This is a genomic window from Streptomyces sp. NPDC005151 (assembly GCF_053599875.1).
In genome coordinates this window covers 1-81,317 of record NZ_JBSFYR010000030.1, presented here as the reverse complement: position 1 = coordinate 81,317, position 81,317 = coordinate 1, and the positions used below count along the sequence as shown (strand labels likewise).

The following is an 81,317-nucleotide window of genomic DNA, read 5'->3' as shown; positions in this document are numbered from 1 at the left end:
TGATCAGGGTACGCATCTAAGGTTCCTCGGTGTCTCGTATCTGGTTCTCAGCAGGTCAGGTCGGTGCACGCTTCGACCGAACTCGCGGCTGCAGCGCACCATCCATGATTTCTGACTGCGGATCACGAAGAAACTCATCGGCCCTCGCCCGATTTTTTCCGGCGGCCTCGACCACCGGATCATCTCGGGGAGCCGCACACGTGCCCGGCTGCAGGACTCACCAGCAGCGCAACAGCGACGAGCGACACATGACCCGCCCCAACCGGTGATGCGGCATCTTGATGCAGTCGGGCCGGGGGTGGTGTTGGTTAAGCCGCGGACACGGTGGACGTGCCGCCGGCGAACCACCGGCACAGCTCGGTCCGGTTCGCCTGACCGGCACCGAGGGTGCGGCGTGAAGTCCCGTTCACATGGTGGGAGATGGCGGGAGTGCGGTACGGTGACGAAACCATCACGCTCTGTGTGTTCACGCGCACATGGAGCGGCCCCCGGCGGTGCACCAACACCGACCGAGGGCCTTCATCACCAGTGGATCGAGACCACCGGAAATGCTGCGTCATGTTATCGCGCCGTCCCGGCGCTTCACGAAGGCATCGCACGATGTCGTGCGCCATCCGCGTCTGAGCAGTGACGCGAAAATCCTGCTCCTGTACGTCCAGGGCCTTCCGGAAGAGACCCCCTGCAAGCCCCTGAGCGAACTCGCCCAGAAGCTGGGCATCAAGGGCCGCGCGTACCAGAAGGCGAAAGAACAGCTGGTCGCGCACGGGTACGTACACGAGTGGCGAAGCCAGGGCGGTCGGGGCCGCTGGATCACCGAGCAACTGGTGGCGAACAACCCTCTGACGAGTGAGCAGGCAGAACACCTACGAGGGGCACCACCCACCACCCTGCCACCGAGTACGCAGTTGCCGACGGTCGGCGAACCGACCGCCCGGAGGGTCGGTGGCTATGAACCGGTAGAAGACCACAGTGAGAAGACCACTCCCCACCCACCCTCCGAAGCCGGACCACTGCCGGACCCGGATCCCGAACCGACGGCGGGGCCGGCTGATTCCCTCCAACTGGCACGCGCGGAACGGGTTCTGCTCTCGCTGCGCCACACCCGTCGCGAACTGCACCTGGGAATGCGCGAGGCCCGTGCACTGGCCGTGGAGGCGGTCAAGTGGCTGGAGCGCGGGCTGAGCGAGTCCGACCTGCGACAGGCCCTGCTGGCCGAACGCCCGGAAGGCGGCGTGCGCTCGGCGGTCGGCTTCCTCCGCTACCGCCTCGTTCAGAAGCTCCCCGCGGACCCGGCCCTGCCCTCACTGCCTCAGCTCCCGTCGGCCGCCGCCCCGATCACCTGCTCCACGCCAGGTGAGGAACACGTTTTCCGCCCCCTGGGAGACGAGACGGAATGCGCCCCATGCCGCCAGTCCGCCGCGTACACGACCTTCTACGGCGCCCCCGCACCGGAGGCCGATCACATTTCGTGGCGCGAACGGTTCGCGAAGATCAACGGGACGTCGGCGGCTCTGCCGGCTGAGGGCTGACCTCGCCCGCGGCGGGGCTGCGACCAGCAGGGCTCACCGAACGACCACGGCAAACGATGTGCGGACGCGCCGGAAGCTCCTGTCGGGGGCGAAGAGGCATGTCTACCGGGCCCGGTGGACGTACACGAAGCCGGATGGCGCTACGAAGGCAGGCCCGCCCCGTGCCGCGCAGGGAGCCGCCCACCGGGGTGTGACGATCCGGTGTGTCGACTGGCCAAATGACGCCCCGTCATATCTGATGACTTTTGCTAGTTTGTCCGGTTCTGGTAGAGGAGTATCTGAATGCCACAGCACGTATCGGCCTGTCGACCCCGGCCCCTTCGAAGGCGGCTGACGGCGGCGGTGCTGGCCCTGGGCACGGTCGGCGCCCTCGCCGCCGCGGCACCGCCCGGGTCGGGGGAGTCGCCGTGCAGGGCCGGTCACGGCTTCCGGGAGCGTGATCTCGTCTCCGATATCCCCGGCAGGGCGGAAGCGACCGACGAGAACCTGGTCAACCCCTGGGGCTTGGCCGCCGCGCGCACCGGAGAGGTGTGGGTCTCGGACAATGGCGCGGACAAGGCCACGACGTACTCGGGCGCCGTCCGCAGGAAGCCGGTCAACATCCTGGACCGGGTGGTGTCGATCCCGGAGGGCGGCGCCCCGACCGGGGTCGTGCGCAACGACACCGACGACTTCCGCTTCAGTGGCTTCGGTAAGAGCGGTGTCGCCCAGTTCCTGTTCGCGGGCGAGGACGGCGACCTCTTCGCCTGGAGCCCGAAGGTGAACCCGACGAACGCTGTCCGGGTCGCGCACGAGAACAGCGACGGCGAGAACGCCGTCTTCAAGGGCCTGACCCTGATCCCGGCCAAGAAGAAGGGCAGCGGGGCCCACGCACACCGCGGCAAGACGGCCGGCAACCACAAGCGGTCGCGGCTGCTTGTCGCCAACTTCCGTGACGCGCGCATCGACGTCTTCGACAAGGACTTCAACCTCCTGCCACCCGACGACCGGTTCCAGGACCCGAACATCCCCGACGGCTTCGCGCCGTTCGACGTCAAGAAGATCGGCTCGCGCGTCTTCGTGACCTACGCCAAGCAGGACGAGGACAAGAAGGACGATGTCCCTGGTAAGCACAACGGCTTCATCGACACGTTCAGCACCGAGGGCAAGCTGCTGAAGCGCTTCGCGAGCCGCGGCGTGCTCAACTCGCCCTGGGGCCTGGAACTCGCGCCCAAGAAGTTCGGCAAGTTCTCCGGCGACCTGCTCGTCGGAAATTTCGGGGACGGCCACATCAACGTCTTCAACCCGAACAGCGGCAAGTTCAAGGGCAAGCTGCGGGACCACAGGGGCAACGTGATCGAGATCCCCGGGCTGTGGGGGCTGCTGCGCGGCACCGACAAGTCCGGTGGCAAGGACTCCGTGTGGTTCGCCGCAGGAATCGGCGGCGAGGAGCACGGACTGCTCGGCACCCTGCGCGCCGAGGACTGACCGCCCCCGCCGCCCGAGCCCGGCGCGCTACCCCACGCGCCGGGCCGACGCCTTGGCCCGCGCCAGACCGCCCATGTCGCCGTGAGTCAAGCCCCTCTGCGTGGCGGTGGTAGTCCCGAGGAAATTGGGTCGACTCACCGACCATGATTCATGTTGGCTTGGCCGCATGTCTGAACTTCGTACCGATCGCCTCATGCTCCGCCGCTGGCGGGACTCCGACCTCGAACCCTGGGCGGCGATGAACGCCGATCCCGAGGTCCGGGAACACTTGGGCGACCTGCTTACGCGTGAACAGAGCGATGCCTCGGTGGCGCTCTTCCAGGCCGAATTCGACCAGCGGAGTTACGGATGGTGGGCGGTCGAAGTACTGGCCACCGGTGAGTTCATCGGCTTCACCGGCCTGGACCAGGTAGATGAGGGCATGCCCTTCACGGGGGTGGAGATCGGCTGGCGGCTCGCCCGATCAGCCTGGGGCCACGGCTACGCCACCGAGGCCGCCCTGGCCGGCCTGGCCTTCGGCTTCGAGTCCCTCGAACTACCCGAAATCCTTGCGGTGACCACCACCAACAACCTCCGTTCCCAAGCGGTGATGCGCCGAATCGGCATGACCCGCGACCCCGCCGACGACTTCGACGACCCCGGCGTGCCCGACGGGCCGCTGCGTCGAAACGTGCTCTACCGGATCCGCCCGTAATCCGAGCAGCCCAACCCACGGTCCGGAACCGTGCGCAGCCGACCGCTCCTTCTTCAGGTGTCAGGTCGGTGGATCGAGGATCAGCGAACGTCTGAGTCCGGATGGGCCGCGTCCCAGCCCTCGCGGGAAGCGGCGATGGCCGGGCGATGTGCGATCGACCAGTCGGCGAGAGTCTTGATGAGGTAGGTGAGACTGTGGCCCATCTCCGTCAACTCGTACTCGACCTGAGGCGGAATGGTGGGGTACACAGTGCGCTTCACCAGGCCATCGCGTTCCAGACGCCGGACGGTGAGCGTGAGCATGCGCTGCGAGATGCTGCCTGGAATGGCGCGCTGGAGCTCCTTGAAACGGCGAATGCCGGAAGCGAGTTCGACCACAACGTAGACGGACCACTTGTCGCCCAGCCGGTCCAGCACGTCCCGGACACCGCACTCGTCCTGCGGCGTCTCGCAGGTGATCACAGGCTCGGCAATCACCGGGGTGGTTACTGTGATGTGCCCTGCTGACATGAAAGTGCCTCCTTATGCGAGCGAGCTCCTCTGCTGAGGATGGAACCACACAGCTCAGGAGGGACTTCCCATGATTCTGATCACCGGCGCCGCCGGCGCACTCGGACAGCTCGTCACCAAAAAGCTGGCGGCACGCGACGACGTCGTCCTCGGCACCCGTCTACCCCGCTCCGCGACCCAGCGCCGCGTCGACTTCGACGACCCGGCATCGCTCGACTTCACGGGCGTGGACACGTTGCTGCTGATCTCCGCCGGGTACGGCGAGGACGACGTCGTCATCGCCCGTCATGACGCGGCCATATCAGCGGCCGAGAAGGCGGGCGTACGGCACGTCGTCTACACCAGCCTGAGCGGCGACGGTGACCACCTGGCGTATGCACTCGCTCATCGCTGGACCGAGCGCAGGATCCAGCAAAGCGCCTTGGAGTGGACCATCCTGCGAAATGGCCTGTACGCCGAGTTTCTCGCCGCCATCGCCGCCCCGGGCCCCGACGGAACGGTCGCCGCACCGCTGGGCGAGGGACGCCTGGCCGCCGTTGCCCGCGATGATCTCGCGGAGGTGGCGGCTCGCGTGGTAACCGCCCCGCAGCAGCACGCGAGCCGCACGTACGAGCTTGTCGGCGAGGAGCCCTTGGGCGGGGCCGAACTGGCAGCCGCGGTCGGCGGCTCGTACGCACCCGGCTCCCTCACCCAGACCCGGGAATCGCTCATCGCGGCCGGGAATGCCCTGCCCTTCCAAGTGCCGATGCTGGTGGGGACGTACTCGGCGATCGCAGCCGGTTTCCTGGACGGCACGGGTATCGGGCACAACATGCTGCGCAAGCTGCTCGGACGAAAGCCGCAGTCCGCGCTGGAGGTGTACACAACTGCGGTCTCGGCAACAACCCCGGTGTCGTAGACCGGTTCGAAGAACCGGATCAGCTCAGTCAGTGATCCGAAGTCAGAGCAGGCCCTAACCGGGTTGAGGGCGGGGCGGAAGACTGACAGCGCTCTGGACCGGCGCGACCGCGATCTGTGGGCTGTCGCCACTTCCCATGTTCCGCAGGCAGGCGGCTGGCCCCCGCCGCCCAACCACGGTGAGGGCTGACCCGGCCGACGGTGGGGGCTGCGACCAGCAGGGCTCACCGGACGACCACGGCAAACGATGTGCGGACGCGCCGGAAGCTCCTATGCCCACTGCGACCGGTGTGGCTCATGCACTCCACGTCGACACTTGGCGCTGGAGTACACCAAGGTCAGAGTTTTGGCACGACGGTGAAAGGAAGCTGGCTTGCCCATTCCGCCAGTGCTTCAGCTGCGTTCTCACGTAGCTTGCCATCTACGGACACCTCCTCCAGCAAGCCCCGGTGTTCGTTGGGCAGCGACAGCTGGCGGTAGAACTGCAGGTCTTCGAATCCGTTCGCTGCCACATCGTGGCTGGTGGCGGCATAGACGAGACGTGGAATCTGAGCCCAGTAACACGCGACGAGGCACATGGGGCAGGGCTCGCTGCTGGAGTACATGACAGCGTTCTCCATGATGTGGTTCTGCAGCGCGCTGCCGGCCGCCCGCAGCGCCATCATCTCGGCGTGGGCGGTCGGGTCATGGAGTTCCACCACGGAGCTCGTACCCGTACCCACGATCGTGCCGTCAATTACGATCACGGCTCCAAAGGGCGTCTTTCCCTCGTCGTCCAACGCGTGGCGTGACACCGAAATGGCCTTCTCCAGGAAGGCACGGTCGTCTGGTGACTCCTTGGTGTATGGCAACAGAATCTCCCTCATCTCACATGTGAACCGACGGGTCGCTGTCGCTGAACGGCCCTGACAGGTCGACGTCATACCCGGTCAGAGGAGTGGTGCTCCCTATGGTGCCGATGCGCTGCAAGGCAGCTGCCGCCTGCTCCGCATTGGACCACTGGCCGTCCTTCAGTACCGCGACCATATCCGCCGGAGGCGTCTCTGGCCGGTCGCCGCGGATAATGAGGCGGTGTATGCGTGGTGCAGGTGCGGGCAGTAGAGAACAGGCAGTGGCAAGCCTGAACTGCCATGTCTCGAACGCTGCCGTCACCGCCTGGAAGTCGGCCTCCTCACTCACCGCGACCGGCAGATTATGAAGGACGAGCCTGTCGATCTGCAGTGCGGCGCCGCGCTGCAGCTGCGCGGTCAGGAGAGCTTCGTCGATTTCGTTCCGCAGGGCCAGTTGGGGTGGTCGCAGCCAACCGAGACCGCACTGGACCACGACCGCTGCCTGCACGGAGGGTTCGAGCAGCCTCTCCGCATGGCTCCGCCAGTGTTCACTGTCCATGTCCCACCCGAGTGTGTGAGCCGACGAGTTGCATGACCCGGAACCCCTTGACCACCGCGTCTCCCGGTTCTCTCTGCTCGGCCGCACCGGGCAGCACGCGGGCAGCAAGTTCGTCGGCTGCCGCCAGCGCGGGTGTAGGGAGAGCGGCCAGGAAGGCGCGTAGTTCGGCGTCGGAACCGCCCGGTTCGAGGGGCGCGAGCCGGCAGGCGATAGCCAGCACCATGGCAGCGGGTCGTTCCCTGGGCTCGGCCCGGGGTGCCGGTGTCCGAAACGCCCGTTGCGCAGTGCGTTCGCGGATGAGCTCCCAGGGAGCGTCGGAGCCGTCGGCGCGGCTGACGAGTGCCAAGAGCGCCTCATGGGCCTCGCGGGCCGTTTCGAACCACCGATGCGTGCCGAAGGAACGCAGATAGGCGCCGAGGAGTTGCGGGTCCGGTGTGAACTCGGGGCGGACCAACTCGGGTGGATGAGGGACTCGCGTATCGCGAAGAGTGGCGATGGCGCCCACGGAGACCAGCATCCAGAACCGGTCGAACTCGGCGACACTGCCAAAGAGTAGACGGGCTGCGTCCGCATCCGCTCCCACGGCTCGCATTTCTGCGCCGAAGAGCCTCCGGCGCAGCTCGCCGAGCATGGAATCTCCGTCCCAGTAATTCCCCATGAACTTGGTTCCTGTGAGGATCTGGAACACGCTGTAGAGCCCATTGGCCTGATGAGCCCCCTGGAACTCGGTGAAGTCCCGGGCCCAGATCAGTATTCCCGCAGGGTCCGCTATGACGGATCCGACCTCCTCGGGGCTTTGGAAGAGCTTGGGATCGGGGTCGACGGCGAGGAGGATGCGCAGCCGGCTGTCGACTGTCATGGCGACCAGTTCGCGGGCCGCCCGGCCGGAGGCGATGCCTCGCACGGACATGAGGCGGGCCGTGTTGCCGAGCCAGCCCAGGTATCTGCTGAGCTCACTGAGCACCACTGCCGGGTCGGCCAGATCGCGAATCTGTCGCAGTACGGAACTGATCAGGGATTCCGCGCAGCCGACGACCACCACCGGATCGGCACCGCGCACGAGGGCTGCCCGGGCGAGCCGGTGAAGGACCTCCAGGCGCAGGACGACGGAAGAGTCGCGGCCTCGTGGTTCGACGTCCGCATCGACGAGCTGGCCTACGAGGTTGCGGATGCCGGTCGGGTCGTTGGTGCTGATGGCCTGGTCAAGGGCGCCGAGATAGGCGGCGACCACCGGGTCGTCCAGAAGCACCTGGGGCCGCGGACCGGGCAGTGCCTCGGCGAGAGTCTGGCGAAGGAGCCGATTACGACCACCGATGCTGGCGAGACCGAAAAGCCGGATGAACGAGAAGACACCGAAGACGTTCGCCAGGATGAAGAGCAGTGCGCCGTACGTGAGACTGGTCGCGCTCTTGCCCAGCAACCCACATGCGGTGAACATCGCGGCGACCCAGCCGATGAAGACCCACTCGCGGAAGGCGATGTGGCTGTCGATGGCGCGCAGGGACGGCCAGGAGCTGGCCGCCGAGAAGGTGAGCGCGAAGATCACGGCTTCACCGGTGAGGAGCGTTGCGAAGAAGGCGACCGTGAACTGGGTCGCGTCGACGGCATCCGCTCGATCGGCGGGGAGGTGGACAGCGAGCGGGATCAGTAAGAGAGAACAGAACGCCAGGACAGCCTGACGACGTACGTGTCCCACTCCAGACGCCCCCCGAGAACTGAATCTTCACGATCAACTGTGCCAGTGGCAGAGGGAGTTGCCAAGGATGCGCTCGGAGAGCAGGGCACTTTCTCTCCGTGGGTCAGCCGATTTGCCCATTCTGCACGGCGCCGATGAAGCTCTCCCAGGCCGCAGAGCCCACCTGGAGACGGTGCTTGTGCGGCCGCTTGCTGTCGCGTACGGAGGTGCCGGCAGCGGCGAAGGCCGCCTCAACGCACTCGGTCTCGTTGCCGCCGCTGTACGACGACTTGAACCAGGCAGAGTCCGGAACCTCAATGTTCGTCCTTGGCATCCTTCAGGTCCTCCTTGGCACGGCTGATCAACTCCCGTGACGCTTCGATGTCCAACGCTTGTGCGCGCAGGTATTCGAACGCAAGTCGGTAGCGATCCAGTTCCGCATCCTTCTCCATGAAGACGGAGCCGACGTGAAGGTCGACGTACACCACATCCAGCGAGGGCTCGGCGCCGCCAAGGATGACGAAGCTGCCCAGGGCCGCGCAGTGTGCACCGCGGGAGAAGGGCAAGATCTGAAGTGTGATGTTTCCTGAGACGCTGGCAGTGAGCAGATGGCTGAGCTGCTCGCGCATGATCCCGGGGGAGCCCATCACCCGGCGGATGACGGACTCATCGAGGATGGCCCACAGGTGCGGGGCCTTGGGGCGGGCGAGAATCTCCTGGCGCCGCATGCGGATGTCCACGAGGCGTTCGATTTCCTCGGGCGAGCGGCGCATCTCATTGGCCTGCTGCAGCGCAGTGGTGTAGCTCCGCGTCTGGAGCAGGCCCGGGACGTACACACAGGAGAAGTGGTCCTCGCGCACAGCCTCGTCTTCGAGGGTGAGCATCAGATTCATCGTCTCGGGGATGTGGTCGGCGAACGAGCTCCACCAGCCCTGCTGCTTCGAATCTTTGGCCAGGGATACAAGTGCACTGCGTTCTGCGTCACTTGCGCCATATTCACGGCAGAGGGCGTCGATCACTAGCCACTTGACGGGCCCTTCGGTGGCTTCGTACCGACTGACGGTGGCCTTGGATACGCCGACGAGCTGGCCGGCTTCCTCCAGGGTCATTCCCTTGCGGGCGCGCAGCTTGCGCATCGTTGCGCCGAGGTGGCGTCGGCGGGTGGTGGTCCTCGCTGACATGTGGATCCTTTCCAGTGGCGCCGGGAGCTGGCGGCCGCGGCCCAACGAGGCTAGATCGCCGTCGAGTTGCTGCACTACCAGATTCACTCGATAGAGAGTCTTGAGAAGTTACACAGTGGAACATCTCGATGCCATACTCGCATCCAGGCGCTACGCAGTGCAGTCGCATGGACGCGACGGGTTAGGTGCTGTTGTGGCTAAGGAGGGTGTATCGACATGGCAAGTCGCAGCAACGCTCAGACTCCGTACCAATACGTGCTTCCGTTCAAGGCGTCCCCCGAAGCCATGCGCGGACTCCGGCGAGCCGTGCAGGCTGAGCTGCGCCCTTGGGGTCTGGCAGACCTTGTGGGTGAGGCTGAGCTCGTAGTGACCGAACTCGCGACGAACGTGGTCAAGCACGTGGGTGCAGGAAGTGCTGCAACCCTCATCCTCGAGTTTCGTGCCGATGTGATCCGCGTGGAGATCCATGACACGAGCTACAAGGTGCCGGCCGTTTCCGAGGTCGGATGCGCCTCGGAGTGCGGTCGCGGCCTCCATCTGCTGGCAGCTATGGCGCGTGACTGGGGCACCCGCGTCACCGCGTCGGGGAAGGCGGTCTGGTGTGAGCTGCCTCTCTCGGGCGACGGTGAGCGCGTCCGAATCTGGCGCGCCAGCGCGGTTCTCGGCGAATACCGTGAGCTGGCAGGGACAGCCGCCGTGGCGCCGCTCAGTCATCCGCAGGCGCACGAGGAGTCGGTGACCACATTGATTGTGGATTTGCTCCACTGGCTGGACTCCCAGGGCTGTGACCCCGAAGACGTCCTTGACCGCGTGCAGCAGCATTACGAAGCCGGACTGGATGCTGCGGCGTGATCTCCCGGGCGGGGGCGGTGTCTGGTCAGGAGCTGGGGCTGGGGCTGGGCTGGGCGATTTCGGCCCGCAGGGCGCTAGGGGTGCGCCAGGATTCACCAGAGCGGCTCTTGTGGCACATGCGGTGGCAGTTAGCGCACAGGAACGCCAGATCGTCCAGCTTGGTCTCGCGGGGCCCAGATACATGGAGCGGCAGCCGGTGGTGAACCTCGATGTAGCCCCTACCGAGGGTCCCGTAGAAGTGGCCGAAATCGAAAGCACAAACCTCGCACTGCAAGGGTTGCCCCAACTTCTCAGCCCAGGCGATCTTGCGAGCCCGAAGACCGCGGTCGCGTTCGCGATGGAGAGCCCAGCGGGCGAGGAGGCGGCCTTCGATCGCCGAGTTTCCCTCATCGTCGAGCTCGTCTGGATCTTCTGGGATCTCGTGCAGCTCGCCCGTGCCGATACCCTGCCGCAGGGCCGTGGCAGCCTGGAGCATCTCGGAGGGCCGGGCGATGAAGGCGGCGATTACCTCCTTGTCCAGTCGGCCGCCTTTGGTGGGCGTGCCGGTGTAGGAGGGGTGGTTCGAGGCCAGATCGGACGTCTTGCGGCTGACGCTGCCGACGGATCTGAACTTCGGGATGGTCTGCGAAGCACCTTCGTGGATGGGCAGAGAGCGGAGCAGGTCGGAGAGGTCGAGTACACGAGAGTCACCCTCGCGGAGCTCATTCCAGTCGTTCTCGACAACGAGTGCGCAGGCCAGAAGCAACTCGTCACGGGTCCATGCAGGGCTTCTCGGCATGGGCCATATCGTATGAGTGTTCGCTGTCACGTGTGGGGCGGTCGGAGCGTATCGATGTGTGACGCACACTTGGAGCCGGTCGTGTTGTCAGTAGGGTCTGTCACCCTCTGTGATGACTGGTGGCAATCGGTGCCAGTCGGGCAAGTCTGGAAGGAGGGTGCATGACCAGCACCAAGAGGGAGTTCACCTCGGTTGAGATCTGCGCCGGGGCGGGTGGGCAGGCACTGGGTCTGCACAATGCGCTATTCAGGCACCTTGCGCTGATCGAGATCGACACGAACGCGGTAGCCACTCTCAGGGAGAACGTGGAGGGGAACGCGGAGTGGGAGGGCTGTAAGGTCAAACAGGCTGACCTGACGCAGCTCAAGCCGCTGGATCTGAGGCTGGAGCTAGAGCTCGAAGCGGGCGACCTGGACCTGCTTGCCGGCGGTGTGCCGTGCCCGCCTTTCTCTATCGCGGGAAAGCAGCTGGGGCGGGACGACGAGCGAGATCTGTTCCCGACCATGCTCGACCTCGTCGATGAGCTTGAGCCCAAGGCTGTGATGATTGAGAACGTCCGGGGACTCTTGGAGCCGAAGGAGAAATTCCAGGGGTACCGGGAGGAGCTTCTGGAACGCCTTGAGCTCATGGGTTACGAAAAGTGCTATTGGGAAGTTCTGGAAGCGAAGAACTACGGAGTGCCGCAACTCCGCCCGCGCGCGATTCTGGTGGCGATGAAGAGGGAGTACATCCCGTTCTTCGCCGCTACGAAGCCTGAGGACCGGCGGCTTGTCACGGTCGGGGAAGCGCTGAAGAAGAGCATGGCAAAGCGCTACGACGAGGTCGTTGACCCCCGGGCCGACGAAGTGTTCAAGACGTGGCTACGCCAGGCGTCGAAGGGCGTTGCGCCCACGCTTGTTGGCGGTTCCAAGAAGCATGGCGGCGCTGACCTCGGTCCCACTCGGGCGAAGAAGGCGTGGGCCTTGCTCGGCGTGTGCGGGCTCGGCGTCGCGAATGACTCAAAAGACATGCAGCGGCTGAAGAGCCAGGAACGTGATCTCTTTTCTGCGGCGGGACCTAAGCTCACGGTGACGCAGGCAGCGATCATCCAGGGCTTCCCGGAGAGCTGGAAGTTCACAGGCAAGAAGACCGCTGCATACCGGCAAGTGGGAAACGCCTTCCCTCCGCCGGTCGCTCAAGCAGTGGGGGAGCAGATCCTCGCTGCTCTCAAGGCGGCTCGCGCAGCCGGCGTCGTGGCCCCGGTTCGGGAGGAGCGAACCCTGGCTGAGGAACGCGACAGCGAGCTGTTGTTCAAGCTGGCTGATCTCTCAGTGCCTGTGATCCCGAAGGCGGCTGACCGTAGCAGCGATCGTGAGGGCGCAGTCGTTGGGTGACTCGTGCTCCCAGAATCGGAGCACAGTCCATCCCGCTTCACGGAGGCGTTCATCTGTGTCCCGGTCACGGGTCACGTTCCGCGCAACCTTGTCCGACCAGTAACCGGGATTGGTCTTCGGCGAGACGTAGTGCTCCGGGCAGCCGTGCCAGTAGCAGCCGTCGATGAACACAGCCAGCTTCGTAGGACGGAAGACAATGTCAGCCGTCCTACGAAGCCCGGGTAGGGGCTTGGCCGCTACCCGATACCGGAACCCCTGCGCGTACAGGAGCCGTCGGATCAACATTTCCGGCTTGGTGTCCCGGCTCCGGATGGCCTGCATATTGCGGCGCCGGGCGGCCGATGAGGCCCACGAGCCTTCCGGGGGAAGCCAGTTGCCATCGTTATCCATCCTGCGCCGCCGCACCCAGATGCTCGAGGAGGGCCCGGAGGTCAGCGGCATCCATCCCCCAGGGAGCCACCTCTTCTTCCGGGTCAGCCAGCTCCTGTACCGAAGGATCATCCAGGATCCTCCCCATGAACTCCAGTTTATGTCCTAGGCGCCTATGAACGAGATCGTCGATCGTTCCTTTGGCAAGGAGGATTGTGATGCGTGTCTTCGTGTCGGCCGGCAGCCCCAGACGATGAATTCGGTCCAAGCTCTGCAAGAATCGGCCGGCTGCAAAGTCTCGGTCTACATAGATCGCGTCGTGGCATACGTGGTGGAGGCTGATCCCTTCTCCAAGCGTTGCCGGGTTCGACAGCAGCACCATGCAGCCAGGGTCCTGCCGGAATCGGCGGATCTGCTTATCGCGGTCGATGCTGCCGCCGTGCACGATCGCCGGCTGGAATCTCGCCAGGGCACTTCCCAGCGTCGTGAGGTTACGGACGAATGTCGACCACACCAGAGTCTTGCGCCCCGCTCGGGCATTTTCAGACACAGTCTGAAGGACAGCCTCATACTTTGGTGACATTTCGTAGCGGGGAAGGTTCCGCATGAGATCGCGCAACGAACTGTCGGTCGGGTGGTTGAGTGATGGGATATGGAAAGGCAGCGGCTCGTAGCGGTCCAATCCCTTCTCTAGCAATGCCGGACTTGTGCTAGCCATCATCAGATAGACAAGTACCTTGCCCATTCTGATGAACTCATCTTGCTCGGACTCGCCTGAGTTCGAAGCCTTCTTCTTGAGAGCCGAGTACAGCTTGCGGTGGGCATCAGGGAGTTCTACAGAACGCACTTGGACATCTACGGGAGGAAGTCCGAGTTCGCTCTTCGTCGTCCTTGTGAAAAGTGGACGGAGGACTTTGCTCGCGTACGCCAGGTCTCCACCCGCCACGGCCTTGTCGACAGCCCGGCGGCCGTGTCCCGGCCATACGAAGGAGAGCAGACTCTCCAAATCCTTGGCACCGTTCGGAGCGGGCGTACCTGTGAGGATTAGGCGATGATGTGCCAGAGGCCCGAGCGCCATGCAAGTCGCGCCGTAGGTGCCCCGGGCGCCGAGCTTCATCCGATGAGCCTCGTCTAGCACCATCAGGGTCGGCGCAGTACTCAGCCAGTCCGCCAGCTCGGATTGGTACCGGTATAGCCGTTCGTAGTTCACCAGAAGCACTTCAGCGTCGCTGTCTGGCCGCCGTTCGAAAACACGGACCGTTAGCGGCGCCGTGAAGCAGGACCCGCTCTCTTCCTCCCACGCCTCGTAAGCGGACTTTGGGCTAACGACAAGCAGGCGCTTGACCTTGCCTGCGTGACGGAGTGCCGCGTAAACAGCCATCGCCGTTCGGGTCTTCCCCGCACCAGGCACACTGAAATTCGCCCCGTGGGTGAGAGACAGCAGCTTGGCGATATCGCGGACCTGGAACTCGGTCAACGGTGCTTTCCACGCAGCACCTAGCCGCAGTAGCACGTCGTCGGGAGTAACTTCGGCGACGACGTCCAGCCCTTGGCTACCGGCGGCTAGCCGAGATTCGACCGCCTGCGAGTCCCGTACCGACCCTTCGGCCAATGCCCTCAGGTCAAGGGCAAAGGACACCCCGGCAGGGTCGTGCCACTGGTTGAGCAGCGTGAGATGAGAGAGGAAGTCCTCAAGGTCAACCTCGGCTGCCAGCGCTCCCCGCTGGCTGCCGCTACTGAACCGTGCAGTCAGTCGCACCAGTCGCTCGTAGCTCTCTGGCTGAGTCCTCAAGATGACCTTGGTCCGAGTCTCGTCGAAACCGAGTCGCAGCGACGGCTCCGCAGGGTCAGTCACGCCTAATCCTCGCTTGCCTTGATGAGCCATGCCATGCCGGCGCCGGGATTGGGTATTCCGCGATTCGCCTGCCGAGCCAGCTTCACGAGGCTGCCCCTGAGCCGCAGCAGCGCGCTATCGAACCCCTCCTTGTCTAGGCTGCTGCTGGCCAATGCCTGAGCCAGGTCGCTGACGCTCTGATCAATAGCTGCGCGGGCGTCATCGAGCCGCTCCGCGGTCGTCTGCTGGACCTTCGTCAAGCGGTCATCACGGTCAGCCTCGTCAATCGCCCGTTTCATTCCTCTGTGCGCTGAGGTTACGGCCTGCTGAGCTGTCTCGCGGATCTCCGCGGAAAGGTGGCGGGCCGATTCTTTAGCCTTGGCCTGCAGGATCCGGTCTGTGATAGCTCGTGCCTGCCCGACGAATTCTGACGGAGGTGCAACTGACACACTGAGCCCCGCAATCGAAATTGGAGCATCAGCCTCGGGAATGGGCTTTCTGAAGTCCCGGGGAAGTGTCTTTTGCAGGTAATTATGTTGAAATTCTCCGTCGATCAAACGCGTCTTCGTCTTCGCGAAACCAAGAATGATAGCCGCTATCCGATTCTCCTTGACCTGTTCGGCGACTTCCTGGCTGGTTGCCTCCGAATGTGTATAGTTCCGGTGCAGCTCTTTAAAATTCTCTTGGTGGCCCTCAAAGTCAGTGAAGCTCAGTTGTGCACCATCGGATGTCCGGCTCCGCTCGATCATCTCCCGGATGACGCCGAGAATCCATCGCTCCTGCTTGAAGGTCTTCAATTGAATATGGAATTCTCTAGCAATATCTACTGCCGCTCGACCCATCAACTCCTGCTCTTCCATTGCGATCAGACGATTGATGTATGAGTAGTCTCTGCGCGCATCCGGCCGGAGCTGAAGGGCGAGCTCGACTGCGTTGATGTCCTCCCACGTGAATGTGGATGGCAGCACGCCCACTCGGATCGATGATTTCTTCAGCTGCCTCAGAGCTGCGGCGCGAGTGTTTCCGTTTACTAGGATTCCCTCGTGTGTGATCAGTCCCGGTTCCTGCTGTTCGACCGTGCCGAGACTGGCAACTAGTTTTTCAAATTCAGGGTCGGCCTCATCAGGGTTGGTGGGCTTGCTAATCAGCAGGCGATTCAGGTAGTCCTGACTCTCATCCAGCCAAGGGTCGGCCTTCAAGGTTTCGGAAAGAACCGGATCGTGGTCGAGCTGAGCCCTGATCCGATGTGTCGCGGGATTGTAGTAAAGGTCGCGCAGCGGCATGTCGATCACGCCGACGTGAAGCGGACGGCCATTCCACTCCACGGTGACCGTCTCCCGTGGCCCTTCTCCCTCAACAGCCCCCTTGAGTCGCCTTGCGATGAAATCAGCGTTCTCAGCCGCCTTCGGCGGGAGGCTAAACTTCAGCATCTTCATACTTCTCCTCTATCTCCAGCTGTGTCTCGCACTCGCCAGCGCCGTCGGCACCCCGCTTAGCGCTTTGCCGACCTGAAGGCCTCCCGGACCATCGTCCGGGACTCTGCGGGCAGAGTCCGGTACTCGCCCCAGAGACGCTCCATCATGCTGAAGTCCCGGCGGTCCGCCGCCATCCACTGAGAGAAGTGATCTCGCTCGATCTGGCTCATCTGTCCCAAGCGGCCGAGGATTCCAGCCAGGTCGGCTTGGCCGCCGCGCCCACCGACCCTGCAGCGGCGGCATTCGGTGACCATCTCCACTACTACCTTCGCGCCGGGCTTCAGGACATCCCGGCGCGCAATGTCCAGTTGAGCCGTTTCCACGCCACCCTCGTATACTTCGCCGGCGGTGATACCGCAGACTCGGCACAGGTGCTCATCCGCCTCAAAGATCTCACGCCGCTGCGTCGCCGTAATGCTTGCCGCCGGCGTCTTGGCCTTCGACTGGCCAGGCTTCCACACCTCCGCGCCCATCCCGACGAAGCGGTGCTCGCTTGATGTCAGCGTTGGATCCTCTCGGTTGGTGGCGATTCTCCAGCCGCGATCCCTGAGGTCCCGCATCCGGCGGTCAATCTGCGACGTTTCGGGGAAGGCATCCCGAAGCTCGGTCTTCGTGAACACCTCACCAACGCCCACCTCGGAGACCAGCCACAGGGCGCATCGGACCATCGTTCCCCTGCCCGTATCCCGCCACGACGGAATCTCCTGAAATGTCATGCTTCCTACCTTTCTTTCGTGGAAGTGGAGTTCGGGCAACAACGAGCTGGCACAGCCATTGCAGGCAGCGCCCGCACCCCCTATTGGACGCGCGCCCAAGCATCACGGCAAGCCCCTGCGGATCTTTGCGGCGAAACGCAAACATGTACCGAGGGTGGATCTGCGAAACGCAAACACGGGCCTGCGGGTGCAGCTCTGCGCAAACAAGCCAAAGGCCGGAAGGTTCCATTCCGGGTTGCGCTGCAGCCGCCTGTTCAGGAAAGACTGACTCTTGCTCAACACTTACTCTTGCGAGGGGGATCCGTGGCTGCGATCGGCCATGTCAGAGAGACGTATTGGGAAGGGTGCGGCTCCGACCGCATAAGGTTCGTCAATCGCTTCCGCCACCTGATCAACATCATCCCCAACGTGAAGCAGGGAGCTCGAGCTCGACAACTGAACGTCCCCCTGAGCAGCCTGTCCTGCTACTGGAGTGGTCGCCGGGTACCAAATGCGAAACGGCTGAGGGCGATGCACCAGGCTCTCTGTGGGGCAGTTGCTCCGGAAGAGGTGCCTGTCGCCCTTGCCGAACTGGAGCGACTCCGCAGCTCCGCTGCGCGGCGGAACCGAGACGAGTCCGCGGCATCGAACATATCCAGGCGTACGACCTCGCCCGATGCCGGTATCCATGATTTGGCCTGCACCGCACCTTCCGGCACCCTTGCGGCACCCCAACAGGCAGGGGACCGGCGCAACGCCGCGAACACCACTGTCCACCAGGCACTCGGCACCCTGGTCGCTGCGCACGCCGCCGGTAACCGACGAAGCGTACTCGGAATCGCCTGGTCTGCCAGCAAGACCATGACCGCCGACGAGATCAGCGCGACCGTAGATGAACTGCACGCCACGGGCAGCGGGGATCTTGCCGAAGCTGTCCTCTTGGGTGGGCGTGAGCGCACCCAAGAGGACGCCATGCGCATTGCACTCGCGCTTATCGCTCGCGGGCTCACCACGTACGCGGAGCTAGTTATGCGCGCTGCCCTACCGCCCGAAGAATTACTAACCCTCGCTGACATCCGCGACTGACTTCGGCCACGGCTAGATCACACATCGACCCCCGGTCCCCCGCTGACCGCCGATCCGGCGGTGTCATCAGGCATTTCCGCCTGACTTCTAGTACTTAGGGAGAGCCCATGGAGAATCCCGTTGATCAGCACAGCAGCTGGTCTGAGATCACGACCCGTGTGGAGCGGAAGACCGACCTGAAGCCCACTGTTCACCAGGACGGCGACTGGTCCACCATCGAAACAGTCACCGTAACCGTGGTTCGCAGTGGCAGCGCTGACACCATGCCCTCAGGGACGCCCGACTGAGCGTCTGCTGAACGTTCTGATTCCAGTCCCGGTATTGCGTGATCAACGGGTCCCTGCCCGGCCAGGGCGACCATGGATTAACTCCTCTTTGTCGGAAGAGGCACGTTGAACAGTGCTCGGGCCTGCATGTCAATGCCGTGTTGGGGAACGGCAGGTTGGCCGCTCTTCCTCTGTGTGAAGGACGACCTCGATCGCTCGGCGGAACCCGCGAGAAGGCGCTCAGCGCGACGGAAGCTTCGGTGCGGGCGTGTCAGCATCTTCGTTCTCGCCCACCGCGACCCAATGGCATCCGTCGAGCTCGGCCGATGGACGGTCACCATGATGAGGCCGTGCGCGTGCGATCTTGAAGCTTACGAATTCACCCTTTTCTGGCACGGGCCCACCAAGCGCCTCAGCCACGGCTCGGTGGTTCGCCGAGTCGCCAGTGATGATGATGCCCTTTTGTCGCAGAGCGGGACGGGCACGCGTTCCGTCTTTGTCATCCCGGACACGCGCCATGTAGTCGTACTGTTGGGCAAGGGTTCTCACGACGTTTCGGTCGATTCGACGCCGTTGAACTTGTCGGAATAGTTCGTTGACCTTCCTTTGCCCGGATCGCGGCGAGAGGATCTTGGATCGCACAGAGGAATCCAGATGCAGCAGGAGGTTCTCTTTCAGCTGCTCTCGGTGCCAAAGCCAGGTGACCATGGAGTGGTGATCCTTGGTCAGGCGGAACTTTCCGTCGCGATTGCCCTTCTTGGTGACCTTCCCACTCATCGTTAGCTTCTGGCGATCGGCGCGGAAGAGTCCTGCGCTCCAGAGGCCTAGCTCCTTATGGTCGTCCGCCCAGACAACGAGGCAGATCTCGTCCAGGGCTTCTGGCGGTATCATCCAGCCAAATTCCTTCTGCGAGAACTTGCAGTCGACCTCGATGCCTTCGATCAGATAATCCATGTCCTGGCCGGCATCAAACCCGAACTCCCTCAGAAGATTGATCTCCACGAGGGTGCCAGCGTGAGTCTTCTCTGTCTTATGGAGGTCATTCCAGTCGAAACGGCCTGTGTGCTCGCCATCGAGTAACTGGTCGATGGTGTCTCGGAGGACGCGGGCGAAGCGCTGGCCGTCGGGGTCACGTTTCATCAAATGCTGGTGAACTAGCATGAGTTCAGGGTCGTCGCAGACGCCAAAAGCGGGTCCTGGCATGTCGAACAGGGTCACTCGCTGCTCCTTCTGGGGAGATCAAGAACGTGGCGGTACCTGTCATGACTCCCAGGTGACGGGAGTGGTTGCTGTCAGGGCGAAGTGTTCTGCACCGCAATGCTGCCGGCGTGCCGGGAGTCCTTGGTCTGGAACCGGAGAAGGCGCTTCGACGAACCGATCGCGGATGCTGGCGGAATGAGAGTGAAGGCCATGATGACCTTCGACGGATCTGCCGCACCGTGGGGCGCGGCGGCGTGCGTCTCAGCGTCACTCTGGCCCTCCACGACCGGGTAGAGCAATGCAACTCCGGTGGTTGAGCCGACAGAGAGCCCCGGAATGCCGGTTCCGTCTGCCAGGCGCAGTGCTGCGGCCCGGTGCTCGACGCTGGCGATGCGGCCGAACGCCGTTTTCCCAGCTTGCCGGCCACGGCGGACGAGAGAGAAGGGCGAAGAGCCAAGGATGGTTGCCTCAATCCGGGCTGCGCGCGACAGCTGCGGAGCGATGACCAGCCAGTTGTCCACCTTGGCTAGCCTGCCATCGAGCTGCGAGAGGTATGTCAAGTGGGGCCGGAAGAGGTCTGGCCGCTCCCATTCAAGCCCGGCCAGCACTCCCATGAGCTCCGAGTGAGGCACGCTGGCGGTGAGTGCGGAGAAGCTTCGAGTGAGCGAACTCGTACTGTCCGGCGGGTTGGTAAGGGTGACGGGGACCGTACCGAAGGAGTCGAGAAGCGGCCGCCAGCGTTCGGTGTTGCGGCCGATTGCCGCAGCGTCCATGGGGTATGAGGCCGGTTCGATCGGCTGCCCCGGTGACCGGATCTCCACCAGCTCCGCATTGAACATCTTCGTGCGGCCGCTCGGCTTGATCCACGGCAGGTGCTGGGACACCAGCGGCGGGATCTGGGCCGGGGTCACCTGCGACTTGCCGTCGACCAGTTCCGCGTAGCGCGACAGCTGGGAGCGGAAGGTTTCCTCGTCGCGGCAGATCGCCTCGAAGGCCTCGTACAGGTCGACCGTCTGCGCCTTGGTCAGCGGCTCCTCGCGGCCGATGTAGAGGCGGACCAGGTCGCGGTAGCCGGGGCGGAAGCCGAACCAGCGGCCCATCTGCATCAGGGTGTCGGCCTGGCGGGTGGTGCGGCGGTAGTAGGTGACCGTGAGGCCCTCGACCGTGAAGCCGCGGGACAGTTTCGTGCCGCCGACGAGGATCTTCCAGACGTTCGGTGTGCGGTCGAAGTCCAGATCGATCTGGGAGAAGTAGCGGTCAGTGTCGCCGTTGACGACGATGACGGGGGACCCGCCCGACGACACGCGTTGAAGCGTGGGGGAGATGTACGGCCTGAGTTCGGCGTACGAATCGGGGGTGGGCAGACCGTCGGTCGCGTACGTCCGGAAGTCGGCTCCGAACAAGGCTTCCAGGCGGGCGTGTCCCTCGCGGGACATGTATCCGGCGCGGTCCCACAGCGTCTTGATGCGCTCGGCGAGATCCGCGTGGTCGTCCATCTTCACCGACTCGTGCACCAGCATCGTGTGGTGGCGGAACGGGCCTGCCGGAACCCCGTGATCGGCGCGGTACAGCTTCAGGGCGCCCGTGAGGACGAACGCGTCTATCGCCTCCTGGAGGCGGTCGCCCGTGTCCTCGTATATGCCGCGTACGTTAGTCTCCTCCGCCGCGCCTTCGCCGTTCAGGTCGTGGAAGTCCTGCACGCCCATGTAGCCGACCGGTCGTGGCAGGGAGATGAGGAAGTCGCGCGGGAAGATGTCCTCGCCGTCGCTCGGGTCGATGAAGACGTTCGCGAACGGGGTAGCGGTGTAGCCGACGTACTGGGCACGCGGGAGCAGGCCCAGGAGCTGGGAGATCAGTCCGTTGATCGCTGTGCGCTCGATCTGGCCCGACTCCCACTTCTTCGGGTCGGAGGTGTTCACGGATGCCTGGTCGGACTCGTCGTCGATGATCAGGGTGGGGATCTCGCGGAGGATCGGACCGATCTTCTTGAGGTCCTTCACCAGGTTCGTCAGGACGGACTTGTTCTTCTTGACGACCATGACGCGAGCGGCCGCGCGGTGCAGGTTCTCGGGGACGTACAGCGGGAGGTGCGGTTCGCGCTTTTCGATCTCCAGGGCGCGGATGCCCTGCAGAAGGCTGCGGTAGTCGTTGTCCCGGGTGGTGAGCCGCTCGATGTTGAAAGGCCGGTGGCCGTGGCTGACGAACTTCTCCGGCCAGTCCTCGTCGTCCTGGTAGTCGATGCCGACCAGGGCGTCCAGGTCCGAAGGGTCGGCGCCGCGCAGGATGTTCTCCTGGCCGATCAGTTCCATGTCCAGGCGGCGCTGGGTCTGGCCCCGGAGGAGGTTCAGGGTGCCGCCGAGGACGATGACCAGGCGGTAGCCGGCGTCGATGGCTTTTGCCGTGACTCCGGTGAAGTTGGCGGTCTTGCCCGACTGGACGTAGCCCACGACCAGGCCGCGGGCGCCGTATGCCTCGGTGCGGGTGGGGTCGGAGAGGCGCTCGACCACGGCATGGCTCGCCTCGTCGAGGCTGGAGACGGCCGCGTCCGACCAGCCCTTGCGGCGCAGGAGTTGCTCGTACGAGTTCCAGTAGAAGGAGCGGGCGGCGGCGGCGTCGCGCGAGTACCAGGACGTGAAGTCCTTGCTGATGACCGTTGCGCCGGGCTCCTTGAACACCGGGACCGCCTGGTCGAGTGCCTTGCGCAGGTCGGGTCCGAAGCCGAGGCGGGCGTAGGTGTCCGCGCGGCGCTCGTCGGTGCGGGCGGCGGCGGTCGACCAGTCCACGTGTTCCGCGAGGTCCCAGGTGGTCAGTGTGCGGTGCCAGAGCGCGGTGAGTTCGTCGCCGGGGCCCGCGGCGACGATACGGTCCCGGAAGTGTCCGAAGTCGGTGTCGGTGGGTTCCTCGGCCTCGGACAGGACGAAGGCCAGCTTGGCGAAGGGTTTGGGGCCCCGGCGCATCGCGGCCAGGACATCGCCGTGCAGGTTGTAGAGGTGATCGGCAACGTCGGTCATGGCGTAAGGGCTCTTTTCAGCGGGTCAGCGGGAGAGTTCGCAGCGGGCGGCGGTCACCAGGACGCTGTTCCACAGGGCGACGTTGTCGGTGTGGACGGCCCGGACCCGTTCCTTCTGGAAGATCTCGTTGACCATGAGGTAGAGCATGCTCTTGACGACCGGGGCGTCGTTCAGGCCGCCGCGGCGTCCCCCGTTGAAGGCCAACCGGTACTCCTTGTTGAGCCTGACCTCCCGCTCCTCCCGGTCGAGTTCGAAGAACACTTCCGACGGCAGTGCGTCCCAGCGGAAGGTGATCGGGTCCTCGCCGTCCAGCTCCGGCAGTTCGTCCCGCAGGGCCCGCTTCAGCTTCGGGTCGAGGCCCTTGCCGGCCGGGATGACGGCCTTGCGGGTCGGTTCGGTGGAGCGGCGAGCCGCCTCCCGGTACGTCGTCTCCGCTTCCTGGAGGTACGCGGCGAATGTGTGGCCCTTGTCGTCGGTGGCCTGTTCGAGACCGCGGGCGAAGGCGGGCGTGACCGTCACGCCGTCCTTCTTCACCGTGAGGCTGAAGACCTCGTTCGGTTCGGTCGGCAGGTCGACGGCGATCCGGGCCAGGGCGAGGTGGCCCTCGGCGCTGCGGGTGCTGTTCCAGCCGCCCGCCTGGACGAGCCGGTCGTTGCGGTAGATGTAGAAGCCCTGGCGTTCGGCGAGCGGACCGATGCCGCGGAAGCTGACCAGCGGCGACTTCGGCGGCCAGATGTGCGCGGTCAGCGCGAGCTCGCCGACGCCCTCGATCGGTGCGGTGTACGTACGTGGGTAGCCGGCCCGGCCCGGCACCCGGTAGCCGAACGGGTCGAGCGGCTCGACGCCGCGGTGGTCGAGCTCCTCCTTGGTCCGCACGTCCTCGACGACGATGTCGACGTTGAAGCCCTCACGGGCCAGGAAGCGGTGCAGATAGAGGCCGAGGTGGGTCTCCAGCTTCTCGATCGCGTCATTGAGGAACCGGTCGGCCTGACCGGTCGTCACGGTGTCGAAGGCCCGGACGTGGTCCCAGCGGACGATCGTGCCGTGCCACTCGACGATTCCGTCGTAGCGGTCGACGAGGTCCTGGCAGTAGCGGGGGTCGACGACGTCGCACGTGAAGTCGGCCTGGGCGCGGGCTGTCAGCCAGCGGCGGCCGGTGGACGGGCTGCGCTTGGTCCGGCTGATGACGGTGAGCGAATCGGCGTGCGAGAGCGAGGCGGCCTTGAGGCCCGCCCCGAAGTGGCCGAGTGCGCTCTTGGCGTACCCTTCGCGGCCGCCGACCGTCATCGCGGTGTCCAGCGCCTCGTCGTTCATGCCGCATCCGTCGTCAACGACGAGCAGGCTGACGAGGCGGTCCTCGTCCCGGAGGAAGCTGATGACGACGTTGCGGGCGCCCGCGTCGATGGAGTTGTCGACCAGGTCGGCTATGGCCGCCTCGAAGCCGTAACCCTGGTGCGTCAGCGATTCGACGTAACGGGCGGCGGGCGGAAGTCGCTTGCTGCCGGTCGTCGGGATCTCGTACTGCCAGTCGCCGGAAGGCTGATAGGGCGTCATGAAGACTTCCTCGCGCACACAGAGCTGAGACCTGCGTGGGGGAGGCGCGGCCCTGAGATCAGTGGATTGAATGTGATGATATTGCAAAGGTGGGGCATTGAGGGAATCTTCTCGCAGAAAGAGCGCCTCGTTCCGCCTGCTCGTACGCCCAAGAGCCCCGCCGAAGCAGGGCCCTTGGGATGTATCTAATGACGTCTGTGCGTCAGCGCCCCTCGGGCAGACACTCACGCGCCCCCGTGGCACTCCCGGTACGCCCGCCCCGACCCGCACCAGCACGCCGCGCTCCGGGCCGGCGGCCACGGGACCGCGCGGCCGCGGGCCGCGAGGGTGGTGGCGTACTGGGGGAGGAGGTCCGGGTCGGACGGCGACGCCGCCTCCGAGGCGGCGAAGGCCTCGTACGACGGAACCGTGCCGGTGACGATGCCGAGGTTCGGGGTCCCTGCCGCGTGCAGGTCGCGGAGAGAGGCCTCCAGGCGGGCCAGGTGCTCGGGGTGGGACGGGTACTCGGTGCGCAGGGCCGGGTACCCGGTGAGGAGCTCGTCGAGCTCCGCCGCCGTCCAGTGCAGGACCGCCACCGGGAACGGGCGGGACAGCGCCGTGCGGTAGGTGCCCAGTTCCGCGCGGAGGCGGATGATCTCGGCCTGGAGCTCGCCCGGGTCGGACGAGCCCAGCGACCACAGGCGCTTCGGGTCGTGGAGCTCGTCCAGCGGGACCGTGGCGCTGTGGAGGGTGTCGGCGAGCTCGTCCCAGGCGTCGTGGCCGAGGCCCATCAGACGCCGTACGCGGTGGCGGCCGAACAGCAGGGACTGGGTGGCGTACGGGACTTCCTCGCCCGGAGCGAGGAGCAGGGTCAGCGCGGTCGAGAAGAAGTCGTGCGCCGAATCCAGCTCGTCGTGCGATTCGAGGGTCTCGGCCGCGATCCTCCAGGGGGCCGCGTCGAGCGGTCCCGCCGCGCGGAGGCCGTCGATGATCGCGCGGGCCTCGGCCTCGTGACCGTACTCCCAGAGATTCGCTGCCTTGAAAGCCTTGATCAGGGACGGTTCGGCAGGATCCGCGGCGAGCAGTTCGTCGTAGAGGGTGGTGGCGCGGGGGCGCTGGTCGGCGAGTTCCAGGTGGGCCGCGGCGCGCAGGAGCAGCGGCTCCCGGTCGTCGGGGTACTGCGCCGCGGTGCGCAGCAGGCGCTCGGCTTCGGCGATGTGGTCAGCAGGCGTGTCGGGGCGCATGAACCACACCGTACTGCTGTACGGCTACTGGGCGGAGGGTTGTTCCGGCCCTGGTGAGTTACGGGTCGTGCCCCTATCGTGCGGGCCGTGAGGGAGCGGATACCGGTCGCGGTCCAGCGGAACCCGCGTGGGCGGCGCGTTGCCGCGCGTGGGCTGTGGACGGGCGCCGAGGCGGTCATGACCCTGGGTGTCGTGCTGCTGCTCCTCGTCGTCCATCAGCTGTGGTGGACCAATCGGCAGGCCAGAGCGGGAGCCGAGGACCAGGTGCAGGCCCTGGAGCAGGAGTGGGGCCGGGGCACGGACGGGGGCGGACAGCCGGTGGGGCCCTCGGAGGGCGGGGACGGGGACGACGGTTCGGCCCCGGTGTCGCGGGGTGGTGGTGGCGGGAGCGGGCGTACGACGGCTGCGGGGCGCGCGCCTCGCCGGTATCAGGCGTACGCCGTCATCCGCATCCCGCGCCTCGGGCTCACCGCCCCGGTCGCCCAGGGCATCAGCAAGAGCGGCGTCCTCGACAAGGGGTACGTCGGGCACTACCCGCGCACCGCGCAGCCAGGCGGCGTCGGGAACTTTGCGCTCGCCGGGCACCGCAACACGCACGGCGAACCGTTCCGGTACATCAACCGGCTGCGCCGGGGTGACCGGATCACCGTCGAGACCCGGGAGCGGGTGTACACGTACGTCGTCGACAAGACGCTGCCCCGGACGTCGCCGCGGGACAGCGGGGTGATCGCCGCCGTTCCGCGCAGCAATGCGCAGCCGCACGCCGGGTACAGCGAGCCCGGTGCCTACGTGACGCTGACCACGTGCACGCCCGAATTCACCTCCCGGTACCGGCTCGTCGTGTGGGGGAGGCTGACGGGAGCCAGGGGGCGGTAGCGCCCTTGTGGACCAGCGGCGTCGGCGCCCCCGCCCGCGACGAGCAGGCCGAGGATCGAGGCGCTTGCCGCGCCCTGCGCGACCCGGGACCGTGACGACCCGGTCAGCCGCGCCCTGCTCGCGCCGCGCCGGCTCCTCCGGCCGCTGGAGACCGACCCCGTCCGACGCCGACCGGCTCCCCGGGCCATCGTGTATAAAAACTGGAGGGCCGAACGAGCGAGCCCACCGGACCGAGCGGGGGAGGGATCGATGAGCAGCAGTATCGACAACCGCCTGCGCGGTGGCATCGCCCGCCTGCCCCGGCCCGTCGGAATCCTGCTCTTCCTGCTCACCGAGGTTCTCCTCGCCGAGGGCGGCAGCCTCTCCGCGGCGGTCGCGCTCGCCGCCACCGCCGCCGCCGGTTCCGCGCTCGTCGCCTGTTCGGTCATCAGCGCCCGCTGCGCCGGCCCGGTGCCCCGCACCCGGGTCCGTACCGCCATGCGCGACCGAGAGAAACGCACCGCGTTCCTGCCGCAGCGCGATCCCGACGCCAAGGGGCGCAGGCGGCCCCGAGCCCCCGGCCGTGCCCTCCTGACGGCCGCGTAGGGACTTCGCACCTTCTCCGCCCGAGCACGAGTACGTGTGCTCGGGCGTGCCCCACGCGGGTCGTCATGCCGAGCCAGATCGTCCTTCTCCCGGCACGACGAGACCCCCGGAGGGCTCATCCATGTCCACGTTCATGTCCGCTTTCGCCGCCCTGGTCGGCTCCTTCGCCGATCTGCTGCACCCGCTCTTCCAGGGCGCGGCCACCGCCGCCGCAATCGTCCTCTTCACCGCGCTCGTGCGACTCGCCGTGCACCCCCTCTCGCGGGCCGCGGCGCGTGGGCAGAAGGCCCGCACCAAGCTCCAGCCGCAGATCGCCGCGCTGCGCAAGAAACACGCCAAGAACCCCGAGCGCATGCAGAAGGCGCTCATGGAGCTGCACCGGGAGGAGAAGGTCTCGCCGCTGTCCGGCTGCCTGCCCAGCCTCCTGCAGATGCCCGCCTTCTTCCTGCTGTACCACGTCTTCTCCAGCCAGAAGATCGGTGGCGACTCCAATGAGCTGCTCAGCCATGAGCTCTTCGGCGCCCCGCTCGGCGGGCACTGGCAGGAGGCGCTCGCGGACGGCGGACTGTTCGGCACCCAGGGCGTCGTCTATCTCGGCCTCTTCGTGATCGTCGCCGTCGTCGCCACGTTCAACTACCGCCGTACGAAGCGCCAGCTCGCATCCGCCCCGGCCACCCCCGCCACCGGTCCCGACGGACAGCCCGTGCCGGGCATGGGCGCGATGACGAAGCTGATGCCGCTGATGTCCTTCTTCACGCTCGTCTCGGTGGCGTATGTGCCACTCGCCGCCGCGCTCTACATCGTCACGAGCACCACCTGGACCGCGATCGAGCGCGCCGCTCTCTACCGCGACATGCCGGCCGCGGGCGCCGCCATGGCCACCGTGGCCTAACCGGCGGGGCGAGTGCGCCGGTCCAGTGTGTGAACAGGGCCTTGCGGAGTGATCCGATGTCTTGGAGGATCGGCCAAGCCTGCGATGGCCGCCACCCATCCGACGGGCCCGATCTCGACCAAGGGGAGAAAGACCGTTGAAGCTGCTTCGTGTGGGTACGGCAGGTGCGGAACGACCGGCGCTGCTGGACCGGGGCGGAACCCTGCGTGACCTGTCGGGAATCGTCACCGACATCGACAGCGCCCTGCTCGCCGACGAGTCCGCGCTGGCGCGGGTACGGGCCGCCGCGGCCGCGCCCGGCGAGCTGCCCGCACTCGACGCCGAGGGGCTGCGGGTCGGGCCGCCGCTCGCCCGCATCGGCAAGATCGTGTGCATCGGGCTGAACTACCACGAGCACGCCACCGAGACCGGAGCGGCGATTCCGGCCGAACCGATCCTCTTCTTCAAGGCGCCGGACACCGTCGTCGGACCCGAGGACACGGTGCTGGTGCCGCGCGGCAGCGTCAAGACCGACTGGGAGGTCGAGCTCGCCGTCGTCATCGGCCGCACCGCCCGCTACCTGGACTCCGCCGAGGAAGCGCTCGGTCACGTCGCCGGGTACGCGGTCGCGCACGACGTCTCCGAGCGCGAATTCCAGATCGAGCGCGGCGGCACCTGGGACAAGGGCAAGAACTGCGAGACGTTCAACCCGCTGGGGCCGTGGCTCGTGACGGCCGACGAGGTCTCCGACCCGCAGGCGCTGCCGCTGAAGCTCTGGGTCAACGGCGAGCTGAAGCAGGACGGCACGACCGCCGACCAGATCTTCCCGGTGGGCGAGGTGGTCCGCTACCTCAGCCGGTTCATGACGCTGTACCCGGGCGATGTCATCAACACCGGTACGCCGGCGGGCGTGGCCATGGGGCAGCCGGATCCCAAGCCGTATCTGCGGGCGGGGGATGTCGTCGAGCTGGAGATCGAGGGGCTGGGGCGGCAGCGGCAGGAGCTGAAGGACGCGTAGCCGTCGCGTAAAGGTCGGAGGGGTGGTGTGCCGCTGGTGCGGCGAGCCACCCCTTCGTCACGTCAGTCGTCTCAGTCGTCTCAGCCGTCTCAGTCGGACATCGTGGTGGCGAACTGTTCCAGCGCCTCGACGACCAGCGCGTGGTCCTCCGCCTGCGGCAGCCCGGACACCGTGACCGAGCCGATCACGCCCGCGCCCTCGACCGCGATCGGGAACGAACCGCCGTGCGCGGCGTACGTGTACTGGTCCAGCCGCGAGGAGTCCTCGAACGTCGTCCCCTTCGCCCGGAACCGGGTCCCGACCAGGTACGAGCTCTCGCCGTACCGCTCGACGACCTTGCGCTTGCGGTCGATCCACGCGTCGTTGTCCGCGCTCGAACCGGGCAGCGCGGCATGGAACAGCTGCTGGGCACCGCGCCGGATGTCGATCGCGACCGGCGCGTGGCGCTCCCGGGCCATGGAGACGAGCAGCCCGCCGAGCGCGTACGCGTCGTCGTAACCGAAATGCGGCAGCGTCAGCCGGCGCTCCTGCGAGATGAGCTCGGAGATGGTCGGAGCGGTGGGGTTCATGCGGACTGCTCCTCGGAAGTGGTGGACAGGGTGACGGTGACGCCCTCGCGGGCCGAGCGGCGGGCGGCCTCCAGGACGTCCAGGGCCGCGGCGGCCTGCAGTGCCGTCACCGGATTCTCGCCCTTTCCGCGCACCGCGTCGGCGACCGCCGCGTAGTACGCCGGGTAGTCGCCCGGCAGGGTACGGACCGGGATGCCGCCACCGGTCAGCGGCGACTCGCCCGAACCGGTCCGGCCCCACAGCGCCTCGGGCTCCTCGCCCCAGCCGGAAGCGGCGGCGGACGGGCGGTGGCCCTCACGCAGGGCGGCCTCCTGCGGGTCGAGACCGTACTTCACATAACCGGCCCGCGAACCGAGCACGCGGAAGCGCGGCCCGAGCTGGGCGGTGGTGGCGCTGACGTACAGATGCGAGCGGACCCCGTTCGCATGGGTGATCGCGATGAACGTGTCGTCGTCGGTGACGGCGCCGGGTCGGCGTACGTCGGACTCCGCGTACACCCGCACCGCCGGGCCGAACAGCACGAGCGCCTGGTCGACGACGTGGCTGCCCAGGTCGTACAGCAGCCCGCCGATCTCCTCGGGGTCGCCCGACTCACGCCAGCCGCCCTTGAGCTGCGGGCGCCACCGCTCGAAACGGGACTCGAAGCGCTGTACGTCACCGAGCTCGCCGTCCGCGATCAGCTGGGAGAGCGTCAGGAAATCGTTGTCCCAGCGGCGGTTCTGGAAGACGGACAGCAGCAGCCCGCGCTCCTGCGCCAGCGCGGCGAGCTCGCGCGCCTCGGCGGCCGTGCCGGCGATCGGCTTGTCCACGACGACCGGCAGACCGGCTTCGAGCGCGGCGGTCGCGATCGGGACGTGGGTCTTGTTGGGGGAGGCGATCACGATCAGATCCAGCTCGTCGGCGCGCGCCCACAGCTCGTCGGGCGACGCGGCGAACCGAACGTCCGGGAACTCGGCACGGGCCTGGGCCCGACGCTCCTCGTTCGACGTGACGACCGTGTCGAGGGCCAGTCCCTCGGCCGCGGCGATCAGCGGGGCGTGGAAGACGGAGCCTGCCAGGCCATAGCCGACGAGTCCGACGCGGAGGGGGGAGCCGGGCGTCTCGGGTGTCGTGATGCCAGTCATGCAATCCACTTAAGCAACGCTGTTGCCAAAGTGCAAGCGAGGGAGACAATGGGGCAGTGAACAGAAGTAACACCGGGGCGAACCTACCGACACTGCGCAGCCACAACGCGGCGCTCGTGCTGGACCTGCTGCGTGTCGCGGGCGAGCGCGGGATCAGCCGGCTGGAGCTGGCGGAACGGACGGGGCTCACCCCGCAGGCCGTCAGCAAGATCACCGCCCGGCTGCGGGCGGAAGGCCTGGCGACGGAGGCGGGCCACCGCGCCTCCACGGGCGGCAAACCGCGCACGGTGCTGCGCCTGGTTCCGGACGCGGGACACGCGGTGGGGCTGCACCTGGACCGGGACGAACTGACGGTGGTCCTGGTCGATCTCGCGGGCACGGTCGTGGCGAGCCGCAGGGCGCCGCTGGACTTCGGCGCACCGGCGGGCGAGGTGGTCGCCGCTGCGGCGCGGCAGGTGGGGCTGGTGCTGGGCGGGCCCGGCGGGTCGGGCTCGGGCGGGGCCGCGGAAGCGGGGCCGGGCAGCTCCGCGCCCACCGTCCCCGACGGGACCGGCTCCGGGCCGCACGCGGCCTTCCCCGTGGCTCCGCCGTCCACCGTGCTCGGGCTGGGTGTTGCCGTGCCCGGGCCGCTTGATCACCGGGGGGGTGTGCTGCATCGCGTCACCGGGTTTCCGCAGTGGGACGGGTTTCCGCTCCGGGACGCTCTCACCGCGCGCACCGGGTTGCCCGTCGTCGTCGACAAGGACACCAATGCCGCCGCTCTCGGACTCGCGCTGCGGGCCGACGGGCCGGGGGACTTCGCGTATCTGCATCTCGGGACCGGGCTCGGTGCCGGGCTCGTGCTCGGTGGGGCCGTGCATCGCGGAGCCCGTACCGGGGCCGGTGAGTTCGGGCATCAGACCGTGCTGCTGGACGGGCCCCTGTGCAGCTGCGGCGGGCGCGGCTGTATCGAGGCGCTCTGCCTCGCCGCCGTCTCGGGAGGCGATGCCGCGGAGGCCGCGCGGGTACTCGGGACCGGCGCCGCCAACCTTGTCGGGCTGCTCGACATCGACCGAGTGGTGCTGGGCGGCCGCACCGTCGACGCCGACCCCGATACGTACGTCAGTGGGGTCCGGGCCGTGATCGGTGAGCGCGTCCGGCGTGACGGCATCGGTGCGGCCGTGCCGCTCGTCATGACCGCGGGCGGGGACCGGCCGGTCGCCGAGGGGGCCGCCCAGCTCGTCCTCGCCCCGCTGTTCGGGCGACTCGGCGGCGCCGGGGCGTAGGGCCGTTCGAGCGGTTCGGGTCGCCCGACCGGGCGACCCCCCGGCATGTCGGCGCCCGCCGGGTCGCGCGCGCGTGGCAGCGTCGCCGCCTACAACCGGTGAACTCCGGGCACGGCGCGATCCGGCCGTTTCGCGAGCAGCAAAGGGTGTCCCCCAATGCCTCCCACGCCTCCCCCTCCCCGGCCGCGCCACGGAATCGCCCTCGGACTGGCCGCGGCGTCCGTCGTCCCCGCCGTCGTGCTCGGCGGCGCGTCCGCCGCATCCGCCGACGCCGCCGCGGTGCCCGTCGCCGTCAACGCCGACCAGCAGCCCACCTGTGGTGCCCCGACCACGGCCGACTTCCCGATCACTACCCGGATCCACGGCGGCCCGGAGACGTATGCGTCCGGCGGGGGATACGGCACCTGGTTCCTGGATCTGACCAATACGACCTCGAAGCCCTGCGGCTCCATCCACCCGGTTCTGGTCCTCACCGACGAGGACCGGAAGCTGACCTCCGACCAGATCCAGCTGGAGTTCTCCGACCCGGACCGCCCCGACGATGTCCCGCACCGCGTCACCTGGGAGACGACCGACCGCGACGAGCACATCGGCGTCTTCGGCGGCGACGGCGCCGACACCTTCGGCGGCTTCACCGTCCCTGCGGGGCACACCGTCACCGTCCAGGTCCGGATGGCGTTCACCTCCGACACCGGCCCCAATCGGATCACCGCCAAGGCCGCGATCGTCCAGCGTAAGCAGGCCGCGGGTGACGACGGCGCCAAGAAGACGCCGGCGGGTGACGACGGGGACTGGGTCGGTGAGTCCGACGACTACGTCTTCGGCGTGGTCGAGGACGAGGGCGACGGTGGCGACACCGGTGGTGGCGATACCGGTGATGAAGACACGGGAGGTACGGGTGACGTCGGCGGCATCAGCCGAGACGGGGACGTGCTGCCCGAGCCACCCCTCGACAGCGCCACTCCGGGAATCGGCGACGCCGGTGGGGTCGACGGCGGTGGTGGCATCGGGGGATCCGGTGACGTGGGTGGTGTCGATGGCGGTGGTGGCATCGGCGGATCCGGTGACGCGGGTGGTGTCGATGGCGGTGGTGGCATCGGCGTGTCCGGTGACGCGGGCGGTATCGACGGCGGCGGTGTCGACGGCGGTGGGGTCGATGGCGGCGGTGGCATCGGGGGATCCGGTGACGTGGGTGGTGTCGACGGCGGTGGTGGCATCGGCGGATCCGGTGACGCGGGTGGGGTCGACGGCGGTGGGGTCGATGGCGGTGGTGGCATCGGTGGATCCGGTGACACGCCCAGCGTCAGCGCCTCCGGAGAGGCGCCGCCCACCGCCCGGGATCCGCAGGGCCCGCCCGAACTCGCCAGGACCGGACCGGGGGCCGTCATCTGGACCGAGGGTCTCGCCGCCGGGCTCTGTCTGGCCGGTGGTGTGGCCGCCCTGAGAGGGGCGCGGCGGCTCCGCCGCACCCGTCGTTGACCTGCGGGCCCCGAAACGTTCACCGTCGTTCATGTCCGTCTGCCACCATCGGGAGGTGGGCTACCTGCACGACCAGGCACCTGGCGCACCGATCCGTTCCGGCATCCCGGAGCACGGCCGTATTCCCAAGTGCCACGCCGTGAAGGCCCATGTCTCCGTCGTCATAGGGGAGTTGGGTGAGGGCGGCATGCTGCCCACCGAGCGTGATCTCGCGGTCCGCTACGAGGTGTCGCGCGAGACCGTGCGGCAGGCGCTGCGCGAACTCCTTCTGGAGGGCCGCCTCGCCCGTCAGGGCCGCGGCGCCGTTGTCGCGGCGAGGTCCGCGAGGTCGTCGGTACCGCCTCCGTCCGCGACGACCACGGCGACGTGCATGCCGGTGACGCCGTCATCCTGTGCGCCGGCGCCTGGCTCGGCGGTCTCGTCCGCGAGCTGGCCGGACCCGAGCTGCCCGTGCGGTAACGGGTCTGGACTGAAGATCAACTCCTCGCCGAGAGCGGGGAGTTGAGCGCATTTCCGGTGGGGGTCCGGATTGTCCCGGATCGGGTACGGGACCGCCGCCGCCCTCCGCCACCTGCCCGTACCTCTAAAATCGGTGATGTCGGCGCTGCACAACGCGGTGCCGCCGGCGTCCCCGCACACGGCGTACGGCAGGAGTCCCACATGGTAGAGCGCAAGCCGATCACATCCTGGCTCACCGACATGGACGGAGTCCTCATCCACGAGGGCACGCCGATCCCCGGGGCCGACGCCTTCATCAAGCGGCTGCGGGAGTCCGGGCTGCCGTTCCTGGTCCTCACCAACAATTCGATCTACACGGCGCGCGACCTGCACGCCAGGCTGGCACGCATGGGTCTCGACGTCCCGGTCGAGAACATATGGACCTCCGCACTGGCCACCGCGAAGTTCCTCGACGACCAGCGGCCCGGCGGCACCGCGTATGTCATCGGCGAGGCCGGACTCACCACCGCGCTGCACGACATCGGGTACGTCCTCACCGACCAGGAGCCGGACTACGTCGTTCTCGGTGAGACCCGTACGTACAGCTTCGAGGCGCTCACCAAGGCGATCCGGCTGATCAACGGCGGGGCCCGCTTCATCTGCACCAACCCCGACGAGACCGGCCCGTCGGCCCAGGGCCCGCTGCCCGCCACCGGGGCCGTCGCCGCGCTGATCACCAAGGCCACCGGCAAGGACCCGTACTTTGCGGGCAAGCCCAACCCGCTGATGATGCGCACCGGGCTGAACGCGATCGGTGCCCACTCCGAGTCCAGCGCCATGATCGGCGACCGGATGGACACCGATGTGCTCGCCGGCCTGGAGGCGGGCATGCACACCTTCCTGGTGCTGACCGGCCTGACGACCCCCGCCGACATCGACCGCTACCCGTTCCGGCCCTCCACGGTCGTCGACTCCATCGCCGACCTGGTCGACCTCGTCGACGTGAGCTGAGCGCCGTGCGGGGAGGGCCGCCTGCGCGCCTTCCCCGCATTTTGTCGTTCCAGGGACTGAACCCGCACGGCCCAGTCCCTCACCCCTGCGGATGCGAAAAGCCGCCGGACGCGTGAACCTGCCAGAAGGAGGTTCACGATGCGTTCCATACCCCTCACGTTCTGTGGGGCCGCGGTGATCGCGGCGACCCTGATACCCGCTCCCGCCGCACTGGCCAACTCCGACTCCGGCTCCGAGAAGGACTCGCAGTCCCACGCCACCCTCTCAGTGACCCCGTCCTCCCTCGCCCCCGGCGACAACGTGGACCTGCAGGTCGACGGCTGCAAGGGCAAGGAGGCCAAAGGGATCTCCGACGCCTTCGCCTCCGATGCGCGCCTCACGGCCGACGACCGCGGCGGGCTCTTCACCCGGGCCAGGATTCGCTCCGACGCCGCGCCCGGCGCGTACGACATCTCGGTGACCTGCGACGGCGACAAGGACACCAGGGTGTCCAGCACCGTCACCGTCGTCGCAGGCGACCGTTCCGAACCGCTCGCCCCGATCGCCCCGATCGCCCCGGTCCGGGCCGGTGGCGGAGGCACCGCCGTCCTCACCGAACAGACGGCCGAGCAGTCCGGCCCCGGCACCGCGCACGCCGTGCTCGGGATGGCCCTGGCCGCCGTCGCGGCCGTCGCCGTAGCCCTCCTCAGCACCCGTCGGCGCCGCCGTCCGGCCGCGGATCGAGCGAGATGACCGCCTCGGACCGCCCGGCAGGGACGGGCCGGCTGCTCACCGGAGTGGCCTGGGCCATCCTGCTGCTGGGCCTGTGCCTCTGGGGCCGCGGCATCGCCGACGGCTCCGGCGCGAGCTCCGCCCCGACCACCGGTGACGTCGCGGCGGTCGGTCGCCCCTACGGTGTACCGCTGCCCGCGGCGCACGCCCCGATCAAGGGTGCGGCGCCGGAACGCATCGAGATTCCCTCGATAGGAGTCCGGGCCCCCGTCGTCGCCCGCGGCCTGGACAGGGCGGGGGGGATCGACCCGCCACCGTTCGCGAAACCGCAGACCGTCGGCTGGTACGGCAGCGGCACCCGACCCGGCGCGGCGGGCGCCGCGCTCCTGGTCGGCCACGTCGACACCGAGACCAAACCGGCCGTCTTCTACGGGCTGAGCGCGGCCCGCCCCGGCGCGAAGATCAGGGTCGTCCGGACGGACGGCTCGGTCGCCGAATTCACCATCGACGACGTCCAGGTCTTCACCCGGGACCGCTTCGACGCCCACAAGGCCTACGGGCCCCACAAGGACGGCCGGGCGGAGCTGCGGCTGATCACCTGCGGCGGCACGTTCGACCGCGCCTTGCACGAGTACAACGCCAATGTGGTCGTCTCGGCATACCTGACCGGCGAGAAGCCGTCCGCGGGCAATTCCGCGTAGCGGACCGTCCGGTGGATGAGGTACACCGGGCCCGGCCGGCCCCGCTTTCACCCCGGGGCGCCGACCGGGCCGGTCCTCGACCGCGGTGCGCGGGCTGCGGGAGAAGCCCGGCGCCGACACGGGAGGCAAAGGGGGCGTGTGGGCCACTACGCGTCACTGTAGGACGCCCAACTGCCCGCACCCAACAGATATTTGACGATACGTCCAGAACCGGTTGCTCTGCGTCGTTCGACGTCTGGGTGTGTCAGGATGGATTCGCCCGGTCTTGTCCGGCACCCAAGGGGGAGTGGATGTACGGCAATTACACCGGCCGGTCCGGTGCGGGGGCGGTGGCGCTGGCCGTGACACTGCTCCTCGCAGGATGTTCTTCGTCCTCGTCCTCCGGTGGCGACGGGAGCCCCGTCGGGAGCGCCCCCTACTGGGTCAACCCGGACGGGAACGCGGCCCGGCAGGTCGCCGCCTACACCAAGGCCGGCAACGACAGGGACGCCGGCCTGATCAAGAAGATCGCCCGGCAGCCGGTCGGGGAGTGGATCGGCCCGGACAACCCCGAGGCGGAGGCGAAGGGCTTCACCGAGGCGGCCCGGAAGGCCGGCCGGGAGGCGTTGCTGGTCCTCTACAACATCCCGCACCGTGACTGCGGCCAGTTCTCGAAGGGCGGCGCCGCGGACGGCGACGCGTACCGTGCCTGGCTGGAGGGCGTGGCGAAGGGCATCGGCGACCGCCGCACCACGGTGATCCTGGAGCCGGACGCGCTGTTGCACCTGATCGACGGCTGTACCCCGCAGGAGTTCCACGAGGAGCGGTACGACCTGCTGGGGGGCGCCGTGCAACGGCTGAAGCAACTGCCGTACACACGCGTCTACATGGACGCGGGCAACGCGGGCTGGCACACCCCGGAGGCGCTCTTCCAGCCGCTCCGGCAGGCGGGCATCGCGGACGCGGACGGCTTCGCGGTCAACGTCTCCAACTTCCAGACCACGGCGGCCAGTACGGACTTCGGAAAGCGGCTGTCGGTGAAGGTCGGCAACAAGCCGTTCGTCATCGACACGAGCCGCAACGGCAACGGTCCGTACGACGAGGGCGACCCCGAGGAGAACTGGTGCAACCCACCGGGCCGGGCCCTGGGTGAACCCCCGACCACGGACACGGGTGAGGACCTGGTCGACGCGTACCTCTGGATCAAGCGGCCGGGGGAGTCGGACGGCGCGTGCAAGGGGGGTCCGAAGGCGGGGGAGTGGTGGCCGGAGTACGCGCTGGGGCTGGCCCGCAACACGAGGTAGTACCGGGGGCGTCCGGTGGCCGGTTCTTTGTCCTTGGACCGGCCGGGCTTCAAGGTGCCGCCCGGCGAGGCGGGACGCATGCCCGTCCAGCGCGAGGCGTCCGTCCTCAAACGCCGGACGGGCTTGATGGCGCCGCGCGGGACTGATTGTGCACCCGCAGCGGGCACATCAAGCCTGTCCGGCGATTGAGGGCAAAATCAAGCCCGTCCGGCGATTGAGGACAGCGGGGTCACCGGGGGCGCCCCGGTGCTACGGGACCCGCAGCCACGTCCCCTTCGACGGTGTCCCCTTCGCATCGGCCACGAACAGCAGGTACCACCCCGACGGCACCAGCGCCCGATTCCCCGGCACCGTTACGGCGATACCCCCTGCCGTCCTCTTCAGCCCCAGCGCCACGGACCGCTGGTCCGTGTCCGTCACATGCGTCACCGCGCTCGGCCGCATCAGCTTCGCCGACGTGATCGTCGATCCCTGCCTTGTCGTGAACACCGCCGTACCGCCGCGTCGAATGCTCTTCGGCCCGGCCGTCAGCTCCGGCCGTGAGCCGCGGTACAGGTAGGGCGGCGTGTAGATCTCGATGCGCTGCTCGAAGACGCCCGGGCGGGTGTTCGCCTTGTCGGCGTACAGCGAGTCCGAGCCGAAGATCATGACGCGCCCGTCGGGCAGCAGCAGCGACCCCGAGTGATAGTTCCGTCCGACCTCCGGATCCGCCACCCTCCGGTACGTGTCCGTCTTCGCGTCGTACAGCCGCGCCTGCAGGACGTTCGAGCCGCTGCGCCCGCGGTAGTCGCTCGACCCGCCGGTGACGAGCACCGAGTCGTCGGGCAGCAGCGACGCGCTCGGATAGCGCGTGCCCTCGGTGAGCGACGCGCCGTCCCTGAATCTCGGCTCGGCGGCCTTCAGGTCCACGAGCCGGGACTTCTCGCTGGACCTGTCCGACTCACCCACCCCGCCCCCGCCGATGACCATGAACTTCTCGCCCTGGGCGGGTGGCAGCCGTACCGTCGCCGATGTCTCCATCTCCCGGGCGTCGCTCAGCCCGGGGATCTCCTCGAACGTATTCGCCGCAAGGTCCCAGACGCCCGGCGCGCGGCCGACGTCCGCCGGACCGTACCCGGCGTTCGAGCCGGAGTAGAAGAGCCTGCCGTCGTTCAGCAGGAAGACCGCCGGATAGGTGGGGAACTTCCGGACGATGCCGGTGTACGCCCACTTCTTCGTCCGAGGGTCGTAGATCTCGTCCTTGCCGGGCACGATCTGCCCGATCTCGTCGAGTCCGGACAGGGCGAGGACCCTGCCGTCCTTCAGCGTGGTCAGCGTCGGGTACCAGCGCGCCTCGTTCATCGGATCGACGGTGATGTACTTCTCCGCCACCGGGTCGAACTCGAACGCCTCCCGGATGCCCTGGAAGTCCTTCTTGTCGAGGGCGAGCTTCTGGGCGATCCCGTACACGTTCCGTGTGTCGGAGCCGGAGAGCCCGGAGATCCGGTAGTTGTCCTGGGTGCCCGTCTCGTACTTCGTACCGGACTTCTGGGCCTCGACGTAGATCCGGCCGAGCCCGGGGTCGTTGCGCAGGAACGCGCCGGTCTTCCTGTCGAAGACCTTGGTGGCCTTCTCGACCAGCACCGGGTCCTTGGAGACGAACGTCCTGCCGTTCTCCTTGCCGGTGAACCGGGTGCCCGCGGGCAGGGTGACCGGCTTGTCCGGGTCCTCGTTGTGGACGATCATCAGGCCGCCCGCCTTGGTGACATCGCCCGTCAGCTTCTCGTACCGCTTCGTGCCGCCGGCTATCAGCAGCCGGCCGTCCGGCAGCTGGGTGTGACCGGAGCAGAACATGTCCTTGGGCGTGGGTATGTTCGTGAACGTGCCGGTCCCCGGGTCCCACAGCACGGACCGGAAGCTCTTCGCGTCGAAGTTCTTCTGGTTGTTGCCGGAGCCCGCGACGAGCAGCACCTTGCCGGTGTGCAGCAGCGCGGCATGGATCGTATTGATCCGGAACTCGGACGGGACGTCGAGGAAGTCCCAGTGGCCGTTGGCGGCCTTGTACTCCGGCTTGTTGATCTTGTACTCGTGGTAGCGCTCGCTGCTGACGCGGTACAGCCACGGCCCGTTCGCCCCCGCGAGCGCCAGTACCACCGCCGTACTGATCGCCATGCGGCGGGTGCGGCGGCCAGGACGGTACGTCATTGGTTACGTCCCCCCAGGGAGATCTGCACGGTCTGGCCGTCGGACACCCAGTGCGGTTTTTCCTGCGGGGCATGCGCCGGCTGCGGAGCCGGTGCGCCGTCCTGCGGGGGTGGTCCGCCGCGCCGCTGTTTCTTCTCCGCGTGGACGGTGTACCGCCAGCCGAAGATCGGCGCCGCCGTGATCAGCAGCGCCAGCGCGGCCCAGGTGAGCATCGCGGGATGGCTGTGGCCGAGGACGAAGGAGGCGGCGATCGAACCGCCGAAGACCACCATGAAGAAGAGATGGATACGGAACGTGCCGAACAACGTGTCGGGGCTGGACGAGTCGCCCTTGGGCGTCACCACGAACGAGCTCTTGCGGCGCAGCACGGCATCCATCAGGGATCGCGCGTAGACCGGGGCGGAGAGTGCGGACATCATCATCCCCGCCAGACCGCCGGAGCCCTCCGGCTCGTGCGGCGACACATTGTGCCGCCGGTTCCAGATGTACAGACCGATCTGGAGCGCCGAGGCGTTGCCGTACAGCATCATCCAGACGACCGGGTCGATCTGCACGCCCGAGGCGCCCATGCCCAGGAACAGCGTGCAACTGAGCGCCGCCAGAATCCAGTTCAGGGCGGACATCGGATAGAAGATGATCATCATCGTGTAGTTGAAAAGCTTGCCGAAGGGGAGTGTCCCGATCCCTCTCCAGTACTGCTTGAGGATCGTCTCGTACGTCCCCCGTGACCAGCGCAGCTGCTGGGTGAAGAAGTCCGTCCACGCGGTCGGGCCCTCGCCGACGGCCAGCACGTCCGGGGTGTAGACCGAGCGCCACTTCCGGCCGGTGTGCGGGTTGCGCGCGCGGTGCATCTCGAAGCCGGTCGCCATGTCCTCGGTGATCGAGTCGTACAGACCGCCGATCTGTTTGAGGGCGGAGATCCGCACGGCGTTGCTGGTCCCGACGAACATCGGGGCGCCGTAGCGGTTGCCCGCGCGCTGGATCAGCGCGTGGAAGAGGAACTGCTGGGACTCGGCGGCCTTCGTGACGAACGTGTCGTAGTTGCCGTAGACCTGCGGGCCGATGACGAAGCCGATGTCCGGGTCGCGGAAGTAGCCGAGCATCCGCTCCAGGTAGTTGGGCAGTGGTACGTGATCGGTGTCGACCGAGGCGAAGAAGTCGTACGCGCCGCCGTGCGCGTCGAGCCAGGCGTTGTAGTTGCCGTGCTTGGTCTTCGCGCGGTGCGCGCCCTTGGCCTGGTTCCAGTGCGCGACGCCCTTGCGGGAGAAGTGGTGCACCCCGAGCCGGGCGCAGACCTCCTTGACGGCCGGGTCGTCGCCCTCGTCGAGCAGCCAGACGTGCATCAGCCCGCGGTGCCTGATGCGGACCGCCGCTTCGAGGGTCTTCGTCACCATCTCCAGGGGCTCCTTGCCCGGGACGAAGGAGGTGAGGAAGGCGACCCGGGTGCCGGGCTCCGGCACGACCGGGACCGGGTCACGCGCGACCAGCGTCGCATGCGCGTTCGACAGGACGTTCATGGTGCGGAAGAGCTCGATCAGACCGATCGAGACGAGCATGACGATGTCGAGGATCAGCAGCGTGTCGTTCTTGAGGTTCGGATCGCGCTGGGTCCAGTGTTCGGGCTGCAGCAGCCATGCGAACAGGCCGAGCGAGACGAGCGGTGCGGCGCCGAGCAGGAGCGCCGCGCGGAGTCTGTGCGGTTCCTGCGAGAGCAGCGAGCGGTACTGCACGGAGTACGGTCTGCTCGGATCGGGCTGGGTCAGTGGCCCGGCGAGTCGGCTGTAGTGCTCGTAGTCGTAGCGGGGCAGCGCCTTCTTCGGGTGGCGCCGGCCCCCGGTCCGGGGCTGCGGGTGTATCCGCAGCTGCGTGGTCCGGGAAGGGTCGTTGTTCTGCCGGGCGCCTGTCGGCGTCGACGTCATGGGTCCTCCCCCTGCGCGCATGCTGGCTGCGCGGTCGGTCGGTCGTCTCGTCCGCCGCGTATCCCCCTCGATCGCGGCGGACGACCTCTCTGCCGGGCGCCTTCCCCTCACGGGAAGGCGTCCTTCCGGTCGCCCGGTGCCCCTTCGGCATCCGTCCATGAGCGGGACCCCCATCCCGCGGTACACGCAAACCGGAACTTCCCCCCGTTGCTGCCCCCAACTGCGGGCGTCATCGACTCGATTGCGGCTGATGACCCCATGACAGGTTGTATGACCCAGGTCGTGATCGCAAGGGTGAAACGGGCTGTTTACCGGTCGTATGCGCGATTTGGGTGACTCTTGTGGAGGGGGCGCATAGAGGTGTACGAGGGGAGCTTTTCGGCCCCCGGGAGACGGCTCGGGGGCCGTCCGTCGGCCACGGGCGGGGTGATGGCATACGAACAAGGCCCCCTCACGTGAAGTGAGGGGGCCTTGACTCTGTGTGCGCCGCCAGGGACTCGAACCCCGGACCCGCTGATTAAGAGTCAGCTGCTCTAACCAACTGAGCTAGCGGCGCCTGCTGACCTGAAGAACTCTACCCGATGCAGGGGAGTGCTCCTGACCATTTCCCGCCTATTACGGCCTGTCGGATGGTCGTTTTTTCTGCTTTGTCCGTCAAAATGCAATATCTCGGGAGAGTTAGACACTGACGCCCGTACAGATGCGCCTAAAGATCTTGACGAGTGCGGAGGGGATTCGCATGACTGCGCCGGCCTTCGAGGAGTACGTACCCGCCATCGACTGCACCTGTGCGGGGTGCGCCGCGCAACGGCGCGCCGCCGCCCGTGCCCTGCCCACGCGGTACGGAGGACACCCGGCCGCGCATGGTGCGCGGCGCGTGCTGGTGCTGGCCACGGCGGCCGGCGTGGTGCTGAGCGCCGGCGCGGCCGAAGCGGTGAGCGCGGTGGCCGGGCTCGCGCCCGGGACCGGCTCGACGGATGGGACGACGGATCCGGGCGATGTGGGCGATCCGGGTCCGGCCGATCCGGATGTGGGTAATCCGCAGGGCATGCCCGGTCCGCTGAGGACCGGTGCCGCCCAGGCGGTGAGCGCGGTGACCGGGCCTGCGCCCGGGTCCGCCCGGACGGACGAGACGACGGGTCCGGGCCCGGGTCCGGCCGATGCAGATGTGGGCAATCCGCAGGGTATGCCCGGTCCGCTGAGCGGTGCCGGGACCCCGGGACCGCCGTCGTCCAGCGGTTCGAAACCGGCACTGAGCAAGGTGACCCGGGCGGACATCGTCAACCGGGCCAAGAAGTGGGTGAGCGCGAAGGTCCCGTACAGCATGGCGAAATACTGGTCCGACGGGTATCGGCAGGACTGCTCCGGCTATGTGTCGATGGCCTGGAAACTGAAGCGCAACGAGTGGACCGGCAGCCTCGCCGTGTACGGGACCCGGATCGCGCGCGTGGAGCTGCAGCCCGGCGACATGCTGCTCTTCCACAACCCGGCCAACCCCTCGAAGGGCTCGCACGTCACGATCTTCGGAGGCTGGACCGACTACACGCACACCCATTACACGGCTTACGAACAGACTCCTGCGCACACACGCAAGCAGACGACGCCCATGGCCTACTGGACCAATTCGGGCAAATACATTCCGTACCGCTACAAGGGCCTGACCACCGGAACCAACAAGGACGGCAGCGGAGCCGGAGCGGGAGGCAGCGGGTCGGCGGCGTTCCCGGGCACCAGGACATTCGGTCCGGGCGTCAGCAACACGTACGTCACCCAGCTCGGGCGGACGCTCGTGGACCGCGGCGGAAGGCGCTTCTACAAGGTCGGACCGGGGCCGGGCTGGGGCGGCGCCGACCGGCGTGCGACCCAGGCGTTCCAGAGGGCGCAGGGCTGGAAGGGCAAGGAGGCCGACGGCATCCCCGGCCCGCACACCTGGCGCCTGCTGATGAACGGGACCGGCCGCGACATTCCGGTGAGCGGAAGCGGAAGCACGGGCGGCGGCAGCCGGGGGAGCGGTTCGCATGCGGCCCCAGCCTTCCCGGGCCGGGGCCATTTCCGGCCGGGTCGGTCCAACAGCCATGTCGACAGGCTCGGCAGGCAGTTGGTGAAGAAGGGATACGGCAAGTACTACACGTCGGGCCCCGGACCCCGGTGGACCGAGGCGGACCGGCGCAACGTCGAAGCCTTCCAGCGGGCCCAGGGCTGGCGGGGCACCGAGGCCGACGGTTACCCCGGCCCGGAGACCTGGCGGCGACTCAGCGCGTGAGAACACGGACATGACGGAGGCGGGAATGCGATCCACGGTGTCGGGCAGCTCCGGAGTCCCGGAGCACGGGAAGGAACGGGAGCCGATGAGCGGCGAAATGGGCGACACGGAGGGTGCCGGAGGCACCGGGGCCGGCTCGGATACGGGTGCGGATGTCTGGCCGGGCGCGGGTCCGGCATCGGTTCCGGGTGTGGATGCCGGGGGTGGCTCCGGGGCGGGGATGGAGGCGCGGGCCGGCTCGGATACGGGTGCGGATGTCTGGCCGGGCGCGGGTCCGGCATCGGTTCCGGGCATGGAGGCTGGGGGTGGCTCCGGGGTGGGGATGGAGGCGCGGGCCGGTTGGGATACGGGTGCGGATGTCTGGCCGGGCGCGGGTCCGGCATCGGTTCCGGGTGTGGATGCCGGGGGTGGCTCCGGGGCGGGGACGGAGGCGGAGGCCGGCTCGGATGCTGCCCTCGACCTCGTGCTCGACCTGGTCCCGGGTGACGCGACGGACCCCGCCTTCGGTGCGGCCTCGGTGACGGTTCCGGCCGCGGCTTCCGCGCCGGCCCTCGACCCGGACTCGGGCCCGCTGGCCCGCCCGCTCCTGGACGCTTTGTCCGACACCACGCCGCCGGTTCGGACCGAACCCGGCCCCGACGCGCCGCACGGCACACCGCCCCCCACGGAGCCGGGGCCTGCCTCGGCCGCCGAAGCCGTCCCCGTACCGGAGTCCGGATCGCCCCCTGTACCGGTGTCGGAACCCGACGACGCCGTGACCGGGCGGCGGCGCGTCGTCATCACCAAGGAGCACGCCGCCTCCATCCCCGTACACCTCCTCTTCCCTGGCGCGTCCAAGCACCCCGACGCCGCCGCTCTCCCCTCCGATTTCGCCCGGGGGGCCGCCGCCGGCGAGCAGGTGGCGGGCTTGCGGCGGGCGCCCGTGGCGCACGGGGCGCAGGTGCAGGCGCCCACCAGGCCCGCGCCGGTCGGCGATCCGCGGCTGACCGAGAAGCCGTGGACCGCGCTGCCCGGGTGGGCGGGGGTGCTCGCCGGGCTGGCCGGGATCGCCGGCGGTGGGGCGGTGCTGTGGTGGGTCGGCGCGCTGCCCGCCGGGGTGCTCGCCCGGCTCGGGATCGGCTCGCGTCCGTACGACGGCATCGGCATCGGGGCATGGGCGGCGCTCGCCGCCCTGGTGACCGTCGTGTTCTTCGCGCTCGGCGGTCTGACTCGCGGCCGCGTCGGGCACGCATGGGTGATGACGCTCTTCGGTGACTACCGGGGGAGCGTGCGGCGGACGGGGCTCGTCTGGGTCAGCCCGCTGCTGCTGCGTCGCCGGGTCGACGTGCGGCTCCGGCACTGGCGCAGCGAACCGCTGCCCGCGGTGGATGCGAACGGTACGGCGCTGCGCGTCGTCGTCCTCGTCGTGTGGCGGATCAAGGACACCGTGCGGGCGATGCTCGGGGTGGCGGACCACGAGACGTATCTGCGCGAGCAGGTGGAGGCGGCGATGGCGCGGGTCTTCTCGCAGCTCCCCGCCGACGCGTTCCACGAGGACGCCCACACGCTGCGCAACGCGGAGGCGGTCGGTGACGCGCTGACCGGGATTCTGAAGGCGGAGTGCGAGCCGGTGGGCATCGAGGTGTACTCCGCGCAGCCGACCGGCATCGAGTACGCACCGGAGCTCGCCGCCGCGATGCATCGTCTCCGGATCGCCGCCATTGACGCCCAACACCGCGACAGTGTGCTGACTTCGGTGGTCGACGCGGTGGACGACACGGTCAGCCGGCTGACCGCGCGCGGCCTGATGGAGCTCGACGATTATGAACGGAAGGCGCTGGTCAAGGACTTGACGGTGGCCTTCTACACCGGACGCAGCGGTGCGGGCGGGGCCTGACGGCGCGTCCGCGGTGGCGCTCCGCCGCGAGGGCTTCCGGAGCGCCGACCCGGTCTGGTGGAACGGGGCCGGCGGACCCTACGAAAGGCTGCGGGGCGCGGAGCCGGCCGCCCTGCTCGGCGAGTACGAGGCGCACGGGCGCGCCCACCTGGTGTCGTCCGGCGATGGAGGACAACACGGTTGACGGTTGTCCGGTACGCCTCTGTGACACGCGTGTGTGGAGCGGCGGACGGCGAAAAGCGCCCAGGGCGGTCCACGTGTGTACGCGAACCGCCCTGGGCGTTGTCTGTGCGCCGCCAGGGACTCGAACCCCGGACCCGCTGATTAAGAGTCAGCTGCTCTAACCAACTGAGCTAGCGGCGCCTGCTGACACGAAAATAATACCTGGTCCTCAGGCGTGCTGATGACACGTGCCGACCGAGGCCCTAGAGGGCCAGTGACAGCAGGACCGGAGCCGCCCGCCGGTTCAGCGTGTCCGCCGCCGAGCGCAGCCGGTGCGCGTGCTCGACCGGCAGCGACAGCGCCAGGCAGCCGGCCGAGGAGCCCGCCGTGAGCGGCACGGCCGCGCAGACGGTGCCCATCGCGTACTCCTGGAGGTCGAGCACCGGGACCGTCGCCGGCTGGCTGTCCAGCTTGGAGAAGAGGACCTTCTCGCTCGTGATGGTCCGCGAGGTGAGCCGGGCGATCTTGTGGCGCGAGAGATGGTCGCGGCGGCCGTTCTGGTCGAGCTGGGTCAGCAGGCACTTGCCGAACGCGCTGGCGTGCGCGGCGGACCGGAAGTCCACCCACTCGTTGACCGCGGGGGTGCGCGGACCGTCGGCGTACTGCGTGACCCGGATCTCGCCGTCGACGTACCGGCTTATGTACACCGCGGCGCCGACCGAATCGCGCAGCTGGTCCAGGATCTGCTGGAGCTTGTTCTCCAGTGTCTGCCTGCGGGCGGCCCCGGAGCCGAGCAGCAGGAGTGAGGCGCCGACCACATAGGCGCCGTCGGACACCTGCTCGACGTAACCCTCGCGGCGCAGAGTCAGCAGCAGTGAGGCGAGATGCCCCACCGGCAGTCCCGTCTCCCGGGAGATCTGGGTGTCCGTCACGCCGGTGCCGTGCTTGGAGACCGTTTCGAGAACACGAAGGGCGTACTGCACCGAGTGGAACGGTGCGGTCGGGTCGGGCTTCAACGCCACGGTTTCCCCCTACCAGGTTGTGACCGCAAGCTTTGGCACCACGATAGCTGCCAAGAGGCTTTTGGTGGGGGCCTGTTGATGAGTTCTCGGTGTGCCCCGGCGCTGTCAGCTGGGGCGCACTCGTTTGGCATATGCCAGAGTCAATGACGATCGACGGACGGCGAGGTCACGGCACCGCGTCGAGGAACTCGCGCGTACGTTCGTGTTCGGGAGCGGAGAAGATTTTTTTCCGGCGGACCGGCCTCCACCACCCGCCCTACGTCGAACATCAGCACCTTCTCCGAGACGTCGTGTCAACGCCGTTCGGGGCGCCGGGGACATCCGATGAGGGAACGTATCCGCGCCGCTTGTCGACCACGTTCGGCAACGGCTCCCCGGCCGCCCACCGTTCGTACATCTCCACGAACTGCTCGCCCAGCCGGTCCCGCCAGCCCACGGTGTCGCCGCTCATGTGCGGCGAGACGATCAGCCCCGGTACGTCCCACAGTCCACTGCCCGGAGCGAGCGGCTCGTGCTGGAAGACGTCGAGCGCTGCGCCCGCGATCCACCGTCGGCGCAGCGCGTCGGCGAGATCGTCCTCGACGACCATCGGACCTCGCCCCACATTGATGAAGCGGGCCGAAGGCTGCATCAGCCCGAAGAACCGAGCGTCGAACATCCCGCGCGTCCGTTCCGTCAGGGGCGCCGCGCAGATCACCCAGTCGGCGAGCGCCGCCAGCCGGTCCAGATCCTCGGCGCCATGGATGGTGCGCCGCGCCGTACGCCCCACGAGCGCCACCTGGACGCCCAGTGCGTTGAGCAGCCGGGTGATCTCCCGGCCGATCGGCCCGGCCCCGACGACGACCGCGCGGCCGCCCGCGAGCTGCTGCGACTCGCGGTGGTGCCAGCGCCGCCGGCGCTGCAGCTCCAGCGTGCCGGGGACGTCCTTGGCGAACGCGAGCACCAGGCCCAGCACGTATTCGGCGATCGGCTGCTCGAAGATGCCCCGCGCATTGGTCAGCACGGTGTCGGACCCGGCCAGCTCCGGGCAGAGCAGCCGGTCCACTCCCGCGCTGGCCGTGTGCACCCACCGGGGCCGCGGTCCGTCGCCGGGCCAGGCGGCGCGTACCGCGTCGGAGGTGAAGTCCCACACCAGCAGGGCGTCGGCGTGCGGCAGCTCCCCCGCGAGGCCGGCCTCGTCCACGTAGCGGATCCGGACCCGGCCGGTCAGCCGGCCGAGGCGCGGCGACGGGGCGGCGTCGAGTACGAGGAGGGTGGGCTCTGACATCAGGGAGTGATCGCCTCGTCAACGTCTGAGATGTACGGATTGACCACGCTCGCACCCGGGCCCGCGCCCGTCAACGCCAAGGTCGGCAGGGGTGCGGGCGCCGGAGGAATACTGGGCAGTGGGGAGGGCAGCGGCAGTACAGCGGTCCAGCAGTGCAGGAGGGTGAATATGACGACCGTCGGTTTCCTCTACCCGGGCCATTTCGCGGACGACGACTTCCCGCGCATGGAGGTCATCCTCGACACCACCATCAGGCTCGTCGTCAACCGCACGGAGCCGGGCGAGGACGATCGCCGCACCGAGATCCTGCGGCAGCGGGGCGCACCCGAGCGCCTCGCCGCCGGGGTCGAGGAGCTGCGGCGCGCCGGTGCCGAGTCGGTGGTCTGGGCCAGCACCGGCGGGAGTCTCGTGTACGGGTGGGAGGGCGCCCGTCAGCAGAGCGCCGCTCTGGCCAGGGCGGCGGGGCTGCCCGCATCGAGTACGTCGCTCGCCTTCGTCCACGCGGTACGGGCGCTGGGGGCCGTGCGTGTCGCGGTCGCCGCTCCGTACACCGAGGAGATCGCCGGGCTCTTCGGCGACTTCCTGGCCGCCGCGGGCGTCGAGGTGGTCGCCGTGCGCGGCGGTGGCGTCACCTCCGCGGCCGCGGCCGCGGGGTGGGGGCTGGACCGGCTGAAGGAGCTCGCGGTTGCCGCGGACCGGCCGGACGCGGAGGCGGTACTGCTGCCGGACAACGCCGTGCACACCGCCGCGCACGTCCGTGACCTGGAGGAAGTCCTCGCCAAACCGGTTCTCACCGCGAACCAGGTGGCGGTGCACGAGGCTCTGCGGCTGGCCCGTCGCCGCACCTGGGCGCCCCAGCTCGGGACGCTGTTCGCCACCCGGGAGGCGCCGCCCGCACCGGTCGGGAAGTGACCGGCCGGGAATAAACGGAGACAACCTCCTGTTAGGTTTCCCCGGACGCACGAGCATCACCGGAGAGGCCTTCACGTGGACAAGAACCGAGGCGACGAGAACCGAGGCGACGAGAGTCGCGGCGACGAGAGTCGCGGCGACGGCATTCGGGGCAGGGCTGAGGGAACGGCCTCCGTGCCGCTGTCGGTGCTCGACCTGGTGACCGTCGGCCAGGGCCGCACCGCGACCCAGGCGCTGCGCACCAGCGTGGACATCGCCCAGCTCGCCGAGCGCCGCGGCTACCACCGCCTCTGGGTCGCCGAACACCACTCCATGCCCGGCGTCGCATCGTCGTCCCCGGCCGTGATCCTGGCCCACCTCGCCGCCCGCACCGAGCGGATCCGGCTCGGCTCCGGCGGGGTCATGCTGCCCAACCACGCCCCGCTGGTCATCGCCGAACAGTTCGGCACGCTGGAGGCCATGGCCCCCGGCCGCATCGACCTCGGCCTCGGGCGCGCCCCCGGGACGGACGGTGCGACCGCCGCCGCGCTGCGGCGCACGGACCGGCTGGGCGAGGGCGCCGATGACTTCCCGCAGCAGCTCGCCGAGCTGACCCGGTTCCTGGACGACGACTTCCCGGACGGCCATCCGTACGCCCGGATCCATGCGGTTCCGGGCCCGGTGCAGGGTCCCGCGGGCCGCCCGCCGATCTGGCTGCTCGGCTCCTCCGGCTTCAGCGCCCGGCTGGCCGGGGTCCTGGGTCTGCCGTTCGCCTTCGCCCACCACTTCTCGGCGCAGAACACGATTCCGGCGCTCGACCTGTACCGGGACTCGTTCAAGCCGTCCGCGGTGCTGGACGCCCCGTACGCCCTGATCGGCGTCTCGGCGCTGGCAGCCGACGAGGAGCGCGAGGCCCGCCGCCAGGTCCTGACCGGCGCCCTGTCGATGGTCCGCCTGCGCACCGGCCGCCCCGGTCTGATCCCGACGCCGGAGGAGGCGGAGGCCTATGCCTTCAGTCCGATGGAGCGGGAGTTCGCCGACAGCTGGCTCGGCAATGTCATCCACGGGACGGCGGACGAGGTGCGCAGCGGTCTGGACGACCTGGCCAAGCGGACCGGGGCGGACGAGCTGATGATCACGGCGAATGCGCATGGCGGGGAGGCGCGGCTGCGCAGCTACGACCTGATCGCGGATGCGTACCGGTTGCGTGGCTGAGGTCTGTGCGGGCCGGTCGGTGCTGACCGTTCTGCCCTTTTAGAGGAGCTCGGCTCCGTGTTCCGGGGGCGGCTCTCTCAGAGCCCCAGGGGGCTCGTCCCGATGAGTTCTGCGATGCGCTCCGGGGCCACCGCCCGGGAGTAGAGCCAGCCCTGCCCCGTGTCGCAGCCGATCCGCCGCAGCCGTTCCGCCTGGCTCGCGGTCTCCACGCACTCCGCGGTGACGGTCAGCCCCAGCCGGTGCGCCAGCTGCACCATCGCCTCGACGATCGTCTCGTCGGCCGGGCTGGGGTGCGCCCCGTCCTCGTACCGGAAGCCGCGTACGAACGAGCCGTCCAGCTTCAGTACGGAGACCGGCAGCCGGCTCAGATAGGCGAGGTTCGAGTAGCCGGTCCCGAAGTCGTCGATGGCGATCCGGACGCCCATGTCGCTGAGCGTCTGGAGCGCCTCCAGCGGGCGGCCCGCCGAGCCCATCACCGCTGACTCGGTCAGTTCCAGCTGCAGCAGTCCGGGGGCCAGGCCGGTCTCGGCGAGGATCTCGGCGACATCGGTGACCAGGTCGGAGTCCCAGACCTGCCGTACGGCGACATTGACGCTGATGAAGAGCGGCGGCTCGGCCGGATGGTCCAGCTGCCAGCGCCGGGCCTGACGGCAGGCCGACCGGAGCACCCAGCGGCCGAGCTGGACGATCGAGCCGTCCTCCTCGGCGATCGCGACGAACCGATTCGGTGAGAGCATGCCGAACTGCGGGTGGTTCCAGCGGACCAGAGCCTCCACCCCGCGTACGACTCCGTCGGCCATCCCGACAAGCGGCTGGTACTCGATGGTGAACTCGCCGCGCTCGACGGCGGGCCGGAGCGTGGAGGAGAGCGCCTGCCGTGTCATCCGGTGCGCGTTGCGCTCGGGGTCGAAGAGCGTCCAGCGTGCCTTGCCGTCCGCCTTCGCCCAGTACAGCGTGGTGTCGGCGGCCTGCATCAGACCGGTGGCCGAGGTCCCGGCGACGCCCCGCTCCACCACCCCGATCGACGCTGACACGGTCAGCCGTGTCCCGGCCAGGTCGAACGGCTTCTGGAGGGCGGCGAGCACCGCGCGGGCGAGATCGGTGAGTTGCTGCGTCCCGGCGGACTCCTCGACCAGGATCGCGAACTCGTCGCCGCCGAGGCGCGCCACGAGTGTGCCGCCGGTGCGGTGCAGGCTCTCCCGTTCGGCGCAGTCGGTGAGCCGGGCGGCGACGGCGGCGAGCAGCCGGTCGCCGATCCGGTGCCCCATCGTGTCGTTGACGGCCTTGAAGCCGTCCAGGTCGAGGTAGCAGAGCCCGATCCGGCTGTGCCGCGGGAGGCTGTCGTCCTGGTACGGCGGAGTCTCCAGGGCGGCGGAGAGCCGCTCGAAGAACAGTGTCCGGTTGGGCAGCCGGGTCACCGGGTCGTGCGTCTGGAGGTGGCGCAGCCGCTTCTGCAGCTCGTGGCGGTCGCTGATGTCGGCGACGGAGAGCAGCACGGGGGAGGCGCCCGGAGTGATCCCGGTTCCGGTCTGCGCGCCCGTTCCGGTCTGCGCGCCCGTTCCGGTCTGCGCGCCCGTTCCGGTCTGCGCGCCCGTTCCGGTCTCCGGCTCTGTCCCTGCGCCCGTCTTCGCGCCTGTTGCCCCGGTCTCCGGCATCGGCACGACGGTGATCTCGGCCCACATCGAGCGTCCGTCTGGGTGCTTGAGCCTGCGGGTGCAGCGGAACCGGGATCGCCGGCCGCGCAGCACCTCGCGGTACGCATGCCAGGTCCGGACGTCGGCGGAGAGGTCGAGCAGATCGGACGCGGACTGGGCGGTCAGCGCCGCGGCATCGGCGCCGAGCAGCCCGCCGAGAGCGTCGTTGGCACACAGGACCAGGCCCTCGTGGTCGACGACGGCCATCGGCAGCATGGCGCCCCGGAAGGCGGCCCGGTAATCGGCCGGGCGGGAGTCGACGGCTCCCGGGCCGACCGGTTCCATGTGACGCTCCGTGACGGATGGTCGCACGGTAGGGGGCGCTGTGCCTGCCGCGGGCCTCGGCCCTTCGGAGGTTCCGCTCACCGCTCGCTCCCGCCGTGCAGTTCTGTCCTGAACAGTTGTGGTCGGACTGGCCCGCCGCGCGGAGCGCCGTTGTCCGAGGCGGGAACCACGCAGGAAAGCGTGGTGAAGCATAGATGCTGTTGTCCGGCCCGTTCCAGCTTCCCGTCCGTTGCGACCCCGGGGAGCACCCCGCATGGGTCATTCGCGCGTCTTTCCGGTTTGCCCATGACTGATTATTTCTGCGCGGCTCTGATCCCTCACGTCGATCTTGGGTCTCCTTCACGTTGCCGCAGTGATCGTTTGTGACTGTCCGTGAAAGGGCTTCGAGAGGCTGACTGCTGACCCGAGTGGGGCAGCACAACAGGGCGAATGCCCCCGAACCGGCACAGGGTGGATTGCGTGTATCCGCATCCCGCACCCGGAGGTCGATGTGCCGCCTCAGCGCAGGCTCGGGGGACTGGAGAGACCGAGTCCGCGTGGTGTGGTGGCCGGTCTGATCTCTCTCCTGGCGCTTGCCTCCACCTCCCTCGTTGCGGGTCCGGCCGTGGCGGCCACGGGTGAAGCCGGCCCCTGCGCCCTGCCCAGGACGGGGGCGCACCACTCGCTCGGCCTGGACGAGTGGGACGGTGCATACCCGCGCCCCGACCACGCCCTCGACGCGGTCATGATCTTTCTCTCGTTCCCCGACGCCCGCCCCGTCACCACCCCCGGCGAGCTCGCCGCCGACTACTTCCCCGCCACCACGCAGTTCTTCCGGCGCGCCTCGTACGGGAAGTTCACCCTGCGCCCGCACCCGCAGCGCCAGTGGGTCCAGATGCCCCACAGCTCTACGTCGTACGGCATGAAGCGCGACTGGGACGACAAGCGGCGCAGCTCCTATCTGCGCGACGCGATCGACGCGGCCGACGACCAGGTCGACTTCTCGAAGTACGACATCGTCTATCTGGTCGCCGACCCGGACGCGCCCGGCGTCGACTCCGACGCCACCAAGGTCGTCAACTTCGACCAGCCGCTGCACGCCGACGGCGCGGACATCAGGCGCGTCGTCACCGTCTTCGAGCAGCATCCACCGGACCGGAACGTGCTGGCCCACGAGACCGGGCATGTCTTCGACCTGCCGGACCTCTATCACCGGCCGTCGGACGGCAAGGGCGACTGGGACACGTACGTCGGCGACTGGGACGTGATGGGCAGCCAGTTCGGTCTCTCGCCGGACCTGTTCGGCTGGCACAAGTGGAAGCTGGGCTGGCTGGACCGCAGGCAGGTGGCGTGTATCCAGCACAACCAGGACATCACCCTGGAGTCGATGGCCGCTGTGCCGGTGCCCGGTGCGTCCATCGGCACGCGGCTCGCGGTGATCAGGACCGGTGAGGGCAGTGCCGTGGCGCTGGAGGCCCGCAGTGCCACCGGCAACGACCGGGCGACGTGCAGCGAGGGGGTGCTGATCTACCGGGTCCGCAACGAGACACCGTCCGGCGGCGGGCCGATCCAGGTCATCGACACCCACCCCCATACCGACGCCTGCTGGGACCAGTCGGTCTACCCGCCGCTCGCGGACGCCCCGCTGCGGGTCGGCGAGACGTACTCCGTCCCCGGCGAGCACACCCGGATCGAGGTCGCGGACCGGACGCCGTCGGGTGCGTGGACAGTCCGTATCGCCACGGGCACGTAACGCTGCCGTGACGGTAAACGAAGAAGCCCCTCGCTTCCGCGAGGGGCTTCTTCCGTCTGTGCGCCGCCAGGGACTCGAACCCCGGACCCGCTGATTAAGAGTCAGCTGCTCTAACCAACTGAGCTAGCGGCGCCTGCTGACGTCGTAGACATTAGCACCCGGATCGGCGGGAGGAAAAATCGAAATCCGAGCCGACCCGGTGGGCGCGGAGCGGGTCACGCGCACACAGGCCCAGAGCAGTACGTCGGGGCCCGGCAACCAAGGGGTACGGGTGTCGGGGGCAACCACCCAGCGGGGCCCTGACGAGGAGAAGTCGCAGGCCAGGGGCGGGACGGTCACCGCGTCACCGGTGCCGTGGCAGAGCAGCGGCGGGACCCTGCCCTCGCGGTCCTCCCTCCCCCGGGGCGCCTCGGGGCCGTGCTCCGCCGCCTGCTCGTGGCTGGTGCCCCACTCCTCCCAGTCGAGCAGCGACGGCAGCCGCTGGGCGGTGCCGGGGGCGGCGAACAGCAGCATCCGCCCGCGGTGCGTGGCGACCGGGCCGGAACCCGGGCCGTCGGCCCACAGGTGCTCCAGCATCCGCCGCCCGAAGAGCGCCGGCACATTGACCACGTCGAACGCCGATCCGCACGGCAGCACGCCGGGGGAGCCGGGGTGGGCCTCCCACTGGGTGAGCGTAGAGCGCGGATACGCGGCGGCGCCGGCCAGCCAGGCCGCTCCGGCCGCGGTGACCTGAGCGGTCTGGTCACCGGCTCGGTCCCGCAGGACCGCGAAGACATCGGCACCGTGGCGGGCGCCGGTGCGGCGCCCGGCGCAGGTTCCGGTGCCGGGATGCAGGGTGGTCTCGTCTGGCAGCCATGCGCTCATGACTACCTGTTTACCGGTAGTGACACTGTGGATTGCAAGAGTTGTCGGAAACCCGGACAGGGTGGGGTGGGGAGGAGTATCTTGCGCGCGGGCATATGCCAGCGGCTGTGCCCGGAGTCAGATCCGGAGCGAGAGCCGGGGCCGGACCCGGAGTCCCCGCCGCCGGATCCGGAGTCGGACGCGGAGGGGGCCAGGGGCCGGACGCTCCGGCGTCACGGCCGCGCGCCGCCCAGCAGACTCCAGCCGAACTCGACCATCTTCTTCGCGTAGTCCTCGGTCCACTCCGCGCGCTGCGCGATGTCCGCCATGGTGAGCCGGTCGAACCGCTGCGGATCGGCCAGCTGGGCGGCGGCGACGGCCTGGAACTCGGTCGCCCGGTCGGTCGCGGCGCGGAAGGCCAGCGTCAGCTCGGTGGCGCGGGCCAGCAGCTCCTCCGGGTCGTCCATCGACTCCAGGTCGAAGAAGTGCTCGGGGTCGGCGACGGCCGCCGTCGGCTCGAAGAGCAGGGGCGCGGGGCGCAGCCGCTGCTGCTCCTTCCGCTCGGTTTGTGCCATGTGGTGTTCCTCCTTCGGTGGGCCCGACGGCCACCCTCCATTGTCCAACCGTCCGCAAGTGCGCTTCGAGGGCGGTGCGCGGGAGCGCACCGGATCACCGCCCGGCGCGGCGCACGCCCCCGACGGCCCATCGCCCGTGATCCGCCAGTGTTACGGGCGCCACGGGACGCGGTGTTCCGCGAGGTGGGCCAGGACCGCGTGGTTCGCCTCCCACCCGTCGGGAAACTTGACCGTGACGCCGAGCTGGACCGGTTCCGTCGACGGGTGCTCGTCCAGCAGGTCCGCGACGCCGGCGCGGCAGACCACGATGCAGGCGTGACGGTGGCGGGACGCCAGGACGCACAGCCGGCCCGTCTCCAGATGGAACGCCGTGGCGTCCGGGCGGCCGGACAGCGGGTGCAGGACCACCGTCACATCGAACTCGCGGCCCTGGAGCCGGTTCGCCGTGTCCACCGCCACGCCCGTCACACCGAGCTCGGCGAGCGCCGCCCGTACCGCCGCCGCCTGGTCCCGGTGGGCCGTGCCGACCGCGACCCGGTCCGCCGTCACCGGGGCCGGGTCGGGGGAGCGCTCGCTCGTCGCCGCGCCGCCCCGGTCCAGCAGCCGGCGGACCACCAGGGCCACCGCCCGTACCGCCTCCGGGTCCGTGCGCGGGGTGTGCCGGGCCGGGAGTTCGAGCAGGCCCCAGCCTGACTCCGCGGCCTCGTCCAGCACCCGGTCCGGGGCGGAGCCGTCCGACGGGACCCCGAACGCCAGCCGCCGGTCGCCGTGATCCGTACCGCTGCGGAACGGGGTGTACGGGTAGAACGCGTCCGAGACCAGCCGCGCGGCCGACGCGGGCAGCCGCCACGACACCGGCAGCCGGCGCTGCGGCAGCTCGGGGTTGTGCGCCAGCAGCGTCGAGACCGCGCTCGCCGACGGGTCGTACGACAGCCCCGCCCACTGGTCCGCGCCGACGATGGAGAACGGGTCCAGCTGGCCCGGATCGCCGACGAACAGCGCCCTTTCGAAGAGCCCCGCGACGGCCAGCAGCGCGTCCGAGCGCATCTGGTACGCCTCGTCGACGATCGCGTGCCCCCACGGCTCGACGTTCTTCACATGAGCCCACTTGGCGGCCGTCGAGATGACGACATCGAGTCCGGCCAGATCCCCGGCCTTCGCCGACTTCCGTACGTTGGCCAGGCCGTCCAGCACCTTGTCGTACGGGTCCGCGTCGTTGCTGTGCAAACGTCCGACCGGCAGCCCCGGGTCCTTCTCGGCCAGCCGCACCACCAGGTCGTCGACCTGGGCGTTGGTCTGCGCGACCACCATCAACGGGCGCCCTGCCGACGCGAGTTCGAGCGCGGCGCGCACCACCAGCGTCGACTTTCCCGCGCCCGGCGGGGAGTCCACCACGATGCCGCGGGCCGTTCCGTTCAGCGTGTCGTCCAGGATCTGGGCGGTGGCCCGCCCCGCCTCGGCGCCCGGATCGAATACGGCCGTCACAACAGGTCCTCCGGGGTCACGGGGTCAGGGTTCTCGGAAGGTCCGGCGGCGCCCGGCGGGCCGCCGTGCGTCCACGGCGTCTCCTCCGGGTCCGGCAGCTTCGGGCCGCTGCGCTGGTCGTGCTCGAACAGGGTCCAGACGATCCGGTCGCCCGGCTCCGGCAGCGAACCCGGGGCCGGTTCCTTGCTCCGGCCCATCCGGTCGGTGATCCGCAGCACCAGCAGCCGCTCCTCCGCGTCCGGGAGATCCTCGGAGGCGTACGCCACGAACTCGGCGGTCTGCGGCTTGCCGTCCAGCGTGCGGTACACCTTCGTGCGCTCACCGAGTTGGGGGTGTTCGCCCGTCCGGACCGTGACCAGCGGACGCGGCGAGGGCCGCTTCGACTCGCTGTACGCCATCACCACCTCGGCCACCTTCCCGACGAACGCCTCACCGGCCAGCCGGCGCCCCGCGAGCACCAGCGGGTCGTCCAGTGCCTCCTGCGCCTCCAACTGCGCCTGCGCCGTCTCCCGCGAGGCCAGCTTTGCCGCCGCCGTCACCGCGTCGTCCCGGCGCGGCTGCGGCGGCTCCCCGGCCCGCACCCGGTCCCGGTGGCCGGTGAACGACCACCGGTCCCGGGTCCACCGGTCCTCGGTCCTGGACCCGGCCGGCAGCTCCCGCATCAGGTCGAGCCCCCGCCACACCGCGTCCCAGGCCGGCCGCGCCACCCCGGCCAGCAGCGACCTGATCTCCCGCTCGGCGGCGGTCAGTCCGGCGAGCCGGGCGTCGGCCGCGAGGCCGTCCTCGGCCGCCGCGAGCGACGTGCGCGCCCGGTCGTACGTCTCGATCGCGGGCGCGAGCAGCCGGTTGTCGAACGCCGGGTCCGTCGCCGGACCGGCGGGCGGGCAGAGCAGCTGGCCACCGGCGTCCCGCTGCAGCTCGGCCCGGAGCGCGGCCTGCGCACCGGACTCGCCGACCGCAGGGTCGATCCAGGCGAGCAGCGCCCCCAGATGCTGGTCCTCCAGCGTGGACTGCCCGGTCGCCCAGTGCCGGTTCAGCAGATCGGTCATGGCGAGGAGCAGCGAGGAACCCGGCACCCGGGCCCGCTCCCCGTAATGCGTGAGCCAGCGGCCCAGCAGCGGGACCCGGGCCGGCGCCGGGTACGGGGTGTCCGGGTCGTCCTCGGCGGTGCGCCGGAACCGCATGGACCGGCCCAGCAGCCGTACGAAGTCGAGACCCGCCCGGCTCGGCACGATCAACTGCGGCGCGTCCGTGCACAACTCGACCTCGACCTTGACCTTCTTTCCGGTCTCGGGATCGGTCTGGTTGCGCTCGGCGGGCTCCACCACGTCCGTGTACGTCTCGATGTGCGGCAGGACCACCTCGGCCAGCTCGGCGAGGAAGGCGAACCGCAGATCGCGGTCGCGCGGCTGGGCCACGGCGAGCAGCCGGGGCGCGTCCCGGTCCGTTCCGACGAGGGCGCCGAGCGGGGCGCCCGTCTCACCGGCGGTGGTCAGCGGTACGAGAACGAGCGGCGCACCGGTGAGATGACGGTGCCGGACGGTGGCCATCGGCTGCGCCCGCCCGCTCTCCACGGCCTCCAGCCGCGCCAGGGTGCTGATCAGAGACATGCCGGGCCTTCCAGGGGCGCGCCCCGGTGCTCCAGCGCCTCCGCGCGCAGGGCCGCGGCGCGGCGCAGGGCGGCGACCGTGGGGTCGGCCGGATCGCCTTCCTTGCCCGCCGCCGCGGCCAGTACCGCGCCCACCGTCGTCAGACCGCCGAGCTCACCCCGTACGCTCCGCCCCAGTGCCTCCACCGCGCCGGCCGCCCGCGCCTTCGCCCGGCAGTGGAAGGCCAGTTCGCACGCGGCCAGGCACTCCGGTGCGTACGCCGCCGTGACCGCGTCGACCGCGGCCGTCAGATCCTGCGCGGAGCACTCCGGGTCGAAGGTGGTGCCTTCGGGCAGGGCGGCCGCGATGTCCTCGACCCGGGTCAGCCGGGTCAGCTGGCGGCGGGTGACCGCGCGCTGCTTGCGCACGTCGACGACCGACGCCGTCGGCAGATTGGAGAAGTCCTTCGGGCAGACCAGCAGCACCCGGTGGCCGACCTCCGCCCCCGCCGTTACCGCCGCGATGCGCTCCAGCGCCAGCACATACACCGCCGACTGCCGGGCTGCCGCGCCGACCTTCGCCGCGTCCGCCGAACTGTCGATCACGGGAAACGACTTGATCTCCACGACCGTCCACCGGCCGTCGGGGTGCACCACCACCGCGTCCGGCTCCAGATAGGCGGGCGAGCCCGCCACCTCCAGGGCCAGCATCGGGTGATCGAGCAGAGCCCAGCCACCCGCCTCGGTCGCCTCCCGCAGCGCCAGTGCCGTACGTGCCGCACGGCCCTCGGGACCCGCCGCCGCCAGATCCGGTACCCGGACCTCGCGCGGCGCCTCGCCGCCCCCGCCGAGCCGCTCGTACAGCAGGCGCATCAGCTCCGTGCCGCCGTCGGCCTTGACCCTCGCCTCGAACGCGTTGCCCCGCATGAAAGCGAACTGTGACTGACCGAACGCGGCGGGAGAGCCGAGCGCGGTCGCCAGTGCGGCCTTGTCCACCCCGGCGCCGTCCAGCAGGGCGCGCCGCTTGCAGCCGGGGTTGGCGGCGAGCGCGGCCAGCGCGCGGGCATCGAGCGGATGCGGCGCGACGGCGGGACCGCGCAGTTCAGCGAGCCGCTGCCGGAGTGTCGTCGCCTGCTGCGTCGGCCGATGCTGCGACATCGATGGAGTCTGCGGAGGAGGTCCGCTGGCCGGGAATTCGCTCACCCGCGGAAGTCTTGCATCCGGCACTGACAACAGGGGACTTCGTGACCGGGACGGCCGCAGCGTTGCGGGCCCCTACCGCTGCCCTGATCCGGTCGACGAGCCGCATCACCGGCGTGGTGAGCAGCGCCCCGACGCCCATCACCGCGGCGCCCGCGACCGCGTCGAGGAAGTAGTGGTTGGCCGTGCCCATCACGACGAACGTGGTGAGGAGCGGGTACACGACACCCGCGGCCCGGAGCAGCGGGTGCCTGCCGTGGCGCCACAGCAGGATCCCGCACCACAGCGCCCAGCCGACGTGCAGGCTCGGCATCGCCGCGTACTGGTTGGTCATCCAGCCCATGCCGCGCGGCGCACTCGCCTCGGCGCCCCACCAGCCGTACGAGCTGTACTGGGCCATGGTGTCGACGAAGCCGTGTGTGGCGTGGAGCAGCCGCGGCGGGCAGGTCGGCATCAGCGCGAAACCGATCAGACCGAGCAGCGTGGACGTCATCAGCCAGGTGCGGGCGGCGCGGTACGCGGCCGCGCGCCGCCGGTAGATCCAGACCAGGACGGCCGGGGTGACCACGTAATGCAGTGAGGCGTACACGAAGTCGGAGGGTATGCCTATCACCGGATGGGCCGTCATCAAGCGGTTGAGCGGGTGCTCGGCGTTGAGGAAGAGCATCTTCTCCAGATGAAGTATGCGCAGCCCGTGGTCGACGGCGGTCGACACATCGCTTCGGACCAGCAGCCGGCCGACCGAGTAGATCGCGTACACGATCGCGATCAGCGGCAGCTCGGCCCACCATCGAGGCCGGTGCCGCGACGCGGGCGCGGCGGTGGCAAGCGACATCCGGATGCTCTCCATCATGTGTTCATGCGTCCGACGGCAGGCGTTCAACCGTACGGCGCGGGTCGGTGGCGAATCCCCCCGGGGGGTCCCCTGTGGATGCCCCGTGCGCGCGGAACCTTCTCCGCGGGGGATAGGGACGCCGATGCGGCCCCGGAGGTTGCCTCCCGGGCACGTGAGCGATGATGGACAAAGGCGGATGACCCGTTCCTGTTGTCGTTTTCTCCGATCCACATCTCAGGGGGAGCCGTCATGGCACCGCGTATCCTGCTCGCCCGGCACGGCCAGACGGAATGGTCCGTCAAGGGCAATCACACCGGCAGGACGGACATCCCTCTGCTCGACGCGGGCCGCGAGGGCGCCAAGCTGCTGGGCGAGCGGCTGCACCGGAAACCGTGGGCGGACCTGCCGGGCCTCGAGGTCCGGACCAGCCCGCTCGTCCGCGCCAGGGAGACCTGCGAGATAGCCGGTTTCGCGGACCGGGCGCAGCCGTGGGACGCGCTCATGGAGTGGGACTACGGGGCGTACGAGGGCATGACCCCGGCCGAGATCCAGGCGATCCGGCCGGGCTGGTTCATCTGGCGCGACGGGGTGCCGGAGGGCGAGACCCTCTCCGAACTGTCCGCCCGCGCGGACGAGATCGTGGCCTGGGCGCGCTCGGCCGACCGCGACGTGCTGGTCTTCGCGCACGGTCACATCCTGCGGGCGCTGGGGGCGCGGTGGCTGGGCGAGGACGTGTCGTTCGCGTCCCGCATCCGGCTGGACCCGACGTCGCTGTCGGTCCTGGGGTGGGCGTACGGGGCGCCGGCGCTGGAACGCTGGAACGACACGGGTCACCTGGACCGGTAGGTCCCGCCGTTGCCCGGAGGTGCGGTGGGCGCTTCGCGGGGGAGGCCGTTACACCCCCATCTCTCCGCACCGCTCCAGAAGCCCCGCCACCTCCGGTGACCCGCGCTGTGCCCGCAACACCCGCACCGCCCCCGCCAACATCGCCCGGATCCGGGACGACTGCACCTGGTCGAGCAGGTCCAGCACCTGGTGCCCCGTCGCGGCCGCCTCCGCCGCGGCCCCGGCATGCGCCAGGTCCGTCGTCAGTTCGGCCCGGTACAGCGCCAGGTTCCGGGTGAAGTGCGGGGCCTGCAGCTGTGTGGCCCGTCGCGCATGACGCGCCGCCCGCGGCCAGTCACCCAGCGCCGACCAGCACTGCGCCTCCAGCATCTCCAGCTCCGCTTCCCGGAAGAACGTCATCCACTCCGGGTCGGCATCGCGCGTCCCCCGTCCGAAGGCCTCGTGCGCCCGCCCCAGCGCCCGCTCGCAGCCGCTGCGATCACCGAGCCCCGCCCGGCCCCCCGCCTCCCGCAGTGCGAGCAGCGCCAGCAGTCGCGGTGAGCCCAGCGGCGTCGCCGCCCGCTGCCCGGCCTCCGCCGCCCGTACCGACTCCCGCGGCCGCCCCGTGTCCCTGGCCAGGAACGACGCGTTGCAGAACGCATGCGCCTCCAGCGCCGCGTCACCGGCCAGCCGTGCCGTCGCCAGCGCCTCCGCGTAGTGCGAGCGGGCGTCCTCGAAACGCCCCGAGTCATGGGCCAGCCACCCCACCGAGATGGCCAGCTCACCCGCCCCGGCATGCAACCGGTCGGACGTGGAGCGGCGGGTGGTCGTCCCCTCGTCCAGCAGCGCGTAGGCCGCCCTCAGCGGCTGCGCGGCCCGTCGGTAGAGGCCGTCGCCGCCGTGCCGGTCGTCCAGCAGCCTGATCTGCCGTACCGCCTTCTCGACGGCGGTCACCTCGGCCTCGCCGACCCGTCGCTGTGCGGGTCGCTGTGCCGGTACGGCAGCGGCGGCGGTGCCGGTGGTGCCGAGGCCGAAGCCCAGGGATGCGGCCGCCATCGCGGTGGTGCCGCTGGTCATGAATACGCGACGCAGCACGTCGCTCTCCTCGTCGGTGTCGCTGTGGAGCGTGGGGGGCAGTGGGGTGTCGGGGATCTCGGCGGTGGCGCGCGCCCCTCGGCCGCGTACTGTCTCGCGCGACGAGAAGCCCAGGTCCGCCAGGGTCGCCCCGGGGAACATGTGCAGGAAGACTCGTTCGTACGCGTAGTTGGGGCAGCGGATCTCGCCGGACTCCACGCGTCCGATGTACCGGGCGTCGCACGCGACCTGCTCGCCGATCTCGCGGGCGGATCTGCGCACCGCGGCAGCGAACTCCCCGGCGGAGCGCGGTCCGCGCAGCCGCCGGAAGGCGAGGTTGGGAACTGCCCCTGTCGACACCATGGCTGGGCCCTCTCTGGTGCAAGCCGGGCCTGTTTCCGGTGTCCCGGCGGAGCAAGAAGGTACCTGCTGTGACGGACCGCACACGCAGTGTTTGCCTACAAAACGGATATTTCGCCCGCGATCCGCCATGAACTGCCATCCTTTGCGGCGGCGTGGCACCGTAGCCCTTGACGTAGTCGACGCGTTGGGCCATGTGGAGACGGAGTCTGGCTCCGCCCGGCGATGAGAGGAGAGGTCCCTTGTTGCATCTCGGCACGGAGACCGGCTCGCGGACGACTGCGACGACGAGCACGACGACGACCGGTTCCGGGGCTGCGGAGCGCGAACCCGCCACCCCCGAACCCGCCACCCCCGAACCCGCCACCCCCGAACCCGCCACCCCCGAACCCGCGACCCCCGAACCCGCCGCATCCCGGCCCCCGGCCCCCGAGGCCGCCGTGGCGGAGCCCCTGCCGCTCACCGCCCCCGGGCCCTGCGAGCTGGTGACCGTCCCCGCCCGCCAGGGCCTCGAGGCCGTCGACATCCTGCGCCGCGGCGCCGATCAGGAGGCAGTCGGCCCGGTCCTGCACGACGGCACCTGCGACACCCTCGGCTTCCTGGTGCCGCCGGGCACCGCCGAGGCCTGGGACGTACCGGGCAGCGCCTGTACGCAGACGAGCGGCCGCGGGCTCCGCATTCCCGCCGAGCCGCCGGTCTCCGGCAGTGGCTGGCTGCTGCCGCCCGCCGCCGACGCCCCGGTCACCGACCCTGCCGCGCTGCGGGCCGCCCTCGACCAGGCGGCCCGGCTGATCGAGGCGGCCGACAACTGCTGCTGAGCTCATAATGGCCGGGGGAGTGGTCCCCTCCGGTGCCGGTCCGGCACCGGAGCGATGAGCAGTGAGCAGGGGAAACAGCAGTGGCACGTCGAGGAGCATCCAGCGGTGGCGAGAACGCCCGGAAGCGTTCCGACCGCAGGCCGGAGACCCTCGCCGAGGCGGTCGACGGCGGTCTCGCCGAGCTGATACCCGACCGGGAGCGCCCCCGTGCCTGGACGCTGAACCTCGACGGCGCCCCTCAGTCCCATGTCGACCTCGACGACCCCTCGCACCTCTCCTTCTCCTACCAGCGCCGGATCGGCCACATCGCGGATCTCGCCGCTCCCGCGCAGCAGCCCCTGCACGTCGTGCACCTGGGCGGCGGCGCCTTCACCCTCGCCCGCTACATCGCCGCGACCCGCCCCCGCTCCACCCAGCAGATAGTCGAGCTGGACGCGGCGCTCGTCCAGCTGGTCCGCCGGGAGCTGCCCCTGGACCCGCAGGCCCGGATCCGGGTCCGCTCCACCGACGCCCGCGCCGGGCTCGGGAAGATCCCGGACGACTGGGCGGACCTCGTCATCGCCGACGCGTTCAGCGGATCCCGAACCCCCGCCCACCTCAACAGCACCGAGTTCCTCACCGACGTACGCCGGGTGCTGAAGCCCACCGGGCAGTACGTGGCCAATCTCGCCGACGGCCCGCCGCTGGCCCATCTCCGCGGCCAGATCGCCACCGTCGCCGCCGTCTTCCCCGAACTGGCCCTCGCCGCCGACCCGGCGGTGCTGCGCGGCCGCCGCTTCGGCAACGCCGTGCTGCTCGCCTCCGGGCTGCCGCTCAGGGTCGCCGAACTGACCCGCAGGGTCGCCACCGACCCGCACCCAGGACGCGTCGAACACGGCCGGGAACTCGCCGACTTCACCGGCGGCGCGGCTGCGGTGCGCGATGCGGACGCCCGTCCGTCACCGGTGCCGCCGTCCTCCGCGTTCCAGTGACTCCGCGTCGCACTGGTTCTGCGCTCCGCTGATCAGACGATGTCGACCGCCGGCGGATGGTCGTTGTGCGCGACCGTGCTCGGCCGGTCTTAACCACCGTGACGACACCCATGACGCGCTCGTCCGTGCCGTGGTGGCGGGCGACGCGGAGTCGGCCGGCCGGGCGGCCCGGACGGAACTGGAGCGCACGCCGGCAAGGGCGCTCGAGGTCTGAGCCCGCGGCATCTGCCTCCGCGCGTGCTGCCGGGCGATGTCCCGGGTGTCGGCTTCGGGGAAAGAACGCACAGGCGGACCGGAGCCGCCCTCGGACACCGCACCTCGTTCACCTTCCGGCGGGCCCTCCCGTGCGAACGAGGTGGGACGGGAACCGTTTCCCGGAGCCGGGGCGCCTGTGGCGCGCCGGCGGGGACTTCCGCCGGCCGATTCTGTGATCGTTCGGCAACAAGCCTTTGACCTGCTGGAATTCAAGAGCCTGCCGGCCCGGAGATTGCGTTCATCTGCTTTGGCAAGCCTTCGGTGGGACACGGTCTCGTGACTTGCAGGACACACTCGGGCAACGGAAGCGTCTTCAACTCTTGACACCCACCCCTTCAAGGCAGGAACCTTCCGGCATCGACGCATGGGAGCGCTCCCACATCGCTTGAGGCTTTCTCGCGCGAACGGCACTGCCCGTGTTCTCCCCCCTTGCACCACCCGGCACCCGCACACACCAGCGCACACCAGCGCGTATGCCGCGCAGTCAGAACGCCAGTCCCACCCTGGAACAAGGAGTAGTGGAATGCGTATCACCCGCACCGTCGCCGGTCGAAGCCGCAGAGCCGCGGTTCTGGCCACCACGGGCCTGACAGTCACGGCCCTGTTGCTGACCGGCTGCAGCAGCGACTCGGATTCATCGGACAACACAGGCTCCGGCGCGAATGGGAAGATCACGCTGACCGTTGCCGACTTCGGGCAGTTCGGCTACAAGGAAGCCGGTCTCTTCGCCAAGTACCACGAGCTGAACCCGAACATCACGGTCAAGGAGGACGTCACCTCCGATGAGAAGGTCTACTACCCCAAGCTGCTCCAGCAGCTGAACTCGGGCAGCGGTCTGGCGGACGTCCAGGGCATCGAGGTCGGCCGGATCAAGGAGATCGTCGACACCAAGGCGTCCTCCTTCGCCGACCTCAGCAAGGTGATCAACGTCGACGACTGGGTGTCCTGGAAGGAGAAGCAGGCCACCACGGCAGACGGCGCGGTGATCGGTGCGGGCACAGACATCGGTCCGATGTCCCTCTGCTACAACTCCGACCTCTTCAAGCAGGCCGGTCTGCCGACCGACCGCGAGGAGGTCGCCAAGCGGGTCGCCGGCGGCTGGGAGGACTACCTCAAGCTCGGCGAGGAGTACAAGAAGAATGCCCCCAGGGGCACCTTCTTCATGGACTCCGCGAGCGCGATGTTCAACGCCGTGGTGAGCTCCAACGCGAAGCAGTACTACGACGAGAGCGGCAAGCCGATCTACAAGGAAAGCCCCAGCGTCAAGCAGGGCTGGGACCTTGCGGCCGAGGCGGCGTCGAAGAAGCTGACCCAGGGCCTCGCCCAGTTCACCGACCCGTGGAAGGCCGCACTGCGCAAGGGCACCGCCGCCACCGTGGCCTGCCCCGCATGGATGGCCGGTCAGATCTCGATCAACGCCGGTGACGGCAACAAGGGCAAGTGGAACATCACCACCGCGCCCGGTGCGACCGCCGCCAACTGGGGTGGCTCGTTCCTCGCCGTGCCCAAGTCGGGCAAGAACGTCGACGAGGCCACCAAGCTCGTCAAGTGGCTGACCGCCCCCGAGCAGCAGGCCGCTGTCTTCAAGGCGATCGGTAGCTTCCCGTCCAACAAGGGTGCGTACGAGCTGCCGGACGTGAAGAACGCGACGCTGCCGTACTTCAACGACGCCCCGATCGGCCAGATCTACGCCGGCGAGGCCACGTCGATCCCGGAGACCGTTCTCGGCCCGAAGGACGGCGCCATCAAGGACACCATCTCCACCCAGATCAACAACATGGAGCAGCGCGGCACCAGCCCGGACGACGCGTGGAAGGCCGCGACCGGCGCGATCGACAAGGCGATCGGCTGACCGTCGCGGCAGCGGGCGGCCACCGGGCCGCCCGCACCTGCGCGCTCCCGACCACCCGGCCCGCCTCCGCACCCAGGGGCTGTCCGGGGTGCCGGGTGCTCATCGGCCTCTCCACGGCGTGCCCGGACACACCACGGGGTACCTCTCGGGCCCGCCGTGGACCTGGCCCGGTCCGGGGCACCTCCGGCCACCCGTGGACATCCACGACCGTGAGCAACCACCCACACCCCAGCCTCTGCCGGGGCGCCCCCAGTACCCGGGTACCCCAAGCAACCAGGGAAGGACTCCCGCCCGTGGCCACCTCGACTCCCGCCCGGGACGCATGTGCCCCGCCACCCAGAGGCTCCCAGCAGCCGCAGGCCGACCCCCGCCGGCAGGCGTGGCGGCGTCGGCTGTGGCGGTTCGACGACAAGGCATCGCCGTACGCCTACATAGCCCCGTTCTTCCTCGTCTTCGGCGCCTTCGGGCTCTATCCGCTGCTCTATACCGGCTGGATCGCCCTGCACCGGGTGGAGATGACCGGCCTGGACCAGATGGAGTGGGTCGGCTGGGACAACTTCGACAAGATCCTGCATGACAGCGAGTTCTGGACCGCCGTCACCAACACCTTCCTCATCGGCGTCATGTCGACGGTCCCGCAGCTGCTGGTCGCGCTGGGCCTGGCGCACCTGCTGAACTACAAGCTGCGCGCCAGCACCTTCTGGCGGACGGTCATCCTCACCCCGTACGCCACCTCCGTGGCTTCCGCGGCCCTGGTCTTCGCCCTGGTCTTCCGGGCCGACGGCGGTCTGCTGAACTGGGCGCTGGAGTTCGTCGGCTTCGGCGACACCAACTGGGCCAACGGGCACTGGACGTCCAAGATCGCGATCTCCGTCATCGTGATCTGGCGCTGGACCGGTTACAACACGCTGATCTACCTCGCCGCCATGCAGGCCGTGCCGAGCGATCTGTACGAGGCCGCCTCGCTCGACGGTGCCTCGCGATGGCAGCAGTTCCGCAAGGTGACCATCCCCTCGCTGCGGCCCACGATCCTGTTCACGATCGTCATCTCGACCATCGGCTCCATGCAGCTGTTCGGTGAGCCACTGCTGCTGGAGGGCGGCACGCTCGGCGCCACGGGCGGCAACGAGAATCAGTACGAGACGCTCAGCGTCTACCTCTACAACTACGGCTGGAACCTCGGGCATCTCGGTCCTGCCGCAGCAGTGGCCTGGGCGATGCTCGCCCTCCTGCTGATCATCGCCGCGGTCAACTGGCTCATCGGCCGCTTCGTACGCACATCCGCGGTCTGACCGGGAGCGATATCCAATGACCATGACCAGCCCCACCAAAGCCCCGGAGATCGGCGTCCCGCACACGGCCCACCGGGCGCCTCGGCGCCCGAGCCGGTTCAAGCCGGGCGCAGGCAAGCAGTTGCAGGGTGGCCCGTTCGCCTATATCGCCCTGGCCGTCGTCGGCATCGGCTCGCTCCTGCCGCTGTACTGGACCCTGGTGGCCGCCTCCCACACGCAGGACGCGGTGCTGGCCTCCACACCGCCCTTCCTGCCGGGCGGCCGGCTGATGCACAACCTGGACGCGGCCTGGAACCAGGCACATCTGGGCAAGGCGATCGTCAACAGCGTCATCGTCTCCGGCTGCATCACGGCAGCGACGCTCTTCTTCTGCACGCTGGCCGGTTACGCCTTCTCCAAGATGCGGTTCCGGGGCCGCAGCGGACTGATGACCGCGGTCATCGCCACTCTGACGATCCCGCCGCAGCTCAGCGTCGTCCCGCTGTTCATGATGATGTCCGACATCGGCTGGGGCGGAAATCTGGAGTCGGTGATCTTCCCGACCCTGGTGAGTGCGTTCGGCGTGTTCTTCATGCGCCAGTACCTGTCCGAGGCGCTGCCGTACGAGCTCATCGAGGCCGCCAAGGTCGACGGCGCGAACAACTTCCGTATCGTGCTGAGCGTCGTGCTCCCGGTGGCCCGTCCCGCGATGATGGTGCTCGGGATGCTCACCTTCGTACAGGCGTGGAACGACTTCTTCTGGCCCTACCTGGCACTGAATCAGCAGAACCCCACGCTCCAGGTGGCCCTCGGCCAGCTGAGCGCCTCGTACACCCCCGACCAGAGCATCGTGATGGCCGGCGCGCTGATCAGCACGCTGCCGCTGCTCGTGGTGTTCGTGATCTTCGGCAAGCAGATCGTCGGGGGGATCATGTCCGGCGCCGTCAAGGGCTGACGTGACGTCACCCGGCCCTTCCCTGGCGTGCCGTACGGCCTGCGCCTGACCGCATGCCGTACGGGACCCGGAGTCCCACTCTTTCCCTGACTCTGTTCGTCCATTCTTGGGAGCGCTCCCGAATGACTGCCGTACGACCCGACATCGCCCCGAAGCGGGCACCCGAGGCAACGGACTTCCCGACCGGTTTCGTCTGGGGGGCGGCCACCGCCGCCTACCAGGTCGAGGGGGCCGCCGCCGAGGGCGGCCGCACCCCTTCCATCTGGGACACCTTCAGCCGCACACCGGGCAGGGTCCGCAACGGGGACACCGGCGACATCGCCGCCGACCACTACCACCGCTACCGCGACGACGTGCAGCTGATGAAGCAACTGGGGCTGAAGGCCTACCGTTTCTCCACCTCCTGGTCCCGGGTGCAGCCCACCGGCCGGGGCCCCGCCGTCGAGCGCGGCCTGGACTTCTACCGCAGGCTTGTCGACGAGCTGCTCGAAGCCGGCATCACACCCGTCGCCACGCTCTACCACTGGGACCTTCCCCAGGAGCTGGAGGACGCGGGCGGCTGGCCGCAGCGGGTGACCGCCGAGCGTTTCACCGACTACGCCGCCATCATGGCCGGCGCCCTTGGCGACCGCGTCGGCATGTGGACCACGTTCAACGAGCCGTGGTGCTCGGCCTTCCTCGGTTACGGCTCCGGTGTGCACGCTCCCGGCCGCACCGAGGCCGTGTCCGCCCTGCGGGCGGCCCACCACCTCAACCTCGCCCATGGCCGGGCGATCGAGGTGCTGCGCGGTCAACTCCCCGCCGGCGCACAGACCTCGGTCACCCTCAATCTCCACCAGGTCCGCCCGCTGACCGACAGCGCGGCCGACGTGGACGCCGCCCGTCGGATCGACGCGGTGGGCAACCGGGTGTTCACCGGGCCGATGCTGCGGGGCGAGTACCCCGAGGACCTGATCGCCGACACCTCGCACATCGTCGACTGGTCGCAGTTGGTCCACGACGGGGACCTGGCCGCGATCTCCCGCCCGGTCGACTTCCTGGGCGTCAACTACTACACGCCGACGCTGGTTTCCACGCCTGCCGAGGGCGCCGGCGACTCGCGCAACGACGGCCACGGCGCCAGCGACTACTCCCCGTGGCCCGGCTCCGAGCATGTCGCCTTCCACCTCTCCGAGGGGAAGCCGCGCACCGCGATGAACTGGTCGATCGACCCCGACGGCTTGTACAACCTGCTGATGGACGTCACCCGTGACCACCCCGGGCTGCCGCTGATGGTCACCGAGAACGGCGCAGCCTTCGACGACTACGTCTCGCCCGAGGGCCGGGTCGAGGACCCCGAGCGGATCGAGTATCTGCGCGGCCATCTCGACGCCGTGCAGCGTGCCGTCGCCGACGGCGCGGACGTCCGCGGCTACTTCCTGTGGTCGCTGATGGACAACTTCGAGTGGGCGTACGGGTACTCCAAGCGGTTCGGTGCGGTGTACGTGGACTACGCGTCCCAGCGCCGCATCCCCAAGGCGAGCGCCCACTGGTACGCGGATGTGATCCGCCGCCACGCGCTTCCCCCGGCCGACGCGTCCTGACTCGCGCGGAACCCTGAGAGCCTGTCGGGTGACCTCTGATCGGGCGGCCACGCCCTGGCACGCACGCTTCCCGCGTTGCCAGACCGCGTCCGCTTTCCGATCGAAGGTCACCCGACAGGCTCTGAGACCCGGCCCTGCGCCGGGTCTCAGCCGTTTCCACCCGGCAGCTGGGTCTTTGGGCCCTCCGGACGCTGCGCGGCCCGCGACCACGCGCGTAAGGTGGGAGCGCTCCCAAAGGGATGCTGCGGTGCGGGCGGTCGGCCCGGTGGAGTGTCAAGGGATCCCACATCGGGACTTGGTTTGGTTATCCGACTGTGAGAAATTGACCGCGAAACGGGAGGCGGCCATGACGGTAGCGCGAGTACGGAGCGGTGGGCGGCCCACGCTCGAAGAAGTCGCGGCACGAGCGGGGGTGGGGCGCGGTACCGCCTCGCGGGTCATCAACGGTTCACCACGGGTCAGCGCGCACACCCGTGAGGCGGTGGAGGCGGCGGTCGCCGAGCTGGGTTACGTGCCCAATCGCGCGGCCCGTGCCCTGGCCGGGAACCGCACGGACGCCATCGCCCTCGTCGTGCCCGAGTCGGAGAGCCGCTTCTTCGCCGAGCCGTACTTCTCCGACATCGTGCGGGGCGTCGGCGCGGCTCTCGCCGACACCGACATGCAGCTGCTGCTCACCCTGGCGGGCAGCGACCGCGAGCGCCGGCGGCTGGCCCAGTATCTGACCGCGCACCGCGTCGACGGTGTGCTGCTGGTCTCCGTGCACGCCGACGACCCCCTGCCCGACCTGCTGGAGCAGCTCGGGATGCCGGCCGTGATGAGCGGCCGCAGATCCGCCTCCGAACCGCTCGCCGCGGTCGACTCGGACAACTTCGAGGGCGCACGCAGCGCCGTCGACCATCTGATCTCCCGGGGCCGCCGGTCCATCGCCACGATCACCGGACGCCTCGATGTGTACGGTGCGCAGCGGCGCCTCGACGGCTACCGCGAGGCCGTTGCCTCCGCCGGTCTCGACCCGGACGAGCGGCTGATCGCCCCCGCCGACTTCACCGAGGAGGGCGGCGCCCGTGCCATGCGCGACCTGCTGGTCCGCCGGCCCGATGTCGACGCGGTCTTCGCAGCCTCCGACGTGATGGCCGCGGGCGCCCGTCAGGTGCTCCGTGAGGCGGGCCGGCGTATCCCGGACGATGTGGCGCTCGTCGGCTTCGACGACTCGGCCGTGGCCCGCCACATGGACCCCGCGCTCACCAGCGTGCGTCAGCCGATCGAGGAGATGGGCCGGGAGATGACCCGGGTGCTGCTCCAGGAGATCGCGGGCGAGGACCTGGAACGCCCGCAGATCGTGCTCCCCACCGAGCTGATCGTCCGCGACTCGTCGTGACGTCCGCCGCCGGGCGGATGCCGGTGTGACGACCGTCACTCGGCCCCCCGGTGAGGGGGCATCACATGGCGAAGGGCCCCGGTCCGAAGACCGGGGCCCTTCCCTTCAGGGTGAGTAACGGGACTCGAACCCGCGACATCCTGGACCACAACCAGGTGCTCTACCATCTGAGCTATACCCACCGTGTCCGGTCTTTTCTGACCGGCCGAGAAAAAGTGTACAGGGTCCGAGAGGGTGCTCGCGCCCCAGTTGTTCAGCCGCTGATCCCGGACCTTGAAACGCCCGTGACCAGCGGCTTCCCGAGGTCCTACGACGGCGGCGCCGTCAGGCGTGTCGCGATGGCCTTGGCCTGCTCCGAGTCCGGGCCGGGCTGCGGTACGAAGATCGCCTCCCGGTAGTACCGCAGCTCCGTGATGGAGTCGCGGATGTCCGCGAGGGCCCGGTGGTTGCCGTTCTTCTCCGGACTGTTGAAGTACGCCCTCGGGTACCAGCGGCGGGCCAGCTCCTTGACCGAGGACACATCGACGATCCGGTAGTGCAGGTAGCCCTCCAGGGCCGCCATGTCCCGGGCCAGGAATCCCCGGTCGGTACCGACCGAGTTCCCGCAGAGCGGTGCCTTGCCCGGCTCCTTCACGTGCTCGCGCACATAGGCCAGCACCTGGGCCTCGGCGTCGACGAGCGTGGTGCCGTCGGCCAGCTCGTCGAGGAGACCCGAGGCGGTGTGCATCTGCCGCACCACCTCGGGCATCGTCTCCAGGGCCCTGTCCGGCGGGCGGATCACGATGTCCACCCCTTCGCCGAGCACGTTCAACTCCGAGTCGGTGACCAGTGCGGCCACCTCGATGAGTGCGTCTTCCGTCAACGAGAGCCCGGTCATCTCGCAGTCGATCCACACCATGCGATCGTTCATACGTCCCACCCTACGGGGCGCTGCGCTGCCCCGGCAGGGTCGGGCGCCCGGTGGCGTATGCGTCGGAGCCCGGCTTCCCGTGCTCCGGCTGCCCCGCCCCGGCCGCCGTGGAGGCTGCGGCCGGAGGGCCCGACGGGGTCGCCTTCAGGCCGGCCCTCCGGCTCGCGGTGCCCTGTGCGGGCACGACCGTCTCGATCGCCGTCACCACCGGCTCCATGGGTCCGCCCTGCGGACGGCGGGCCCGGTACGCGGCCCGGTACGCGGCGGGGGAGGAGCCCAGCTGGCGCCGGAAGTGTCCGCGCAACGCGACCGGCGAGCGGAAGCCGCAGCGGCCCGCGCCCTCGTCGACCGAGTAGTCGGACGTCTCCAGCAGCCGCTGCGCCTGCAGCACGCGCTGGGTGATCAGCCACTGGAGCGGTGCACTGCCGGTCAGCGAACGGAACCTCCGGTCGAAGGTCCGCCTGCTCATGTAGGCGCGCGCGGCGAGCGTCTCCACGTCGAACTGCTCGTGGAGGTGCTCCAGCGCCCAGGCCACGACCTCGGCGAGCGGGTCGGAGCCGATCTCCTCGGGTAAAGACCTGTCGAGGTAGCGCTCCTGACCGCCACTGCGCCGCGGGGGCACAACGAGCCGGCGGGCCAGTGCCCCGGCGGCCTCGGTGCCGTGGTCCGTGCGGACTATGTGCAGACAGAGATCGATTCCTGCCGCTGTCCCGGCGGAGGTGAGCACATCGCCGTCGTCGACGAACAGCTCGCGCGGATCGACGTGGACCGACGGGTAGCGCTTGGCCAGCGTCGGTGCGTACATCCAGTGCGTGGTCGCGGGACGGCCGTCCAGCAGCCCCGCGGCGGCGAGCACGAACGCGCCGGTGCACAGCCCGACGATGCGGGCCCCTTCCTCATGGGCGCGGCGCAGCGCGTCCAGCGCCTCGGCGGGCGGTGGCGAGGTGATCGAACGCCAGGCGGGCACCACGACGGTGCCTGCCCTGCTGATCGCCTCCAGCCCGTAGGGCGCGGTGAGTTCGAGCCCGCCGGTGGTGCGCAGCGGCCCCTCCTCCCCGCCGCAGACGAGAAGTCGGTAGCGCGGAACTCCCGCGTCCTGCCGGTCGATCCCGAACACGGAGAGCGGGATGGAGCTCTCGAAGATGGGGCCGCCGCTGAACAGCAGGACGGCGACGACTTCCCGACGTCGTCGTCCGCCGAGCTTCTGTACAGCCTCCGTTGCGGCGGCGGAGTCCTGGCTCATGACGCTAAGCCCCCCTCGGTGTTCGCGTCTTCCTGGTCCTTACGGGCCTGTCGCTCCTGCACATTTCCCCTCGGTCTTGCACGAGTCCCCAGTCTTCGGCACTCAAGATCGAATCTACTGCGTCTCGTGGTGCCGTCGTGCCAAGTTGACCAACCAGCGCTATGTCGACATGGCCACTTGGCGGGAAGCATTCGATCACGAAGCGTTCCACCCCCGGGCCGTGCAGGGAAGTGTGCCCCCCGTTCGTGGCCCGTCCCTATCGGGTGGAAGCGTACCGCGTGGTCTCTTCTTGCCTGATGGCAAGGGGGTTGATCGGCCAATTCGCCAAGGAATCGACAGGGGTGAGAAGTTGGCTGAAAACATACGGTTGTGTGTGCCGGATTCAGTCGTTTGACCGGCGCACGACCCCCTCCGTACGACTGCTCCTGTGCGCCCCCTCGGTCCGGTGGGCGGCCACGCGTTCGGACCGGCGGAGCAGGATGCGGCAGGCGGCGGTGCCGACCCGCGCGGCCGGGAGTGAGGGCGTCGGCATGGCCGGCGGATGTGCCGTACGCCACCAGGACGGCCGGTTCGGCAGGCGGCTGAACGCCGCCCGGCGGACCACGCCGGTCGCGGACCGGTCGGCGGTGGTGACGGGCGCGGTCGGCCGGTCGGGCGGGGCGGCGCGGTGATTCGGTGCGGTGGTCACCCTGCGGGGGGTGACTCTGTGGTGCGGCTCGGTCGCCGACGGGTGTCCGCCGGGGCCGGTCACCCGGCGCGGTCCCCCGGTCGGGCGGCCTCGGTGTACCGCGCAACCGGCATTGCCATCCGCGGCTGCCTCGGGCATGCTCCGTGGAACGTCGCACGCGCTTTGCGGGAGTCTGGGCAGTGGAGGAGTGGCGCCGTACCCTTGGGGGTAAGGGGTTGGGAAGATGATTCCCGGACACCACAACACCGCCCGCTGATACGCCTTCCCCAAGCCGCTCTCTCCTCACGAGGACTCTCTTCGCCGAGACACCGATGGCCGGTCACGAAATCCCCGAACCCGCGGACCGCAAGCGGGTAGCCGACCCACTGTCGGACCCCCTGGCGGTCGAAGAACCACGCCACTCCTGCGATCCCGCCTTCCGGCATGGGGTCGTGGTCGGCTTCGACGGCTCCACGTCCAGTGAGCGAGCCCTCGCCTATGCCATCGGGATGGCCCGAAGATCAGGTTCCGCGCTGATCATCGTCCATGTCGCCAATCGGCTTCCGACCACGGTCTGGGCAGGCTGCGAGCCGCCCGTCTTCGTCGACGTGCCCGATCACCGCACCGAGGTCCTCGGTCTGGAGCTCGCCTGTGCGGACTACCTCTCCGAGGTGCCGTGGGTGCTCGTCGAGCGGGGCGGCGACATCTGCCACGAGCTGGAGGAGGTCGGCCGGGAGTACTCGGCCGACGCGATCGTCGTCGGCTCCACGCACGGCATCGTCGGCCGGATCTTCGGCTCGGTGGCGGGGCGGCTGGCGCGGCGCGCCCAGCGCCCGGTCGTGGTCATTCCCTAGGGCTCTTTCTTCCTGACGCGGCGCCGTCCTGGCCGGATGGCCGACGTGGCGTCAACTCGCCCTTGAAAACAGGCAATCTACTCACCCGTAAAGGTGAATTGTACGCTTGTGAAGGGTACATAAGGGTCACTGGGAAACAGCACCACTGCCTTTGAAGGGAGCCCGCCGTGGACAATGACGTCTCTGCGGGAAGCAGCAGCACCTCCACCCTCGGCCATCTCGCCCTGGGACTCACCCTGTTGGCGTTCGGCATCGGTCATACCCGGGTCATCGACGGGGTGACGGCGGCCGACGCCGTCTCGCTCGCGCTGTATGTCGGCGGTATCGCCCTGTTCGTCGCCGGACTGCTGGAGTTCCGCGGCGGCAGCGCCTTCACCGGCACGGCCTTCGTCGGGCTCGGCGCCTTCTGGTTCACCTGGGGCACCGGTTCCGATGCCCATGTCTCCGGTCATGCGGCGGGGCTGTTCCTGCTGCTCTGGGCGCTGTTCGCGCTGAGTCTCACCCTCGGGGCGGCCGGCGGCGGTCTCCTCGCGCAGGGGACGTACGCACTGCTCTTCCTGGGGCTTCTGCTCCTGGGCGTCGGGCAGTTCGCCGGCAGTGACGGGCTCGGCAAGGTCGGCGGCTGGCTGGCCGCGGTGGCCGGTCTCGCCGCCTGGTACGGAGCGACGGCGGCGCTGGCCAAATGGCCGACGGCACTGCCGGGGCGTGCTGCCGGCCGGGGTGTGACGGCCGCCGGCTGAGGCAGTCACCGGCCGGTGCGACCTGGGGCGGCACCGGCCAACGGGAGAGAGCGGCCCCGCACCTTTCGTGACGTGGTGCGGGGCCGCTCTCCTGCCGTACGGGTGGCGGGCTACTCGACGGTGACGGACTTCGCGAGGTTCCGCGGCTTGTCGATGTCGCGGCCCATGGCCAGCGCCGTGTGGTACGCGAAGAGCTGGAGCGGGATGCCCATCAGGATCGGGTCCAGCTCGTTCTCGTTCTTCGGCACCACGATGGTGTGGTCGGCCTTCTCCTGGACCTGGTGCGCAACCGCGAGGATCCGGCCGCTGCGGGCCTTGATCTCCTCCATCGCGGCGCGGTTCTTCTCCAGCAGGTCGTCGTCCGGCACGATCGCGACCGTCGGCATCGCGGGCTCGATCAGGGCCAGCGGGCCGTGCTTCAGCTCGGACGCCGGGTAGGCCTCGGCGTGGATGTACGAGACCTCCTTGAGCTTCAGCGAGGCCTCGCGGGCGACGGGGTAGCCGCGCACCCGGCCGATGAACATCATCGACTTGGCGTCCGCGTACTCCGCGGCCAGCTTCTTGATCTCGTCCTCGCTCTCGAGGATCTCGGTGATCTGCGCGGGCAGCCTGCGCAGCCCCTCGATGATCCGCTTGCCGTCGGCGACCGACAGGTCGCGGATGCGGCCCAGGTGCAGGGCGAGCAGCGCGAACGCGACCACCGTGTTGGTGAAGCACTTGGTGGAGACGACGCAGACCTCCGGGCCGGCGTGGACGTACGTACCGCCGTCGGCCTCCCGGGCGATCGCCGAGCCGACCACGTTGACCACACCGAGGACCCGTGCGCCCTTGCGCTTGAGCTCCTGGACGGCGGCCAGCACGTCGTACGTCTCACCGGACTGGGAGACCGCGACGTACAGGGTGTCGGGTTCGACGACCGGGTTGCGGTAGCGGAACTCGGAGGCGGGCTCGGCGTCCGCGGGGATGCGGGCCAGCTCCTCGATGAGCTGGGCGCCGATCTGGCCCGCGTGGTACGAGGTGCCGCAGCCCAGGATCTTGATCCGGCGGACCCCGCGCGCCTCACGGGCGTCCAGGTTGAGACCACCCAGGTGCACGGTGGAGAACCGGTCGTCGATGCGGCCGCGCAGCACCCGGTCGACGGCGTCGGCCTGCTCGGAGATCTCCTTGTGCATGTACGTGTCGTGGCCGCCCATGTCGTACGACTCGGCCTCCCACTCCACGGTGGTCGGCGTGGCCGTCGTGGACGAGCCCTCCGTCGTGTACGTACGGAAGTCGTCGGCCTTGAGGGTGGCCATCTCGCCGTCGTCGAGGGTGACGACCTGACGGGTGTGGGCGACCAGCGCGGCGACGTCGGAGGCGACGAACATTTCCTTCTCGCCGATGCCGAGGACGACCGGGGAGCCGTTGCGCGCGACGACGATGCGGTCGTTGAAGTCGGCGTGCATGACGGCGATGCCGTACGTGCCCTCGACCGAGCGGAGCGCCTCGCGGACCTTCTCCTCCAGGGTGTCCGCCTGCGCACGGGCGATCAGGTGGACCAGCACCTCGGTGTCGGTCTCGGAGAGGAAGACGATGCCGTCGGCGACGAGCTTCGCACGGAGCTCGGAGGCGTTGTCGATGATGCCGTTGTGGACGACGGCGACCTTGTTCTCGGCGTCCAGGTGCGGGTGGGCGTTCTCGTCGCTCGGGGCGCCGTGGGTGGCCCAGCGGGTGTGGGCGATGCCGGTGGTGCCGGTGAAACGCTTGGGGACGCGGGCCTCCAGCTCGCGGACCCGGCCCTTCGCCTTGACCATCTTCAGCGTGGCGGGCTTTCCGGCCGCTGCCTTGCCGGTGATGACGATGCCCGCGGAGTCGTACCCCCGGTACTCCAGCCGCTGCAGCCCCTCCAGCAGCAGCGGTGCCACATCACGCTTTCCGATATATCCGACGATTCCGCACATAGTTTCTCTGCCCCTTCATCGACGTCGTTGTGGTGCCCGGTGCTCAGCCGTAGACGATGCGGCGCAGCTGGCGGAGCGAGAGCTCCGGCGGCGCGACCGCCCGGTGCGGCAGCTCGGCCGCGATGCGCTCGAAGATCTCCGTGTTCACCAGGCCGCCGGACTGCAGTTCGCGGTGGCGGCGGCGGACGAAGTCGTCGGTCGTCTCGTCGAAGTACGCCAGCACGTCGAGGATCACCCGGGCGGCTTCGCCGCGCTGGAGCGTGGTGGAGCGCACCAGGTGATCGATGAGGTCGTCGTGCGACGAGCGGCGTTCAGGCACTCGTTGATATTGCGGTGAATGGAGCCTCAACGCAACAATTCTGCCCGATATCGGGCAGGGGTGAGTGTGATCACGCTCTCTTTCACGCCCGGGTCGGTGCCAGGACCGCCGGGGAAAACGGCGACCTCACCCAGCGCCTCGCATGCTGGGTGATTCCGGCGGCCGCAGAACGGGGAAGTGGTCTACACCTTGACCACGCGTGAGGCGCACGATACGCATGGTGATGGTTCGTTGCTCAGGAGATCCACAGGTGTGAACCCGTCGAAAGGGACCCGGCTTGTGAGACTGCACAGGACACAGCGCACCGCACTTCCCCGTCTGCTCGGCTCGCTGCTGCTCGTCACGGCGGCCGGAATCTCCAGTGTCGGCGCGGCTCCGGGAGGAGCCGCGGCGCACAGCGGCCAGGCCTCCGCCGCCGCGCCCCGTCCGCTCGGGCAGATCGTGCCCGCCCCCGCCGAGGTGAAGGCGGGCGGGTCCCCGTACACCATCACCGCGGGAACGAAGATCCGCATCGACGACGACTCCGGCGAGGCCCGGAGGATCGGCACCTACCTGGCGGGCGTGCTGCGCCCCTCCACCGGGTACGCCCTGCCGGTCACCGACCGCGGCGGCAGTGACGGCATCCGGCTCCGGCTCGGCTCCCACGACAGCGAGCTGGGCGCGGAGGGTTACACGCTGAAGTCGAGCCACGGATCCGTCACCATCACCGCGCGCGGCCCGGCAGGCCTCTTCCACGGCGTCCAGACGCTCCGTCAGCTGCTCCCGGCGGACGTGGAGATGAACAGCCGCCAGGCGGGGCCGTGGCAGGTCGCGGGCGGCACGGTCACGGACGCGCCGCGCTACGCGTACCGCAGCGCGATGCTCGATGTCTCCCGGCACTTCTTCTCCGTCACCGAGGTCAAGCGCTACATCGACCAGCTCGCCCTCTACAAGATGAACAAGCTCCATCTGCATCTCTCCGACGACCAGGGCTGGCGCATCGCCATCGACTCCTGGCCGCGGCTGGCCACGTACGGCGGGCAGACCGAGGTCGGCGGGGGAGTCGGCGGCTACTACACCAAGAGCGACTACAAGGAGATCGTCCGGTACGCCTCCTCCCGCTACCTGGAGGTCGTGCCGGAGATCGACCTGCCGGGCCACACCAATGCGGCACTCGCCTCGTACGCCGAGCTGAACTGCAACGGGGTCGCACCGCCGCTCTACACCGGCACGAGCGTCGGTTTCAGCTCGCTGTGCGTGCCGAAGGCGATCACGTACACGTTCGTGGACGACGTGATCCGTGAGCTGGCCGCGCTGACGCCGGGCAAGTACCTCCACATCGGCGGCGACGAGGCGCACTCCACCAGTCACGACGACTACGTGACGTTCATGAACAGGGCGCAGGCCGTCGTCGGCACATACGGCAAGACCGTGGTCGGCTGGCATCAGCTGACCGGGGCCACGCCCGTCGCGGGCGCGGTCGCCCAGTACTGGGGTTACGACCGGACGGGCGCTGCCGAGCGCAAGCAGGTGGCGGACGCGGCGAAGAACGGCACGAAGCTGGTGCTGTCCCCTGCGGACCGTACGTACCTCGACATGAAGTACAACAAGGACACCGAGCTGGGCCTGGCCTGGGCCGGCTATGTCGAGGTGCAGCGTTCGTACGACTGGAACCCGGCGACGTACCTCGAAGGCGCCCCGGAGGGCTCGATCCTCGGGGTCGAGGCGCCGATCTGGTCGGAGACGGTGACGAACAGCGACGAGGTCGAGCAGATGGCGTTCCCGCGGCTGCCGGGCGTTGCGGAGCTGGGCTGGTCGCCGGCGTCCACGCATGACTGGGACGCGTACAAGGTGCGGCTCGCGGCGCAGGGGCCGAGGTTCTCGGCGCTGGGGATCGACTACTACCGGTCGGCGCAGGTGCCGTGGCCTGCGCAGTGAGGTGACCGGGCGTCCTGCTGACGCTCTGTCCCCGATCGCCGGGCGGGCTTGATCTTTCGGGCCCGCCCGGCGACCGGGGCAGTTCCTGGTGCCGCCCCCGGCAGGCTTTGCCCCGTCGCACCGCCCAGCACGCCCGCTCGCCGCGCTGGCCAAAAGCCCCGGTAGCTCCTTCCCCAAGCTCTCAACTTCGTTCGAGCAGGGGAGACCCCACTGGGGGACTTCCGGCCACCTTGCGATCGCACGCACCGGACGACGCTCCTCATCCTCAGCAGCGTCGGTGTGTTGCTGGTGGTCGGGCCGATCGCGCTCACCGTGTTCGTGCTGGCCGCTCGTCCGCCGGTGCGAGCCGCATACCGGCGGCGCCTGAGCAGCCCGGCGACGGGAATGGGGATGCTGTCCGGCTCCCTCTTCATTCTGTGGGTCCGGATGACCGACTCGATGAAGATGTTGCCGCAGACGGGCATCTTCCGGATCGTGCTGATTCCGGCCCTGCTGGCGTCGATTCTCTTCGGGCTGCCGTTCGTGCTCACAGCGGCGGTGCTGTGTGTGCGCCACGTCTTCCGTACCGCCGATGTGCACGAGGTACTGCGCCGCTGATCTCGCCCGTGCCGGTGTGGGCCATGTTCGTCTTCCAGCTCTTCGACAGCGCGCCCGTCGCCGCCCCGGTTCGGGTGCGCGGGCTGTTCCTGGTCGGGCCGCCGCTGTCCGTCACGCTTCTCTCGCTGTGGGAACTGCGCCGACTGCGCACTCATTTCGGTCTGACCGTACGCGGTGCGCTGCGGCAGGACGACCGTGTGCCGGCATAGCTCCAGCGAGGTACGCGGGGCCCTGCGCGCGCAGGGCCCCGCGTCACTTCAGCAGCCCGTACGGTCCTCCGTCAGGGTGCCCTGCTCGGTCCGCAGTGTGCGGTCGTAGCAGCCTTCCGACCCGTTCAGCCGGTAGTGCTCGCTCGACGTGCCGACAGCATGGCGCTGGTCACGCGGGACACCCAGCGTCCAGGCGGCGTCGCCGGTGTAGGTGTCGTCGAGCCGTGACCAGGAGATGCGCTTGCCGGCGCGGACGACCGAGGTGTCGGCGCGGTCCCCGAGCGTGAGGACGGTGCGCAGCCGGTTGTCCGTGCCGATCGTGATCTCGCCGTCCATGGTGTAGACGCGGTGGGTGTGCGCGACGCGCGCCGGGCCCCGGCCGTCCACGGTCACCGTCTCGTCGTCGTCCCAGCGGGCCGTGAGCCCGTCGGTGTTCTCGTCCTCCGTCCAGCGGTGGACGGAGGTGTTGGCGAGGGTGCGCGAGACGGTGGTCTCGACGCGCCCGTGCGAGGTGTCGACATAGCCGGCGACGGTCAGCCGGTGGCCGCCCTTGGT

General features: G+C 69.1%; 71 protein-coding genes, 4 tRNA genes and 3 pseudogenes. 39 read left to right on the top strand and 39 right to left on the bottom strand.

Annotation, left to right across the window (positions count from 1 at the left end):
• Positions 1-548: 548 nt before the first annotated feature.
• The 3 genes from ACWD6R_RS18395 to ACWD6R_RS18385 all read left to right on the top strand — a co-directional run bounded on the left by ACWD6R_RS18395 (position 549) and on the right by ACWD6R_RS18385 (position 3,690).
• A complete protein-coding gene (locus ACWD6R_RS18395) occupies positions 549-1,529 on the top strand; it encodes a hypothetical protein (RefSeq protein ID WP_451819625.1) in 981 nt (326 codons plus the stop codon).
• Between the two features lie 282 nt (positions 1,530-1,811).
• Positions 1,812-2,996 carry a TIGR03118 family protein gene (locus ACWD6R_RS18390; RefSeq protein WP_451819624.1) on the top strand — a complete coding sequence of 395 codons (1,185 nt, stop codon included), beginning with the start codon at positions 1,812-1,814 and terminating at the stop codon, positions 2,994-2,996.
• Positions 2,997-3,162: 166 nt separating this feature from the next.
• Complete coding sequence (locus tag ACWD6R_RS18385; RefSeq protein WP_451819623.1) at positions 3,163-3,690, top strand: GNAT family N-acetyltransferase; 528 nt, start codon at positions 3,163-3,165, stop codon at positions 3,688-3,690.
• Between the two features lie 80 nt (positions 3,691-3,770).
• Here the strand turns inward: ACWD6R_RS18385 and ACWD6R_RS18380 are convergent, their stop codons facing one another.
• Positions 3,771-4,199 carry a winged helix-turn-helix transcriptional regulator gene (locus ACWD6R_RS18380; protein ID WP_451819622.1) on the bottom strand — a complete coding sequence of 143 codons (429 nt, stop codon included), beginning with the start codon at positions 4,197-4,199 and terminating at the stop codon, positions 3,771-3,773.
• A 70-nt stretch (positions 4,200-4,269) separates the two neighbouring features.
• Between ACWD6R_RS18380 and ACWD6R_RS18375 the strand changes: the two genes are divergently transcribed.
• The gene (locus ACWD6R_RS18375) at positions 4,270-5,097 is read left to right on the top strand and encodes an NAD(P)H-binding protein (RefSeq protein WP_451819621.1); all 828 of its coding nucleotides are present in this window, start codon (positions 4,270-4,272) and stop codon (positions 5,095-5,097) included.
• 337 nt (positions 5,098-5,434) lie between these two features.
• Here the strand turns inward: ACWD6R_RS18375 and ACWD6R_RS18370 are convergent, their stop codons facing one another.
• The 5 genes from ACWD6R_RS18370 to ACWD6R_RS18350 form a co-directional block, all read right to left on the bottom strand.
• Positions 5,435-5,947, bottom strand: coding sequence for a nucleoside deaminase (locus ACWD6R_RS18370; protein WP_451819620.1), 513 nt, complete (start codon positions 5,945-5,947; stop codon positions 5,435-5,437).
• A 16-nt stretch (positions 5,948-5,963) separates the two neighbouring features.
• The gene (locus ACWD6R_RS18365; protein WP_451819619.1) at positions 5,964-6,485 is read right to left on the bottom strand and encodes a hypothetical protein; all 522 of its coding nucleotides are present in this window, start codon (positions 6,483-6,485) and stop codon (positions 5,964-5,966) included.
• Positions 6,475-8,181, bottom strand: coding sequence for a hypothetical protein (locus ACWD6R_RS18360; RefSeq protein WP_451819618.1), 1,707 nt, complete (start codon positions 8,179-8,181; stop codon positions 6,475-6,477). Before ACWD6R_RS18360 ends, ACWD6R_RS18365 begins: the two co-directional genes overlap by 11 nt.
• 103 nt (positions 8,182-8,284) lie before the next feature.
• Entirely contained in the window at positions 8,285-8,494 is a 210-nt protein-coding gene (locus ACWD6R_RS18355) for a DUF397 domain-containing protein (RefSeq protein WP_451819617.1), read from the bottom strand.
• On the bottom strand, positions 8,475-9,341 hold the full coding sequence (locus ACWD6R_RS18350; RefSeq protein ID WP_451819630.1) for a helix-turn-helix domain-containing protein: 867 nt from the start codon (positions 9,339-9,341) through the stop codon (positions 8,475-8,477). The genes ACWD6R_RS18355 and ACWD6R_RS18350 overlap by 20 nt, the downstream gene beginning before the upstream one ends.
• 216 nt (positions 9,342-9,557) lie before the next feature.
• Here ACWD6R_RS18350 and ACWD6R_RS18345 point away from each other — a divergent pair, with 216 nt between their 5' ends.
• On the top strand, positions 9,558-10,193 hold the full coding sequence (locus ACWD6R_RS18345; protein ID WP_451819616.1) for an ATP-binding protein: 636 nt from the start codon (positions 9,558-9,560) through the stop codon (positions 10,191-10,193).
• A gap of 25 nt (positions 10,194-10,218) precedes the next feature.
• On the opposite strand, the gene ACWD6R_RS18340 is transcribed toward ACWD6R_RS18345, so the two are convergent.
• Positions 10,219-10,971 carry an HNH endonuclease gene (locus ACWD6R_RS18340; RefSeq protein ID WP_451819615.1) on the bottom strand — a complete coding sequence of 251 codons (753 nt, stop codon included), beginning with the start codon at positions 10,969-10,971 and terminating at the stop codon, positions 10,219-10,221.
• Between the two features lie 161 nt (positions 10,972-11,132).
• Between ACWD6R_RS18340 and ACWD6R_RS18335 the strand changes: the two genes are divergently transcribed.
• Positions 11,133-12,344 carry a DNA cytosine methyltransferase gene (locus ACWD6R_RS18335; RefSeq protein ID WP_451819614.1) on the top strand — a complete coding sequence of 404 codons (1,212 nt, stop codon included), beginning with the start codon at positions 11,133-11,135 and terminating at the stop codon, positions 12,342-12,344.
• Here the strand turns inward: ACWD6R_RS18335 and ACWD6R_RS18330 are convergent.
• Genes ACWD6R_RS18330 through ACWD6R_RS18315 form a run of 4 tightly spaced genes read right to left on the bottom strand, consistent with a single transcriptional unit; the run spans position 12,279 to position 16,738 of the window.
• Positions 12,279-12,734, bottom strand: a complete 456-nt coding sequence (locus ACWD6R_RS18330) for a very short patch repair endonuclease (RefSeq protein ID WP_451819629.1) — start codon at positions 12,732-12,734, stop codon at positions 12,279-12,281. The two genes, ACWD6R_RS18335 and ACWD6R_RS18330, sit on opposite strands and share 66 nt — an antisense overlap.
• The gene (locus tag ACWD6R_RS18325) at positions 12,727-14,568 is read right to left on the bottom strand and encodes a DEAD/DEAH box helicase (protein ID WP_451819613.1); all 1,842 of its coding nucleotides are present in this window, start codon (positions 14,566-14,568) and stop codon (positions 12,727-12,729) included. Before ACWD6R_RS18325 ends, ACWD6R_RS18330 begins: the two co-directional genes overlap by 8 nt.
• A 2-nt stretch (positions 14,569-14,570) precedes the next feature.
• Positions 14,571-15,983: a transcriptional regulator gene (locus ACWD6R_RS18320; RefSeq protein ID WP_451819612.1), complete on the bottom strand. Its 1,413-nt coding sequence runs from the start codon at positions 15,981-15,983 to the stop codon at positions 14,571-14,573.
• Positions 15,984-16,039: 56 nt separating this feature from the next.
• The gene (locus ACWD6R_RS18315; RefSeq protein WP_451819611.1) at positions 16,040-16,738 is read right to left on the bottom strand and encodes a hypothetical protein; all 699 of its coding nucleotides are present in this window, start codon (positions 16,736-16,738) and stop codon (positions 16,040-16,042) included.
• A gap of 303 nt (positions 16,739-17,041) precedes the next feature.
• Between ACWD6R_RS18315 and ACWD6R_RS18310 the strand changes: the two genes are divergently transcribed.
• The gene (locus ACWD6R_RS18310) at positions 17,042-17,803 is read left to right on the top strand and encodes a hypothetical protein (RefSeq protein WP_451819610.1); all 762 of its coding nucleotides are present in this window, start codon (positions 17,042-17,044) and stop codon (positions 17,801-17,803) included.
• Positions 17,804-17,910: 107 nt separating this feature from the next.
• Positions 17,911-18,090, top strand: a complete 180-nt coding sequence (locus ACWD6R_RS18305) for a hypothetical protein (protein ID WP_451819609.1) — start codon at positions 17,911-17,913, stop codon at positions 18,088-18,090.
• Positions 18,091-18,309: 219 nt separating this feature from the next.
• Here ACWD6R_RS18305 and ACWD6R_RS18300 read toward each other — a convergent pair whose 3' ends face one another.
• The 4 genes from ACWD6R_RS18300 to ACWD6R_RS18285 all read right to left on the bottom strand — a co-directional run bounded on the left by ACWD6R_RS18300 (position 18,310) and on the right by ACWD6R_RS18285 (position 25,057).
• A complete protein-coding gene (locus ACWD6R_RS18300; protein ID WP_451819608.1) occupies positions 18,310-19,287 on the bottom strand; it encodes a NaeI family type II restriction endonuclease in 978 nt (325 codons plus the stop codon).
• Between the two features lie 74 nt (positions 19,288-19,361).
• Positions 19,362-22,280: a Z1 domain-containing protein gene (locus tag ACWD6R_RS18295; protein WP_451819607.1), complete on the bottom strand. Its 2,919-nt coding sequence runs from the start codon at positions 22,278-22,280 to the stop codon at positions 19,362-19,364.
• Positions 22,281-22,304: 24 nt separating this feature from the next.
• Positions 22,305-23,834, bottom strand: a complete 1,530-nt coding sequence (locus ACWD6R_RS18290) for an ATP-binding protein (protein WP_451819606.1) — start codon at positions 23,832-23,834, stop codon at positions 22,305-22,307.
• Between the two features lie 224 nt (positions 23,835-24,058).
• A complete protein-coding gene (locus ACWD6R_RS18285) occupies positions 24,059-25,057 on the bottom strand; it encodes an SEC-C metal-binding domain-containing protein (RefSeq protein WP_451819605.1) in 999 nt (332 codons plus the stop codon).
• Positions 25,058-25,144: 87 nt separating this feature from the next.
• Here ACWD6R_RS18285 and ACWD6R_RS18280 point away from each other — a divergent pair, with 87 nt between their 5' ends.
• The 4 genes from ACWD6R_RS18280 (at position 25,145) to ACWD6R_RS18265 (ending at position 28,407) form a co-directional block, all read left to right on the top strand.
• Complete coding sequence (locus ACWD6R_RS18280; RefSeq protein ID WP_451819604.1) at positions 25,145-25,933, top strand: class E sortase; 789 nt, start codon at positions 25,145-25,147, stop codon at positions 25,931-25,933.
• A gap of 249 nt (positions 25,934-26,182) precedes the next feature.
• Positions 26,183-26,518 carry a DUF6412 domain-containing protein gene (locus ACWD6R_RS18275; RefSeq protein ID WP_451819603.1) on the top strand — a complete coding sequence of 112 codons (336 nt, stop codon included), beginning with the start codon at positions 26,183-26,185 and terminating at the stop codon, positions 26,516-26,518.
• A gap of 121 nt (positions 26,519-26,639) precedes the next feature.
• Positions 26,640-27,410: a YidC/Oxa1 family membrane protein insertase gene (locus ACWD6R_RS18270; protein WP_451819602.1), complete on the top strand. Its 771-nt coding sequence runs from the start codon at positions 26,640-26,642 to the stop codon at positions 27,408-27,410.
• 136 nt (positions 27,411-27,546) lie between these two features.
• Entirely contained in the window at positions 27,547-28,407 is an 861-nt protein-coding gene (locus tag ACWD6R_RS18265) for a fumarylacetoacetate hydrolase family protein (RefSeq protein WP_451819601.1), read from the top strand.
• 89 nt (positions 28,408-28,496) lie between these two features.
• Here ACWD6R_RS18265 and ACWD6R_RS18260 read toward each other — a convergent pair whose 3' ends face one another.
• Entirely contained in the window at positions 28,497-28,976 is a 480-nt protein-coding gene (locus tag ACWD6R_RS18260) for a heme-degrading domain-containing protein (RefSeq protein ID WP_451819600.1), read from the bottom strand.
• On the bottom strand, positions 28,973-30,100 hold the full coding sequence (locus ACWD6R_RS18255; protein ID WP_451819599.1) for a Gfo/Idh/MocA family oxidoreductase: 1,128 nt from the start codon (positions 30,098-30,100) through the stop codon (positions 28,973-28,975). The genes ACWD6R_RS18260 and ACWD6R_RS18255 overlap by 4 nt, the downstream gene beginning before the upstream one ends.
• Before the next feature lie 56 nt (positions 30,101-30,156).
• On the opposite strand from ACWD6R_RS18255, the gene ACWD6R_RS18250 reads away from it, so the two are divergent.
• From ACWD6R_RS18250 to ACWD6R_RS18220, 7 genes and pseudogenes are all read left to right on the top strand, one after another.
• Entirely contained in the window at positions 30,157-31,365 is a 1,209-nt protein-coding gene (locus tag ACWD6R_RS18250; RefSeq protein WP_451819598.1) for an ROK family protein, read from the top strand.
• Between the two features lie 156 nt (positions 31,366-31,521).
• The gene (locus ACWD6R_RS18245) at positions 31,522-32,844 is read left to right on the top strand and encodes a peptidase (protein ID WP_451819597.1); all 1,323 of its coding nucleotides are present in this window, start codon (positions 31,522-31,524) and stop codon (positions 32,842-32,844) included.
• Between the two features lie 199 nt (positions 32,845-33,043).
• Positions 33,044-33,300 (top strand): annotated as a pseudogene (locus ACWD6R_RS18240) (FAD-dependent oxidoreductase); the annotation flags it as partial.
• A gap of 204 nt (positions 33,301-33,504) precedes the next feature.
• On the top strand, positions 33,505-34,293 hold the full coding sequence (locus ACWD6R_RS18235; protein WP_451819596.1) for an HAD-IIA family hydrolase: 789 nt from the start codon (positions 33,505-33,507) through the stop codon (positions 34,291-34,293).
• Between the two features lie 138 nt (positions 34,294-34,431).
• Positions 34,432-35,025: a hypothetical protein gene (locus ACWD6R_RS18230; RefSeq protein ID WP_451819595.1), complete on the top strand. Its 594-nt coding sequence runs from the start codon at positions 34,432-34,434 to the stop codon at positions 35,023-35,025.
• Positions 35,022-35,705: a class F sortase gene (locus ACWD6R_RS18225; protein ID WP_451819594.1), complete on the top strand. Its 684-nt coding sequence runs from the start codon at positions 35,022-35,024 to the stop codon at positions 35,703-35,705. The genes ACWD6R_RS18230 and ACWD6R_RS18225 overlap by 4 nt, the downstream gene beginning before the upstream one ends.
• 290 nt (positions 35,706-35,995) lie before the next feature.
• The gene (locus ACWD6R_RS18220) at positions 35,996-36,988 is read left to right on the top strand and encodes a glycoside hydrolase family 6 protein (RefSeq protein WP_451819593.1); all 993 of its coding nucleotides are present in this window, start codon (positions 35,996-35,998) and stop codon (positions 36,986-36,988) included.
• Positions 36,989-37,237: 249 nt separating this feature from the next.
• Here the strand turns inward: ACWD6R_RS18220 and ACWD6R_RS18215 are convergent, their stop codons facing one another.
• From ACWD6R_RS18215 to ACWD6R_RS18205, 3 genes are all read right to left on the bottom strand, one after another.
• Positions 37,238-39,172 carry a galactose oxidase-like domain-containing protein gene (locus ACWD6R_RS18215; RefSeq protein WP_451819592.1) on the bottom strand — a complete coding sequence of 645 codons (1,935 nt, stop codon included), beginning with the start codon at positions 39,170-39,172 and terminating at the stop codon, positions 37,238-37,240.
• Positions 39,169-41,091, bottom strand: a complete 1,923-nt coding sequence (locus tag ACWD6R_RS18210) for a glycosyltransferase family 2 protein (RefSeq protein WP_451819591.1) — start codon at positions 41,089-41,091, stop codon at positions 39,169-39,171. Before ACWD6R_RS18210 ends, ACWD6R_RS18215 begins: the two co-directional genes overlap by 4 nt.
• A 482-nt stretch (positions 41,092-41,573) precedes the next feature.
• Positions 41,574-41,647 (bottom strand) — tRNA-Lys (locus ACWD6R_RS18205).
• A 183-nt stretch (positions 41,648-41,830) separates the two neighbouring features.
• Between ACWD6R_RS18205 and ACWD6R_RS18200 the strand changes: the two genes are divergently transcribed.
• Genes ACWD6R_RS18200 through ACWD6R_RS18190 form a run of 3 tightly spaced genes read left to right on the top strand, consistent with a single transcriptional unit; the run spans position 41,831 to position 45,414 of the window.
• Positions 41,831-43,354 carry a peptidoglycan-binding protein gene (locus ACWD6R_RS18200; RefSeq protein WP_451819590.1) on the top strand — a complete coding sequence of 508 codons (1,524 nt, stop codon included), beginning with the start codon at positions 41,831-41,833 and terminating at the stop codon, positions 43,352-43,354.
• Between the two features lie 25 nt (positions 43,355-43,379).
• Positions 43,380-45,230, top strand: coding sequence for an SPFH domain-containing protein (locus ACWD6R_RS18195; RefSeq protein ID WP_451819589.1), 1,851 nt, complete (start codon positions 43,380-43,382; stop codon positions 45,228-45,230).
• Positions 45,214-45,414, top strand: a complete 201-nt coding sequence (locus tag ACWD6R_RS18190) for a hypothetical protein (RefSeq protein WP_451819588.1) — start codon at positions 45,214-45,216, stop codon at positions 45,412-45,414. Before ACWD6R_RS18195 ends, ACWD6R_RS18190 begins: the two co-directional genes overlap by 17 nt.
• A gap of 105 nt (positions 45,415-45,519) precedes the next feature.
• On the opposite strand, the gene ACWD6R_RS18185 is transcribed toward ACWD6R_RS18190, so the two are convergent.
• From ACWD6R_RS18185 to ACWD6R_RS18170, 4 genes and pseudogenes are all read right to left on the bottom strand, one after another.
• A tRNA-Lys gene (locus ACWD6R_RS18185) sits at positions 45,520-45,593 on the bottom strand.
• A 62-nt stretch (positions 45,594-45,655) separates the two neighbouring features.
• Positions 45,656-46,414 carry an IclR family transcriptional regulator gene (locus ACWD6R_RS18180; protein WP_451819587.1) on the bottom strand — a complete coding sequence of 253 codons (759 nt, stop codon included), beginning with the start codon at positions 46,412-46,414 and terminating at the stop codon, positions 45,656-45,658.
• 166 nt (positions 46,415-46,580) lie between these two features.
• Positions 46,581-46,704 (bottom strand): annotated as a pseudogene (locus ACWD6R_RS18175) (L-cystine ABC transporter ATP-binding protein YecC); the annotation flags it as partial.
• Positions 46,683-47,681, bottom strand: coding sequence for a D-2-hydroxyacid dehydrogenase (locus ACWD6R_RS18170; RefSeq protein WP_451819586.1), 999 nt, complete (start codon positions 47,679-47,681; stop codon positions 46,683-46,685). The pseudogene ACWD6R_RS18175 and the gene ACWD6R_RS18170, both read right to left, overlap by 22 nt.
• Before the next feature lie 168 nt (positions 47,682-47,849).
• Here ACWD6R_RS18170 and ACWD6R_RS18165 point away from each other — a divergent pair, with 168 nt between their 5' ends.
• Together ACWD6R_RS18165 and ACWD6R_RS18160 are read left to right on the top strand one after the other, a co-directional pair.
• Complete coding sequence (locus ACWD6R_RS18165) at positions 47,850-48,593, top strand: maleate cis-trans isomerase family protein (protein WP_451819585.1); 744 nt, start codon at positions 47,850-47,852, stop codon at positions 48,591-48,593.
• 75 nt (positions 48,594-48,668) lie between these two features.
• On the top strand, positions 48,669-49,787 hold the full coding sequence (locus ACWD6R_RS18160; protein WP_451819584.1) for an LLM class flavin-dependent oxidoreductase: 1,119 nt from the start codon (positions 48,669-48,671) through the stop codon (positions 49,785-49,787).
• Positions 49,788-49,864: 77 nt separating this feature from the next.
• On the opposite strand, the gene ACWD6R_RS18155 is transcribed toward ACWD6R_RS18160, so the two are convergent.
• Positions 49,865-51,766, bottom strand: a complete 1,902-nt coding sequence (locus ACWD6R_RS18155) for a putative bifunctional diguanylate cyclase/phosphodiesterase (protein WP_451819583.1) — start codon at positions 51,764-51,766, stop codon at positions 49,865-49,867.
• 517 nt (positions 51,767-52,283) lie between these two features.
• On the opposite strand from ACWD6R_RS18155, the gene ACWD6R_RS18150 reads away from it, so the two are divergent.
• A complete protein-coding gene (locus tag ACWD6R_RS18150) occupies positions 52,284-53,498 on the top strand; it encodes a M6 family metalloprotease domain-containing protein (RefSeq protein WP_451819628.1) in 1,215 nt (404 codons plus the stop codon).
• A gap of 59 nt (positions 53,499-53,557) precedes the next feature.
• On the opposite strand, the gene ACWD6R_RS18145 is transcribed toward ACWD6R_RS18150, so the two are convergent.
• The 7 genes from ACWD6R_RS18145 to ACWD6R_RS18115 all read right to left on the bottom strand — a co-directional run bounded on the left by ACWD6R_RS18145 (position 53,558) and on the right by ACWD6R_RS18115 (position 60,024).
• Positions 53,558-53,631 (bottom strand) — tRNA-Lys (locus ACWD6R_RS18145).
• Complete coding sequence (locus ACWD6R_RS18140) at positions 53,622-54,362, bottom strand: hypothetical protein (RefSeq protein ID WP_451819582.1); 741 nt, start codon at positions 54,360-54,362, stop codon at positions 53,622-53,624. The genes ACWD6R_RS18145 and ACWD6R_RS18140 overlap by 10 nt, the downstream gene beginning before the upstream one ends.
• Positions 54,363-54,574: 212 nt before the next feature.
• Positions 54,575-54,916: a hypothetical protein gene (locus ACWD6R_RS18135; RefSeq protein WP_451819581.1), complete on the bottom strand. Its 342-nt coding sequence runs from the start codon at positions 54,914-54,916 to the stop codon at positions 54,575-54,577.
• Between the two features lie 150 nt (positions 54,917-55,066).
• Entirely contained in the window at positions 55,067-56,401 is a 1,335-nt protein-coding gene (locus tag ACWD6R_RS18130) for an AAA domain-containing protein (protein ID WP_451819580.1), read from the bottom strand.
• Positions 56,398-58,011, bottom strand: a complete 1,614-nt coding sequence (locus ACWD6R_RS18125; protein ID WP_451819579.1) for a hypothetical protein — start codon at positions 58,009-58,011, stop codon at positions 56,398-56,400. The genes ACWD6R_RS18130 and ACWD6R_RS18125 overlap by 4 nt, the downstream gene beginning before the upstream one ends.
• Entirely contained in the window at positions 58,002-59,192 is a 1,191-nt protein-coding gene (locus ACWD6R_RS18120) for a hypothetical protein (RefSeq protein WP_451819578.1), read from the bottom strand. The genes ACWD6R_RS18125 and ACWD6R_RS18120 overlap by 10 nt, the downstream gene beginning before the upstream one ends.
• A complete protein-coding gene (locus ACWD6R_RS18115) occupies positions 59,092-60,024 on the bottom strand; it encodes a phosphatase PAP2 family protein (protein WP_451819627.1) in 933 nt (310 codons plus the stop codon). The genes ACWD6R_RS18120 and ACWD6R_RS18115 overlap by 101 nt, the downstream gene beginning before the upstream one ends.
• 249 nt (positions 60,025-60,273) lie before the next feature.
• Here ACWD6R_RS18115 and ACWD6R_RS18110 point away from each other — a divergent pair, with 249 nt between their 5' ends.
• Positions 60,274-60,870, top strand: a complete 597-nt coding sequence (locus ACWD6R_RS18110; RefSeq protein ID WP_266985341.1) for a histidine phosphatase family protein — start codon at positions 60,274-60,276, stop codon at positions 60,868-60,870.
• Between the two features lie 48 nt (positions 60,871-60,918).
• Here the strand turns inward: ACWD6R_RS18110 and ACWD6R_RS18105 are convergent, their stop codons facing one another.
• Entirely contained in the window at positions 60,919-62,286 is a 1,368-nt protein-coding gene (locus ACWD6R_RS18105; protein WP_451819577.1) for a tetratricopeptide repeat protein, read from the bottom strand.
• Positions 62,287-62,735: 449 nt separating this feature from the next.
• Between ACWD6R_RS18105 and ACWD6R_RS18100 the strand changes: the two genes are divergently transcribed.
• From ACWD6R_RS18100 to ACWD6R_RS18070, 7 genes are all read left to right on the top strand, one after another.
• Positions 62,736-63,101 (top strand): hypothetical protein, encoded by a 366-nt coding sequence (locus ACWD6R_RS18100; RefSeq protein WP_451819626.1) that lies wholly within the window; start codon positions 62,736-62,738, stop codon positions 63,099-63,101.
• 80 nt (positions 63,102-63,181) lie between these two features.
• Positions 63,182-64,072, top strand: a complete 891-nt coding sequence (locus tag ACWD6R_RS18095; protein ID WP_451819576.1) for a spermidine synthase — start codon at positions 63,182-63,184, stop codon at positions 64,070-64,072.
• A 778-nt stretch (positions 64,073-64,850) separates the two neighbouring features.
• A complete protein-coding gene (locus ACWD6R_RS18090) occupies positions 64,851-66,179 on the top strand; it encodes an ABC transporter substrate-binding protein (protein WP_451819575.1) in 1,329 nt (442 codons plus the stop codon).
• A gap of 293 nt (positions 66,180-66,472) precedes the next feature.
• On the top strand, positions 66,473-67,471 hold the full coding sequence (locus ACWD6R_RS18085; RefSeq protein WP_451819574.1) for a carbohydrate ABC transporter permease: 999 nt from the start codon (positions 66,473-66,475) through the stop codon (positions 67,469-67,471).
• A 16-nt stretch (positions 67,472-67,487) separates the two neighbouring features.
• Positions 67,488-68,405: a carbohydrate ABC transporter permease gene (locus ACWD6R_RS18080; protein ID WP_451819573.1), complete on the top strand. Its 918-nt coding sequence runs from the start codon at positions 67,488-67,490 to the stop codon at positions 68,403-68,405.
• A 122-nt stretch (positions 68,406-68,527) separates the two neighbouring features.
• Complete coding sequence (locus ACWD6R_RS18075; protein ID WP_451819572.1) at positions 68,528-69,988, top strand: GH1 family beta-glucosidase; 1,461 nt, start codon at positions 68,528-68,530, stop codon at positions 69,986-69,988.
• 346 nt (positions 69,989-70,334) lie between these two features.
• A complete protein-coding gene (locus ACWD6R_RS18070) occupies positions 70,335-71,366 on the top strand; it encodes a LacI family DNA-binding transcriptional regulator (RefSeq protein ID WP_451819571.1) in 1,032 nt (343 codons plus the stop codon).
• A 109-nt stretch (positions 71,367-71,475) separates the two neighbouring features.
• Here ACWD6R_RS18070 and ACWD6R_RS18065 read toward each other — a convergent pair.
• The 3 genes from ACWD6R_RS18065 to ACWD6R_RS18055 form a co-directional block, all read right to left on the bottom strand.
• A tRNA-His gene (locus ACWD6R_RS18065) sits at positions 71,476-71,548 on the bottom strand.
• A 125-nt stretch (positions 71,549-71,673) separates the two neighbouring features.
• Entirely contained in the window at positions 71,674-72,276 is a 603-nt protein-coding gene (orn, locus tag ACWD6R_RS18060; protein ID WP_266985369.1) for an oligoribonuclease, read from the bottom strand.
• 10 nt (positions 72,277-72,286) lie between these two features.
• A complete protein-coding gene (locus ACWD6R_RS18055; protein WP_451819570.1) occupies positions 72,287-73,519 on the bottom strand; it encodes a helix-turn-helix domain-containing protein in 1,233 nt (410 codons plus the stop codon).
• Positions 73,520-73,998: 479 nt separating this feature from the next.
• Between ACWD6R_RS18055 and ACWD6R_RS18050 the strand changes: the two genes are divergently transcribed.
• The 3 genes from ACWD6R_RS18050 (at position 73,999) to ACWD6R_RS18040 (ending at position 75,780) form a co-directional block, all read left to right on the top strand.
• Positions 73,999-74,190 (top strand): hypothetical protein, encoded by a 192-nt coding sequence (locus tag ACWD6R_RS18050; protein ID WP_451819569.1) that lies wholly within the window; start codon positions 73,999-74,001, stop codon positions 74,188-74,190.
• Between the two features lie 328 nt (positions 74,191-74,518).
• Positions 74,519-75,040, top strand: a complete 522-nt coding sequence (locus ACWD6R_RS18045; RefSeq protein WP_451819568.1) for a universal stress protein — start codon at positions 74,519-74,521, stop codon at positions 75,038-75,040.
• Positions 75,041-75,207: 167 nt separating this feature from the next.
• A complete protein-coding gene (locus tag ACWD6R_RS18040; protein WP_451819567.1) occupies positions 75,208-75,780 on the top strand; it encodes an acetate uptake transporter in 573 nt (190 codons plus the stop codon).
• Positions 75,781-75,890: 110 nt separating this feature from the next.
• Here the strand turns inward: ACWD6R_RS18040 and glmS are convergent, their stop codons facing one another.
• Both glmS and ACWD6R_RS18030 read right to left on the bottom strand, forming a co-directional pair.
• Positions 75,891-77,720: a glutamine--fructose-6-phosphate transaminase (isomerizing) gene (gene glmS, locus ACWD6R_RS18035; RefSeq protein ID WP_451819566.1), complete on the bottom strand. Its 1,830-nt coding sequence runs from the start codon at positions 77,718-77,720 to the stop codon at positions 75,891-75,893.
• Positions 77,721-77,763: 43 nt separating this feature from the next.
• On the bottom strand, positions 77,764-78,039 hold the full coding sequence (locus ACWD6R_RS18030; RefSeq protein WP_266985378.1) for a hypothetical protein: 276 nt from the start codon (positions 78,037-78,039) through the stop codon (positions 77,764-77,766).
• A 279-nt stretch (positions 78,040-78,318) separates the two neighbouring features.
• Here ACWD6R_RS18030 and ACWD6R_RS18025 point away from each other — a divergent pair, with 279 nt between their 5' ends.
• From ACWD6R_RS18025 to ACWD6R_RS18015, 3 genes are all read left to right on the top strand, one after another.
• Positions 78,319-79,956, top strand: coding sequence for a beta-N-acetylhexosaminidase (locus tag ACWD6R_RS18025; protein WP_451819565.1), 1,638 nt, complete (start codon positions 78,319-78,321; stop codon positions 79,954-79,956).
• A gap of 279 nt (positions 79,957-80,235) precedes the next feature.
• Positions 80,236-80,553 (top strand): hypothetical protein, encoded by a 318-nt coding sequence (locus ACWD6R_RS18020; protein WP_451819564.1) that lies wholly within the window; start codon positions 80,236-80,238, stop codon positions 80,551-80,553.
• Between the two features lie 8 nt (positions 80,554-80,561).
• Positions 80,562-80,762 (top strand): hypothetical protein, encoded by a 201-nt coding sequence (locus tag ACWD6R_RS18015; RefSeq protein ID WP_451819563.1) that lies wholly within the window; start codon positions 80,562-80,564, stop codon positions 80,760-80,762.
• A 48-nt stretch (positions 80,763-80,810) separates the two neighbouring features.
• Here the strand turns inward: ACWD6R_RS18015 and ACWD6R_RS18010 are convergent.
• Positions 80,811-81,317, bottom strand: a pseudogene (locus ACWD6R_RS18010) (peptide-N4-asparagine amidase); the annotation flags it as partial.

Coding starts and splice junctions, on each gene's coding strand:
- ACWD6R_RS18045 (WP_451819568.1), top strand. CDS start 74,519: ATGGCCGGTCACGAAATCCCCGAACCCGCGGACCGCAAGCGGGTAGCC.
- ACWD6R_RS18110 (WP_266985341.1), top strand. CDS start 60,274: ATGGCACCGCGTATCCTGCTCGCCCGGCACGGCCAGACGGAATGGTCC.
- ACWD6R_RS18295 (WP_451819607.1), bottom strand. CDS start 22,280: ATGACCGACGTTGCCGATCACCTCTACAACCTGCACGGCGATGTCCTG.
- ACWD6R_RS18365 (WP_451819619.1), bottom strand. CDS start 6,485: ATGGACAGTGAACACTGGCGGAGCCATGCGGAGAGGCTGCTCGAACCC.
- ACWD6R_RS18290 (WP_451819606.1), bottom strand. CDS start 23,834: ATGACGCCCTATCAGCCTTCCGGCGACTGGCAGTACGAGATCCCGACG.
- ACWD6R_RS18165 (WP_451819585.1), top strand. CDS start 47,850: ATGACGACCGTCGGTTTCCTCTACCCGGGCCATTTCGCGGACGACGAC.
- ACWD6R_RS18275 (WP_451819603.1), top strand. CDS start 26,183: ATGAGCAGCAGTATCGACAACCGCCTGCGCGGTGGCATCGCCCGCCTG.
- ACWD6R_RS18305 (WP_451819609.1), top strand. CDS start 17,911: ATGGAGAATCCCGTTGATCAGCACAGCAGCTGGTCTGAGATCACGACC.
- ACWD6R_RS18330 (WP_451819629.1), bottom strand. CDS start 12,734: ATGGATAACGATGGCAACTGGCTTCCCCCGGAAGGCTCGTGGGCCTCA.
- ACWD6R_RS18380 (WP_451819622.1), bottom strand. CDS start 4,199: ATGTCAGCAGGGCACATCACAGTAACCACCCCGGTGATTGCCGAGCCT.
- ACWD6R_RS18090 (WP_451819575.1), top strand. CDS start 64,851: ATGCGTATCACCCGCACCGTCGCCGGTCGAAGCCGCAGAGCCGCGGTT.
- ACWD6R_RS18075 (WP_451819572.1), top strand. CDS start 68,528: ATGACTGCCGTACGACCCGACATCGCCCCGAAGCGGGCACCCGAGGCA.
- ACWD6R_RS18115 (WP_451819627.1), bottom strand. CDS start 60,024: ATGTCGCTTGCCACCGCCGCGCCCGCGTCGCGGCACCGGCCTCGATGG.
- ACWD6R_RS18245 (WP_451819597.1), top strand. CDS start 31,522: ATGCCTCCCACGCCTCCCCCTCCCCGGCCGCGCCACGGAATCGCCCTC.
- ACWD6R_RS18315 (WP_451819611.1), bottom strand. CDS start 16,738: ATGACATTTCAGGAGATTCCGTCGTGGCGGGATACGGGCAGGGGAACG.
- ACWD6R_RS18220 (WP_451819593.1), top strand. CDS start 35,996: ATGTACGGCAATTACACCGGCCGGTCCGGTGCGGGGGCGGTGGCGCTG.
- ACWD6R_RS18390 (WP_451819624.1), top strand. CDS start 1,812: ATGCCACAGCACGTATCGGCCTGTCGACCCCGGCCCCTTCGAAGGCGG.
- ACWD6R_RS18050 (WP_451819569.1), top strand. CDS start 73,999: ATGCGGCAGGCGGCGGTGCCGACCCGCGCGGCCGGGAGTGAGGGCGTC.
- ACWD6R_RS18285 (WP_451819605.1), bottom strand. CDS start 25,057: ATGCGCCCCGACACGCCTGCTGACCACATCGCCGAAGCCGAGCGCCTG.
- ACWD6R_RS18235 (WP_451819596.1), top strand. CDS start 33,505: ATGGTAGAGCGCAAGCCGATCACATCCTGGCTCACCGACATGGACGGA.
- ACWD6R_RS18395 (WP_451819625.1), top strand. CDS start 549: ATGCTGCGTCATGTTATCGCGCCGTCCCGGCGCTTCACGAAGGCATCG.
- ACWD6R_RS18170 (WP_451819586.1), bottom strand. CDS start 47,681: ATGTCAGAGCCCACCCTCCTCGTACTCGACGCCGCCCCGTCGCCGCGC.
- ACWD6R_RS18055 (WP_451819570.1), bottom strand. CDS start 73,519: ATGAGCCAGGACTCCGCCGCCGCAACGGAGGCTGTACAGAAGCTCGGC.
- ACWD6R_RS18125 (WP_451819579.1), bottom strand. CDS start 58,011: ATGTCTCTGATCAGCACCCTGGCGCGGCTGGAGGCCGTGGAGAGCGGG.
- ACWD6R_RS18135 (WP_451819581.1), bottom strand. CDS start 54,916: ATGGCACAAACCGAGCGGAAGGAGCAGCAGCGGCTGCGCCCCGCGCCC.
- ACWD6R_RS18255 (WP_451819599.1), bottom strand. CDS start 30,100: ATGACTGGCATCACGACACCCGAGACGCCCGGCTCCCCCCTCCGCGTC.
- ACWD6R_RS18375 (WP_451819621.1), top strand. CDS start 4,270: ATGATTCTGATCACCGGCGCCGCCGGCGCACTCGGACAGCTCGTCACC.
- ACWD6R_RS18385 (WP_451819623.1), top strand. CDS start 3,163: ATGTCTGAACTTCGTACCGATCGCCTCATGCTCCGCCGCTGGCGGGAC.
- ACWD6R_RS18270 (WP_451819602.1), top strand. CDS start 26,640: ATGTCCACGTTCATGTCCGCTTTCGCCGCCCTGGTCGGCTCCTTCGCC.
- ACWD6R_RS18200 (WP_451819590.1), top strand. CDS start 41,831: ATGACTGCGCCGGCCTTCGAGGAGTACGTACCCGCCATCGACTGCACC.
- ACWD6R_RS18345 (WP_451819616.1), top strand. CDS start 9,558: ATGGCAAGTCGCAGCAACGCTCAGACTCCGTACCAATACGTGCTTCCG.
- ACWD6R_RS18140 (WP_451819582.1), bottom strand. CDS start 54,362: ATGAGCGCATGGCTGCCAGACGAGACCACCCTGCATCCCGGCACCGGA.
- ACWD6R_RS18210 (WP_451819591.1), bottom strand. CDS start 41,091: ATGACGTCGACGCCGACAGGCGCCCGGCAGAACAACGACCCTTCCCGG.
- ACWD6R_RS18350 (WP_451819630.1), bottom strand. CDS start 9,341: ATGTCAGCGAGGACCACCACCCGCCGACGCCACCTCGGCGCAACGATG.
- ACWD6R_RS18260 (WP_451819600.1), bottom strand. CDS start 28,976: ATGAACCCCACCGCTCCGACCATCTCCGAGCTCATCTCGCAGGAGCGC.
- ACWD6R_RS18230 (WP_451819595.1), top strand. CDS start 34,432: ATGCGTTCCATACCCCTCACGTTCTGTGGGGCCGCGGTGATCGCGGCG.
- ACWD6R_RS18155 (WP_451819583.1), bottom strand. CDS start 51,766: ATGGAACCGGTCGGCCCGGGAGCCGTCGACTCCCGCCCGGCCGATTAC.
- glmS (WP_451819566.1), bottom strand. CDS start 77,720: ATGTGCGGAATCGTCGGATATATCGGAAAGCGTGATGTGGCACCGCTG.
- ACWD6R_RS18070 (WP_451819571.1), top strand. CDS start 70,335: ATGACGGTAGCGCGAGTACGGAGCGGTGGGCGGCCCACGCTCGAAGAA.
- ACWD6R_RS18105 (WP_451819577.1), bottom strand. CDS start 62,286: ATGGTGTCGACAGGGGCAGTTCCCAACCTCGCCTTCCGGCGGCTGCGC.
- ACWD6R_RS18225 (WP_451819594.1), top strand. CDS start 35,022: ATGACCGCCTCGGACCGCCCGGCAGGGACGGGCCGGCTGCTCACCGGA.
- ACWD6R_RS18355 (WP_451819617.1), bottom strand. CDS start 8,494: ATGCCAAGGACGAACATTGAGGTTCCGGACTCTGCCTGGTTCAAGTCG.
- ACWD6R_RS18335 (WP_451819614.1), top strand. CDS start 11,133: ATGACCAGCACCAAGAGGGAGTTCACCTCGGTTGAGATCTGCGCCGGG.
- ACWD6R_RS18215 (WP_451819592.1), bottom strand. CDS start 39,172: ATGACGTACCGTCCTGGCCGCCGCACCCGCCGCATGGCGATCAGTACG.
- orn (WP_266985369.1), bottom strand. CDS start 72,276: ATGAACGATCGCATGGTGTGGATCGACTGCGAGATGACCGGGCTCTCG.
- ACWD6R_RS18340 (WP_451819615.1), bottom strand. CDS start 10,971: ATGCCGAGAAGCCCTGCATGGACCCGTGACGAGTTGCTTCTGGCCTGC.
- ACWD6R_RS18080 (WP_451819573.1), top strand. CDS start 67,488: ATGACCATGACCAGCCCCACCAAAGCCCCGGAGATCGGCGTCCCGCAC.
- ACWD6R_RS18195 (WP_451819589.1), top strand. CDS start 43,380: ATGCGATCCACGGTGTCGGGCAGCTCCGGAGTCCCGGAGCACGGGAAG.
- ACWD6R_RS18320 (WP_451819612.1), bottom strand. CDS start 15,983: ATGAAGATGCTGAAGTTTAGCCTCCCGCCGAAGGCGGCTGAGAACGCT.